The 114,887-nt window shown below is 71.4% G+C and carries 100 protein-coding genes and 1 tRNA gene (1 of these 101 running past the window's edge); 22 read left to right on the top strand and 79 right to left on the bottom strand.

Annotated features, from left to right (window positions below):
* The 3 genes from obgE to rplU form a co-directional block, all read right to left on the bottom strand.
* Positions 1-1,341, bottom strand: the 5' portion of a protein-coding gene (gene obgE / locus AC3RJ6_RS12985) for a GTPase ObgE (RefSeq protein ID WP_491427491.1). 201 nt of this gene lie to the left of the window's left edge; 1,341 of the gene's 1,542 nt are visible here — the first part of the coding sequence; the start codon lies at positions 1,339-1,341; its stop codon lies beyond the left edge, outside the window.
* A gap of 98 nt (positions 1,342-1,439) precedes the next feature.
* Positions 1,440-1,697, bottom strand: a complete 258-nt coding sequence (rpmA, locus tag AC3RJ6_RS12980; protein ID WP_022888079.1) for a 50S ribosomal protein L27 — start codon at positions 1,695-1,697, stop codon at positions 1,440-1,442.
* A gap of 26 nt (positions 1,698-1,723) precedes the next feature.
* Positions 1,724-2,032 (bottom strand): 50S ribosomal protein L21, encoded by a 309-nt coding sequence (gene rplU, locus AC3RJ6_RS12975; protein WP_136706928.1) that lies wholly within the window; start codon positions 2,030-2,032, stop codon positions 1,724-1,726.
* Positions 2,033-2,272: 240 nt separating this feature from the next.
* On the opposite strand from rplU, the gene AC3RJ6_RS12970 reads away from it, so the two are divergent.
* On the top strand, positions 2,273-2,563 hold the full coding sequence (locus AC3RJ6_RS12970; RefSeq protein ID WP_491427489.1) for a DUF4031 domain-containing protein: 291 nt from the start codon (positions 2,273-2,275) through the stop codon (positions 2,561-2,563).
* On the opposite strand, the gene AC3RJ6_RS12965 is transcribed toward AC3RJ6_RS12970, so the two are convergent.
* Positions 2,555-5,086, bottom strand: coding sequence for an Rne/Rng family ribonuclease (locus AC3RJ6_RS12965; RefSeq protein WP_491427488.1), 2,532 nt, complete (start codon positions 5,084-5,086; stop codon positions 2,555-2,557). The genes AC3RJ6_RS12970 and AC3RJ6_RS12965 overlap by 9 nt on opposite strands.
* A 272-nt stretch (positions 5,087-5,358) precedes the next feature.
* Here AC3RJ6_RS12965 and AC3RJ6_RS12960 point away from each other — a divergent pair, with 272 nt between their 5' ends.
* On the top strand, positions 5,359-5,979 hold the full coding sequence (locus AC3RJ6_RS12960; protein ID WP_491427487.1) for a vitamin K epoxide reductase family protein: 621 nt from the start codon (positions 5,359-5,361) through the stop codon (positions 5,977-5,979).
* Between the two features lie 142 nt (positions 5,980-6,121).
* Here the strand turns inward: AC3RJ6_RS12960 and ndk are convergent, their stop codons facing one another.
* From ndk to AC3RJ6_RS12935, 5 genes are all read right to left on the bottom strand, one after another.
* On the bottom strand, positions 6,122-6,544 hold the full coding sequence (gene ndk / locus AC3RJ6_RS12955) for a nucleoside-diphosphate kinase (protein ID WP_231430965.1): 423 nt from the start codon (positions 6,542-6,544) through the stop codon (positions 6,122-6,124).
* Positions 6,541-7,014, bottom strand: a complete 474-nt coding sequence (locus tag AC3RJ6_RS12950; protein ID WP_491427486.1) for a DUF4233 domain-containing protein — start codon at positions 7,012-7,014, stop codon at positions 6,541-6,543. Before AC3RJ6_RS12950 ends, ndk begins: the two co-directional genes overlap by 4 nt.
* On the bottom strand, positions 7,011-8,375 hold the full coding sequence (locus AC3RJ6_RS12945; RefSeq protein WP_491427485.1) for a bifunctional folylpolyglutamate synthase/dihydrofolate synthase: 1,365 nt from the start codon (positions 8,373-8,375) through the stop codon (positions 7,011-7,013). Before AC3RJ6_RS12945 ends, AC3RJ6_RS12950 begins: the two co-directional genes overlap by 4 nt.
* On the bottom strand, positions 8,372-11,671 hold the full coding sequence (gene ileS / locus AC3RJ6_RS12940; protein WP_491427484.1) for an isoleucine--tRNA ligase: 3,300 nt from the start codon (positions 11,669-11,671) through the stop codon (positions 8,372-8,374). Before ileS ends, AC3RJ6_RS12945 begins: the two co-directional genes overlap by 4 nt.
* A 235-nt stretch (positions 11,672-11,906) precedes the next feature.
* The gene (locus tag AC3RJ6_RS12935; RefSeq protein WP_491427483.1) at positions 11,907-12,323 is read right to left on the bottom strand and encodes a GntR family transcriptional regulator; all 417 of its coding nucleotides are present in this window, start codon (positions 12,321-12,323) and stop codon (positions 11,907-11,909) included.
* A 124-nt stretch (positions 12,324-12,447) separates the two neighbouring features.
* Here AC3RJ6_RS12935 and AC3RJ6_RS12930 point away from each other — a divergent pair, with 124 nt between their 5' ends.
* From AC3RJ6_RS12930 to AC3RJ6_RS12900, 7 genes are all read left to right on the top strand, one after another.
* A complete protein-coding gene (locus AC3RJ6_RS12930; RefSeq protein WP_491427482.1) occupies positions 12,448-14,106 on the top strand; it encodes an ABC transporter substrate-binding protein in 1,659 nt (552 codons plus the stop codon).
* Positions 14,084-15,115 (top strand): ABC transporter permease, encoded by a 1,032-nt coding sequence (locus tag AC3RJ6_RS12925; RefSeq protein ID WP_491427481.1) that lies wholly within the window; start codon positions 14,084-14,086, stop codon positions 15,113-15,115. Before AC3RJ6_RS12930 ends, AC3RJ6_RS12925 begins: the two co-directional genes overlap by 23 nt.
* Positions 15,112-15,978: an ABC transporter permease gene (locus tag AC3RJ6_RS12920; RefSeq protein WP_491427480.1), complete on the top strand. Its 867-nt coding sequence runs from the start codon at positions 15,112-15,114 to the stop codon at positions 15,976-15,978. The genes AC3RJ6_RS12925 and AC3RJ6_RS12920 overlap by 4 nt, the downstream gene beginning before the upstream one ends.
* Positions 15,975-17,690, top strand: a complete 1,716-nt coding sequence (locus tag AC3RJ6_RS12915; RefSeq protein ID WP_491427479.1) for a dipeptide ABC transporter ATP-binding protein — start codon at positions 15,975-15,977, stop codon at positions 17,688-17,690. The genes AC3RJ6_RS12920 and AC3RJ6_RS12915 overlap by 4 nt, the downstream gene beginning before the upstream one ends.
* A gap of 141 nt (positions 17,691-17,831) precedes the next feature.
* Positions 17,832-20,414, top strand: coding sequence for a valine--tRNA ligase (valS, locus tag AC3RJ6_RS12910; protein WP_491427478.1), 2,583 nt, complete (start codon positions 17,832-17,834; stop codon positions 20,412-20,414).
* An 8-nt stretch (positions 20,415-20,422) separates the two neighbouring features.
* The gene (locus AC3RJ6_RS12905; RefSeq protein ID WP_491427477.1) at positions 20,423-20,869 is read left to right on the top strand and encodes a GNAT family N-acetyltransferase; all 447 of its coding nucleotides are present in this window, start codon (positions 20,423-20,425) and stop codon (positions 20,867-20,869) included.
* Positions 20,869-21,093, top strand: a complete 225-nt coding sequence (locus AC3RJ6_RS12900; RefSeq protein WP_491427476.1) for a hypothetical protein — start codon at positions 20,869-20,871, stop codon at positions 21,091-21,093. The genes AC3RJ6_RS12905 and AC3RJ6_RS12900 overlap by 1 nt, the downstream gene beginning before the upstream one ends.
* Before the next feature lie 58 nt (positions 21,094-21,151).
* On the opposite strand, the gene AC3RJ6_RS12895 is transcribed toward AC3RJ6_RS12900, so the two are convergent.
* Entirely contained in the window at positions 21,152-21,973 is an 822-nt protein-coding gene (locus AC3RJ6_RS12895; RefSeq protein ID WP_491427475.1) for a methyltransferase domain-containing protein, read from the bottom strand.
* Between the two features lie 9 nt (positions 21,974-21,982).
* Positions 21,983-22,423 carry a YdeI/OmpD-associated family protein gene (locus AC3RJ6_RS12890; protein ID WP_491427474.1) on the bottom strand — a complete coding sequence of 147 codons (441 nt, stop codon included), beginning with the start codon at positions 22,421-22,423 and terminating at the stop codon, positions 21,983-21,985.
* 107 nt (positions 22,424-22,530) lie between these two features.
* On the opposite strand from AC3RJ6_RS12890, the gene AC3RJ6_RS12885 reads away from it, so the two are divergent.
* On the top strand, positions 22,531-24,591 hold the full coding sequence (locus AC3RJ6_RS12885; RefSeq protein ID WP_491427473.1) for a M3 family metallopeptidase: 2,061 nt from the start codon (positions 22,531-22,533) through the stop codon (positions 24,589-24,591).
* Between the two features lie 78 nt (positions 24,592-24,669).
* Here the strand turns inward: AC3RJ6_RS12885 and AC3RJ6_RS12880 are convergent, their stop codons facing one another.
* From AC3RJ6_RS12880 to sufB, 5 genes are read right to left on the bottom strand one after another with little or no spacing between them, the layout of a single operon-like run.
* Positions 24,670-24,999, bottom strand: coding sequence for a metal-sulfur cluster assembly factor (locus AC3RJ6_RS12880; protein WP_231430951.1), 330 nt, complete (start codon positions 24,997-24,999; stop codon positions 24,670-24,672).
* Positions 25,000-25,019: 20 nt separating this feature from the next.
* Positions 25,020-25,799: a Fe-S cluster assembly ATPase SufC gene (gene sufC, locus AC3RJ6_RS12875; protein WP_491427472.1), complete on the bottom strand. Its 780-nt coding sequence runs from the start codon at positions 25,797-25,799 to the stop codon at positions 25,020-25,022.
* Positions 25,800-25,849: 50 nt separating this feature from the next.
* On the bottom strand, positions 25,850-26,176 hold the full coding sequence (locus tag AC3RJ6_RS12870) for a non-heme iron oxygenase ferredoxin subunit (RefSeq protein ID WP_491427471.1): 327 nt from the start codon (positions 26,174-26,176) through the stop codon (positions 25,850-25,852).
* A 1-nt stretch (position 26,177) separates the two neighbouring features.
* The gene (gene sufD, locus AC3RJ6_RS12865) at positions 26,178-27,359 is read right to left on the bottom strand and encodes a Fe-S cluster assembly protein SufD (protein WP_491427470.1); all 1,182 of its coding nucleotides are present in this window, start codon (positions 27,357-27,359) and stop codon (positions 26,178-26,180) included.
* A gap of 3 nt (positions 27,360-27,362) precedes the next feature.
* Positions 27,363-28,781, bottom strand: coding sequence for a Fe-S cluster assembly protein SufB (gene sufB, locus AC3RJ6_RS12860; RefSeq protein ID WP_491427469.1), 1,419 nt, complete (start codon positions 28,779-28,781; stop codon positions 27,363-27,365).
* A gap of 252 nt (positions 28,782-29,033) precedes the next feature.
* On the opposite strand from sufB, the gene AC3RJ6_RS12855 reads away from it, so the two are divergent.
* Positions 29,034-29,933, top strand: a complete 900-nt coding sequence (locus AC3RJ6_RS12855) for a COX15/CtaA family protein (protein WP_491427468.1) — start codon at positions 29,034-29,036, stop codon at positions 29,931-29,933.
* Positions 29,934-30,120: 187 nt separating this feature from the next.
* Here the strand turns inward: AC3RJ6_RS12855 and AC3RJ6_RS12850 are convergent, their stop codons facing one another.
* Together AC3RJ6_RS12850 and AC3RJ6_RS12845 are read right to left on the bottom strand one after the other, a co-directional pair.
* A complete protein-coding gene (locus AC3RJ6_RS12850) occupies positions 30,121-30,942 on the bottom strand; it encodes an endonuclease domain-containing protein (protein ID WP_491427467.1) in 822 nt (273 codons plus the stop codon).
* A 246-nt stretch (positions 30,943-31,188) separates the two neighbouring features.
* Positions 31,189-32,109 (bottom strand): heme o synthase, encoded by a 921-nt coding sequence (locus tag AC3RJ6_RS12845; protein WP_491427466.1) that lies wholly within the window; start codon positions 32,107-32,109, stop codon positions 31,189-31,191.
* 317 nt (positions 32,110-32,426) lie between these two features.
* Here AC3RJ6_RS12845 and tkt point away from each other — a divergent pair, with 317 nt between their 5' ends.
* From tkt to pgl, 6 genes are read left to right on the top strand one after another with little or no spacing between them, the layout of a single operon-like run.
* Entirely contained in the window at positions 32,427-34,520 is a 2,094-nt protein-coding gene (gene tkt, locus AC3RJ6_RS12840; RefSeq protein WP_491427464.1) for a transketolase, read from the top strand.
* 26 nt (positions 34,521-34,546) lie between these two features.
* Entirely contained in the window at positions 34,547-35,656 is a 1,110-nt protein-coding gene (tal, locus tag AC3RJ6_RS12835) for a transaldolase (protein ID WP_491427463.1), read from the top strand.
* The gene (locus AC3RJ6_RS12830) at positions 35,653-37,257 is read left to right on the top strand and encodes a phosphoglucose isomerase-related protein (RefSeq protein WP_491427462.1); all 1,605 of its coding nucleotides are present in this window, start codon (positions 35,653-35,655) and stop codon (positions 37,255-37,257) included. Before tal ends, AC3RJ6_RS12830 begins: the two co-directional genes overlap by 4 nt.
* A 20-nt stretch (positions 37,258-37,277) precedes the next feature.
* Positions 37,278-38,819, top strand: a complete 1,542-nt coding sequence (gene zwf / locus AC3RJ6_RS12825; RefSeq protein ID WP_491427461.1) for a glucose-6-phosphate dehydrogenase — start codon at positions 37,278-37,280, stop codon at positions 38,817-38,819.
* Entirely contained in the window at positions 38,816-39,775 is a 960-nt protein-coding gene (locus tag AC3RJ6_RS12820; protein ID WP_491427460.1) for a glucose-6-phosphate dehydrogenase assembly protein OpcA, read from the top strand. Before zwf ends, AC3RJ6_RS12820 begins: the two co-directional genes overlap by 4 nt.
* Positions 39,772-40,542 carry a 6-phosphogluconolactonase gene (gene pgl / locus AC3RJ6_RS12815; protein ID WP_491427459.1) on the top strand — a complete coding sequence of 257 codons (771 nt, stop codon included), beginning with the start codon at positions 39,772-39,774 and terminating at the stop codon, positions 40,540-40,542. The genes AC3RJ6_RS12820 and pgl overlap by 4 nt, the downstream gene beginning before the upstream one ends.
* A 73-nt stretch (positions 40,543-40,615) precedes the next feature.
* Here pgl and AC3RJ6_RS12810 read toward each other — a convergent pair whose 3' ends face one another.
* The 12 genes from AC3RJ6_RS12810 to coaE form a co-directional block, all read right to left on the bottom strand.
* On the bottom strand, positions 40,616-40,981 hold the full coding sequence (locus tag AC3RJ6_RS12810) for an RNA polymerase-binding protein RbpA (protein WP_491427457.1): 366 nt from the start codon (positions 40,979-40,981) through the stop codon (positions 40,616-40,618).
* A 12-nt stretch (positions 40,982-40,993) separates the two neighbouring features.
* Positions 40,994-41,245, bottom strand: a complete 252-nt coding sequence (gene secG / locus AC3RJ6_RS12805) for a preprotein translocase subunit SecG (RefSeq protein ID WP_231430937.1) — start codon at positions 41,243-41,245, stop codon at positions 40,994-40,996.
* A gap of 102 nt (positions 41,246-41,347) precedes the next feature.
* Complete coding sequence (gene tpiA, locus AC3RJ6_RS12800) at positions 41,348-42,136, bottom strand: triose-phosphate isomerase (RefSeq protein ID WP_491427456.1); 789 nt, start codon at positions 42,134-42,136, stop codon at positions 41,348-41,350.
* Positions 42,127-43,341, bottom strand: coding sequence for a phosphoglycerate kinase (locus tag AC3RJ6_RS12795; RefSeq protein ID WP_491427454.1), 1,215 nt, complete (start codon positions 43,339-43,341; stop codon positions 42,127-42,129). The genes tpiA and AC3RJ6_RS12795 overlap by 10 nt, the downstream gene beginning before the upstream one ends.
* Before the next feature lie 11 nt (positions 43,342-43,352).
* Complete coding sequence (gene gap / locus AC3RJ6_RS12790) at positions 43,353-44,357, bottom strand: type I glyceraldehyde-3-phosphate dehydrogenase (protein WP_491427453.1); 1,005 nt, start codon at positions 44,355-44,357, stop codon at positions 43,353-43,355.
* Positions 44,358-44,453: 96 nt separating this feature from the next.
* Positions 44,454-45,080: a superoxide dismutase gene (locus AC3RJ6_RS12785; protein ID WP_491427452.1), complete on the bottom strand. Its 627-nt coding sequence runs from the start codon at positions 45,078-45,080 to the stop codon at positions 44,454-44,456.
* A 237-nt stretch (positions 45,081-45,317) separates the two neighbouring features.
* A complete protein-coding gene (gene whiA, locus AC3RJ6_RS12780; protein WP_491427451.1) occupies positions 45,318-46,298 on the bottom strand; it encodes a DNA-binding protein WhiA in 981 nt (326 codons plus the stop codon).
* Between the two features lie 30 nt (positions 46,299-46,328).
* Positions 46,329-47,207 carry an RNase adapter RapZ gene (gene rapZ / locus AC3RJ6_RS12775; RefSeq protein WP_491427450.1) on the bottom strand — a complete coding sequence of 293 codons (879 nt, stop codon included), beginning with the start codon at positions 47,205-47,207 and terminating at the stop codon, positions 46,329-46,331.
* Positions 47,208-47,271: 64 nt separating this feature from the next.
* On the bottom strand, positions 47,272-49,227 hold the full coding sequence (gene uvrC / locus AC3RJ6_RS12770) for an excinuclease ABC subunit UvrC (RefSeq protein WP_491427449.1): 1,956 nt from the start codon (positions 49,225-49,227) through the stop codon (positions 47,272-47,274).
* Between the two features lie 4 nt (positions 49,228-49,231).
* On the bottom strand, positions 49,232-52,123 hold the full coding sequence (gene uvrA, locus AC3RJ6_RS12765) for an excinuclease ABC subunit UvrA (RefSeq protein WP_491427448.1): 2,892 nt from the start codon (positions 52,121-52,123) through the stop codon (positions 49,232-49,234).
* A 119-nt stretch (positions 52,124-52,242) separates the two neighbouring features.
* Complete coding sequence (uvrB, locus tag AC3RJ6_RS12760; protein ID WP_491427447.1) at positions 52,243-54,309, bottom strand: excinuclease ABC subunit UvrB; 2,067 nt, start codon at positions 54,307-54,309, stop codon at positions 52,243-52,245.
* Between the two features lie 9 nt (positions 54,310-54,318).
* Entirely contained in the window at positions 54,319-54,948 is a 630-nt protein-coding gene (gene coaE, locus AC3RJ6_RS12755) for a dephospho-CoA kinase (RefSeq protein ID WP_491427446.1), read from the bottom strand.
* 65 nt (positions 54,949-55,013) lie between these two features.
* Between coaE and AC3RJ6_RS12750 the strand changes: the two genes are divergently transcribed.
* Positions 55,014-55,616, top strand: coding sequence for a DUF4126 domain-containing protein (locus AC3RJ6_RS12750; protein ID WP_491427445.1), 603 nt, complete (start codon positions 55,014-55,016; stop codon positions 55,614-55,616).
* Positions 55,617-55,752: 136 nt separating this feature from the next.
* Here AC3RJ6_RS12750 and rpsA read toward each other — a convergent pair whose 3' ends face one another.
* The 4 genes from rpsA to AC3RJ6_RS12730 all read right to left on the bottom strand — a co-directional run bounded on the left by rpsA (position 55,753) and on the right by AC3RJ6_RS12730 (position 62,565).
* Positions 55,753-57,204, bottom strand: a complete 1,452-nt coding sequence (rpsA, locus tag AC3RJ6_RS12745; protein ID WP_231430925.1) for a 30S ribosomal protein S1 — start codon at positions 57,202-57,204, stop codon at positions 55,753-55,755.
* Positions 57,205-57,385: 181 nt separating this feature from the next.
* On the bottom strand, positions 57,386-59,059 hold the full coding sequence (locus tag AC3RJ6_RS12740; RefSeq protein WP_491427444.1) for a DUF885 domain-containing protein: 1,674 nt from the start codon (positions 59,057-59,059) through the stop codon (positions 57,386-57,388).
* 66 nt (positions 59,060-59,125) lie between these two features.
* Complete coding sequence (gene polA, locus AC3RJ6_RS12735; RefSeq protein WP_491427443.1) at positions 59,126-61,813, bottom strand: DNA polymerase I; 2,688 nt, start codon at positions 61,811-61,813, stop codon at positions 59,126-59,128.
* Positions 61,814-61,956: 143 nt separating this feature from the next.
* Positions 61,957-62,565, bottom strand: coding sequence for an ANTAR domain-containing response regulator (locus tag AC3RJ6_RS12730; RefSeq protein WP_491427442.1), 609 nt, complete (start codon positions 62,563-62,565; stop codon positions 61,957-61,959).
* Positions 62,566-62,601: 36 nt separating this feature from the next.
* Here AC3RJ6_RS12730 and AC3RJ6_RS12725 point away from each other — a divergent pair.
* A tRNA-Leu gene (locus AC3RJ6_RS12725) sits at positions 62,602-62,684 on the top strand.
* A gap of 25 nt (positions 62,685-62,709) precedes the next feature.
* Here AC3RJ6_RS12725 and AC3RJ6_RS12720 read toward each other — a convergent pair.
* The 33 genes from AC3RJ6_RS12720 to pyrR form a co-directional block, all read right to left on the bottom strand.
* Positions 62,710-63,072: an SRPBCC family protein gene (locus AC3RJ6_RS12720; RefSeq protein WP_491427441.1), complete on the bottom strand. Its 363-nt coding sequence runs from the start codon at positions 63,070-63,072 to the stop codon at positions 62,710-62,712.
* A gap of 193 nt (positions 63,073-63,265) precedes the next feature.
* Positions 63,266-64,681, bottom strand: a complete 1,416-nt coding sequence (pyk, locus tag AC3RJ6_RS12715; RefSeq protein WP_491427440.1) for a pyruvate kinase — start codon at positions 64,679-64,681, stop codon at positions 63,266-63,268.
* A 75-nt stretch (positions 64,682-64,756) separates the two neighbouring features.
* Positions 64,757-66,214 (bottom strand): glutamate synthase subunit beta, encoded by a 1,458-nt coding sequence (locus tag AC3RJ6_RS12710; RefSeq protein WP_491427439.1) that lies wholly within the window; start codon positions 66,212-66,214, stop codon positions 64,757-64,759.
* Positions 66,215-66,267: 53 nt separating this feature from the next.
* Positions 66,268-70,791: a glutamate synthase large subunit gene (gltB, locus tag AC3RJ6_RS12705; protein ID WP_491427801.1), complete on the bottom strand. Its 4,524-nt coding sequence runs from the start codon at positions 70,789-70,791 to the stop codon at positions 66,268-66,270.
* A gap of 169 nt (positions 70,792-70,960) precedes the next feature.
* A complete protein-coding gene (lgt, locus tag AC3RJ6_RS12700; RefSeq protein ID WP_491427438.1) occupies positions 70,961-71,971 on the bottom strand; it encodes a prolipoprotein diacylglyceryl transferase in 1,011 nt (336 codons plus the stop codon).
* Positions 71,972-72,030: 59 nt separating this feature from the next.
* Positions 72,031-72,825: a tryptophan synthase subunit alpha gene (gene trpA, locus AC3RJ6_RS12695; protein ID WP_491427437.1), complete on the bottom strand. Its 795-nt coding sequence runs from the start codon at positions 72,823-72,825 to the stop codon at positions 72,031-72,033.
* Positions 72,822-74,030: a tryptophan synthase subunit beta gene (gene trpB / locus AC3RJ6_RS12690; RefSeq protein ID WP_491427436.1), complete on the bottom strand. Its 1,209-nt coding sequence runs from the start codon at positions 74,028-74,030 to the stop codon at positions 72,822-72,824. The genes trpA and trpB overlap by 4 nt, the downstream gene beginning before the upstream one ends.
* Before the next feature lies 1 nt (position 74,031).
* Positions 74,032-74,802 carry an indole-3-glycerol phosphate synthase TrpC gene (gene trpC / locus AC3RJ6_RS12685; protein WP_491427434.1) on the bottom strand — a complete coding sequence of 257 codons (771 nt, stop codon included), beginning with the start codon at positions 74,800-74,802 and terminating at the stop codon, positions 74,032-74,034.
* Positions 74,803-75,033 carry a DUF6704 family protein gene (locus AC3RJ6_RS12680; protein ID WP_491427433.1) on the bottom strand — a complete coding sequence of 77 codons (231 nt, stop codon included), beginning with the start codon at positions 75,031-75,033 and terminating at the stop codon, positions 74,803-74,805. It lies immediately after the preceding gene.
* Positions 75,034-75,069: 36 nt separating this feature from the next.
* Entirely contained in the window at positions 75,070-75,732 is a 663-nt protein-coding gene (locus AC3RJ6_RS12675; RefSeq protein ID WP_491427432.1) for a Trp biosynthesis-associated membrane protein, read from the bottom strand.
* Positions 75,729-77,252 carry an anthranilate synthase component I gene (locus tag AC3RJ6_RS12670; RefSeq protein WP_491427431.1) on the bottom strand — a complete coding sequence of 508 codons (1,524 nt, stop codon included), beginning with the start codon at positions 77,250-77,252 and terminating at the stop codon, positions 75,729-75,731. The genes AC3RJ6_RS12675 and AC3RJ6_RS12670 overlap by 4 nt, the downstream gene beginning before the upstream one ends.
* 39 nt (positions 77,253-77,291) lie before the next feature.
* Positions 77,292-77,714 (bottom strand): phosphoribosyl-AMP cyclohydrolase, encoded by a 423-nt coding sequence (gene hisI / locus AC3RJ6_RS12665; RefSeq protein WP_491427430.1) that lies wholly within the window; start codon positions 77,712-77,714, stop codon positions 77,292-77,294.
* On the bottom strand, positions 77,711-78,472 hold the full coding sequence (gene hisF, locus AC3RJ6_RS12660; RefSeq protein WP_491427429.1) for an imidazole glycerol phosphate synthase subunit HisF: 762 nt from the start codon (positions 78,470-78,472) through the stop codon (positions 77,711-77,713). The genes hisI and hisF overlap by 4 nt, the downstream gene beginning before the upstream one ends.
* Positions 78,473-78,484: 12 nt before the next feature.
* Entirely contained in the window at positions 78,485-79,327 is an 843-nt protein-coding gene (gene hisG / locus AC3RJ6_RS12655; RefSeq protein WP_491427428.1) for an ATP phosphoribosyltransferase, read from the bottom strand.
* Positions 79,328-79,373: 46 nt separating this feature from the next.
* Positions 79,374-79,637: a phosphoribosyl-ATP diphosphatase gene (locus AC3RJ6_RS12650; RefSeq protein WP_157424159.1), complete on the bottom strand. Its 264-nt coding sequence runs from the start codon at positions 79,635-79,637 to the stop codon at positions 79,374-79,376.
* A 30-nt stretch (positions 79,638-79,667) separates the two neighbouring features.
* A complete protein-coding gene (gene rpe / locus AC3RJ6_RS12645) occupies positions 79,668-80,327 on the bottom strand; it encodes a ribulose-phosphate 3-epimerase (RefSeq protein ID WP_491427426.1) in 660 nt (219 codons plus the stop codon).
* Positions 80,328-80,430: 103 nt separating this feature from the next.
* A complete protein-coding gene (locus AC3RJ6_RS12640) occupies positions 80,431-81,870 on the bottom strand; it encodes an RsmB/NOP family class I SAM-dependent RNA methyltransferase (RefSeq protein WP_491427425.1) in 1,440 nt (479 codons plus the stop codon).
* Between the two features lie 129 nt (positions 81,871-81,999).
* On the bottom strand, positions 82,000-82,932 hold the full coding sequence (fmt, locus tag AC3RJ6_RS12635; protein ID WP_491427800.1) for a methionyl-tRNA formyltransferase: 933 nt from the start codon (positions 82,930-82,932) through the stop codon (positions 82,000-82,002).
* A gap of 172 nt (positions 82,933-83,104) precedes the next feature.
* Complete coding sequence (locus AC3RJ6_RS12630; protein WP_491427424.1) at positions 83,105-83,389, bottom strand: response regulator transcription factor; 285 nt, start codon at positions 83,387-83,389, stop codon at positions 83,105-83,107.
* Between the two features lie 24 nt (positions 83,390-83,413).
* Entirely contained in the window at positions 83,414-83,746 is a 333-nt protein-coding gene (locus AC3RJ6_RS12625; RefSeq protein WP_491427423.1) for a response regulator, read from the bottom strand.
* Entirely contained in the window at positions 83,743-84,996 is a 1,254-nt protein-coding gene (locus AC3RJ6_RS12620; protein ID WP_491427422.1) for a sensor histidine kinase, read from the bottom strand. Before AC3RJ6_RS12620 ends, AC3RJ6_RS12625 begins: the two co-directional genes overlap by 4 nt.
* Before the next feature lie 100 nt (positions 84,997-85,096).
* Positions 85,097-87,052: a primosomal protein N' family DNA-binding protein gene (locus AC3RJ6_RS12615; protein WP_491427421.1), complete on the bottom strand. Its 1,956-nt coding sequence runs from the start codon at positions 87,050-87,052 to the stop codon at positions 85,097-85,099.
* Between the two features lies 1 nt (position 87,053).
* A complete protein-coding gene (metK, locus tag AC3RJ6_RS12610) occupies positions 87,054-88,247 on the bottom strand; it encodes a methionine adenosyltransferase (protein ID WP_491427420.1) in 1,194 nt (397 codons plus the stop codon).
* Entirely contained in the window at positions 88,244-89,485 is a 1,242-nt protein-coding gene (gene coaBC, locus AC3RJ6_RS12605; RefSeq protein WP_491427419.1) for a bifunctional phosphopantothenoylcysteine decarboxylase/phosphopantothenate--cysteine ligase CoaBC, read from the bottom strand. The genes metK and coaBC overlap by 4 nt, the downstream gene beginning before the upstream one ends.
* 13 nt (positions 89,486-89,498) lie before the next feature.
* Complete coding sequence (gene rpoZ, locus AC3RJ6_RS12600) at positions 89,499-89,756, bottom strand: DNA-directed RNA polymerase subunit omega (RefSeq protein WP_231430904.1); 258 nt, start codon at positions 89,754-89,756, stop codon at positions 89,499-89,501.
* A gap of 75 nt (positions 89,757-89,831) precedes the next feature.
* The gene (gmk, locus tag AC3RJ6_RS12595) at positions 89,832-90,752 is read right to left on the bottom strand and encodes a guanylate kinase (RefSeq protein WP_491427418.1); all 921 of its coding nucleotides are present in this window, start codon (positions 90,750-90,752) and stop codon (positions 89,832-89,834) included.
* Positions 90,745-91,626 (bottom strand): orotidine-5'-phosphate decarboxylase, encoded by an 882-nt coding sequence (gene pyrF, locus AC3RJ6_RS12590; protein ID WP_491427417.1) that lies wholly within the window; start codon positions 91,624-91,626, stop codon positions 90,745-90,747. The genes gmk and pyrF overlap by 8 nt, the downstream gene beginning before the upstream one ends.
* Positions 91,623-94,913: a carbamoyl-phosphate synthase large subunit gene (gene carB / locus AC3RJ6_RS12585; RefSeq protein WP_491427416.1), complete on the bottom strand. Its 3,291-nt coding sequence runs from the start codon at positions 94,911-94,913 to the stop codon at positions 91,623-91,625. Before carB ends, pyrF begins: the two co-directional genes overlap by 4 nt.
* Positions 94,913-96,070 carry a glutamine-hydrolyzing carbamoyl-phosphate synthase small subunit gene (gene carA / locus AC3RJ6_RS12580; RefSeq protein ID WP_491427415.1) on the bottom strand — a complete coding sequence of 386 codons (1,158 nt, stop codon included), beginning with the start codon at positions 96,068-96,070 and terminating at the stop codon, positions 94,913-94,915. Before carA ends, carB begins: the two co-directional genes overlap by 1 nt.
* Positions 96,063-96,614 (bottom strand): PH-like domain-containing protein, encoded by a 552-nt coding sequence (locus AC3RJ6_RS12575; RefSeq protein ID WP_491427414.1) that lies wholly within the window; start codon positions 96,612-96,614, stop codon positions 96,063-96,065. Before AC3RJ6_RS12575 ends, carA begins: the two co-directional genes overlap by 8 nt.
* Complete coding sequence (locus AC3RJ6_RS12570) at positions 96,607-97,950, bottom strand: dihydroorotase (protein WP_491427413.1); 1,344 nt, start codon at positions 97,948-97,950, stop codon at positions 96,607-96,609. Before AC3RJ6_RS12570 ends, AC3RJ6_RS12575 begins: the two co-directional genes overlap by 8 nt.
* Positions 97,950-98,900 carry an aspartate carbamoyltransferase catalytic subunit gene (locus tag AC3RJ6_RS12565; RefSeq protein WP_491427412.1) on the bottom strand — a complete coding sequence of 317 codons (951 nt, stop codon included), beginning with the start codon at positions 98,898-98,900 and terminating at the stop codon, positions 97,950-97,952. The genes AC3RJ6_RS12570 and AC3RJ6_RS12565 overlap by 1 nt, the downstream gene beginning before the upstream one ends.
* Positions 98,897-99,448: a bifunctional pyr operon transcriptional regulator/uracil phosphoribosyltransferase PyrR gene (gene pyrR / locus AC3RJ6_RS12560; RefSeq protein ID WP_491427410.1), complete on the bottom strand. Its 552-nt coding sequence runs from the start codon at positions 99,446-99,448 to the stop codon at positions 98,897-98,899. The genes AC3RJ6_RS12565 and pyrR overlap by 4 nt, the downstream gene beginning before the upstream one ends.
* Before the next feature lie 151 nt (positions 99,449-99,599).
* Here pyrR and AC3RJ6_RS12555 point away from each other — a divergent pair, with 151 nt between their 5' ends.
* Entirely contained in the window at positions 99,600-100,217 is a 618-nt protein-coding gene (locus tag AC3RJ6_RS12555; RefSeq protein ID WP_491427409.1) for a hypothetical protein, read from the top strand.
* A gap of 63 nt (positions 100,218-100,280) precedes the next feature.
* Here AC3RJ6_RS12555 and AC3RJ6_RS12550 read toward each other — a convergent pair whose 3' ends face one another.
* Positions 100,281-100,796 (bottom strand): DoxX family protein, encoded by a 516-nt coding sequence (locus AC3RJ6_RS12550; protein ID WP_491427407.1) that lies wholly within the window; start codon positions 100,794-100,796, stop codon positions 100,281-100,283.
* A 199-nt stretch (positions 100,797-100,995) separates the two neighbouring features.
* On the opposite strand from AC3RJ6_RS12550, the gene AC3RJ6_RS12545 reads away from it, so the two are divergent.
* On the top strand, positions 100,996-102,288 hold the full coding sequence (locus tag AC3RJ6_RS12545) for a glycosyltransferase (protein WP_491427406.1): 1,293 nt from the start codon (positions 100,996-100,998) through the stop codon (positions 102,286-102,288).
* Positions 102,289-102,295: 7 nt separating this feature from the next.
* Here the strand turns inward: AC3RJ6_RS12545 and nusB are convergent, their stop codons facing one another.
* Together nusB and efp are read right to left on the bottom strand one after the other, a co-directional pair.
* The gene (nusB, locus tag AC3RJ6_RS12540) at positions 102,296-102,709 is read right to left on the bottom strand and encodes a transcription antitermination factor NusB (RefSeq protein ID WP_244853870.1); all 414 of its coding nucleotides are present in this window, start codon (positions 102,707-102,709) and stop codon (positions 102,296-102,298) included.
* The gene (gene efp, locus AC3RJ6_RS12535; RefSeq protein ID WP_244853869.1) at positions 102,709-103,272 is read right to left on the bottom strand and encodes an elongation factor P; all 564 of its coding nucleotides are present in this window, start codon (positions 103,270-103,272) and stop codon (positions 102,709-102,711) included. Before efp ends, nusB begins: the two co-directional genes overlap by 1 nt.
* 182 nt (positions 103,273-103,454) lie before the next feature.
* On the opposite strand from efp, the gene AC3RJ6_RS12530 reads away from it, so the two are divergent.
* Positions 103,455-103,910 carry a luciferase domain-containing protein gene (locus tag AC3RJ6_RS12530; protein WP_491427405.1) on the top strand — a complete coding sequence of 152 codons (456 nt, stop codon included), beginning with the start codon at positions 103,455-103,457 and terminating at the stop codon, positions 103,908-103,910.
* A 22-nt stretch (positions 103,911-103,932) separates the two neighbouring features.
* Here AC3RJ6_RS12530 and AC3RJ6_RS12525 read toward each other — a convergent pair whose 3' ends face one another.
* From AC3RJ6_RS12525 to alaS, 9 genes are all read right to left on the bottom strand, one after another.
* Complete coding sequence (locus tag AC3RJ6_RS12525) at positions 103,933-104,388, bottom strand: type II 3-dehydroquinate dehydratase (RefSeq protein ID WP_491427404.1); 456 nt, start codon at positions 104,386-104,388, stop codon at positions 103,933-103,935.
* Between the two features lie 67 nt (positions 104,389-104,455).
* Positions 104,456-106,033 carry an MFS transporter gene (locus AC3RJ6_RS12520; protein WP_491427403.1) on the bottom strand — a complete coding sequence of 526 codons (1,578 nt, stop codon included), beginning with the start codon at positions 106,031-106,033 and terminating at the stop codon, positions 104,456-104,458.
* Positions 106,034-106,165: 132 nt separating this feature from the next.
* A complete protein-coding gene (gene aroB, locus AC3RJ6_RS12515; RefSeq protein WP_491427402.1) occupies positions 106,166-107,248 on the bottom strand; it encodes a 3-dehydroquinate synthase in 1,083 nt (360 codons plus the stop codon).
* On the bottom strand, positions 107,245-107,778 hold the full coding sequence (locus AC3RJ6_RS12510; protein WP_491427401.1) for a shikimate kinase: 534 nt from the start codon (positions 107,776-107,778) through the stop codon (positions 107,245-107,247). The genes aroB and AC3RJ6_RS12510 overlap by 4 nt, the downstream gene beginning before the upstream one ends.
* Positions 107,771-108,997, bottom strand: a complete 1,227-nt coding sequence (aroC, locus tag AC3RJ6_RS12505; RefSeq protein ID WP_491427400.1) for a chorismate synthase — start codon at positions 108,995-108,997, stop codon at positions 107,771-107,773. The genes AC3RJ6_RS12510 and aroC overlap by 8 nt, the downstream gene beginning before the upstream one ends.
* 21 nt (positions 108,998-109,018) lie before the next feature.
* Positions 109,019-109,873, bottom strand: a complete 855-nt coding sequence (locus AC3RJ6_RS12500) for a shikimate dehydrogenase (protein WP_491427399.1) — start codon at positions 109,871-109,873, stop codon at positions 109,019-109,021.
* Positions 109,866-111,740 (bottom strand): endolytic transglycosylase MltG, encoded by a 1,875-nt coding sequence (mltG, locus tag AC3RJ6_RS12495; RefSeq protein ID WP_491427398.1) that lies wholly within the window; start codon positions 111,738-111,740, stop codon positions 109,866-109,868. Before mltG ends, AC3RJ6_RS12500 begins: the two co-directional genes overlap by 8 nt.
* Before the next feature lie 5 nt (positions 111,741-111,745).
* Positions 111,746-112,219: a Holliday junction resolvase RuvX gene (ruvX, locus tag AC3RJ6_RS12490; RefSeq protein WP_491427397.1), complete on the bottom strand. Its 474-nt coding sequence runs from the start codon at positions 112,217-112,219 to the stop codon at positions 111,746-111,748.
* Positions 112,220-112,226: 7 nt separating this feature from the next.
* Positions 112,227-114,884: an alanine--tRNA ligase gene (gene alaS, locus AC3RJ6_RS12485; RefSeq protein WP_491427396.1), complete on the bottom strand. Its 2,658-nt coding sequence runs from the start codon at positions 114,882-114,884 to the stop codon at positions 112,227-112,229.
* Between the last annotated feature and the right edge of the window lie 3 nt (positions 114,885-114,887).

Below are 114,887 nucleotides of genomic sequence, written 5' to 3'. Positions count from 1 at the left end.
GAGCTCGGCGGTCGAGGTGAGCGTGGGCTCCCAGTCGAAGACGACGCCCTGGCCCTTGCCGATGACGACGGTCGAACCCGCCACCGCGCCGGCGCGGACGAGCTCGTCCTCGACGCCGAGCCGGGCGAGCCGGTCGGCGAGGTAGCCGACGGCCTCGTCGTTGGCGAAGTCGGTCTGCTGCACCCAGCGCTCGGGCTTCTTGCCGATGACGCGGTAGATCGTGCCGTAGCTGCCGCCCTCGGCGCGAACGGTGAACCCGGCGTCGTCGACCGCCTTCGGGCGCATGACGATGCGCTCGGGCGCCGGCGTCGCAGCCGCCTCGGCTCGCGCGCGATCGACGAGCTCGCCGAGCGCGAAGCCGAGCTGGCGGAGGCCCTCGTGGCTGACCGTCGAGATCTCGAACACGCGGTAGCCGCGCGACTCGAGCTCGGGTCGCACGAAGTCGGCCAGCTCGCGCGCCTCGGGCACGTCGACCTTGTTGAGCGCGACGAGCTGGGGGCGCTCGAGCAGCGGGACCTGTCCCTCGGGGACCGGGTATGCCGCGAGCTCGGCGAGGATGACGTCGAGGTCGCTGATGGGGTCGCGGCCGGGCTCGAGGGTGGCGCAGTCGATGACGTGCAGGAGTGCCGAGCAGCGCTCGACGTGACGCAGGAATTCGAGGCCGAGTCCCTTGCCCTCGCTCGCACCCTCGATGAGGCCGGGCACGTCGGCGACGGTGTAGCGGTGGTCGCCGGCCTGCACGACACCGAGGTTCGGGTGCAGCGTGGTGAACGGGTAGTCGGCGATCTTCGGCCGTGCAGCCGAGAGCGCGGCGATGAGGCTCGACTTGCCGGCGCTCGGGAAGCCGACGAGCGCGACGTCGGCGATCGTCTTCAGCTCGAGGCGGATCTCGTGCTCGTCGCCGTCGGTGCCGAGCAGGGCGAATCCGGGGGCCTTGCGCTTCGTCGTCGCGAGCGCGGCGTTGCCGAGGCCGCCGAGGCCGCCGGCCGCCGCGACGTAGCGGAGGCCGGGCTCGGCGAGATCGGCGAGCTCGTTGCCCTCGTCGTCCTTCACGACCGTGCCGACGGGCACGGGGAGCTCGAGGTCTTCGCCCGCCGCGCCCGAACGGTTGTCGCCCATGCCGGGCTGGCCGTTCGACGACGATCGGTGCGGGCGGCCGTGGTACGCGAGCAGGGTCGTCACTTGCGGGTCGGCGACGAGCACGATGTCACCGCCGTGACCGCCGTTGCCGCCGTCGGGCCCCGCGAGCGGCTTGAACTTCTCGCGCCGCACCGACACGCAGCCGTTGCCGCCGTGGCCGGCGCGCAGGTAGAGCGTCACCTCGTCGACGAAGCTGACCATGCCGACCCCTCCTCGATTACTGGGTGGACTGAATGGATCCGAGTGATGAAACACGTGAGGGCGAGCCGAAGCCCGCCCTCACGAAGACCGTCGGTCGACTACTCGCCGACCGCCACGATGTTGACGACCTTGCGGCCGCCCTTGTTGCCGAACTGCACCGCACCGGCCTCGAGCGCGAACAGGGTGTCGTCGCCACCGCGACCGACGCCCGCACCCGGGTGGAAGTGGGTGCCGCGCTGGCGGACGAGGATCTCGCCGGCGCTGACGACCTGGCCGCCGAAGCGCTTCACGCCGAGGCGCTGCGCGTTCGAGTCACGACCGTTGCGAGTGGAGCTCGCTCCCTTTTTGTGTGCCATGTCTGATTCTCCTTGGACGCCGCGGGTTACTTGATGCCGGTGACCTTGACGCGCGTGAGCTCCTGACGGTGGCCCTGGCGCTTCTTGTAGCCGGTCTTGTTCTTGAACTTCTGGATCACGATCTTCGGGCCGCGGAGGTCGTTGAGAACCTCGGCCGTGACCGTGACCTTCGCGAGCGACTTGGCGTCGGAGGTGATCTTGTCACCGTCGACGAGGAGCACCGGGGTGAGCTGGACGTTGCCGTCCTTGTCAGCCTTGATGCGGTCCATCGTCACGATGGTGCCGACTTCGACCTTCTCCTGCCGACCGCCGGCGCGCACTACTGCGTAAACCACTACTCGTACCTATCTCTGGGGAGCCTCTCGGCTCCGTCTGCCTGATGGGATTGTCACTGCGCGGTCGCCCCAGCGGGAAGAAGGGTGGTGACTGCCAGAAAACGATGTGCAGAGTGAACTGCAAGATGGCGCGCACTGGGATAAGCAGCGGCACCAACGGTCGAGTTTACCGGATGACTCGGAGGCGGTCAAACGCGCGGCGACGGCGCGTCGCGCGGCATCGCGGCGTAGCATCCCCTCATGACGGTCCTCATCGACACGCCCCTGTGGCCGAAGCACGGCACGGTCTGGGCGCACCTCGTCAGCGACGAGTCGATCGAGGAACTGCAGGCGTTCGCCCGGCGGGCCGAGCTCCCGGCGCGGGCGTTCGACCTCGACCACTACGACGTGCCGATCGAACGATACGACGAGCTCGTGGCCGCCGGCGCCGAGCCCGTGAGCCCGCGCGAGCTCGTGCGGCGCCTGCGACGCAGCGGCCTGCGGGTCACGCCGCGCGAACGGCGCGACCGCGCAGGCGGCGCGTCACTCTGAGCTGTCGGATGCCTCGGCGTCGGCGTCGCCGTCGGCGCGGGTGATCACGGGGATCGACCCGCCTGCGCTGAGCGAGGCCGTGGACACCCGGCGGCTGCGGGTACGTCCCTCCCCCGCCTTCTTCGGCGCGGGCAGCGCGTCGAGCACCGAGTCGAGGAGCACCTCGGCCTCCGCGGTCGGCACCGGGCGCTTGCGCTCGGTCGCCGGCTCGGGCAGGTCGATGATCGGCAGCACGGGCTCGGCGCCGTCGCCCGGCTGCGCGAGCTCGGCGACCTCGGGCGCAGCCTGGAGCTCGGGCTGGCCGGCCTCCTGCGACACCCGGCGGTGACGGCCGCGGCGGCGGCCGCCGGTCGGCGCGTCGGCGGCCGACTGGGCGACCGGCGTCTCGATCGCGGCCGGCGCACCCGTGTCGTCGCCCTTGGCCTCCGTGTGCGGGATCGTCGACGCGGCGATCTGGGCGAGCGCGTGCTTCGCATCGTCGGTGATCGCGTGCGTGCCGGCGTGCGGCGTCGACGGCGCCGCCGCCGGCTGCGGCTGCGACTGGCCTCCGCCGCCCCGGTTGCGCCGGCGCTCGGGCTGCTGCGGTGCACGGTGCTTCAGGATCGGCTCGTGATGCACGATGATGCCGCGGCCTGCGCACACCTCGCACGGCTCGCTGAACGACTCCAGGAGGCCGAGGCCGAGCTTCTTGCGGGTCATCTGCACGAGGCCGAGCGAGGTCACCTCGGCGACCTGGTGCTTCGTACGGTCGCGCGAGAGGCACTCGACGAGGCGGCGCAGCACGAGGTCGCGATTCGACTCGAGCACCATGTCGATGAAGTCGACGACGATGATGCCGCCGATGTCGCGCAGGCGCAGCTGGCGCACGATCTCTTCGGCCGCCTCGAGGTTGTTCTTCGTGACGGTCTCTTCGAGGTTGCCGCCCGAGCCGACGAACTTGCCGGTGTTGACGTCGACGACCGTCATCGCCTCGGTGCGGTCGATGATGAGCGAACCGCCCGACGGCAGCCACACCTTGCGGTCGAGCGCCTTCTCGATCTGCTCGGTGATGCGGAACTCGTCGAACGAGTCGCGGTCGCCCGAGTAGGCCTCGACGCGCTCGAGCAGGTCGGGGGCGACGGCCCGCAGATACCGCTCGATCGTCTGGCGGGCGGCGTCGCCCTCGATGATGAGCTTCTGGAAGTCCTCGTTGAAGACGTCGCGGACGATCTTGATGAGCAGGTCGGGCTCGGAGTGCAGGAGCGCGGGCGCCTGCACCTTCTCGAGCGTCTGCTGGATGTCGGCCCACTGGGCGATCAGCCGGTTGACGTCGAGCGTGAGCTGCTCTTCGGTGGCGCCCTCGGCCGCGGTGCGCACGATGACGCCCTGGTTCTCGGGCAGCACCTCTTTCAGGATCTTCTTGAGGCGCGCGCGCTCGGTGTCGGGGAGCTTGCGGCTGATGCCGTTCATCGATCCGTTCGGCACGTACACGAGGTACCGTCCGGGCAGCGAGACCTGGCTCGTCAGGCGGGCGCCCTTGTGGCCCACCGGGTCCTTCGTGACCTGCACGAGCACGCGGTCGCCGGGCTTCAGCGCGAGCTCGATGCGGCGCGGCTGGTTCTTCTCGCCGTTCTCGGCGGCGGCCTCCCAGTCGACCTCGCCCGAGTAGAGCACGGCGTTGCGGCCGCGGCCGATGTCGACGAACGCCGCCTCCATGCTCGGCAGCACGTTCTGCACGCGCCCGAGGTAGACATTCCCGATGAGGGATGCGTCTTGATTGCGCGCGACGTAGTGCTCGACGAGCACGCCGTCCTCGAGCACGCCGATCTGGATGCGGCCGCCCTTCTCGCGGACGACCATCGACCGGTCGACCGACTCGCGGCGGGCGAGGAACTCGGCCTCGGTGATCACGGCGCGGCGGCGGCCGGCGTCACGGCCGTCGCGGCGGCGCTGCTTCTTCGCCTCGAGGCGGGTCGAGCCCTTGACCTTCTGCGGCTCGGTGATGAGCTCGGGCTCGCGGGGCTTGCGCACCTTGACGACGTTGTTGGCCGGCTCGTCGCCGGTCGGCCGGTTCTCCTCGCCGGAACGTCGCCGGGTGCGGCGGCGGACGCTCGACCCCTCCTCGGCGCGCGGTTCGTCGCGCTCGGGCACCTCGAAGACGGGCGGCGCGTGGAAGATGAGCGACGTCGTCGTGAGGGTGGTCGGGATCGGCGAGACCGCGGGGGCGACCTCCTCGGCGGCGGATGCCGCGTCGGCGGCCGCTTCGGCCGGCGACTCCTCCGCGGCGGGCGCATCGGCCTCGGCCGCAGGGGCGGCCTCGGCCGCGGCATCCGCACCCGAAGCCGTCGCGGGCGAGCCGACCGGCTCGGTCGCGCCGTCGGAAGCCGTCGTCTCGGACGTCGCGGCCTCAGCCGTCGCCGCCTCGACGATCGCATCGCTCGACGCCCGACGCGACCGCCGGGAGCCGAACAGGCCGCCGCGCCGCTTGGGGGCGCTCACGCGCGAATCGGGTTCGTTGCTGTTCTTCTCGTTGCCTTCCACCATCTCTGGTGCACTCCTACACCGGATGCCCCGGCCGCGCCGTGGATCCGTACTCCTCTGGAGCGGCCCCGCGCTTCGCGCGGTGCCGCCGAACCATCAATTCTGCGATCGGCGGTTGCCGTGATCGCCACATCTTGCGGGTTTCTCCCGCCCACTCGGATGCATCGCATCCTCAAAGCCTTCGTCGGCGCCGTGCCGGGCGCGGCCCGGACGACTCCCTCGATTATCGCATGCTCTGACAGCGCCATGGGGAATCGGCGTGCCATAATCCGAGCATGCCCGACACCCCGGAGCGCCCTCGGCCGCTCGCCCTCGCGATCTTCCTCGTCATCGCCGGCGCCCTCGGGCTGCTCGCCGCGTTCGAACTCTCGGTCGAGAAGGTGCTCACCCTCCAGGACCCGAGCCACGTGCCGAACTGCAACGTCGGCGTGCTCGTCGGGTGCAGCACGAACCTCGCCTCGTGGCAGGGCGCCGTGTTCGGCTTCCCGAACCCGTTCGTCGGCCTGATGGCCTGGCCCGTCGTCATCACGATCGCCGTGGCGATCCTCGCGGGTGCGACGTTCGCCCGCTGGTTCTGGATCGGCTTCAACGTCGGCGTCGCCGGAGCACTGGTCTTCGTCGGCTGGCTGATCTTCCAGAGCATCTACGTGCTCGACGTGCTGTGCCCGTGGTGCATGCTCACGTGGGCAGTGACGATCCCCACGTTCTGGGCGCTGACGCTCTACAACCTCCGCGAGGGGCATATTCCGGTCTCGGCACGCGTTCGCCGCCTCGCCGCCGGCTGGTACAAGTGGGTGCCGCTCATCACGGTCGTGAGCTACCTGATCGTGATCGTGCTCGCGCAGGTGCAGATGAACGCGATCCCGCGCGTCATGATCGACCTGCAGAACCTCTGAGGCCCTCCGGCGGGTCTCAACCCGGTGGTCGAGTGGCGAGCGACGAAGGAGCACGCGTATCGAGGCCCGGCGACCCGGTCTCGAGTGCGGTCGCCGGGCCTCGATACGCTCCTTCGTCGCTACTCGACCACCGGTGATCGGTTCAGGCGAACCAGAGGGCGAGCTCGCGCTCGGCCGACTCGGGCGAGTCGGAGCCGTGCACGAGGTTCTGCTGCACCTTGAGGCCCCAGTCACGGCCGAAGTCGCCGCGGATCGTGCCGGGCGCCGCGGTCGTCGGGTCGGTCGTGCCCGCGAGCACGCGGAAGCCCTCGATCACGCGATTGCCGGCGACGCGGATCGCGACGACGGGACCCGACTCCATGAACTCGACGAGCGGCTCGTAGAACGGCTTGCCCTCGTGCTCGGCATAGTGCTTCGCGAGGAGTTCCCGGTCGGCCTGCACGAGGCGGATGTCGACGAGCGAGTAGCCCTTCGCCTCGATGCGGCGGAGGATCTCGCCGGTCAGGTTGCGGGCGACGCCGTCGGGCTTCACGAGCACGAGGGTCTCTTCGATCGCGGTGGTCATTGCTGGTCCTTTCCCTGCGCGGCGAACGTCGCGCGCTGTCGGTCGATCCGGCTCCCGGCGACCATGCAGTACCACCACATGCCGCCGAAGAGCGCCCCGACGACGAACATCGCCGGGTTGATGAAGCCCGAGGCGACGATGAGGACCTGCAGCACCCAGCCGAGCGTGTACGCCCAGTCGAAGCGCAGCAGGCCGATCGTCGCGATCAGGCCGAGGATGATGACGCCGCCGGCGACGAGCGCCACCCACGGCGGGAGGGGCGACTCGACGCCCAGTGCGGCGTCGCCCTGCGCGAGCCCCCAGACGACGAGCGCCGCGAGGAAGACCACGATCGTCTCGAAGCCGAGCACGATCGCGGCGAGGCTCTGCCGGATCGAACGCGGCGGGCGCGCGGGCGCCGTGTCCTCGGGATCGCCGCCGGGTCGGTCACTCGCGCCGGACATGTCGCCGGCCGACCGGTCGTCGCTCATGCGCTCCCCCATTCGTGGTCCTCGGCGTAGGCCATGGCCTCGCCGACGAGCACGATCGAGCCGGTGACGAGCACCGCGCGCTTCGGCTCGGCGGCGGCCCAGTCGCGCGCCTGCTCGAGTGCGTCGTCGAGCCGTTCGGCGACGGTCACGCGGTCGTCCGCGCGTGCGGCGACGATCGGCGCGAGCGCGTCGGCGGGCAGCGCCCGCTCCGACTCGGGCGCCGTCACGAGGAACGGCCCCGTGATCGCGGCGAGCTCGGCCATGATGCCGGCGGCGTCCTTGTCGTCGACGACGCCGAACACGACGGCGACCTCGTCGAAGTCGAAGACCTCGTCGAGGGCGGCGACGAGCGAACGGGCACCGTGCGGGTTGTGGGCCGCGTCGACGAGCACGGTGGGCTCGGTGCCGATGACCTGGAGGCGTCCGGGCGAGGTCGCCTCGCCCAGGCCGCGCTCGACGACCTCGTCGGCGAGTCGCACCGAGCCGCCGCCGATGAACGCCTCGACCGCCGCCACCGCGACGGCCGCGTTCTCGGCCTGGTGGGCGCCGAACATCGGCAGCAGCAGGTCGCGGTACTCCCCCGCGAGGCCGCGGATCGTCACGAGCTGCCCGCCGACGGCGACCGCCGTCGAGACCACCGCGAAGGCGTCGTCCTCGACGGCGAGCGTCGACTCGGTCAGCTCGGCGGCGTCCTCGAGCACGCGCAGCGCCTCGTCGGCCTGCCGCGCGGTCACCACGGCTGCGGCGGGCTTGATGATGCCCGACTTCGTGCGGGCGATCGCCTCGATCGTCGAGCCCAGGCGGGCCTGGTGGTCGAGCGCGATGGGCGTGAACACGGCGACCTGTCCGTCGGCGACGTTCGTCGAGTCCCACTCGCCGCCCATGCCGACCTCGAGCACGACGACGTCGACGGGCGCGTCGGCGAAGCAGGCGAAGGCGAGCACGGTGAGCGCCTCGAAGTACGTGAGGGGCTGCTCGCCGGCCTGCTCGAGCTCGGCGTCGACGATCGCGATGAACGGGAGGATCTCCTCCCAGTTGCGCGCGACCGCCTCATCGGTGATCGACTCCCCGTCGATGCGGATGCGCTCGGTGAACCGCACGAGGTGCGGGCTCGTGAGCAGACCCGTGCGCAGCCCGGAGGCGCGTAGCAGGCTCTCGATCATGCGGCTCGTCGACGTCTTGCCGTTCGTGCCCGTGATGTGGATGACGGGCGCCGAACGGTGAGGGTCGCCGAGCAGTTCGACGGTGCGGCGGGTCGGCTCGAGCCGGGGCCGAGGGGCTCCCTCACCGACGCGTGCGATGAGCGATGCGTACACCGCATCGGCGGCGTCGCGCGCCTCGAGGTCGTCGGGGCCGGTCATGCGCGCTCCAATCCGATCGCGAGGCGGGAATCGTCGCCGACCGGCTTCGCCTCGCCGTCGAGCTCGGCCGACGCGAGCACCTCGAGCGAGGTCGCGAGCGTCTCGCCCGCGATGAGCTCGCGGTGCGCCTCCGCTGCCGCCGCGCCGAGGGGGTCGAGGGTCAGGGTCAGCGCGATGCGGTCGCCCACCTCGAGGCCGGCCGACTTGCGCGCCTCCTGCACCGCGCGCACGACGTCGCGCGCGAGGCCCTCGGCCTCGAGCTCGGGCGTCGTCGCGGTGTCGAGGATCACGAATCCGCCGTCGGCGAGGAGGCCGAGCGCACGCTCGCCGTCGCCCGAGCCGGCCTCGAGCACGAGCTCGTACTCGCCGGCCTCGAGCGCGATGCCGCCCGCGACCACGACGTCGCCGTCGAGCGACCAGTCGCCCGATCGCGCCGCCTGGATCGCCTGCTGCACCTGCTTGCCGAGGCGAGGCCCGGCGGCCCGCGCGTTCACGGTGAGCCGCTTCGTGACCCCGTAGGCCTCGGCGCTGCCGTCGTCGAGCGGCACGAGCGCGACCGACTTCACGTTGAGCTCGTCGCGCAGGATCGCCTCGAACGGCGCGAGCGCCGCGGCATCCGCCGCCACGACCGTGAGCGACGCGAGCGGCAGGCGCACCCGGCGGCCCGCCTGCTTGCGCAGCGCGAGCGCGGTCGAGCTGATCTCGCGAACGGCGTCCATGGCCGCGACGAGCGCCGGGTCGGCCGGGAACTCCGACGCCTCGGGCCAGTCGGTCAGGTGCACGCTGCGCCCGCCCGTCAGGCCCCGCCACACCTTCTCGCTCACGAGCGGCAGCAGCGGCGCAGCGAGCCGAGTGAGCGTCTCGAGCACCGTGTAGAGCGTGTCGAAGGCCTCGCGGCCCTCGCCGTCGGCGCCGACGCCCTGCCAGAAGCGGTCGCGCGAGCGGCGCACGTACCAGTTCGTCAGCACGTCGCCGAAGTCGCGCAGCTTCTGCGCCGCGAGCGGCGAGTCGAAGTCGTCGAGATCGGCGGTGACCGCCTCGACGAGGTCGCGCAGCTTCGCGAGCAGGTACCGGTCGAGCACGTCGGTCGAGGCGGTGGAGCGGGATGCCTCGTACCCGCCCTCCTTCGCGGTGTTGGCGTAGAGCGAGAAGAAGTACCAGGTGCTCCACAGCGGCAGCATGAGCTGGCGCACGCCCTCGCGGATGCCCTCTTCGGTGACGACGAGGTTGCCGCCGCGCAGCACCGAGCTCGACATGAGGAACCAGCGCATCGCGTCGGAGCCGTCGCGGTCGAAGACCTCGGAGACATCGGGGTAGTTGCGCAGCGACTTCGACATCTTCTGGCCGTCGCTGCCGAGCACGATGCCGTGGCTCACGACGTTCGAGAAGGCGCGGCGGTCGAACAGGGCCGTCGAGAGCACGTGCATGACGTAGAACCAGCCGCGCGTCTGCCCGATGTACTCGACGATGAAGTCAGCGGGGTTGTGCGTGTCGAACCACTCGCGGTTCTCGAACGGGTAGTGCACCTGGGCGAACGGCATCGAGCCCGAGTCGAACCAGACGTCGAAGATGTCGGTGATGCGGCGCATCGTCGACTTGCCGGTCGGGTCGTCGGGGTTCGGCCGGGTGAGCTCGTCGATGTACGGGCGGTGCAGATCGGGCTTGCCGTCGGGGCCGACCGGCAGTCGGCCGAAGTCGCGCTCGAGCTCCTCGAGCGAGCCGTAGACGTCGATGCGCGGGTGCTCGGGGTCGTCGCTCTTCCACACGGGGATCGGCGAGCCCCAGTAGCGGTTGCGGCTGATCGACCAGTCGCGCGCGCCCGCGACCCACTTGCCGAACTGCCCGTCCTTCACGTTGTCGGGCACCCAGTTGATGTCCTGGTTGAGCTCGCCCATGCGGCCCTTGAACTCGGGCACCTTGATGAACCAGCTCGAGACGGCCTTGTAGATGAGCGGGTTGCGGCAGCGCCAGCAGTGCGGGTACGAGTGCTCGTAGCTCGCCTGGCGCAGGAGACGCCCCTCGGCCTTCAGCAGCTGGGTGAGCGGCTTGTTCGCGTCGCTCCAGAGGAGGCCTGCGACGTCGGTGACGGCCGGCAGGAACTTGCCGCCCTCGTCGAGCGAGATGATGACCGGGATGCCGGCGGCCTCGCCGATCTTCTGGTCCTCCTCGCCGTAGGCGGGGGCCTGGTGCACGATGCCGGTGCCGTCCTCGGTGGTGACGTAGTCGGCGACGAGGATGCGCCACGCGTTCTGCAGCCCGTAGGCCTCGACGTCGGCGTAGTAGTCGAAGAGCCGGTCGTAGGTGACACCGTCGAGCTCGGTGCCGCGCACCGTGCGCGACACGGCCGCGCGCGCGTCGTCGGCCGACTCGTAGCCGAGCTCCTTCGCGTAGCCGCCGACGAGGTCGACGGCGAGCAGGTACTCGGCGCCGAGCACCTCGGGCGCCTCCCCGCCCTCGGCCTGCTCGCGGAGCACGGTTGCGTCGGGCGTGCCGTTCGGGCCCGCCGGCACGACGGCGTACTCGATGTCGGGGCCGACCGCGAGCGCGAAGTTCGTCGGCAGGGTCCACGGCGTCGTCGTCCACGCGAGCGCGCGCACCGCGGTGAGCCCGAGCGACTCGGCCTTCGCACCGGTGAGCGGGAAGGTGACGGTGACCGTCTGGTCCTGGCGCATCTTGTAGACGTCGTCGTCCATGCGCAGCTCGTGGTTCGAGAGCGGCGTCTGGTCGCGCCAGCAGTACGGCAGCACGCGGTGGCCCTCGTAGGCGAGGCCCTTGTCGTAGAGCGTCTTGAACGCCCAGATCACGCTCTCCATGAACGTGACGTCGAGCGTCTTGTAGTCGTTCTCGAAGTCGACCCAGCGGGCCTGGCGGGTGACGTACTCCTCCCACTCCTTGGTGTAGCGCAGCACCGACTCGCGGGCGGCGCGGTTGAACGCCGCGATGCCCATCTCCTCGATCTCGCTCTTGTCGGTGATGCCGAGCTGGCGCTCGGCCTCGAGCTCGGCGGGCAGGCCGTGCGTGTCCCAGCCGAAACGGCGGTGCACCTGGTGGCCGCGCATGGTCTGGAACCGGGGGAACAGGTCCTTCGCGTAGCCGGTCAGCAGGTGGCCGTAGTGGGGCAGCCCGTTGGCGAACGGGGGGCCGTCGTAGAAGACCCACTCGGGAGCGCCCTGGCGCTGGTCGATCGAGGCCTGGAACGTGCCGTCGGCCTTCCAGAAGGCGAGCACGTCGCGCTCGACGGCGGGGAAGTCTGGTGAGGGGGCGACGCCGTGGTCGTCTGGGGTCCGGGGGTACACGCTCGCTCCTTGTGGGACGGATGCTGCACGAGGACGCCGGCCGCTCGATCGAGCCGCCACCGCGGTACCACCTCGTTTGCGGATCGGCCTCCGACGGGGCCGTCGACCGATTCGCCTCTCATTGCCGGCTGTGACGGGCCGCCCCGTTCGGTTCTAGTGGCGAACGGGGCCGTACGGCGCTCGCTCGCGTTCTTCCGAAGACTCCCCGGTGATGGCCGGATCGACGTCGTTGCCGTCAAGAATACCGTGTCGCGGGCGGGCCCGCCGGACGCATCGGGCGCACGACCCCGATCTGCGGGGCGGCGCGGTACGCGGCGCGCACGAGTTCGAGCAGCGCCGCCTCGGGCAGGTCGTGTTCGCGCGCCTCGTCGACGAGGTCGTGCACGGCGCCCGCGAGCGCCGCGTGGCCGCCCACGCGCACGGCGACGACGGCACCCCGCCCGCGGTGCACCTCGATGAGCTGTTCGTCGCGCAGGCGGTGGTAGGCGCGCAGCACCGTGTGCACGTTGACGCCGAGCTCGGCGGCGAGCGTGCGCGCGGCCGGCAGCCGCTCGCCGCCCGTCAGCCGGCCGTCGATGATCGACGACCTGAGCGCCGACGCCAGCTGGTCGGCCAACGGCGTCGGCGAGGCTGGGTCGAGGCGGATCAACATCGCCTAATCATATTTGTTCTATTGCAATGCGAACAACTTGCTTGTCGGTGGCGCGACGCGGTGTCAGGATGACTCAGGGCCGTCGTCGTCCCGCCTGATTCCCACTCCCCTCTCGAGGACTTCGATGCACGCTGCACTCCGTTCACTCCGTCGCCCGCGCACGCTCGGGCTCGCCGTCGTGGCGCTCGCGGGAGCCGTCGCGCTCGCCGGCTGCCAGGCCGCCGAACCCGATGCCTCCGACGACCCCGTCGCGGGCGGCACGTTGCGGTACGCCTCGGGCGATGCCGAGCCGACCTGCCTCGACCCGCACGTCGGCGGCAACTATCCGCAGGCGCTCCTCGCGAGCCAGTTCCTCGAGTCGCTCGTCTCGCGCAACGAGTCGGGCGAGATCATCCCCTGGCTCGCCGAGTCGTGGGAGTCCGCCGCCGACGGCCTGAGCTGGGAGTTCACGCTGCGCGACGACGTCGAGTTCACCGATGGCACGCCGTTCGACGCCGAGGCCGTCAAGGCGAACGTCGAGCACCTCAAGGACCCGGCGACCCAGTCGTCGACCGGCTACCTCGCCCTCGGCAAGGTCGACCACGTCGAGGTCGTCTCCCCCGACGTGGCGCGGTTCGTGCTGACGGCGCCCGACAGCGCGCTGCTCGAGTCGCTCTCGCAGCCGTGGCTCGCGATCGAGTCGCCCGCAGGACTCGCCCGCGGCATGGAGGAGAACTGCCAGGCTCCCATCGGCACCGGCCCGTTCGTCGTCGACGGCTGGGTCAAGCAGGAGCGCGTGTCGCTCGTGCGCAACGACGACTACGTCTCGCCGCCCGCCGACGCCGAGCACGAGGGCGCCGCCTATCTCGAGGCGATCGATTGGCGGTTCATCCCCGACGCCGCCTCTCGTTACGCCGCCCTGCAGGGCGACCAGGTCGACGTGATCGACAACCCGCAGCCCGACACGGCCGCAGCGGCCGAGAAGTCGGGAGACCCCGTCTGGATCGACGCACCTCGCCCCGGCGCCGCCAACCGCATCGAGCTCAACTCGGGCCAGGCGCCGTTCGACGACGAGCGGGTGCGCGAGGCGTTCATCGCCGCGGTCGACGTCAACGACGGCATCGACTCGCTCTACTTCGGCACCGCCGAGCGTTCGTACTCGCCGCTCTCGTCGGTGGAGGCGCTCGCCTACTCCGAGCCCGACCTGTTCGAGACCGACCTCGAGAAGGCGAACGCCCTGCTCGACGAGGCCGGCTGGACCGAGCGCGACGACGACGGCACGCGCATGAAGGACGGAGCGCGACTCGTGCTGCGCTTCCCCGTGAGCACGAACCAGTCGGTGCCGGCGGAGCAGTCCCTCTTCGAGCAGGTGCAGGCGACCGCGAAGGACGCCGGCTTCGACGTGCAGATCTCGCTGCTCGACCTGTCGAGCTGGTACGGGGCGCTCTTCGCCCACGAGTACGAGATCGTGAGCGCGCCGTACACGAAGGTCGGCCCCGATGTGCTGCGCATCCTGTACCACTCCGACAGCATCACGCCCGCGCCGAGCGGCTACTTCGCCAACCTCGCCCAGGTGAACGATCCCGAGATCGATCGCCTGCTCACCGATGCGGCCTCGACGAGCGACGCCGACGAGCGCGCCGACCTGTACGAGCAGGCGCAGCGACTCATCCTCGGCGGGCACTACCTGCTGCCCCTCTACGACCAGCAGAACAGCTTCCTCGTCGCGAAGGCGGTGCACGGCGCCCGCGCACTGCCGACGGTGTCGACGCCGACGTTCTATGACGCCTGGATCGCCGACTGACACCCTGCCGGTCGACGGCGACGGGGCTCCCCCGCCGTCGGCCGGCGGTCCGGCGCCGCGTGCTGCGGGCCGGACGACTCGGCATGTCGCACTGCTGATCGGCGGTGCGGTCTTCGTCATGTGGGCCGTCGCGACCCTCACGTTCTTCGCCATCCGGCTCATCCCCGGCGACCCGGCGCAGGCGATCCTCGGCGGGCCCGGCTCGCAGGCCTCGCAGGAGGCACTCGACCGGGTCCGCCACGACTACGGACTCGACCAGCCGCTCGTCGTGCAGTACCTCGCGATGCTCGGCCGGCTGCTCACGGGCGACCTCGGCACGTCCTATGCGCTCAAGGTGCCCGTCGGCGAGCTCCTCGGCGCGCAGATCGGCGGCACCATGCTGCTCGCCGTGTGCTCACTCGCCCTCGCGTGGGTGCTCGCGCTGGCGCTCGCCCTCTGGTCGACCGGCCGCGGCCGGATCGCCGCTGCGCTCGGTCAGGGCATCGAGCTCGTCGCGGCCGCGCTGCCGCACTTCTTCCTCGCGGCCGTGCTCATCGCCGTGTTCAGCTCTGGCCTCGGCTGGCTGCCGCCCGTCGCGACGGGCACGCCGATCGGGCTCGTGCTGCCGGTCGTCACGCTCGCGGTGCCGCTCGCGGGATTCCTCGCGCAGGTCATGCGGGAGAGCCTCCTCGAGGCGATGCGGCAACCCTTCGTCGCCTCCGCACGCGCGCGCGGCGAGAGCGCGATCGGCATCCGGCTGCGGCACACGCTCCGCCACGCGGCGCTGCCGGGCATCAGCCTCTCGGGCTGGGCGCTCGGATGGCTCCTCTCGGGTGCGGTCGTCGTCGAGACGATCTTCGCGATGCCCGGACTCGGCCGCACCCTGCTGCAGGCCGTCACGCTGCGCGACATCCCCGTCGTCACGGGCGTCGTGCTGCTCGTCGCCCTCGTGTACGTCGCGATGACGGTCGTGACCGACCTCGCCATGCGCATCGCCGACCCGCGTCTCGCCGGGGAGTCGGGACGATGAGCGATCTCGAGCTCCAGCAGGCGACCGTCGACGCGGCGGCGGCCGAGGCCCGGCGCACCGGCCGCCCGCGGGCCGGCACGATCCTCGCCGGCGCGTTCGTCGCCTTCCTCCTCGTCGCCACCTGCTTCCCCTCGCTCCTCGAGACGTACGATCCGAACGCGATCGCCCCGGCCGACGCGTTCCAGCCGCCATCGGCGGCGCACTGGTTCGGCACCGACGAGTCCGGTCGCGACATCTACAGCCGAGTCGTCGCCGGCACCGCCACCTCGCTCGCGATCGGCGTCACCGCCACCGCGATCGGCCTCGCGCTCGGGCTCCTGCTCGGCGTCGCCGCGAGTTTCGGCGGGCGCGCCGTCGACTTCGGCGTCGGACGGCTCGTCGAGGTGCTGTTCGCCTTCCCCGGCCTGCTGCTCGCACTCCTCGTCATCGTCGTCGCCGGCCCGGGGCCGATCACGGCGACGATCGCCGTCGGCCTCTCGACCGCCCCGGGCTACGCACGCATCATCCGGGGGCAGCTGGTGGCGATCCGCAACGCGCCGTACGTGGAGGCCGCGACGGTGCTCGGCCGCACGCGACCCCGCATCATCGGCGCCCACATCCTGCCGAACGCACTCCTGCCGCTCGTCGTGCTCGCGACGCTCGGCATCGGTCAGGCGATCGTCTGGGCCGCCGCGCTCAGCTACCTCGGCCTCGGCGCCGAGCCGCCGGCCGCCGAGTGGGGTGCGATGCTCTCGGCGGGACGCACCTACCTCGCGACCGCGTGGTGGATGACGGTCTTCCCGGGCCTCATGATCGTCGGCACGACGATCGCGACGACCGTGCTCGGTCGCGCACTCGCCCGGCGCGAGCGGGGTGCGCGATGAACGCCGCGGCGGGCACGCCCCTGCTCGAGGTCGACGGGTTGACGGTCGACTTCGGCGACGTTCGGGTCGTCGACGGCATGCGACTCTCGATCGCACCCGGCGAATGCGTCGCGCTCGTCGGCGAGTCGGGCTCGGGCAAGTCGGTCACAGCCAGAAGCCTGCTCGGCATGGCCGGCGACGGCGCCCGGGTGACCGCCGACGTGCTGCGCCTCGCCGGCCGGGACCTCCGCACCGCGACCGAGCGCGACTGGCGCCTCGTGCGAGGGCGCACCGCGGGCCTCGTGCTGCAGGACGCCCTCGTGGCGCTCGACCCGCTGCGTCCCGTCGGACGCGAGGTCGAGGACGCCCTGCGCATCCACGAGCGGATGCCGCGTGCCGAGCGCCGTTCGCGAGCGCGCCAGCTGCTCGCAGACGTCGGCATGCCCGATCCGGCGGCCGCTGCCCGGCAGCGCTCGGGCGAGCTCTCGGGCGGACTGCGCCAGCGCGCGCTCATCGCGGCGGCGCTCGCACTGGAGCCGCCCCTCCTCATCGCCGATGAGCCGACCACCGCCCTCGACGCGACGGTCCAGGCGCGTGTGCTCGATCTCCTCGCCCGCGTGCGCGACCGCGGAACCGGCCTGCTGCTCATCAGCCACGACCTCGCGGTCGTCTCGCGGCTCGCAGACCGGGTGCACGTCATGCGCGACGGCCGCGTGCTCGAGCAGGGAGCGACGGCCCGGGTGCTCGGGGCCCCGAGCGACCCGTACACCCGTGCCCTCATCGCCGCGGTGCCGGCCGACGTTCCGCGCGGCGTCGCGCTGAGCCGTCCGCGCGCGGCCGACGACGAGCCGGCCACGAGAACCGCCCCCGACCCCGATCGCGCCCGCACCGATCCCGGCGCGCACGCCCCGAAGCCGCTGCTCGTCGTCGATCACGTCGTGAAGACGTACCGGTTGCCCGGCCGGCACCGATTCGCGGCCGTCGACGACGTCTCGCTCGAGGTCTCGCGCGGCGAGACGCTCGGCCTCGTCGGCGAATCCGGGTCGGGCAAGTCGACGCTCGCGCGGCTCGTGCTCGCCCTCACCGCCCCCGACGCCGGCACGGTGTCGTTCGACGGTTCGCCGTGGTCCGCCGCCGACGAGCGCGAACGGCGCACGCGGCGGCGCCGGATCGGAGCGATCTACCAGGACCCGCTGAGCTCGTTCGACCCGAGATGGACGGTCGGGCGCATCCTCGCCGATGCCGAGGACGACGCCCGAGGCGATGCCGCCGACGGACCTCGCCGCGGGGCATCCGACCCCGCCGACCGCACGGTCGACCGGCTCGGGCGTGCGCGACGCGTCGCCGAGCTGCTCGATCGCGTCGGCCTCGCCGCGGGAGTCGCGCAGCGCGAGCCGCTCACGCTCTCCGGCGGCCAGCGGCAGCGGGTCGCGATCGCCCGGGCGATCGCCGCCCGGCCCGACCTCCTCGTGTGCGACGAACCGGTCTCCGCACTCGACGTGACGATCCAGGCGCAGATCCTCGACCTGCTCGACGAGCTCCAGCGCGAGCGGGGGCTCGCCATGCTGTTCATCTCCCACGACCTCGGCGTCGTCGGCCACATGGCCGACCGCGTCGCGGTCATGCGAGCGGGCAACCTGGTCGAGCAGGGGCCGGCCGAGCAGGTGCTGGCCGCGCCCGACCACCCGTACACCGCACGGCTGCTCGCCGACGCGCCCCGGCTCGTGCGCTGACCGCGACCTCCGGTCGCGGTCGCCCCGGCGCGCCGTATCCCGCCTTCACCGGGCGTTCCCGGCCGCGCTCCGCTAGGCTTGAGCGTCACATTCAGGCACCTCATCACGGACTCGGTGCCGCAGATATCGAACCGGAGCATCATGACCGACACCGCCCGCATCCCCGACAAGCCCGCGCTCGAGGGCCTCGAGACCAAGTGGGGCGGCGTCTGGGAGCACGACGGCACCTACCGGTTCGACCGCACCGCCGCCACGCGCGAGTGCGTCTACTCGATCGACACCCCGCCACCGACCGCGTCGGGCTCGCTGCACATCGGCCACGTCTTCTCGTTCACCCACACCGACCTCGTGGCGCGGTACCAGCGCATGCGCGGCAAGCACGTCTTCTACCCGATGGGCTGGGACGACAACGGCCTGCCGACCGAGCGCCGGGTGCAGAACTACTACGGCGTGCGCTGCGACCCGTCGCTGCCGTACGACCCCGACTTCACGCCGCCGTTCGAGGGCGGCGACAACAAGAGCACGAAGGCGGCCGACCAGCTGCCGATCTCGCGCCGCAACTTCATCGAGCTGTGCGAACGCCTCACCGTCGAAGACGAGCAGCAGTTCGAGTCGCTGTTCCGCCAACTCGGCCTCTCGGTCGACTGGACCCAGTCGTACCGCACGATCGCCGACGAGGCGCTGCGCACGTCCCAGCTCGCGTTCATCCGCAACGTCGAGCGCGGCGAGGCGTACCAGGCCCTCGCACCGACGCTGTGGGACGTGACCTTCCGCACCGCCGTGGCGCAGGCCGAGCTCGAGGACCGCGAGCAGCCCGGCCATTACCACCGGGTCTCGTTCCACCGCCCCGACGGCGGCATCGTCGAGATCGAGACGAGCCGGCCCGAGCTGATCCCCGCGTGCGTCGCGCTCGTGGCGCACCCCGACGACGAGCGCTACCAGCCGCTCTTCGGCACGACCGTGACGACGCCCGTGTTCGGCGTCGAGGTGCCCGTCGTCGCGCACCACCTCGCCCAGAAGGACAAGGGCACCGGCATCGCCATGATCTGCACCTTCGGCGACGTGACCGACGTGGTGTGGTGGCGCGAGCTCGACCTGCCGAACCGCGCGATCATCGGGTTCGACGGCCGCGTGATCGCCGAGGCGCCCGAGGCCATCACCTCCGAGGCCGGCCGTGCCGCCTACGCCGAGCTCGCAGGCAAGACGACGTTCAGCGCCAAGCAGGCGGTCGTGCAGCAGCTGCGCGACTCGGGCGACCTGCTCGCCGACCCCAAGGCGATCACGCACCCGGTGAAGTTCTTCGAGAAGGGCGACAAGCCGCTCGAGATCGTCTCGACGCGCCAGTGGTACATCACGAACGGCGCGCGCGACGAGTCGCTGCGCGAGCGCCTGCTCGGGCACGGCCGCGAGATCGACTGGCACCCCGACTTCATGCGCGTGCGCTACGAGAACTGGGTCGGCGGCCTGTCGGGCGACTGGCTCATCTCGCGCCAGCGCTTCTTCGGCGTGCCGATCCCCGTGTGGTATCCGCTCGACGCACAGGGCGACCCCGTGTTCGACGAGCCCATCGTCGCCACGCAGGAGATGCTGCCGGTCGACCCGTCCTCGGCGCCCGCGCCCGGGTACGACGAGGCGCAGCGCGGCGAGCCGGGCGGCTTCGTCGGCGAGCACGACGTCATGGACACCTGGGCGACGTCGTCGCTCACGCCGCAGCTCGCGGGCGGCTGGGAGCGCGACCCCGAGCTGTGGAGCCTCGTGTTCCCCTACTCGCTGCGCCCGCAGGGCCAGGACATCATCCGCACCTGGCTCTTCGCGACCACGCTGCGCGCCGAGCTCGAGCACGGCGTCGCCCCGTGGTCGAACGCCGCGATCTCGGGCTTCATCGTCGACCCCGACCGCAAGAAGATGTCGAAGTCGAAGGGCAACGTCGTGACGCCGGCGGGCCTGCTCGAGCAGCACGGCACCGACGCGGTGCGCTACTGGGCCGCATCGAGCCGGCTCGGCACCGATGCCGCGTTCGACCCGCAGAACCCGACGCAGGTGAAAATCGGCCGCCGCCTCGCGATCAAGGTCCTCAACGCCGCCAAGTTCATCCTCGGCTTCGAGGGCGCTGCGGATGCCGCGGTGACGATGCCGGTCGACCGCAGCATGCTGGCCGAGCTCGCGTCGGTCGTCGACCGGGCGACCCGGGCGCTCGACGCGTACGACCACGCCCGCGCGCTCGAGGTCGCCGAGACCTTCTTCTGGACCTTCTGCGACGACTACCTCGAGCTCGTGAAGGAGCGCGCCTACGGCGAGGCGAGCCCCGAGCAGGCCTCGGCCGTCGCGGCGCTGAAGACCGCGCTCGGCGTGCTGCTGCGCCTGTTCGCGCCCGTCATCCCGTTCGCCACCGAGGAGGCGTGGCGCTGGTCGCACGACGGCTCGGTGCACGTGGCCGCCTGGCCCACGACCGACGAGCTCGCCGCGCGCGGCGAGGCGAGCGGCGAACTGCTCGAGCTCGCGAGCCTCGCCCTCACCGGCATCCGTCGTGCGAAGACCGACGTCAAGGCCTCGCAGAAGACGCCCGTCGCGCACGCGACCATCGCCGCGCCGTCGGCGACGATCGAGCTGCTCGAGCACGTGGCATCCGACCTGCGCGCCGTCGGCCGCATCGCAGAACTCGCCTTCACCGAGGCCGACGAGTTCGAAGTCCGCGACGTCGCCTTCGAGGCACCGTCCGAGTAGGGGGAACCATGACCAACGAGATCCGGATGGCCGGCGACGACGACTTCTTCGGCTGGCTGCCGCTCTTCGAGGCGTACTGCACGTTCTACGAGACGAAGCTCGACGACCAGAAGGCGCTCATCGTCTGGAACTGGCTGCGCGACGAGCACAACCCGCTCCAGGCGGCGCTCGCGGTCGACGAGGAGGGCACGCCCGTGGGGCTCGCCCACTTCCGGCAGGTGCCCGAGACCCTGAGCGCCACGTACGGCATGTACCTCGACGACCTGTACGTCGTCGAGTCGCAGCGCGGCACGGGCACCGGTCGCGCGCTGATCGAGTTCGTGCACGCCCGTGCCGCAGAGGTCGGCCACGGCGGCGTCGCGTGGATCACGGCCGACGACAACGAGACCGCGCAGCAGCTGTACGACCGGCTCGCCGAGCGCACCCGCTGGGTCACGTACGAGATGAGGGCCTGATGCGCCTCGGCACGAGGTGGGCGTTCGGCACCGAGCCACCGGCGTCGGTGCCGGGCGACCTGCGCCCGCGCATCGCCGCGGCCGAGGCCGCGTTCGAGGGCGACCCCGCGGGGCGGCACTGGACGCTCACCTGGCTCGAGGGCCGACCCATCGCCGAGCTCGACGACGGCACGGTCGTGCGCGAGGTCATCGCCGACGCGCTCGACGCCGACGAGGACTGGTGATCCGGTCGGCCGGCTGACGACGGGCACGGCGATCGCCCGAGCCCGCCGAGCGGCTCGATCAGGCGCGCGCCAGCACCTCGCCGTGCGGCATGAGCAGCCAGCCGTCGCCGTCGGCGGCCCAGTCGCGCCACGCCTGCGCGATCCGGCGGAGCTCGTCGGGGTTCGAGTGGCCCGACTCGATCGCGTGGGCCGCGAAGCTCGACTCGGTGGCGCGTTCGGCCCAAGAGCCGCCCCACCACTCCCGTTCGAGATCGCTCGCGAAGACCCACACCGAGCCCGAAGCGGTCGCGTCGGCGAACCCGGCCTCTCGCGCCCAGCGCTTGAGGTGGCGACCCGCGTGGGCGTCGCCGCCGTTCCAGTCGTGCACGTCGTGGTAGAGCTCGAGCCAACGGTCGAGGCCCGCCGACGCCGGACTCCAGATGATGCCCCCGTAGTCGACGTCGCGCACCGCCAGGAGGCCTCCCGGCCTGAGGACCCGCCGGAACTCGCGGAGCGCGTCGATCGGTCGCGCGAGATGCTGCAGCACCTGGTGGGCGTGCACGACGTCGAAGGCGTCGTCGGCGAAGTCGAGCGCGTACGCATCGCCCGTGCGGAACTCGACGTTGCCGACGCCCTCGCTCGCCGCGAGTCCGGCCGCCTGCGCCACGACGTCGGCCGAGGCGTCGATGCCGACCACACGGCCCGGGCGCACGCGTCGGGCGAGGTCGAGCGTGATCGTGCCCGGGCCGCTGCCGACGTCGAGCACGTCCGCGCCCGCCTCGAGGTGCGGTGCGAGGTACGCGGCCGAGTTCTCGACGGTGCGCCACGCGTGGATGCGCAGGACGCTCGCGTGGTGTCCGTGGGTGTACGCGTCGCGTGCCGGCGCCGATTCGCTCTCCATGACCCGAGCCTACGCGCGCAGCGAGTCGACGGCCGCGGTGATGCGGCGCTCGCGCGTCTCGGGCCGTTTCGCGTCGGCCACCCCGCGCGCGAGCTCCTTGCGCCGCGTGTACGAGAGCGCCTCGAACGCGCGACGCGCCGCCGGGTCGGCGTCGAGCGCCGCGGCGAGGTCGCCGGGCACCTCGACCTCGCGTTCTGCGGTGTCGAGCTCGACCGTCGCCTCGACGGCGTCGCCGATCTCGACCCCGAGCTCCGTGCGAACGGCCTTCGACAGTCCGATCACGTTGCGACCGTCCATCACCGCCAGGCGCACCCGAGCGGCCCGCCCGCCGATCCGCACGAGGACGGCGGCGCGCCTGCCGCCGCCGAGCTCGTCGACCTGGGCGTCGGTGAGTTCGAGCGCGGTCGCCGGGCCGAAGGGGGCGAGCACGGTGCTGATCGTCACGGTCATGCCTCGATCATCCTCGCGACGGCGCCGCACGCCAACCCGCGACGCCGTCGGGCGACACGGATGCGTGACTGCTCCCCCGGTTCCCGCCCCGCGCCTAGGGTTGACGGATGACCGACCCGCGCCGGAACCCACTGCTCGAACCGAGTCCGCTGCCCTTCCGGCTTCCACTGTTCGCGCTGCTCACGCCCGACGACTACCGAGAGGCGATCGAGCTCGGGATGCGCGAGCAGCGCGACGAGCTCGAACGCATCGCCGCGAACGCCGAGCCGGCGACGTTCGACAACACGATGCTCGCGCTCGAGCGGTCGGGCGCGACCCTGCGCCGGGTGCTGCCGGTGTTCCAGAACCGCAGCTCGGCCGACGCCGACGAGGCGATCGACGCGATCGAGGCCGAGTTCGCCCCGCGGCTCGCCGCCCACCGCGACGCGCTGCTGCTCGAGCCCCGCCTGTTCGGCCGGCTCGAGGCGCTCCTCGCCCGGCTCGACGACGGTCGGCTCGTCCTCGCCGACGACGAGGCGTACCTGCTGCGCCGCCGTCATCGCGTCGCCGTGCTCGCCGGTGCCCGCCTCGACCCCGACGGCCGCGCCGAGCTCGAACGCCTCAACGAGCGGATCGCCGGTCTCACGACGGCCTTCCAGCAGACGCTCCTGGCCGACACGAACGAGCGGGCGCTCCACCTCACGGACGAACGCGAGCTCGCCGGCCTCGACGAACGGCGCCGCGCGAGCGCACGGACGGCCGCGGCCTCGCGCGGGCTCGACGGCTGGCTCCTCCCGCTCATCCTGTCAACGCAGCAGCCCGCCCTCGCCGAGCTCGACGTCCCGGCGGCGCGCGACCGGCTGCTGTCCGCTTCGCGCGGCCGCGGCTCGTCGGGCGGCGAGCACGACACCCGGGCGATCCTGCTCGAACTCGTCGTGCTCCGCGCCGAGCGCGCGGAGCTGCTCGGCTTCGCCGACCACGCGAGTGCGGTCGCGGCCGACGAGACCGCCGGCACCGCCGAGGCCGTCGCCGAGCTGCTCGGTCGGCTCGCAGCGCCGGCGATGGCGAACGCGCGCCGCGAGGCGGCCGCACTCGGCGCACGCGCCGAGCGCGACGGGCTGCGCGAGTTCGAGGCATCCGACTGGACCTATCTCGCCCAGCGCGAGCGGGCCGAACGCCACGACGTCGACCTCGCGGCGATGCGCCCGTACCTCGAGGCCGACCGGGTGCTCCGCGACGGCGTGTTCCACGCGGCGACGCAGCTCTACGGGCTGCGGTTCGCCGAGCGGCCCGACCTCGTCGGCCATCATCCCGACGCGCGCGTCTTCGAGGTCGACGAGGCCGACGGCTCGCCGGTCGGGCTCTACCTGCTCGACCTCTACGCTCGCCCCTCGAAGCGGGGCGGCGCGTGGATGAGCTCGCTCGTCGAGCAGTCCGAGCTCACGGGCGACCTTCCCGTGGTCGTCAACCACCTCAACGTGCAGAAGCCCGCCGACGGGGACCCGACCCTGCTCACCGCCGACGAGGCGGAGACCCTCTTCCACGAGTTCGGCCACGCGCTGCACGGCCTGCTGGCCCGGGTGCGGTTCCCGAGCTTCGCCGGCACGAACGTCTTCCGCGACTTCGTCGAACTGCCGAGCCAGGTGAACGAGCTCTGGATGCTGCGACCCGAGATCCTCGGCAACTACGCCGTGCACCACGAGACGGGTGAGCCGCTCGCGCCCGAGTTCGTCGAGCGCCTCCTCGCCTCACGCACCTTCGGCGAGGGCTTCTCGACCGCCGAGTACCTCGGGGCCGCGGTGCTCGACCAGGCGTGGCACCGCCTCGACGCCGCCGGTGCCGCCGCCCTCGAACCCGCCGACGTCGCGGCGTTCGAGCGCACGGCGCTCGAACGCGCCGGACTCGCCGACGAACTGCTGCCGCCGCGGTACTCGAGCGGGTACTTCGCCCATGTCTTCGCGGGCGGCTACGACGCGGGCTACTACTCCTACGTGTGGAGCGAGGTGCCCGGCGCCGACATCATGGCGTGGTTCGAGGAGCACGGCGGCGCCACGACCGAGAACGGCGCGCGCTATCGCGCCGAGATCCTCGCGCCGGGCGGTTCGCGCGACCCGCGCGAGTCGATCAGGGCGCTGCTCGGCCGCGAGCCGCGCATCGACGCGCTGCTCGCACGACGCGGCCTCGCCTGAGGCGTCGCCCACGAACGGCGGATGCCTCGTGCAGCACTGCTGTACGAGGCATCCGGTTCGTGGTTCGCCGGCGACGGGTCAGATCGCGAAGCCGAGCGCCCGCATCATGTCGCGGCCGTCGTCGGTGATGCGCTCGGGGCCCCACGGCGGCATCCACACCCAGTTGATGCGGAACGCCTCGACGACCCCGTCGAGCGCCTCAGCAGTCTGCTCCTCGATGACGTCGGTCAGCGGGCAGCCGGCGCTCGTGAGCGTCATGTGGATGACGAGCGCGTCGTTCTCGTCGTCCCAGCCCAGGTCGTAGATGAGGCCGAGGTCGACGATGTTGACCCCGAGCTCCGGGTCCATGACGTCTTTCAGGGCCTCGGAGACCTCGTCGTAGCGCTCGGGCGCGAGTGAGGTGACCATGGTGCGAGTCTACCCGCGCCCTACTCGGCCGCGGCCGCGGAGGCGGACTCGGCGACCTGGTAGCGGTCGTAGCCCTCCTCTTCGAGGCGGTCGGCGAGCTCGGGACCGCCCTGCTCGGCGATGCGTCCGGCGACGAACACGTGCACGAAGTCGGGCTTGATGTAGCGCAGGATGCGCGTGTAGTGCGTGATCAGCAGGATGCCGAGGCCCGTGTTCGCCTTGGCGCGGTTCACGCCCTCCGAGACGATCTTGAGCGCGTCGACGTCGAGGCCGGAGTCGGTCTCGTCGAGCACCGCGAACTTCGGCTTCAGGAGCTCGAGCTGCAGGATCTCGTTGCGCTTCTTCTCGCCGCCCGAGAAGCCCTCGTTGACGTTGCGCTCGGCGAAGGCCGAGTCCATCTTGAGGTTCGACATCGACTCGCGGACGTCCTTGACCCACGTGCGGACGCTCGGCGCCTCGCCGTCGATCGCGGTCTTCGCCGTGCGGAGGAAGTTCGTGACCGTGACGCCGGGGATCTCGACCGGGTACTGCATCGCGAGGAAGAGGCCGGCGCGGGCGCGCTCGTCGACCGACATCTCGAGCACGTTCTCGCCGTCGAGGAGGATCTCGCCCTCGACGACCGTGTACTTGGGGTGACCGGCGATCGTGTAGGCGAGCGTGGACTTGCCCGACCCGTTCGGGCCCATGATGGCGTGGATCTCGCCCTCGTTGATGACGAGGTCGACGCCGCGGAGGATCTCGCGGGTGCCCTGGTCGGTCTCGACGTTGACGTGCAGGTTCTTGATCTCGAGCACAGACATGTTCTGGGATTTCTCTTTTCGGTAGCCGGCCGCGGCCGGAGAAGCGTTGTTCAGACGGTCAGCGTGACCGCGGGGTCGATGTGGACGTCGCCGCCCTCGATCTCGACCTGGTAGACGGGGACCGGCTCGTAGGCCGGGAGGGTGAGGGGCTTGCCGGTCTTCAGCGAGAACTTCGAACCGTGCGCCCAGCACTCGAGCGTGTCCTCCTCGACGAACCCCTCGGCGAGCGAGATGTCGCCGTGGGTGCAGGTGTCGCCGATGGCGAAGACGTCGCCCGCCGAGTCCTTGACGACCGCGATCGGCACGCCCTCGAGGACGAAGCGCGACGCCTGGTTCTCGACGAGTTCATCGAGCGAGCACACACGAACGGCGGCCACGTCAGCTCCCCTGCAGTTCGGCTTCGAGGGCGGCCGTGAGACGCTCTTCGAGCTCGGGCGAGCCGATCTTCTGCACGATCTCGGTGAGGAAGCCGCGCACGACGAGACGACGCGCCTCGTCTTCGCGGATGCCGCGCGCCATGAGGTAGAAGAGCTGCTCGTCGTCGAAGCGACCGGTCGCACTCGCGTGGCCGGCGCCCTCGATGTCGCCCGTCTCGATCTCGAGGTTCGGCACCGAGTCGGCGCGGGTGCCGTCGGTGAGCACGAGGTTGCGGTTCTGCTCGTAGCTGTCGGTGCCCGTGGCCTTCTGGCCGATGAGCACGTCGCCGATCCAGACGGTGCGCGCGCCCTCGCCCTGCAGGGCGCCCTTGTAGGTCACCCGGCTCTTGGTGTGCGGGGCGTCGTGGTGCACGTACACCTGCTGCTCGAGGTGCTGGCCGGCGTCGGCGAAATAGAGGCCGAGCGCCTCGACGTCGGCACCCTGCTCGGCGAGGTGGGTCGAGGGGTTGACCCGCACGACCTTGCCGCCGAGCGAGACGACGATGTGCTTGAGGAAGGCGTCGCGGCCGACCTTCGCGAACTGGCTCGCGAGGTGCACCGAGTCGTCGCTCCACTCCTGGAGCGACACGACCGTGAGCTGCGCGCCGTCGCCGACGAGGATCTCGAGGTTCTCGGAGAGGCGGGCGTCACCCGTGCCGCGCAGGACGACGAAGCCCCGGCTGTTCGGGGCGATCTCGATGATCGTGTGCGCGGCGCGCGGCGCGGCGCCGAGGCCCGATCGCGTGACGGTCGCGACCTTCTCGTCTTCACCGGTGACCGAGATGAGGAGTGCCTCGTCGAAGCTCGACCAGGCGTTCGCGCTCGCGCGCTCCTCGGGCGTGCCGGCGGAGCCGACGCGGGCGTCGTCGCGGGCGACCCACGAGACGGCCACGCCGTCGACGGCGTCGGTCTCGATCTCGGGGCGCGAGCCGTCGAGCTCGCCCGACGTGAGGTCGGCGAAGGCGGCGACGGGCGAGAGCTTCCACTCGTGCTCGCGGCCGTTGACCGGCTCGAAGTCGTCGACGTTCACCGAGCGGAACCGCTCGGAGCGGGTCTGGACCGGCACGAACGCGCCGTCGGAGTGCGCGACGAGGCCGTGCTGCTCGGCCGTGGGCATGGCTGTGCTCTGCATTGCGGTGGTCATCCCTTAGCCGACCGATCCTTCCATGCCCATCTCGATGAGCTTGTTGAGTTCCATCGCGTACTCCATCGGCAGCTCGCGCGCGATCGGCTCGATGAAGCCGCGCACGATCATCGCCATGGCCTCGTCTTCGGGGATGCCGCGGGCCATGAGGTAGAAGAGCTGCTCTTCGGACACCTTCGAGACCGTGGCCTCGTGGCCGAGCTGCACGTCGTCGACGCGGATGTCGATCGCGGGGTAGGTGTCGGAGCGCGAGATGGTGTCGACGAGCAGCGCGTCGCAGCGCACGGTGTTCGCCGCGTGGTGCGCGTTCGCGTCGACGCGGACCTCGCCGCGGTAGCCGGCGCGGCCGCCGCCGCGGGCGATCGACTTCGAGACGATCGACGACTGCGTGTACGGCGCCATGTGGATCATCTTCGCGCCCGCGTCCTGGTGCTGGCCGGGGCCCGCGAAGGCGACCGACAGGGTCTCGCCCTTTGCGTGCTCGCCCATGAGGAAGATCGACGGGTACTTCATCGTGACCTTCGAGCCGATGTTGCCGTCGACCCATTCCATGGTGGCGCCCTCGGCGGCCGTGGCGCGCTTCGTGACGAGGTTGTAGACGTTGTTCGACCAGTTCTGGATCGTCGTGTAGCGCACGCGGGCGTTCTTCTTCACGATGATCTCGACGACGGCCGAGTGCAGCGAGTCGCTCTTGTAGATCGGGGCGGTGCAGCCCTCGATGTAGTGCACGTACGAGTCTTCGTCGGCGATGATGAGCGTGCGCTCGAACTGGCCCATGTTCTCGGTGTTGATGCGGAAGTAGGCCTGCAGCGGGATCTCGACGTGCACGCCCTTCGGCACGTAGACGAACGAGCCGCCCGACCACACCGCGGTGTTGAGCGCGGCGAACTTGTTGTCACCGGCCGGGATGACGGTGCCGAAGTACTCCTCGAAGAACTCGGGGTGCTCGCGCAGCGCCGTGTCGGTGTCCATGAAGATGACGCCCTGGCGCTCGAGCTCTTCGTTGATCTGGTGGTACACGACCTCGGACTCGTACTGGGCCGCGACGCCGGCGACGAGGCGCTGGCGCTCGGCCTCGGGGATGCCGAGCCGCTCGTAGGTGTTCTTGATGTCCTCGGGCAGGTCCTCCCAGGTCTGGGCCTGCTTCTCGGTGGACCGGACGAAGTACTTGATGTTGTCGAAGTCGATCTCGCTGAGGTCGGCGCCCCACGTGGGCATCGGCTTGCGGTCGAAGAGCTGCAGGGCGCGCTGGCGCCGCTGGAGCATCCACTCGGGCTCGTCCTTCAGCCGCGAGATATCGGCGACGACCTCGGGCGACAGGCCGCGGCGGGCCGAGGCCCCCGCGGCGTCGGAATCGGCCCAACCGAACTCGTAATTGCCGAGTCCTTCGAGCTCGGGGCGGTCGATCAGTACGTCCGTCATGCTCTCTCTCTTCTCCTCCCGTGCGACCGGATATCAGTCCGGCTCACCATGCCTGCGAGTCGAGGCTCTCGCCGGCGGTGGATGATGTGCGGGTGGCTCCAGTGCGAACCTAAGATGGCTGGTGCCTGCGTGCCGCGCTCTCGCGCGCGTCGCAACAGTTGCGCCAACCACTCAAGTCTATAGGGTCGCCTGCCGTGTGGGTCCGGGACTCCCAGCCCCGTCACAGCACGATCCGGATCAGGAACGACCCGCGTGCCCCGTTCACTCCGCTTCTTCGCCTGGGCCTCCTTCGTCGCGCAGGTGACGATCATCGCGACCGGCGGCGCCGTGCGCCTCACCGGGTCGGGACTCGGATGCCCCACCTGGCCGACGTGCACCCCCGAGTCGCTCGTGCCGACCGAGGAGCTGAGCTACCACTCCCTCATCGAGTTCGGCAATCGCACGATGACGGGCGTCGTCGGCATCATCGCGCTCATCGTGTTCCTGCTCGTGTGGCGCATCCGCCGGGAGCGGCGCGACCTGTTCGTGCTGTCGCTCATCGTGGGTCTCGGGATCGTCGCGCAGGCGATCGTCGGCGGCGTCACGGTGTGGACGGGCCTCAACCCGTTCATCGTCGGATTCCACTACGTCTCGTCGCTGGTGCTCGTGTGCGTCACCGCGGCGTTCCTCGCACGCATGGACGAGCCGGTCGGCCCCCGTGAGCGCGCGGTGCCCGCCTGGTACGCGGGCCTCACGCACGCGACGAGCGCCGTCCTCGCGATCTCGATCGTCTTCGGCGTGCTCACCACCGGCTCCGGGCCGCACTCGGGCGACGCCGAGGCCGGCCGCACGGGCTTCGATTCGGAGATCCTCGAGCACGTGCACGCCTGGCCCGGGTACCTGCTCTTCGCGCTCACGCTCGTGCTCGTCATCGTCGCCTGGCGCGACCAGCTGCCGACCCGCCCCTGGATGACGGCGCTCCTCGCCCTCGAGGTTGTGCAGATCGCCGTGGGCCTCTACCAGGCCCGCAACGGCCTGCCGGTGCTCGCGGTCGGCGTCCACATGGTGCTCGCCGCGCTCACCGCCGCGGCCATGACGGTCGCGATCCTGCATCTCAAGCGCCCGGTCGGCTCCGGCGTGCCGGCGCCCGCCCCGGTCGCGGCATCCGCCTGACGCCGTCGCCCCCAGCCCCCAACCTCGGCCCGCCACCATCTCGGAGATCTGCACCGAACCGGCCCGCCAGGGCCGAATCCGTCCGAAATCGTGCCGATCTCCGAATCCGTGGCGCACCGACACACGTCGCGCGCGCTCCGCGCCCCTCGACCACGGCGGCGCGGGCAAGCGAGCGCGACGGGCACGGTCAGCGCCGATGCAGCCCCAGCGCGACGGCCTGCGCGATGCGGTCCTGCACGGCGGGCCAGTCGTCCACGACCTGCCGATACCCCACCCGGATCACGCGGTACCCGAGCAACAGGAGCGCCGCGTCGTGCTCGTTGTCGGCGTCGCGCTGCGCGCCGACGTGATGGCCGCCGTCGATCTGCACGACGAGCCGCTCCCCGATGAGGAAGTCGACGCGATGCCCCTCGATCCACGCCTGCGGCACGATGCGCACGCCGAGCCAGCCCAGCCGCGAGAAGAACAGCGACTCGAGTCCCGAATCCGAGAAGGGGTGCGCGGCCGAAAGGAGTTCGCGGGCCTGCGGTCCGAGCGGCAGTCGCGCGAGCGCCTCGCGTGAGACGAGTCGCCGGTTCAAGGCCGACTCCCACACGACGAGCGCGTGCTCGAACGGCCGGCACCCGGCCACGAGGGCGAGCACGTTCTCGATCGGGTCGACGAGCGCGTCGGGGTGCCGCGGCACGAGCGGCCTCGCCCAGTGCACTCGCGCGGCAATCGGCGGCACGGGACCGTGCGCGTCGGTCGCGACGTGCAGACCGTCGTCGGCGAGCACCCAGAGGCCCAATTGCTTTGCCCTGCTGATGCACGTGATCACGACGCCGGCGCGCGCTGCCTCGACGAGGTGGTCCTCCGCGTTGGGCAGCGCCACCCAGCCGGGACGGAGCCGAACGATGGCACCGGCCTCGAGTGCGCGGCGCAGATGGTGCCGGGTGTGGCCTGCGGCCCGGAGTGCGGCTACCCGGGCGACGCCGTCGGTGCGTCGCATCGTGAGTTCGAGGTCTGGCATCGCCCGATCATTCCCCGCGCGCCGTGCCGGGAAGTTCTGCGGCATCCCCGCTGTGGATGCATCTCAGGTTCACCCGGCTGTCGAGGAGTAGCCGGTGGGAACGCGGCCGCCACGGCTTCGGAGATCACCACGGATTCGGGTGCGGCACGCGGGAATCGTCCCGAGATCGCGTCGATCTCCGAGTCCGTGGCGGGCGGGCGGGCGCGCGCGTGGGCACCCGCGTCCGCGCGGCGCGCACCGCCGAGCCTAGAAGGGCAGCAGCGGGTCGATGCCGACCGCGAGGAAGAGCAGCGACAGGTACGCGATCGAGCCGTGGAACACGCGCATCGGCGAGACCTGCACGTGGCGGATCGCGAGGTTGTACAGGCGGTGGGTCTCGGCGATGAACCACACGCCCGTCACGACCGCGACGGTCGAGTAGACGAGACCCATGTCGGCGACGGGGATGAGCAGCAGCGAGCAGGCGACCGTCGCCCATGCGTAGAGGATCACCTGCAGGCCGACCTGCGCGCGGCCGCGCACGACCGCGAGCATCGGCACGCCCGCCGCGGCGTAGTCGTCCTTGTACTTCATCGACAGCGGCCAGTAGTGCGGCGGCGTCCACAGGAAGATGATGAGGAACAGGATGAACGGCGCCCAGTCGAGGCTGCCGGTGACGGCCGCCCAGCCGATCAGCACCGGCATGCACCCCGCGATGCCGCCCCAGACGATGTTCTGCGCGGTGCGTCGTTTGAGGATGAGGCTGTAGAAGACGACGTAGAGCAGGATCGCGGCGAGCGAGAGCAGGGCCGCGAGCCAGTTCGTGAACACCCAGAGCCAGACGATCGAGGCGATGCCGAGCCCGTAGGCGAAGACGAGCGCCTCGCGGTCGCTGAGCTCGCCGGTGACGAGCGGGCGCCCCTGCGTGCGCTTCATCACGCGGTCGATGTCGCGGTCGATGTAGCAGTTGAACGCCCCTGCGCTGCCGGCGCTCATCGCGCCGCCGATGAGGGTCGCGAGCATGAGCCAGAGGCTCGGCAGCCCCTGCTGCGCGAGGATCATCGTCGGCGCGGTGACGACGAGCAGCAGCTCGATCACGCGGGGCTTGGTGAGCGCGAGGTAGGCGGCGAGCTTGCGCCGAACGGTCATCGCCGGTCGGGCGTCACGGGTGTCTACGGCTGCCTGCATCGTTCCTCTTCCGAGGCGCGCGCGCAGGCTCGTGCCGGGCGCCGCGCCGCCTCCCCACGATTCTAGGCCATCCCGTCGCCCCGCCTCGGATCGGGGCCTCGCGCACCTCACAACGACGGGCGTCCGGTGTGAGTCATTCCCCGTCATCGGGCTCCGCGAACTCCATATACTGAGGATTGCGCGCTTGGCGCTGCGATCCACGATTCCCCCCGAGGCATCCCACACGGTTCGCACGCCCGGCGGTACCGCGCCGCAACGTCCTCGGCGGGTCGGGGACGAGTTCCCGTCGCCGTCACGAACGGAAGGAACTGCACCTCGTGGCAACTCTGCACTGGGAATCCATCGACGATCGCGCGGTGGACACCGCCCGGGTGCTCGCGGCTGACGCCGTCGAGAAGGTCGGCAACGGCCACCCCGGAACGGCGATGAGCCTGGCCCCTGCCGCCTACCTCCTCTTCCAGAAGGTGATGCGGCGCGACCCGGCCGACCACGCCTGGATCGGCCGCGACCGGTTCATCCTGTCCGCCGGCCACTCGTCGCTCACCCAGTACGTGCAGCTCTACTTCGCCGGGGACGGACTCGAGCTCGACGACCTGAAGGCGCTGCGCACGTGGGGCTCCAAGACCCCCGGCCACCCCGAGTTCGGCCACACCGCCGGCGTCGAGATCACGACGGGCCCGCTCGGCCAGGGCCTCGCCTCCGCCGTCGGGTTCGCCTACGCCGCCCGCTACGAGCGCGGCCTCTTCGACCCCGAGACGCCCGCGGGCGAGAGCCCCTTCGACCACTTCGTGTACGTCATCGCCGGCGACGGCGACCTGCAGGAGGGCGTGACCAGCGAGGCGTCGAGCCTCGCGGGCCACCAGCAGCTCGGCAACCTCGTGGTCATCTACGACTCGAACCAGATCTCCATCGAGGACGACACGAACATCGCCTTCACCGAAGACGTGGCGAAGCGCTACGAGTCGTACGGCTGGCATGTGCAGACCGTCGACTGGAAGAAGACGGGCGAATACGTCGAGGACGTCGCCGAGCTCCACCGGGCCGTCGAGGCCGCGAAGGGCGAGCAGGCGAAGCCCTCGATCATCATCCTGAAGACGATCATCGGCTGGCCCTCGCCCGGCAAGCAGAACTCGGGCAAGATCCACGGCTCGGCCCTCGGCGGCGCCGAGCTCGCCGCGACGAAGGAGGTGCTCGGCTTCGACCCCGAGGACAGCTTCGTCGTCGCCGACGAGGTCATCGCGCACACCCGCGCCGCGCGCGAGCGCGGTGCGGCGGCGCACGCCGAGTGGCAGCAGGCGTTCGACGCGTGGGCCGCCGCGAACCCCGAGCGCAAGGCGCTGCTCGACCGCCTCGAGGCCGGCGAGCTGCCCGAGGGCATCGCCGACGCGCTGCCGGTCTTCGACGGCGGCACCGAGGTGTCGACCCGCGCGGCGTCGGGCAAGGTCATCAACGCCCTCGCCGCCGAGCTCCCCGAGCTCTGGGGCGGCTCGGCCGACCTCGCCGAGTCGAACCTCACGACCATCAACGGCGGCGGCTCGTTCGTGCCGACCGAGCACTCGACGCACGAGTGGGCCGGCAACCCGTACGGCCGCGTGCTGCACTTCGGCATCCGCGAGCACGCGATGGCGGCGATCGTGAACGGCATCGTGCTGCACGGCCCGACGCGCGCGTTCGGCGGCACCTTCCTCATCTTCAGCGACTACATGCGCCCGGCGGTGCGCCTCGCGGCGCTCATGCACGTGCCGTCGATCTTCGTCTGGACCCACGACTCCGTCGCGCTCGGCGAAGACGGTCCGACCCACCAGCCGATCGAGCAGCTCGCCACGCTCCGGGCCATCCCCGGCCTCGACGTCGTGCGCCCCGCCGACGCCAACGAGGTCGCGCACGCCTGGCTCGAGATCCTGAAGCGCCGAGGCGGGCCTGCCGGCATCGCGCTCACGCGTCAGAACATCCCCGTGTTCGAGCGCGGCGAGGGCGAGGCCTCCGGCGACGTGCTCGCGAGCGCGGCCAACACGTCGAAGGGCGCGTACGTGCTCGCCGATGCCGCCTCCGGTTCGCCCGACGTGATCATCATCGCGACCGGATCCGAGGTGCAGCTCGCGCTCGCGGCCCGCGAGACGCTCGCCGCCGAGGGCATCGGCGCGCGGGTCGTCTCGGCCCCCAGCCTCGAGTGGTTCGACGAGCAGGATGCCGCGTACCGCGAGTCGGTGCTGCCGGCGGCCGTCACGGCCCGCGTGTCGGTCGAGGCGGGCCTCGCCCTGACCTGGCAGCGCTACATCGGCGACCGCGGCCGCTCGGTCTCGATCGAGCACTTCGGTGCGTCGGCCGACTACAAGACCCTGTTCCGCGAGTTCGGCATCACGGCAGAGGCCGTCGTCGCCGCCGCGAAGGAATCGCTCGCGTCGGCCTGACGCGAGCCAGAAGAGGAGACACTCCCATGACCAGCTCCCCCACCGCCGCCCTCTCGGAGGCCGGCGTCAGCATCTGGCTCGACGACCTCTCGCGCGAGCGCCTCGTGACGGGCGACCTCGCCCGCCTCATCGCCGAGCGCAATGTCGTCGGCGTGACGACGAACCCGACGATCTTCGCGAACGCCCTCACCGCGGGCAACGGCTACACCGAGCACCTGCACGAGCTCGCCGTGGCCGGCGCCGACGTCAACACCGCGGTCTTCGACATCACGACCGACGACGTCCGCTCCGCGGCCGACGTGCTGCGCCCCGTCTACGACCGCACGGGCGGCGTCGACGGCCGCGTGTCGATCGAGGTCGAGCCCGGGCTCGCCCACGACACGGCCGGCACCGTCGCCCAGGCGAAGGCCCTGTGGGCGAAGGTCGACCGTCCGAACGCCATGATCAAGATCCCGGCGACCGTCGAGGGCCTCGATGCGATCCGCGAGACCATCGGCGCCGGCATCAGCGTCAATGTCACGCTCATCTTCAGCCTCGACCGACACCGCCAGGTCATCGAGGCCTACCTCGCCGGGCTCGAGCAGGCGAAGGCCGCCGGTCACGACCTGTCGCAGATCCACTCGGTCGCCTCGTTCTTCGTCTCCCGCGTCGACACCGAGATCGACAAGCGCCTCGCCGCCATCGGCACGCCCGAGGCCCTCGCGCTCAAGAGCAAGGCCGGCGTCGCGAACGCCCGCCTCGCGTACGAGCTCTTCGAGGAGCAGTTCGCCACCGAGCGCGCTCAGGCACTCCTCGCCGCGGGCGCCAACCTCCAGCGGCCGCTGTGGGCGTCGACCGGCGTCAAGGACCCGTCGCTGCCCGACACCCTCTACGTCACCGAGCTCGTCGCCCGCGGCGTCGTCAACACGATGCCCGAGAAGACGCTCGAGGCGACCTACGACCACGGCGTGATCGAGGGCGACACGGTGACCGGCAACTACGGCGGCGCGGGCGACGTCCTCGACGCGCTCGCGACGGTGGGCGTCGACTACGACGACGTGACCGCGCTCCTCGAGCGCGAGGGCGTCGAGAAGTTCAACGTCTCGTGGGGCGAGCTGCTCGACTCCGTGCGCACCGCGCTGGAGGCCGCCCGATGAGCTTCCGCATCTCCGTCTCGGGCGCTGCCGCCGACGCCGTCCGCCGCACGGTCCCGACGCTCGTCGCCGACCTCGTCGCGAGCGGCATCACCGCGCAGGACCCGGCCCTGTGGGGGCCGGCCGCGGAGGACGAGGCCGGCAAGCGCCTCGGCTGGACCGAGGCCGTCGCGATCTCACGACCGCTCGTGCCCGAGATCGAGGCGCTCCGCGAGCAGCTCGAGGCGGCCGGCGTGCGGCACATCGTGCTCGCCGGCATGGGCGGCTCCTCGCTCGCGCCCGAGGTCATCACGCGCACCGCGCGGGTCGACCTCACGGTGCTCGACTCCACCGAGCCCGGGCAGGTCCGCGCCGCGCTCGGCGACCGGCTCGAGGCATCCGCCCTCGTCGTGTCGTCGAAGTCGGGCTCGACCGTCGAGACCGACAGCCAGCGCCGGGCCTACGAGCAGGCGTTCCGCGACGCGGGCATCGATCCCGCGACGCGCATCATCGTGGTCACCGACCCGGGTTCGCCGCTCGACGAGTCGGCTCGCGCGGCCGGTTACCGCGTGTTCAACGCCGACCCCGACGTCGGCGGCCGCTACTCGGCGCTCACGGCCTTCGGGCTCGTGCCGTCGGGCCTCGCGGGCGTCGACATCGCCGAGGTGCTCGACGAGGCGGAGACGATCGAGCTCTCGCTCGCGATCGACAGCCCCGAGAACCCCGGGCTCGTGCTGGGCGCCGCCATCGCCGCGACCGCCCCGCTGCGCGACAAGCTCGGCATCGTCGCCGACGGCACCCACATCGTGGGCTTCGCCGACTGGGCCGAGCAGCTCATCGCGGAGTCGACGGGCAAGGAGGGCACCGGCATCCTGCCCGTCGTCCTCGACACCGACGCCCCCGAGCTCCGCGAGGCGCTCCCCGACCTGCAGGTCGTGCGCCTCGTCGACGACGCCGGTGACGAGATCTTCTCCGACGACCCGTCGGGCGACATCCGCGTGTCGGGCACGCTCGGCGCCCAGCTGCTCGTGTGGGAGTACGCGACCGCCGTCGCCGGGCGCCTGCTCGGCATCAACCCGTTCGACCAGCCCGACGTCGAGTCGGCGAAGATCGCCGCGCGGGGCCTCCTCGACGCCCGCCCGGCGCCCGAGCCGGCCGCGTTCGTGGCCGACGGCATCGAGGTGCGCGGCACCCCCGAGGTGATCGGCGCCGCGAGCGACCTCGTGTCGGCCATCGACGTGCTGCTCGAGGAGCTGCCGGCGAACGGCTACGTCTCGATCCAGGCCTACGTCGACCGCGTCGCGCACCCCGAGCTCGCGAAGCTCCGCGACCTGGTCGCGGCGCGGGCCGCACGCCCCGTCACCTTCGGCTGGGGTCCGCGGTTCCTCCACTCGACCGGGCAGTTCCACAAGGGCGGCCCCGCGGTGGGCGTGTTCCTGCAGATCACGCAGACCGCGGTCGACGACCTCGCCGTCCCCGAGCGCCCGTTCACCTTCGGCGAGCTCATCGCCGCCCAGGCCTCCGGCGACGCGAGCGTGCTCGCCGAGCACGGGCGCCCGGTGCTGACGCTGACGTTCACCGATCCGGCCGCGAACCTCGGCTCGCTCATCGACGCCATCGGGTGACCGAACGAAAGGACCCGCACGTGGTTTCGGCAGAGATCTCGGCGCATCACAATCCCCTCCGATCTCCCAAGGACTACCGGCTCAACCGCATCGCGGGGCCGTCGAGCCTCATCATCTTCGGCGTGACGGGCGACCTGTCGCGCAAGAAGCTGATGCCGGCCGTGTACGACCTCGCGAACCGCGGCCTCCTGCCGCCAGGGTTCGCCCTCGTGGGGTTCGCCCGGCGCGACTGGGAGGACGAGGACTTCGCGCAGGTCGTGCACGACTCGGTGAAGCAGTACGCCCGCACCGAGTTCCGGGAGGACGTCTGGCAGCAGCTCGCACGCGGCATCCGCTTCGTCATGGGCACGTTCGACGACGACGCGGCGTTCGACCGGCTCCGCGACGTCGTCGAGACGCTCGACCGTGAGCGCGGCACGATGGGCAACCACGCGTTCTACCTGTCGATCCCGCCGAAGTCGTTCCCGCTCGTGACCGAGCAGCTCAAGCGCTCGGGTCTCACGGAGCAGCGCGACGGGCAGTGGCGGCGCGTCGTGATCGAGAAGCCGTTCGGCAGCGACCTCGCGTCGGCACGGGAGCTCAACGACGTCGTGGCGAGCGTGTTCCCGCCCGACTCGGTGTTCCGCATCGATCACTACCTCGGCAAGGAGACGGTGCAGAACATCCTCGCGCTGCGCTTCGCCAACCAGTTGTACGAGCCGATCTGGAACGCGAACTACGTCGACCACGTGCAGATCACGATGGCCGAGGACATCGGCGTCGGCGGCCGGGCCGGGTACTACGACGGCATCGGCGCGGCGCGCGACGTGATCCAGAACCACCTGCTGCAGCTGCTCGCGCTCACCGCCATGGAGGAGCCCATCTCCTTCGACGCGGCCGACCTGCGCGCCGAGAAGGAGAAGATCCTCGCCGCGGTCCGCATCCCCGAAGACCTCGCGGCGGGCACCGCCCGCGGCCAGTACTCGGGCGGCTGGCAGGGCGGCGAGAAGGTCGTCGGCTTCCTCGAGGAGGACGGCATGAATCCCGCTTCGACGACCGAGACGTATGCCGCGATGAAGCTCACGATCGGCACGCGCCGCTGGGCGGGCGTGCCGTTCTACCTGCGGGCGGGCAAGCGCCTCGGCCGCCGTGTCACCGAGATCGCCGTCGTGTTCAAGCGCGCCCCCCAGCAGCTCTTCGCCGACAGCCAGACCTCGGAGCTCGGCCAGAACGCGCTCGTCATCCGCGTGCAGCCCGACGAGGGCGTGACGATCCGGTTCGGCTCGAAGGTGCCGGGCGCGGGCATGCAGGTGCGCGACGTCACGATGGACTTCGGATACGGGCACGCGTTCACCGAGGCGAGCCCCGAGGCCTACGAGCGGCTCATCCTCGACGTACTGCTCGGCGACCCGCCCCTCTTCCCCCGCCAGGAGGAGGTCGAGCTCAGCTGGAAGATCCTCGACCCGATCGAGGAGTTCTGGGCGACGCAGGGCCAGCCCGAGCAGTACCGCCCCGGAACCTGGGGCCCGAGCTCGGCCGACGAGCTCCTCGCCCGCGACGGACGCACCTGGAGGCGGCCATGATCGTCGAACTGCCCGACACGACCACGAGCCAGGTCTCGAAGGCGCTCGTGAAGATCCGCGAGGAGGGCGGCGTCGTCGCCCTCGGTCGCGTGCTGACCCTCGTCATCGCGACGACGCCGGACGCCGAGGAGGAGGCGATCGAGGCGGCGAACGACGCCTCGCGCGAGCATCCGATGCGCGTCATCGTGGTCTCGATCGAGCCGGGCACGGCCTCAGACGGCGCCCCGTCGCGGCTCGACGCCGAGATCCGAGTCGGGGGCGACGCCGGTGCGAGCGAGGTCATCGTCCTCCGCGCCCGGGGCGACGCCGCCCGCTACGAGGAGAGCCTCGTCATGGCGCTCCTCCTGCCCGACGCACCCGTGGTCACGTGGTGGCCGGGCGCGGCTCCCGCGGTGCCGGGCCGGTCGCCGCTCGGGCGCATCGCCCAGCGGCGCATCACGGATGCCTCGACCCAGCCCGATCCGCAGGCGGCGCTGCACGCGCTCGCGGAGAGCTACACCCCGGGCGATGCCGACTTCTCGTGGACGAGGCTGACCCTGTGGCGTGCCCAGCTCGCGGCCGTCCTCGACCAACCGCCGTACGAGCCGATCACGGCGGTGCACGTGTCCGGCGCCATCGACTCGCCGTCGACGACGCTGCTCGGCGCCTGGCTGCGACTGCAGCTCGGCTGCGCCACCGAGGTGGAGCTCACGGGCGTCGACGAGGGATCCCACGGCATCCACGGCGTGCGCCTCGACCGGGCGAGCGGCACGATCGAGCTCGTGCGCGACGTCCCCGGCGTCGCGACCCTGCGCCAGCCCGACCAGCCGCTGCACGACGTGGCGCTGCCGCGACGGAGCCTTCGCGACTGCCTCGCCGACGAGCTCCGCCGACTCGATCCCGACGAGCTGTACGGTGAGGTCATCGCGAAGGGGCTCCGACTCCTCGCGGACGACGGTGCGGAGGAGATCGCGTGACGAACGAACGGCGGGTGCTCGTGCACCCCGACAAGGCGACCCTCGCGGGCGCGGTGGCGGCGAGGTTCATCACGAAGACCCTCGACCTGCTCGACGCCCAGCCGCTCGTGCACGTCGTGCTCACGGGCGGTTCGATGGGCTCGGCGGTGCTCGAGGCGGTCGCCGCCTCCCCCGCCCGCATGTCGGTCGACTGGTCGCGCGTGCACTTCTGGTGGGGCGACGAGCGCTGGGTGCCGAGGGGCGACGCCGACCGCAACGACCGGCAGTCGCACGAGGCCCTGCTCGACGACCTCGACCTGCCCGACGACAACCTGCACCCGTTCCCGGCGTCGGACTCGGGGCTCACGCTCGACGAGGCGGCGGTCGACTACGCCGCCGAGCTCGCCGACCATGCGGCCGAGGGCTACGCGCACCCCGTCTTCGACATCACGTTCCTCGGCGTGGGCCCCGACGGGCACATCGCCTCGCTCTTCCCGCACCGTTCGGGCATCGAGGTGACCGACCAGACCGTCATCCCCGTGCGCGAGTCGCCGAAGCCGCCGCCCGAGCGGCTCAGCCTCACGCGACCGGTGCTGAACGCCTCGCAGCGCGTCTGGATGGTGCTCGCGGGTGCCGACAAGGCCTCCGCCCTCGGGCTCGCACTCGCCGGCGCCAGCCGTGACGAGGTGCCGGTCGCCGGCATCAAGGGCCGCCGCCGTACGGTCTTCTTCGTCGACCGGGATGCCGCGGCCGAAGTCCCCGAGGCGCTGATCGCGCGCGAGTACTGATTCGCCGGATACGACGAAGGGCGGGCCCGAGTGGCCCGCCCTTCGTCGTATGCACCGCGAATCGCGGAGGTGTTCAGTCTTTCTGCACCTGTCCGCGACGGGCGCGGAGCTGGTTGAGCGCGTCGTCGAGCAGCTGCGCCGCCTCGTCTTCGGTGCGGCGCTCCTTCACGTACGCGAGGTGCGTCTTGTACGGCTCGAGCTTCGTCACCGCGGGCGGGTTCTCGCGGTCGCGGCCCGCGGGAAGTCCGGTCGACGGGCTGTCGATCACGTCGGGGATCTCTTCTTCGGGCAGGTTCGCGGCGAAGTAGCGGACCGTCTCGTTGCCCTGGGCGTCCCAGTAGCTGATCGCGACCCGGTCGGCGTGGAATCCGCGGTCCTGTTCGCCCATGGGGCCGGCTCCGACGCGGGAGCCGCGAATGGCGCTGTTACCTGATGCCATGTCTGCTCCTCGTCAGGCGCCGGTCTGGAACTTCGTGATGAGGCCGAGGATCACGATGCACGTGATCCACACGAGGCCGAGCACCACGGTGATGCGGTTCAGGTTGCGCTCGGCGACGCCGGATGCGCCGAGGCTCGAGGTGACGCCACCGCCGAACATGTCGGACAGACCGCCGCCACGACCCTTGTGCAGCAGGATGAGCAGCGTCAGCAGGAGGCTCGTGAGGCCGAGCAGCACCTCGAGCACGACTTGGAGAATCTCCACGGTGAACCTTTCCGGGCACGACGCAGGGGGTCGATGCCGACAATCGAGTATAGCCGGGCGCGGCGCCGGGGGCCGGAGACGCGCCCCGGCCCCCGACGGCGTTCAGGCGCCGACGTGCTTCTTGAAGCGGACGATGCTCGAGAACTCGTCGATGTCGAGGCTCGCGCCGCCGACGAGCGCCCCGTCGACGTTGGGCTCGCGCAGGAAGGCGGCAATGTTCGCGGCCTTCACCGAGCCGCCGTAGAGGATCCGCGTGGACGACGCGATCTCGTCACCCGCGATCTCCGCGAGCACGGCCCGGAGGGCGGCGGCCACCTGCTCGGCCTGGGCGGGCGTCGCCGCCTGGCCCGATCCGATCGCCCAGACGGGCTCGTAGGCGACGACGAGTCCCTTCGACGCGTCGACGCCCTCGAGCGCGGCACGCAGCTGCGCGACCGGCACGGCGCTCGCACCGTGCGCCTCGAGGTCGTCGGCGGTCTCGCCGACGCACAGCACCGGGACGAGCCCGTGGCGGTGCGCCGCGACGACCTTCGCGTTCACGTCGGCGTCGGTCTCGCCGTGCAGCGTGCGCCGCTCGGAGTGGCCGATGATGACGTATCGGCAGTCGAGCTGCTTGAGGAACGCGCCGGAGATCTCGCCCGTGTAGGCACCCGAGTCGTGCTTCGACAGGTCCTGTGCGCCGTACCCGATCGAGAGCGAGTCGGCCGCGACGAGCGTCTGCACGCTGCGCAGGTCGGTGAACGGCGGGAAGACCGCCACCTCCGCATCGGCGAAGTCGTGCTTCGCGTCGCCGAGCGCCCACGCGAGCTTCTGCACGAACGCGATCGACTGCAGGTGGTCGAGGTTCATCTTCCAGTTGCCCGCGATGAACGGGGTGCGCTTCACTGCCATCCGAGGACCTCCAGTCCGGGGAGCTTCTTGCCCTCGAGGAACTCGAGGCTCGCGCCTCCGCCCGTCGAGATGTGTCCGAATCGTTCGTCGTCGAAGCCGAGCACGCGCACGGCCGCGGCCGAGTCGCCTCCGCCGACGACGCTGAGGCCGTCGACCTCGGTGAGCGCCTCGGCCACCGCACGGGTGCCGGCGGCGAACGGGGCGAGCTCGAAGACGCCCATCGGGCCGTTCCAGAAGACCGTCTTCGAGTCGCGCACGAGCTCGGCGAACCGGGCCGCCGTCTCGGGTCCGATGTCGAGGCCGAGGCCCGAGGCGCCGAACGGGGTGTCCTCGATGGCGTCGGCCGCGGTCACGACGTGCGCGGCATCGGCCGAGAACGACGCGGCGACCACGACGTCGGTCGGCAGCACGAGCTCGACACCGCGCTCGGCGGCCTCGGCGAGGTAGCCGTTGACCGTGTCGATCTGGTCGGCCTCGAGCAGGCTCGAGGCGACCTTGTGGCCCTGCGCCGCGAGGAAGGTGAAGAGCATGCCGCCGCCGATGAGCAGCCGGTCGACACGCGGGAGCAGGTGGGCGATGACGCCGAGCTTGTCGGAGACCTTCGAACCGCCGAGCACGACGGTGTAGGGCCGCTCGGGGTTCTCGGTGAGCCGGTCGAGCACGTCGAGCTCGGCCGCGATGAGCAGGCCGGCCGCACTCGGACGGAGCTCGGCGAGCTCGTACACGCTGGCCTGCTTGCGGTGCACCACGCCGAAGCCGTCGGACACGACGGCGTCGGCGAATGCCGCGAGCTCGCCCGCGAATGCGGTGCGCTCAGCCTCGTTCTTCGAGGTCTCCCCCGGGTTGAAGCGCAGGTTCTCGAGCACGACGACGTCGCCGTCGCCGAGCGCGGCGACCTTCGCCGTCGCGTCGTCGCCCACGGTGTCGGTCGCGAACGCGACGGGGGCGTCGAGCAGCTCACCGAGGCGCGCCGCCACCGGCGCGAGGCTGTACCTCGGGTCGGGCGCCCCGTCGGGGCGGCCCAGGTGGGAGATGACGATCACTCGGGCGCCCTGCGATCGCAGGGCTTCGATCGTGGGCACCGATGCGCGCACGCGGCCGTCGTCCGTGATGACCCCGTCGTTCAACGGAACGTTGAGGTCGCAGCGGACGACGACGCGCTTGCCCGCGAGGTCGCCGAGTGAGGAGATGGTTCGCAGGGTCACGTGTTCTCGTTTCAGAGTCGGTCGGCGACGTACTCGGTCAGGTCGACGAGTCGGTTGGAGTAGCCCCACTCGTTGTCGTACCAGGCCGAGAGCTTCACCTGGTCGCCGATCACGCGCACGAGGCCGGCGTCGAAGATCGACGAGTGCGGATCGGAGACGATGTCGGACGAGACGATCTCATCCTCGGTGTACTTGAGGATCCCCTTGAGGGGGCCCTCGGCGGCCGCCTTGTAGGCGGCCTTGATCTCGTCGACCGTGACGGGCCGCGAGGCCGTCACGGTGAGGTCGGTGATCGAACCGGTCGGCACGGGCACGCGCAGTGCGAAGCCGTCGAGCTTGCCGACGAGCTCTGGCAGCACGAGGCCGATCGCCTTGGCGGCACCGGTCGACGTCGGCACGATGTTGATCGCGGCAGCACGGGCGCGGCGCAGGTCGCGGTGGGGGCCGTCCTGCAGGTTCTGGTCGGCCGTGTAGGCGTGCACGGTCGTCATGAGGCCGCGCTCGATCCCGAACGCGTCGTTGAACACCTTCGCGAGCGGCGCGAGGCAGTTGGTCGTGCACGACGCGTTCGAGATGATGTGGTGGCGCTCGGGCACGTACGTGTCCTCGTTGACGCCCATCACGAAGGTCGCGTCCTCGTCGGTCGCCGGGGCCGAGATGAGCACCTTCTTGGCGCCGGCCTCGAGGTGCTTGCGGGCATCGGCGGCCTTCGTGAAGAAGCCGGTCGACTCGATCACGATGTCGACGCCGAGGTCGCCCCACGGCAGGTTCGCGGGGTCGCGCTCGGCGAAGGCCCGGATGGGCGTGCCGTCGACGATGATGTGGTCGTCGTCGTAGTCGACGGTCGCGTCGAGCCGGCCGGTGACCGAGTCGTATTTCAAGAGGTGGGCGAGCGTCTTGTTGTCGGTGAGGTCGTTCACCGCGACGATCTCGAGGTCTGCTCCCTGGGCGAGTGCGGCGCGGAAGTAGTTGCGGCCGATGCGGCCGAAGCCGTTGATGCCGATCTTCACTGACACGGGTGTCTCCTGAATGACGAGGCGCGACGGCGCCGTTTCACGGATGGACTGATCGGACGGCGGTGTCCCCGGAGGCGCCCGGGGACACCGTCCGGTTTACGACAGTAGCAGCAGCCCTGAGGTCTTCTCACCAGCTGCCGTGAAGCGCTGCTGGACGTTCTCCCAGTCGACGATGGTCCAGAACGCCTTGACGTAGTCGGCGCGGACGTTCTTGTAGTCGAGGTAGTAGGCGTGCTCCCAGACGTCGAGCATGAGCAGCGGCACGAGGCCCGCCGGCAGGTTGCCCTGCTGGTCGAAGAACTGGGCGACGATCAGGCGCTGGCCGAGCGAGTCCCAGGCGAGCACGGCCCAGCCAGAGCCCTGCACGCCGAGTGCGGTCGCGGTGAAGTGGGCCTGGAACTTGTCGAACGAGCCGAACTGGTCGTCGATCGCGGCGGCGAGCTCGCCGGTCGGCTTGTCGCCGCCGTCGGGCGACATGTTCGTCCAGAAGATCGAGTGGTTGACGTGGCCACCGAGGTTGAACGCGAGGTCCTTCTCGAGCTTGTTGACGTTCGCCAAGTTGCCCGAGTCGCGCGCCTCGGCCAGCTGCGCGAGCGCGGTGTTCGCGCCGGTCACGTACGCCTGGTGGTGCTTCGAGTGGTGCAGCTCCATGATCGTGCCGCTGATCGCCGGCTCGAGGGCCGAGTAGTCGTAGGCGAGATCGGGGAGGGTGTAGTCAGCCATTGCTTCTCCTTGTCAGACGCGCCGGGCGCCCGGGCGACTCCCCCGGGCTTCCGCGGCCGCTCTCCCGAGTCTATGCCCGGGGCACCCGGCGGCACCGGGGGTTGTCATCCTGGGCAACGGCGAACGGATGCCTCGGGGCCGGCGCCCCTCGTCGCAGCACGCCTCGCCTCGGTGCCGGCTCAGACCTCGTCGAGATCCGCGGGCGACAACAGCGCGCAGCCTCGCCTCGGTGCCGGCTCAGACCTCGTCGAGATCCGCGGGCAGGCTGGCCTCGGTACCGGGCACGCCGAGGTCGGCCGCGCGCTTGTCGGCCATCGCGAGGAGTCGCCGGATGCGGCCGGCCACGGCGTCCTTCGTCATCGGCGGGTCGGCGTGGTGGCCGAGCTCGTCGAGGCTGGCGTCGCGGTGCGCGAGGCGCAGCTCGCCCGCGTAGCGGAGGTGGTCGGGGATGTCGTCGCCGAGCAGTTCCATCGCCCGCTCGACGCGCGCGCATGCGGCGACCGCGGCCTGCGCGGAGCGGCGCAGGTTCGCGTCGTCGAAGTTGACGAGTCGGTTGGCCGTCGCCCGCACCTCGCGACGCTGGCGCAGCTCCTCCCAGTTGCGCACGGTGCCGGTCGCCCCCATCGCCGAGAGCATCGCGCTGATCGCCTCGCCGTCGCGGATGACGACGCGGTGCACGCCGCGCACCTCGCGCGCCTTGGCCGAGATGCCGAGCCGCCCGGCGGCTCCGACGAGGGCCATCGCGGTCTCGTTGCCCGGGCAGGTGACCTCGAGCGCGGCCGAGCGGCCGGGGTCGGTGAGGCTGCCCTGCGCGAGGAAGGCGCCGCGCCAGACCGCCGCGATCTCGTCGCGCGAGCCGGTCGTGAGCTTGTTCGGCAGGCCGCGGACCTGGCGGCGGCGGGCATCGAGCAGCCCGGTCTGGCGGGCGAGCGTCTCGCCGCCGTCGAGCACCCTGATGAGGTACTGGTTCGTGCGGCGAACGCCCGACGGGGAGATCACCGAGACGTCGGGTCGCACGCCGTAGATCTCGCCGAGGTCGCGGGTGACGCGCTTGGCGACCGTCTTCGAGTCGAGCTCGGCCTCGATCGCGATGCGGTTCTGGATGATGTGCAGTCCGCCCGCGAAGCGCAGCACGGACGCGAGTTCGGCGACGCGCACGCTCGTCTTGGAGACCTCGACGCGGGCGAGCTCCTCTTTCACATCAGCGGTCAATGGCACGTGTGTTCCAATCTGTGTTGCGGGCCCGGGTCACTCGCGACCGAGGTCGCGATGCTTGACGCTCACGACGACGCCGGGCATGTTCGCGACGCGCTCGCTCAGCGCTCGGACCATGGCCACGGAACGGTGCTTGCCGCCCGTGCAGCCGATCGCGATCGTCGCGTGCCGCTTGTTCTCTCGTTGGTAGCCGGCGAGGACCGGCTCGAGCGCTTTCGCATAGGCGTCGATGAACTCCATCGCGCCCGGCTGGCCGAGCACGAAGTCGCGCACCGGGGCGTCTTCGCCCGTCAGGTGGCGGAGCTCGGGGTTCCAGAACGGATTGGGGAGGAATCGGGCGTCGGCGATCAGGTCGGCGTCGGTCGGCGCTCCGTACTTGAACCCGAAGCTCTGCATGGTCACCCGGAGGCCCGCATGGTCGGCATCGGCGAACGTCTCGGTGATGAGGTTCGCGAGCTGGTGGATGTTGAGGTCGGACGTGTCGACGACGAAGTCGCTCGCCTCGCGCAGCGTCGCCAGTCGTGCCCGCTCGGCGCCGATGCCGTCGAGGAGCGTGCCGTTGCCCTGGAGCGGGTGCGGCCGGCGCACCGCCTCGAATCGGCGCACCAGCACGGCGTCGTTCGCGTCGAGGAACACGACGCGAACGTTCACGCCGGTGCGGAGCGCCTGGATGATGTCCTGCAGCTCGGCGAAGAAGTCACGGCCTCGGATGTCGACGACGGCCGCGATGCGCGGCAGCGACGTGCCCGCCCGCTCCACGAGCTCGACGAGCGGACGCAGCATCTGGGGCGGCAGGTTGTCGACGACGTACCAGCCGAGATCCTCGAGCGCGTTGCCCACGGTCGAGCGGCCGGCGCCGCTCATGCCGGTGACGATGAGCATCTCCTGCCGCTCGGGCTCCCCCGCCGCCATTCAGGCCCCCTTCCAGCCGAAGCCGATCCAGTCCGGCCGAAGCCGATCCAGCCGACACACCAGCCTAGCGGGGTGCGGGCGCGCTGTCGGCGTGCAGCTGCGCATGCACGGTCGCCGCGAGCGTCGGGCCGATGCCCTTCACTTCGGAGATGGCGTCCTGGTCGGCCGCGCGGAGCCGGGCGACCGAGCCGAAATGACGCAGCAGCTCCTTCACCCGGGCGGGGCCGAGACCGGGGATCTCGGCGAGGACCGTGCCGATGTCGCGCTTGCGACGCTGGCGCTGATGGGTGATCGCGAAGCGGTGCGCCTCGTCGCGGACCCGCTGGAACAGGAACAGCGCGTCGCTGTTGCGCGGGAGGATGACCGGGAAGTCGCTCTCGGGCGTCCAGATCTCCTCCAGCCGCTTCGCGATGCCGCACAGGTAGATGCCCTGCACGCCCGACTCGCGCAGCGCACGCTCGGCGGCGGCGACCTGCGGCTGGCCGCCGTCGACGACCAGCAGGTTCGGTGGATACGCGAACTTCTTGCGCCGTTCGGGCATCTCGCCCGTCTCGGCCGCCTGCCCGTCATCGGGGTCGGCGCCGGTCGCGGCATCCGTGCCGTTCGCCGACGACGCAGCGGGCTGCGCCAGGTACGCGAGGCGCCTCGTGAGCACCTGGTGGATCGAGTCGGTGTCGTCGCTCGACTGCGGGATCGTGAACCGGCGGTACTCGTCTTTGCGCGGCAGGCCGTCTTCGAAGACGACCATAGATGCCACGATGTTCGTTCCGCTCAGGTGCGAGACGTCGTAGCACTCGATGCGGAGCGGCGCGTCGGCCATGCCGAGCGCCTCCTGGATGTCTTCGAGGGCGCGCGACCGCGTCGTGAAGTCGGCGCTGCGCCGCGTCTTGTAGAGCATGAGCGTCTGCCGGGCATTCTGCGTCGCCGTCGCGAGGAGCGAGGCCTTGTCACCGCGCTGGGCGACCTTGAGCCGCACCTTGCGGCCCGCCTCGCCCCCGAGCCAGTGCTCGAGCGCGGCGGCGTCGTCGGGAAGCTCGGGCACGACGACCTCGGCGGGTGGAGTGAGCCCGTCGGAGTACGCGTTCTGAACGATCGAGTCGACGAGGTCGCCGAGCGGCACGTCGAGCTCCTTGTCGACCGTCCACGAGTGCACGCCGCGCACGCGCCCGCCCCGCACGATGAACAGCTGCACGGCGGCCGCGAGTTCGTCGTGGTCGACGCCGAAGACGTCGAGGTCGACCGTGTCGCCGAGTACGACCGCGCTCTTCTCGAAGAAGGCGTTCGCCGCCTGCAGCCGGTCGCGGTAGCGCGCCGCCGCCTCGTACTCCTGCGCCGCGGCCGCCGCCTGCATGCGGTCGGTGAGCTCGCCGATGATGCGGCGGTCCTGATTCTGCATGAACCCGACGAACCGGTCGACGTTCTCGCGATGCTCCTCGATCGTGACGAGCCCCGAGCACGGTCCGAAGCAACGACCGATCTGGCCGGCGAAGCACGGCTTGCCGCTCGCCATCGCACGACGGTAGTCGCTGTCTTTGCAGGTGCGGATCGGGAAGAGCTTCAGCAGGATCTCGAGGGTCTCGTTGATCGCCCAGACCTTCGGATACGGTCCGAAGTACCGTGCACCGCGGATCTTGCGGTTGCGGGTCACGAAGGCGCGCGGCGCCTCGTCGGCCATCGTCACGGCGAGATAGGGGTACGACTTGTCGTCCTTGAAGCGGACGTTGAACGGCGGGTGGAACTCGTTGATCCACGTGATCTCGAGCTGCAGCGCCTCGACCTCGCTGCCGACGACCGTCCACTCGACGCTCGACGCGCTCGTGACCATGCGCCGAGTGCGCTCGTGGAGGCTGCGCAGCGGGGCGAAGTAGTTCGACAGCCGCGCCCTGAGGTTCTTCGCCTTGCCGACGTAGAGCACGCGCCGCTCCGCGTCGCGGAACCGGTACACCCCGGGACTCGTCGGGATCTCCCCCGCCTTCGGCCGGTACGGAACCGTGTCGGAGCCGTCTCGTGCGCTCGCCATCGGCTCAGCTGGCGACGTCGGCGCGCTCGGCAGCCGCGTCGAAGATCTCGCGCAGGAAGTAGCCGGTGTGGCTCTCGGCGATCGTCGCGACGTGCTCGGGCGTGCCGGTCGCCACGATCTGCCCGCCGCCCGACCCGCCTTCGGGGCCGAGGTCGATGATCCAGTCGGCCGACTTGATCACGTCGAGCGAGTGCTCGATGACGATGACCGTGTTGCCCTTGTCGACGAGCTTGCCGAGCACCTTGAGGAGCTTCTGCACGTCTTCGAAGTGCAGACCCGTCGTCGGCTCGTCGAGCACGTAGACACTGCGGCCGTTCGAACGTCGCTGGAGCTCGGTCGCGAGCTTCACGCGCTGCGCCTCGCCGCCGGAGAGCGTCGTCGCGCTCTGGCCGAGCTGCACGTAGCCGAGGCCGACGTCGACGAGGGTCTTGAGGTAGCGGTGGATGGCCGAGATCGGCTCGAAGAACTCGGCCGCCTCGGAGATCGGCATCTCGAGGACCTCGGCGATGTTCTTGCCCTTGTAGTGCACCTGGAGGGTCTCGCGGTTGTACCGCTTGCCGCCGCACACTTCGCACGCGACGTAGACGTCGGGCAGGAAGTTCATCTCGATCTTGATCGTGCCGTCGCCCGAGCAGGCCTCGCAGCGGCCGCCCTTGACGTTGAAGCTGAAGCGACCGGGCAGGTAGCCGCGGGCCTTCGCCTCGGTCGTCTCGGAGAACAGCGTGCGGATGCGGTCGAAGACGCCCGTGTAGGTGGCCGGGTTCGATCGCGGCGTACGCCCGATCGGCGCCTGGTCGACGTGCACGACCTTGTCGAGGTGCTCGAGGCCTGCCACACGACGGTGCTTGCCGGGCACCTTGCGCGCACCGTTGAGCCGGTTCGCGAGCACCCGGTAGAGGATGTCGTTCACGAGCGAGGACTTGCCCGACCCGCTGACGCCGGTGACCGCGGTGAAGGTGCCGAGGGGGAACTCGACGTCGACGCCCCGCAGGTTGTTCGCCGCCGCGCCCTCGACCGAGATCATGCGCTCGGGGTCGACGGGTCGCCGCCTCGCGGGGATCGCGATCTCTCTACGCCCGGAGAGGTAGTCGCCCGTGAGCGACCGGGTGTTCTTCAGGAGGTCGTTGTAGCTGCCGGAGTGCACGACCGTGCCCCCGTTGACCCCCGCGCCCGGCCCGATGTCGACGATCCAGTCGGCGGTGCGGATCGTGTCCTCGTCGTGCTCGACCACGATGAGCGTGTTGCCGAGGTCGCGCAGGGCCACGAGCGTGTCGATGAGGCGGCGGTTGTCGCGCTGGTGCAGGCCGATGCTCGGCTCGTCGAGCACGTAGAGCACGCCCGTGAGGCCCGAGCCGATCTGCGTCGCGAGCCGGATGCGCTGCGCCTCGCCGCCCGACAGCGTGCCGGCGGCACGTGCGAGGTCGAGGTAGCTGAGCCCGACGCGGATGAGGAAGTCGAGCCGGAGCTTGATCTCGCGCAGCACCTGCGCACCGATGGCCTGCTCCCGGTCGGTGAGCTCGAGCCGGTCCATGAAGGCGCGGGCGTCGGTCAGGCTGAGGAGCCCGACGTCGGCGATGCTGTGGTCGTGGATGAGCACCGAGAGCACCTCGGGCTTCAGACGCTTGCCGTCGCACACGGGACACGGCACCTCGCGCAGGTACTCGGCCCAGCGCGCGCGCTGCACATCGGTCTCGGCCTGCAGGTACTGCCGCTCGATGTACGGCACGACGCCCTCGAAGCCGGACGTGTAGCTCATCTCGCGGCCGTACCGGTTGCGCCAGCGGACCTTGACCTCGAAGTTCTGCCCACGCAGGACGGCCTGCTGCGCCTCGTCGGGAAGTTCGGCCCACGGGGTGTCGAGCGAGAAGCCGAGGTCGCGGGCGAGCCCGTCGAGCAGCTTCTCGTAGTAGTTGTAGAGGCTCTTGCCCTGCGAGGTCCACGGCAGGATGACGCCGTCGGCGATCGAGAGTGCGGGGTCGCCGAGCAGCAGCTCCTCGTCGACCGACATGCGCGTGCCGAGGCCCGAGCACTCGGGGCACGCGCCGAACGGGGCGTTGAACGAGAAGGTGCGGGGTTCGATCTCGGTGAGCTGGATCGGGTGCTGGTTCGGGCACGACAGCTTCTCGGAGAAGGTGTGCCAGGCATCGGGGCCCGCTTCGTCGACGAAGTTGACCTGCACGAGCCCGTCGGTGAGGCGGAGCGCGGTCTCGAGCGAGTCGGTGAGTCGACCGAGCACGTCGGGCCCGGCCACGAGGCGGTCGATCACGACCGAGATGTCGTGCTTGACCTGCTTCTTCAGCTTCGGCGGCTCGTCGAGGCGGATGACCTCGCCGTCGACGACGGCACGGGAGTAGCCCTGCGCGGCCAGCTCGCGGAAGAGGTCGACGAACTCGCCCTTCTTCTTCGACACGACGGGACTCAGCACCTGGAAGCGGGTGCCGGCCTCGAGCTCCATCAGCCGGTCGGCGATCTGCTGCACGGTCTGGCGCTGGATCTTCTCGCCGCAGACCGGGCAGTGCGGCACGCCGATGCGCGCCCACAGGAGTCGCATGTAGTCGTAGATCTCGGTGATCGTGCCGACCGTCGATCTCGGGTTGCGGTTGGTCGACTTCTGGTCGATCGAGACGGCGGGGCTCAGGCCCTCGATGAAATCGACGTCGGGGCGGTCGACCTGGCCGAGGAACTGGCGGGCGTAGGCCGACAGCGACTCGACGTACCGGCGCTGGCCCTCGGCGAAGATCGTGTCGAACGCGAGCGACGACTTGCCCGAGCCCGACAGCCCGGTGAACACGACCATCGCGTCGCGCGGGATCTCGACGTCGACGTTGTGCAGGTTGTGCACGCGGGCACCGCGGACACTCAGGCGCGAATGGGCATCGAGACGTGAAACTGGCACCCTTCGAGTCTAGAGAGAGCCACCGACACTGCCGCCCCGAACGATCCGCTGTGGGCGAACAGATGTTCGAATCCCGGGTGCCCCGGCTCCGGCCTTCCGGCTCCCGTGGTCGCTCGGAGTCAGCCCAGGTGGCCCGCCTTCTCCATCTGCCGGAGCTCGCGCTTGAGCTCGGACACCTCGTCGCGCAGTCGAGCCGCGAGCTCGAACTTGAGCTCGCCTGCGGCCTCGAGCATCTGGTCGTTGAGGTCGCGGATGAGCTCTTCGAGGTCGTTCGCCCCCTCGGCAGCGATGCCCTCGGTGCGGAGGTTCGGAACCGGCGACTTCTTGCGGCCCTCGCGGCCCGCGAGGAGCGCCGCGGTGTCGGCCTCTTCGCGCGCGAGCACCTCGGTGATGTCGGCGATGCGCTTGCGCAGCGGCTGCGGGTCGATGCCGTTGACGCGGTTGTACTCGAGCTGCTTGTCGCGACGACGGGTCGTCTCGTCGATCGCCTGCTTCATCGAGTCGGTGAGGACGTCGGCGTACATGTGCACCTCGCCCGACACGTTGCGCGCCGCGCGCCCGATCGTCTGGATGAGCGAGGTCGACGACCGGAGGAACCCCTCTTTGTCGGCGTCGAGGATCGACACGAGCGACACCTCGGGCAGGTCGAGGCCCTCTCGCAGCAGGTTGATGCCGACGAGCACGTCGTAGACGCCCGCGCGCAGCTCGGTGAGCAGCTCGACGCGCCGCAGCGTGTCGACGTCGGAGTGCAGGTATCGTACGCGCACCCCGGCCTCGGTGAGGAAGTCGGTGAGCTCCTCGGCCATCTTCTTCGTGAGCGTGGTCACGAGCACCCGCTCATCGCGCTCGGCGCGCGTGCGGATCTCTTCGAGCAGGTCGTCGATCTGACCCTTCGAGGGCTTGACGACGATCTGCGGGTCGACGAGCCCCGTCGGGCGGATGATCTGCTCGACGACGCCGTCGGCGATGCCCATCTCGTAGCGCCCGGGGGTCGCCGAGAGGTAGACGGTCTGGCCGACGCGGTTCTTGAACTCGTCCCACTTCAATGGTCGGTTGTCGAGTGCGCTCGGCAGCCGGAACCCGTGCTCGACGAGGGTGCGCTTGCGCGAGGAATCGCCCTCGTACATCGCGCCGATCTGCGGCACGGTGACATGCGACTCGTCGATGACGACGAGGTAGTCGTCGGCGAAGTAGTCGAGCAGGCAGTGCGGCGCCTCACCGGGCGCCCGGCCGTCGATGTGCCGGGAGTAGTTCTCGATGCCCGAGCAGAACCCGATCTGCTCCATCATCTCGAGGTCGAACGTCGTGCGCATGCGCAGTCGCTGGGCCTCGAGCAGCTTGCCCTCCCGCTCGAGCTCGGCGAGCCGTTCGTCGAGCTCGTCGCGAATGGTGCCGATCGCCCGCTGCATGACGTCGGTCGAGGCGACGTAGTGCGAGCCGGGGAAGACGGGCACCGCGTCGAGCTTGGCGACCACCTGGCCGGTGAGGGGATGCAGGCTGTAGAGCGCCTCGATCTCGTCGCCGAACATCTCGATGCGGATCGCGAGCTCTTCGTAGATCGGGATGATCTCGATCGTGTCGCCGCGCACCCGGAAGTTGCCGCGGGAGAAGTCGACGTCGTTGCGCTGGTACTGCATCGACACGAACTTGCGGATGAGCCAGTCGCGATCGACCCGCTGGCCCACCTGCAGCGGCATCATCGCACCGAGGTACTCTTCGGGTGTACCGAGGCCGTAGATGCACGACACCGTCGATACGACGACGACGTCGCGACGGCTCAGCAGCGAGTTCGTCGTCGAGTGACGGAGCCGCTCGACCTCGGCGTTGATCGACGAGTCCTTCTCGATGAAGGTGTCGGTCTGCGGAACGTAGGCCTCGGGCTGGTAGTAGTCGTAGTACGAGACGAAGTACTCGACGGCGTTGTTCGGCAGCAGCTCGCGGAACTCGGTCGCGAGCTGGGCGGCGAGCGTCTTGTTGTGCGCGAGCACGAGCGTCGGACGCTGCACCTGTTCGATGAGCCAGGCCGTCGTCGCCGACTTGCCCGTGCCGGTCGCGCCGAGCAGCACGACGTCGGTCTCGCCCGCGTTGATGCGCCCGGCGAGCTCGGCGATCGCCTGCGGTTGGTCACCGCTCGGCTGGTACTCGCTGACGACCTCGAAGGGGCGGACTGAGCGCGTGGCCTGCATGCTCCAAGTCTAGGAGCGGCCTCCGACATCGCGGCCGGCGCGCTCGGCGGCGACACGCGCCCAGAGCGCGTCCGTCTGGCTCATCGTGTGCGCGAGCGAGCCGTCGGTGTCGATGATCACGTCGGCGATCGCGAGCCGCCGCGTGTTGTCGACCTGGGCGTCGACGCGCGCCTCGGCCTGCATGAGGTCGAGGCCCCGCTCCTCCACGAGACGCTTCACCTGTGTACGGCGCGGGGCGTTCGTCACGACGACGAGGTCGAACGGGTGGTCGACGGACGCCTCGACGAGGAGCGGCACGTCGTAGACGACGACCGCATCGGGGTCGTCGGCCTCCGCCCGCGCGATGAGCCGCGACGAGAGCTCGCGCACGGCGGGGTGCACGATGCCGTTCAGCCGCGTCCTCGCCGCGTCGTCGTTGAACACGATCTCGCCGAGCTTCGCCCGATCGAGCGTGCCGTCGGGCCGCAGCACACCCTCGCCGAACTCGGCGACGACCGCGGCGAGCCCCGGCGTACCCGGCTCGACCACGCGGCGCGCGAGGTCGTCGGCATCGATGTGCACGGCGCCGTGCTCGTACAGCCTGCGCGCGACGGTCGACTTTCCGGAGGCGATCCCGCCTGTGAGCCCGATCAGATACACGACACCCACTCTAACCGTGCGACACTCGACTCGAACCGACTGGAACAGAAGGGGCGGAGACCGCGTTGCTCGAACTGCTCACCGGCACCGGTCTCGCGCTCGCCGCCGGGCTCAACGCCTGGATCCCGCTCGTCGTACTCGGCGCCCTCGACCGGTTCACCGACCTCGTCGAGCTGCCGACCGCCTGGGCCTGGCTCTCGAACGAGTGGGTGCTGCTCGTGCTCGTGGTGCTGCTCGCGGTGGAGTTCGTCGCCGACAAGGTACCCGGACTCGACTCCGTCAACGACATCGTGCAGACCGTCGTGCGACCGACCGCGGGCGGCATCGTCTTCGGCACCGGCATCGAGGCGACGACCGTCACCGACCCCGAGTCCTTCTTCGCCTCGAACGCGTGGGTCCCCGTCGCGATCGGCGTCGGCATCGCACTCCTGGTGCACGTGGCGAAGGCCGCCGCACGCCCGGTCGTGAACGCAGCGACCTTCGGGGTCGGCGGCCCCGTGGTGAGCGCCGCCGAGGACGCCGGCAGCTTCGCCCTCGCGTTCGCCGCGATCCTCGCGCCCGTGCTGGTCGTCTTCGGCGTCGTCGCGCTCGTGGCCGGCGTCATCCTCGTCGTGCGACGCCGTCGTGCCCGGAAGGCCGCGCCCGCGGCGCACCCCGCCGCGCCCTGACGTCCGGCCGCCGCGACCCGCGACGGCGGGCCTCGTACGACGGTCGGCACCGGCGCGAGGCATCCGATTCGACCCCGGAGACGGCCGAAGGCCGGTTCCCGAGGGAACCGGCCTTCAGGTCGTGTCGCAGGTGCGATCAGTTGTTGCTCGAGAGCTTCTCGCGCAGTGCCGCGAGCGAGGCGTCGTCGGCAAGGGTGCCCGTGCCGGCCGAGTCGCTCGAGTAGGAGGCACCGCCGGCCGAGAACGAGTCGTCGGCAGCCTGGGCGGCGAGCGAAGCAGCGACCTGCTTCTTGTGCGCCTCCCAGCGAGCCTGAGCGGCAGCGTAGTCCTGCTCCCACTTCTCGCGCTGGGCCTCGAAGCCCTCGCGCCACTCGTTGGTCTCGGGGTCGAAGCCCTCGGGGTACTTGTAGTTGCCCTGCTCGTCGTACTCGGTGAGCATGCCGTAGAGCGCCGGGTCGAACTCGGTGCCCTCGGGGTCGACGCCCTCGTTCGCCTGCTTCAGCGAGAGCGAGATGCGGCGACGCTCGAGGTCGATGTCGATGACCTTGACGAAGACCTCTTCGCCGACCGACACGACCTGCTCCGCGAGTTCGACGTGCTTGCCCGACAGCTCCGAGATGTGCACGAGACCCTCGATGCCGTCGGCCACGCGGACGAACGCACCGAACGGCACGAGCTTCGTGACCTTGCCCGGCGCGACCTGGCCGATCGCGTGGGTGCGGGCGAAGACCTGCCACGGGTCCTCCTGCGTCGCCTTGAGCGACAGCGAGACGCGCTCGCGGTCGAGCTCGACGGAGAGCACCTCGACGGTGACCTCCTGGCCGACCTCGACGACCTCGCTGGCGTGCTCGATGTGCTTCCACGACAGCTCGGAGACGTGCACGAGGCCGTCCACGCCGCCGAGGTCGACGAACGCACCGAAGTTGACGATCGACGAGATGACACCCTTGCGGATCTGGCCCGGGTGCAGGTTCGCGAGGAACGTCGAACGCGACTCGGACTGCGTCTGCTCGAGGAGCGCGCGGCGCGAGAGGACGACGTTGTTGCGGTTCTTGTCGAGCTCGAGGATCTTCGCCTCGATCTCCTGGCCGAGGTACGGCGTGAGGTCGCGCACGCGGCGGAGCTCGATGAGCGACGCCGGGAGGAAGCCGCGGAGGCCGATGTCGACGATCAGGCCGCCCTTGACGACCTCGATGACCGAACCGGTCACGACGCCGTCGGCCTCCTTGATCTTCTCCACGTCGCCCCAGGCGCGCTCGTACTGCGCACGCTTCTTCGACAGGATGAGGCGGCCTTCCTTGTCCTCCTTCTGGAGAACCAGGGCCTCGACGGTGTCGCCGACGCCGACGACCTCGCTGGGGTCGACGTCGTGCTTGATGGAAAGCTCGCGCGAGGGGATGACGCCCTCGGTCTTGTAGCCGACGTCGAGGAGGACCTCGTCGCGGTCGATCTTCACGACGGTGCCCTCGATGAGGTCGCCGTCGTTGAAGAACTTCAGAGTCTTCTCGACCGCGGCGAGGAAATCGTCAGCAGATCCGATGTCGTTGATCGCGACCTGCTTGGGCGCCTTGGTCGTTGCGGTTGTCATGTAGTGAATGCTCCGTAAAGGACAATATCGAGCCCATCGCGCGGTAGAGCGTTATTGTGTTTCCGCGATGGGCATGCGGACAGGGATGTCACACGAGTGACGCTCCATCCTAACGGAACCGCTCGGTTCGCGGCAACCGCACGCATTCCGGGGCATTCCGCCCCGCCATGAGCGCCCCGGCTCAGCCGAGCAGCGCCGACTTCAGAGTGTCGAGCCCGACGCCGCCCAGGCCGAGCGCCCGGCGGTGGAACTCGCGGATGTCGAAGGCGGCACCCTCACGGCGGGCCACCTCGTCGCGCAGCTGCTCCCAGATGCGCTGGCCGACCTTGTACGACGGGGCCTGGCCCGGCCAGCCGAGATAGCGGTGCACCTCGAATCGCACGAAGCCCTCGTTCATGTTGACGTTCCGCCCGAGGAACTCGAAGGCGTAGTCCCCCGTCCAGACGCCCTGCCCGTCGGGGCGCTGCTTGCCCAGGTGCACGCCGATGTCGAGCACGACGCGGGCGGCGCGCATGCGCTGGCCGTCGAGCATGCCGAGGCGGTCGGCCGGGTCGTCGAGGTAGCCGAGGCCCTCCATGAGCCGTTCGGCGTAGAGCGCCCACCCCTCGGCGTGGCCCGACGTGCCGGCGAGCTGGCGGCGCCAGGTGTTGAGCTGCCCGCGGTTCACCACCGCCTGGCCGATCTGCAGGTGGTGTCCGGGAACGCCCTCGTGGTAGACGGTGGTGAGTTCGCGCCACGTGTCGAACTCGGTGACGCCCTCGGGCACCGACCACCACATGCGGCCGGGCCGCGTGAAGTCGTCGCTCGGGCCCGTGTAGTAGATGCCGCCCTCCTGCGTGGGGGCGATCATGCACTCGAGGGTGCGGATCTCGGCGGGGATGTCGAACTGGGTACCGGCGAGCTCGGCGACCGCGCGGTCGCTGGTCTCCTGCATCCACCGCTGGAGTGCGTCGGTGCCGTGGAGCTTCCGCGCCGGGTCTCCGTCGAGGTGCGCGATCGCCTCGGCGACGGATGCGCCGGGCTTGATCTCGTTCGCGATCGACTCCTGCTCGGCGACCATGCGCGCGAGTTCTTCGATGCCCCACTCGTAGGTCTCGTCGAGGTCGATGACGGCGCCGAGGAACTGCCGCGACTCGAGCGCGTAGATGTCGCGGCCGACGGCGTCGGCGTCGCCCGCGACGGGCGCGAGCTCGGACTCGAGGAACTCGGCCAGGCGGCCGTACGCCTCGCTCGCCGAGCTCGCGCCCGACGCGAGGTCGCGCTGCAGCGACTCGGGCAGCGCCGACTCCCCCGCCTTCGCGTTCGCCGCGAACGTCGCGAAGAAGCCGTCGGCCTTGGCGACGCGGCGCGCCTGCGCCGCCACCTCGTGCACCTGCCGAACGGCGGGCACGCTGCCGGCGGCGATGCCGGCGCGCAGGGTCTCGACGTACCCGTCGAGTGCGCCCGGGACGGCACCGAGCCGGGTGGCGATACGCGACCAGTCATCGACGTCGGCGGTCGGCATGAGGTCGAACACGTCGCGGATCTCCTGCGACGGGCTCGCGATCACGTTGAGGTCGCGGAGATGGAGGCCGGCGTCGTACCGCTCGAGGTCGAGCTCGAGCTGCGAGCCCAGGTCGGCCACCGTGATGCCGTCGACCTCATCGGCCGGTGCGGCAGCGCGCAGCGCGGCGACGGTCTCGCGGACGGCGGCCACCCGGCGCTCGTGCCCGGCCGGGGAGTAGTCGGCGAGCCGGTCGTCGTGGCTCGTCCGGCCGATGTAGGTGCCGATGCTCGGGTCGAGGTCGACGAGCGTGTCGACCCAGCCCTCGGCGATGCGGTCGACGTCGGTCGGGGTGCGCTCACTCGATGCCATCCTTCGAACCTAGGACAGCCACCCCGCCCGTGTCGACGTCGAGGATCCCTCGACCGATCGAGGCCGCTAGTGCGCCGCGTCCTCCCAGTTGCGCCCGCGGCCGACCTGCACGTCGAGCGGCACCTTGAGCTCGGCGGCGTTCGCCATCTTGTCTCGGACGACGGCCTCGAGCGCCTCGGATTCGCCCGCCGCGACCTCGAAGATGAGTTCGTCGTGCACGGTGAGCAGCATGCGGCTCGAGAGCCCCTGCGCCTGGATCTCGCGCTCGACGCCGACCATCGCGAGCTTCATGATGTCGGCGGCGGAGCCCTGGATCGGCGAATTGAGCGCCGCGCGCTCGGCGTTCTCGCGGAGCACGCGGTTGGGGCTGTTGAGGTCGGGGAAGGGACGGCGACGGCCGAAGATCGTCTCGGTGTAGCCGTCGATCTTCGCCTGCTCGACGACGCCGCGCAGGTAGTCGCGCACCGCGCCGAACCGTTCGAAGTACTCACGCATGAGCTGCTGCGCCTCGGCGCGATCGATGCGCAGCTGCTTCGACAGGCCGAAGGCGCTGAGCCCGTAGGCGAGGCCGTACGACATGGCCTTGACCTTCGTGCGCATGAGCGGCGTGACGTCGGCCGGATCGACCGAGAAGACCCGTGCGCCGACGAACCGGTGCAGGTCTTCGCCCGCGTTGAAGGCCTCGATGAGCCCGGGGTCGCCCGAGAGGTGCGCCATGATGCGCATCTCGATCTGCGAGTAGTCGGCCGTGAGCAGCTCGACGTAGTCGGGGCCGTGCCGGAAGGCCTTGCGGATGCGACGCCCGTCTTCGGTGCGGATCGGGATGTTCTGGAGGTTCGGGTCGTTCGACGACATGCGACCGGTGGCCGCGCCGATCTGCCCGTAGTTCGTGTGGATGCGGCCGTCGGCGGCGATCGACTTGTCGAGCGCGTCGACGATCTGCCGCAGCTTCGTCGCGTCGCGGTGCTCGAGCAGGTAGCCCAGGAAGGGGTGCGGGCTCGACTCCTGCAGGTCGGCGAGCGCGTTCGCGTCGGTCGTGTAGCCGGTCTTCGTCGCGCGCGTCTTCGGCATGCCGAGCTGGTCGAACAGCACCTCCTGCAGCTGCTTGGGCGAGCCGAGGTTCACCTCGCGACCGATCTCGGCGTACGCCGCTTCTGCGAGGCCGGCCGCTCGTTCGCCGAGTTCGGCCGACAACGCGGCGAGCTCGTCGTGGTCGACCGTGACGCCCCGGAGCTCCATCGCGGCGAGCACCGGCACGAGCGGCATCTCGACGTCGGCGAGCAGCTGCCGCGAACGCTCGGGCAGTGCGCGCAGCACCGCCGGGGCGACCCGCACCGTGAACCACGCGTACTCGGGCGCACCGGCGTCGGTGCCCTCTTCGGGCACGAGCTGGGCCGGGTCGGCCTGCGGCACCGTCTCGCCGAGGTAACGGTCGACGAGGTCGTGCAGGCTCTTCTCGACGAGGTTCGGCCGCACGAGCCAGCCCGCGACGAGCGTGTCGAGCACGAGCCCGTCGAACGCGAGACGGGATCGGGTGAGCGCTTCGAGCTGGGGCTTCGCGTCGGTCATGACCTTCGGTGCGTCGGACGCGAGCCACGCCTCGAACGGCAGCGACTCGGCCGCCCCCTCGCGCCAGGTGACGTGCACCGTCTCGGTCGCGGTCGCGACACCCGCCCCGACGACGACGCCGTCGACGACCTCGAGGCTGAGGCCGAGCCCCGCCGGCTCGGCGGCGACGGCCCGCTCGAGCCACGCGGCCAGGTCGGCCCCGACCGGGCTCTGCGAGATCGGCATCGTGGGCGCGGCGATGAGCGGCGCGGGCTCGGCAGCGGGACCGCCGCCGTTGCCGTTGCCGTTCGCCTCGCCCGTCGCGAGCTTGCGCAGCCGCTCGAAGAGCGTGCGGAACTCGAGTCGCTCGAAGAGCGGCCGAACCGCCTCGACGTCGATCGGGCGCGCCTCGAGCTCGGGGATCGCGAGGTCGAGCTCGACGTCGTCGACGAGGCGGTTGAGCTTGCGATTGCGGATCGCGTTCTCCTTCTCGTCGCGGAGGTTCTGCCCGACGACGCCCTTGATCTCGTCGGCGTGAGCGAGGATTCCGTCGAGATCGCCGTAGAGGCCGAGCCACTTGACCGCGGTCTTCTCGCCGACCTTCGTGATGCCGATCAGGTTGTCGCTCGTCTCGCCGACCAGCGCCGCGACGTCGGGGTACTGCTCGGGGCGGATGCCGTACCGCTCGACGACCGCGGCCGGGTCGTAGCGCTTCAGCTGCGAGACGCCCTGCGCATTCGGGTAGAGCAGCGTGACGTCGTCGTTGACGAGCTGGATGGTGTCGCGGTCGCCCGAGACGAGGAGCACGCGGTAGCCGTCGGCCCGCCCGCGCGCGGCGAGCGTCGCGAGGATGTCGTCGGCCTCGAAGTCCTCTTTCTCGAGCACGCGGATGCCCATCGCCTGCAGCGCCTCTTGGAGCAGGGGCACCTGCCCCTTGAACTCGGGCGGGGTCTCGCCGCGGGTGCCCTTGTACTCGGCGTACTCGCGCGTGCGGAAGGAGTGCCGCGACACGTCGAAGGCGACCGCGAGGTGCGTGGGCTTCTCGTTCTGGAGCAGCAGCAGCAGCATCGAGAGGAAGCCGTGGATGGCGTTCGTGTGCTGGCCGTCGCGCGTCGTGAAGCTGTCGACCGGGAGGGCGTAGAAGGCTCGGAAGGCCAGCGAGTGGCCGTCGACGACGAGGAGGGTGGGCTTGTCTGCGTCCGTCACCGCACCAGCCTACAAGCGGCCGCCGACACCGCCCGACGCGTCCGGCGCACCCGCCGCGCGGGCGCCCCACGCCGACGGCGAACGGCGGATGCCTCGACGAGACCGTGCTCGTCGAGGCATCCGCCGTTCGTGATTCTGAAGCCCTACTTCTTGGGTGCGAGCTGCTCGATGATCGCCTGCGAGACGTCTTTCATCGTGAGGCGGCGGTCCATCGACGCCTTCTGGATCCAGCGGAACGCCTCGGGCTCGGAGAGCCCCATCTTCTCGTTGAGCAGGCCCTTCGCGCGGTCGACGAGCTTGCGGGTCTCGAACCGCTCGACGAGGTCGCCGACCTCGGCCTCGAGCGCGATGATCTGGGCGTGCCGGGCCAGCGCGATCTCGATCGCGGGCAGCAGGTCGTTCGGCGTGAACGGCTTGACGACGTACGCCAGCGCCCCGGCCTCGCTCGCACGCTCGACGAGCTCCTTCTGGCTGAACGCGGTCAGCAGCACGACGGGGGCGATGTGGCCCTTCGAGAGGCGCTCGGCCGCGGAGATGCCGTCGAGCTGGGGCATCTTGACGTCCATGATGACGAGATCGGGGCGCAGCTCGGTCGCGAGCGCCACGGCGGTCTCGCCGTCGCCCGCCTCGCCGACGACCTCGAAGCCGTTGTCGCGCAGGATCTCGACGATGTCGAGCCGGATGAGCGACTCATCTTCGGCCACGACGACGCGGCGCGGAGCTGCCGGCTGGGTTGATTCGGTGTCAGTCACGCAGGAAAGCCTACGGTATTCTGGGCGAGGCCTCTGGCCGGTGTGGCGGAATGGCAGACGCGGAGCACTCAAAATGCTTTGCCCGAAAGGGCGTGTGGGTTCGACCCCCACCACCGGCACCGTCGCCCGCGGCACGTCCGCGGATCATCTCGCCGCGTCCCCAACCAGGTGGGCGTTCCGCGTCTCGATCAGGCGCCGCAGGTACGGTCCGAGAAACCGCTCCGCGAGCCGCCCGAACGGTCCGCACGGCGCGACGAACTCGATCTCGTCCGTCATGACGGTGCCCGCACCGTCGGCGGTCGGCTCGAACCGGTGCACATGGCGGAACGACCGGAACGGGCCCCGCACCTGCTCGTCCACGAAGGATCGCGGTTCATCGAACCCGACGATCCGGCTCGTCATGCGGAACGGGATCCCGAAGTGCCACGCGCGCCAGGTCACCTCTTCGCCCGGCCCGATCCTGCCGGAGGTCACCCCGCCGATGGCACGCTCGCGCGAGCGGGCCATCGAGGCCACGTGAAGGTCGATGTCGAGCGACCGCCCGAACGCCGCCGAAGGAGTCATCGCGAGGACGCTCCGGCACTCGAATCGCACGACCACCATCGGATTCTGCCACGGCGCGAAGCCGAGGCGTTTCCCGCCCGTGCGCGGACACGGCGAAGGGCCGACCCTGCCGGGCCGGCCCTTCGTCGACGAAGCGCTAGAGCACCTCGCCCACGACGTGCACGCGCACGTCGTTCGTGGTGCCGGGGATGCCGGGAGGCGAGCCCGAGATGATGACGACCTTCTCGCCGTTGACGGCCTTGCCGGTCTTCGCGAGCGCCTCGTCGACCTGGCCCACCATCTGGTCGGTGTGGGTGACGCGCGAGACGACGAACGACTCGACGCCCCAGTTGAGGGCCATGCGACGACGGATCGCGGGATCGGGCGTGAAGGCGAGGATCGGGATCTTCGAGCGCAGTCGGGTCATGCGGCGCACCGTCTCGCCCGACTCGGTGAACACGCAGAGGTACTTCGCCTCGACGAAGTCGGCGACCTCGACGGCCGCGGCCGTGATGGCGCCCGACTGCGTGCGGGGCTTCGTGCCGAGCGGCGCGATGCGGTCGAGGCCGTGCTGCTCGGTCGACTCGATGATGCGGGCCATCGTCTGCACGGTGATGACCGGGTACTCCCCCACGCTCGTCTCGCCCGAGAGCATGACCGCGTCGGCGCCGTCGAGCACCGCGTTCGCGACGTCGGAGGTCTCGGCGCGCGTCGGCACCGGGCTGTGGATCATCGACTCGAGCATCTGCGTCGCCACGATCACGGGCTTCGCGAGGCGGCGCGCGATCTCGACCGCGCGCTTCTGCACGATCGGCACGGCCTCGAGCGGCAGCTCGACGCCGAGGTCGCCGCGCGCGACCATGACCGCGTCGAACGCCTCGGTGATCTCCTCGAGCGCGTCGACCGCCTGCGGCTTCTCGACCTTCGCGACGACCGGCACGCGGCGGCCGACCTCGTCCATGATCTCGTGGACGCGCGTGATGTCGGCGGCGTTGCGCACGAACGAGAGGGCGATGAGGTCGGCGCCGAGCTCGAGGCCCCAGCGCAGGTCGGCCTCGTCCTTCTCGGAGAGGGCCGGCACGTTCACCGCGACGCCGGGCAGGTTGATGCCCTTGTTGTTCGAGACGGGTCCGGCCACGACGACCTTGGTCGTCACGACCGTGCCGTCGGTCTCGAGCACCTCGACGCGGACCTTGCCGTCGTCGATGAGCAGGAAGTCGCCGGCCTTCACGTCCTGCGGGAGGCCCTTGAACGTCGTGCCGACGATCTCCTTCGTGCCGAGGATCTCTTCGGTCGTGATCTTGAAGATGTCGCCCTCGGCGAGCTCGTGGGGGCCGTCGGCGAACTTGCCGAGGCGGATCTTGGGACCCTGCAGGTCGACGAGCACGGCGACCGCACGACCGGAGTCGGCCGCGGCCTTGCGCACGTTCTGGTAGACGCCCTCGTGGACGTCGTAGGTGCCGTGGCTGAGGTTCATGCGCGCGACGTCGACGCCCGCATCGATGATCGCCCGGATCTGCTCGTAGCTCGATGTCGCCGGCCCGAGGGTGGCGACGATCTTCGCTCGTCTCATGTGGTGATACTCCCGGTGTTCTGCGCAGAAGCGCTGATCGTATTCGGACGACGCGCCGAGCGGCGCGCCTGGGGCTCAGACGGCGATGGCCCGTGCCGTCGCCGCGATGGGACTCGGCAGCGAGGTCTCGCCTTCAAGGTACCGGTCGACGGCGGCGGCCGCAGCCCGGCCCTCCGCGATCGCCCAGACGATGAGCGACTGGCCGCGCCCGGCGTCGCCCGCGACGAAGACGCCCGGCTCGGCCGTGGCGTACGCCGCGTCGCGTGCGAGGTTGCCGCGGTCGGTGACGGCGAGCTGCAGCTGCTCGTCGAGCTCACCGGTCTCGGGACCGGTGAAGCCGAGCGCGAGCAGCACGAGGTCCGCGGGGATCTCGCGCTCGGTGCCGGCCTTCGGGACGCGGCGGCCGTCGAGGTACTCGGTCTCGGCGACCCGGATGGCCCGGACCTCGCCCGCCTCGTTGGCGAGGAACTCGACCGTCGAGGCGAGGAACTCGCGGCGGCCGCCCTCTTCATGGGCGCTCTGCACCTCGAAGACGGTCGGATGCATCGGCCACGGCTGGTGGTCGGGTCGCTCCCGCCCCGGCTGCTTGCCGATGGCGAGGTTCGTGACCGACAGCGCGCCCTGGCGGTGCGCGGTGCCGATGCAGTCGGCGCCCGTGTCGCCGCCGCCGAGGACCACGACGTGCTTGCCCTCCGCCGTGATCTGGTCGAAGACCTCGTCGCCGGCGATATGGCGGTTGGACTGCGTGAGGTACTCCATCGCGAAGTGCACGCCGGGCAGGTCGCGCCCGGGCACCGGCAGGTCGCGCGGCACCATCGCGCCGGTCGCGATCACGACGGCGTCGTAGCGCTCGCGGAGCTGATCCCACGTGATGTCCACGCCGATGTTCATGCCCGCCCGGAAGCGGGTGCCCTCGGCCGTCATCTGCGCGAGGCGGGCCTCGAGGTGCTTCTTCTCCATCTTGAAGTCGGGGATGCCGTACCGCAGCAGGCCGCCGATGCGGTCGTCGCGCTCGAAGACGGCGACCGTATGGCCGGCCCGGGTGAGCTGCTGCGCGGCGGCGAGGCCGGCGGGGCCCGACCCGACGACCGCGACGGTCTTGCCCGTCAGGCGCCCGGGCGGCTGCGGCTGCACCCAGCCGTTGCCGAAGGCCTGGTCGATGATCGAGACCTCGACCTGCTTGATCGTGACCGCCGGCTGGTTGATGCCGAGCACGCACGCCGACTCGCACGGCGCGGGGCAGAGCCGTCCGGTGAACTCGGGGAAGTTGTTCGTCGCGTGCAGCCGCTCGATCGCCGCGCGGCCCTCACCGCGGTACATGAGGTCGTTCCACTCGGGGATGAGGTTGCCGAGCGGGCAGCCCTGGTGGCAGAAGGGGATGCCGCAGTCCATGCATCGGCCCGCCTGCCGGCGCAGCTGCGCGGGGTCGCCCTGCTCGTAGACCTCTTTCCAGTCCATGATGCGCACCGGCACGGGACGCCGCTTGGGCAGCTCGCGCTCGGTGACCTTCAGGAAGCCCTTGGGGTCAGCCATTCGTCACCTCCATGTCGTTCGTGAGCACTGCCGTGTCGATCATCGAAGCCGACTCAGCCATTCGTCACCTCGAGGATTCGCGTCCAGACGACGTCGCCGTCGGGGTCGAGCCCCTCGTCGACCGCGCTCTGGCGGGTGCGGAGCACCGCCGCGTAGTCGCGCGGCAGCACCTTCGTGAAGCGGTCGAACGCGGCCTCGCCCTCGGCGAGGAGCGACGCGGCGACCGCGGAATCGGTCTCGGCGACGTGCTGCTCGAGCAGATCGCGCACGATCTCCCGGTCGGCGCTGCCGAGCGGGAGGAGCTCGAGCTCGCCCGCCGCGAGCGACTCGCGGTTGATCCGGCCCTCGCGCAGGCCCAGCACGTAGGCGGTACCGCCCGACATGCCGGCGCCGAGGTTGCGGCCCGTCTCGCCGAGGATGACGGCGAGACCGCCGGTCATGTACTCGAGCGCGTGGTCGCCGACGCCCTCGACGACGGCGGTCGCGCCGGAGTTGCGCACGAGGAACCGCTCGCCGACGATGCCGCGGATGAACATGCTGCCGCTCGTCGCACCGTAGCCGATGACGTTGCCCGCGATGACGTTGCGCTCGGCGGCGAAGCCGCTGTCGCGCGCCGGGCGGACGATGATGCGGCCACCCGAGAGGCCCTTGCCGACGTAGTCGTTCGAGTCGCCCTCGAGCCGGATCGTGATGCCGCCCGGGAGGAAGGCGCCGAGCGACTGCCCGGCCGAGCCCGTGAGCGTGACGTCGATCGAGCCGGTGGGCAGCCCCTGCTCGCCGTGCCGCGACGTGACCTCGTGGCCGAGCATGGTTCCCACGGCGCGTTCCGTGTTCTTGATCGGCAGCTCGATCGACACCGACCCGCCGTCCTCGAGCACGATGCCGGCCCGGCGGATCAGTTCGTTGTCGAAGTGCTCGTCGAGCTCGTGGTCCTGCGGCCGTCCGTTGCGCCGCGGCTCCGCCTCCGAGAAGTCGGGTCCGACGAGCACGGGCGTGAGGTCGAGCCCCGAGGCCTTCCAGTGGTCGACCGCGCGATCGACGTCGAGCAGCTCGCGCCGGCCGACGATCTCGTCGATCGAGCGGTAGCCGAGCGCGGCGAGGTACTCGCGCACCTCCTGGGCGATGAACTCGAAGAAGTTCACGACGAACTCGGGCTTGCCGCTGAACCGCTTGCGCAGTTCGGGGTTCTGCGTCGCGACGCCGACCGGGCACGTGTCGAGGTGGCACACGCGCATCATGACGCAGCCCTCGACGACGAGCGGCGCGGTCGCGAAGCCGAACTCCTCGGCCCCGAGCAGGGCGCCGATGACGACGTCGCGTCCGGTCTTCAGCTGGCCGTCGACCTGCACGACGACGCGGTCGCGCATGCCGTTGAGCATGAGCGTCTGCTGCGTCTCGGCCAGTCCGAGCTCCCAGGGCGTACCCGCGTGCTTGAGCGAGTTGAGCGGGCTCGCACCGGTGCCGCCGTCGTGCCCCGAGACGAGGATGACGTCGGCGAGCGCCTTCGCGGTGCCCGCGGCGACCGCGCCGATGCCCGACTGGCTGACGAGCTTCACGTGGACGCGCGCCTTCGGGTTCGCGCGCTTGAGGTCGAAGATGAGCTGTTTGAGGTCTTCGATGGAGTAGATGTCGTGGTGCGGCGGCGGCGAGATGAGTCCGACGCCCGCGGTCGCGTGGCGCGTGCGGGCGACCCACGGGTACACCTTCGTCGGCGGCAGCTGGCCGCCTTCGCCGGGCTTCGCCCCCTGGGCGAGCTTGATCTGGATGTCGTCGGCGTGGGTGAGGTACATGCTCGTCACGCCGAAGCGGCCGGACGCGACCTGCTTGATCGCGCTGCGGCGCTCGGGGTCGAGCAGCCGGTCGAGGTCTTCGCCGCCCTCGCCGGTGTTCGACTTGGCGCCGAGCCGGTTCATGGCGATGGCGAGCGTCTCGTGCGCCTCCTTCGAGATCGACCCGTAGCTCATGGCGCCCGTCGAGAAGCGCTTGACGATCGACGAGACCGGCTCGACCTCGTCGAGCGGCACGGCCGGACGCGTACCCGTGCGCAGCGCGAACATGCCGCGCAGCGTCAGCAGCTCCTCGGCCTGCGAGTCGACGAGCGAGGTGTACTCGCGGAACACGTCGTACCGGCGGTTGCGCGTCGAGTGCTGCAGCCGGAAGACCGTCTCGGGGTTGAACAGGTGCGGCGACCCGTCACGACGCCACTGGTACTCGCCGCCCGTCGCGAGCCGTTCGTGGACCCGCACCGCCTGGTCCTGCGGATACGCCTTCGCGTGGCGGTCGAGGTTCTCGGCGGCCACGACGTCGATGCCGACGCCGCCGAGCTTCGAGGTGGTGCCGGTGAAGTACTCGTCGATGAACGCCTGCGACAGGCCGACGGCCTCGAAGGCCTGGGCCCCCGCGTAGGACGCGATCGTCGAGACGCCCATCTTCGACATGATCTTGAGCACGCCCTTGCCGAGCGCCTTGATCACGTTGTGCACGGCCTGCTCGGGCGAGACCCCGGTGATGACGCCCGAGCGCACGAGATCCTCGCACGTCTCCATGGCGAGGTACGGGTTCACGGCCGAGGCCCCGTATCCGACGAGGAGCGCGACGTGATGCACCTCGCGCACGTCGCCCGCCTCGACGACGAGGCCGACCTTCATGCGGTTCTCCGCGCGGATGAGGTGGTGATGCACGGCCGAGAGCATGAGCAGCGACGGGATCGGCGCGAGGTCCTTGTTGGAGTCGCGGTCGGAGAGGACGATGAACTTCGCGCCCTCCTCGATCGCCTCGTCGACCTCGGCGCACATCGCGCGCAGCCGGTCGCGCATCGCGTCGGGGCCCTCGTCGAACCGGTAGAGGCCGCGGACGGTGACCGTCGTGCGCCGACCGGGCATCGGGTCGATGTGCACGATCTTCGCGAGCTCGTCGTTGTCGATCACCGGGAAGCCGAGCGTGACCTGGCGCGCGTGCTCGGGGCCCGCCGAGAGCAGGTTGCGCTCGGGGCCGATCTGCGTGCCGAGCGAGGTCACGACGGCCTCGCGGATCGAGTCGAGCGGCGGGTTCGTGACCTGGGCGAACTGCTGGGTGAAGTAGTCGAACAGCAGGCGCTGGCGCTTCGAGAGCACCGCGATGGGCGTGTCGGAGCCCATCGCGCCGAGCGGCTCCTGGCCGGTCTTCGCCATGGGGGTCAGGAGGATCTTGACCTCCTCCTCCGTGTACCCGAAGGTGCGCTGGCGACGGTTCACCGACGCGGGCGGGTGCACGATGTGCTCGCGCTCGGGCAGCTCGGCGAGGCGGATGCGGCCTTCCTCGAGCCACTCGCCCCAGGGCTCGGACCGCTCGAGTTCCGACTTGATCTCGTCGTCCTCGATGATGCGGCCCTGCTCGGTGTCGACGAGGAACATGCGCCCCGGCTGCAGCCGGCCCTTGCGCACGATGCGGGACTGCTCGAGGTCGAGCACGCCGATCTCGCTCGCCAGCACGATGAGCCCGTCGTCGGTGACGACGTAGCGGCCGGGGCGGAGTCCGTTGCGATCGAGCGTGGCGCCGACGAGCGTGCCGTCGGTGAAGACGATCGCGGCCGGACCGTCCCACGGCTCCATGAGCATCGAGTGGTACTCGTAGAACGCCCGCCGCTCGGGGCTGAGCTCGGCCTGGTTCTCCCACGCTTCGGGCACCATCATCATCACCGCGTGCGGCAGGCTGCGACCGGCGAGCGTGAGCAGCTCGACCACCTCGTCGAAGGAGGCGGAGTCGCTCGCGCCCGGCGTCACGATGGGCAGGATCGGCTCGAGGTCGCCGAGCACCTCGGACTCGAGCTGCGACTGGCGCGCCCGCATCCAGTTGCGGTTGCCCTGGATGGTGTTGATCTCGCCGTTGTGCGCGATCATGCGGAAGGGCTGGGCGAGCGGCCACGACGGGAAGGTGTTCGTCGAGTAGCGCGAGTGCACGAGTGCGAGCTTCGAGGCGAACCGCTCGTCGGAGAGGTCGGGGTAGAAGGGCTCGAGCTGGAGCGTCGTGACCATGCCCTTGTAGACCATGGTGCGGCACGACAGCGAGGCGAAGTAGAGCTCGAGCTCGCGCTCGGCCCGCTTGCGGAGCCGGAACGCGAGACGGTCGAGCGCGATGCCCGCGAGACGCGCACCGGTCGAGGTCGTCGCGGTCGAGCGGACGAAGAGCTGCTGCACGGCCGGCATCGCCGCACGCGCGAGGGTGCCGAGCTCGTCGGGTCGCACGGGGACCTCGCGCCAGCCGAGCACTTCGAGGCCCTCGACGGCGGCGAGCTCGGCGAGCTGCCGCTTGACCCGGCTGCGCGTGGTCGGGTCGACCGGCAGGAACGCGTTGCCGACGGCGTATGCGCCGGCCTCGGGCAGCGGGAACGCGCTCACGGCACGCAGGAACTCGTCGGGGATCTGCGTGATGATGCCCGCGCCGTCACCGGTGCCGGCATCGGAGCCCACCGCGCCGCGGTGTTCGAGGTGGCGCAGCGCATCGAGCGCCGCGGTGATGATGTCGTGCTCCGCGGTACCGCGGAGCGTCGCGACCATCGCGAGGCCGCACGCGTCTTTCTCGGCGGCGGGGTCGTACATGCCCTGGGCTTGCGGAACGGATCCGAACCGCGAGAAGGGAGGGGTGAGCGACACAGGGAACCGTCCTCATCACATCAGGGGAATGGAAGCGGGGACGCCATCGGCCCTACACGGGGATGCACGACGCATGGTGCGGCGTCGCTTCGGAGAACGGGGTGGGGCGGCCTGTCTACGAGGTGGTACGGCTCGGGCTTGTGGCCGCCGTCTCGCCCTGGGGGTCGTTCTCGCCCTCGACGCCGTCGTCGAGAGAGTCTGAGTCGGACTCGATTTCGTCTGAGTCTACCTCAGCGTCGGGGCCCTTCCATTCACGTCCGGGAACGTAGGGGCTGGGCTCGTCGCCGGTGTGCCGGCGACGCTGGACGAGGTAGAGCACGATGCCGAGCACGATCGCGGCGAACGACGTCCAGACGTTGACGCGGATGCCCAGGAACATCTCGCTCGGGTCGACGCGGATCGACTCGAAGAAGGAGCGGCCGAGCCCGTACCAGATGAGGTAGATCGCGAAGGCCTTGCCCCAGCGGAGGTTGACGCGACGCTCGAGCAGGATGATCACGGCGGCGCCCGCCAGGTTCCAGACGAGCTCGTAGAGGAACGTCGGGTGGAAGAGGGTGCCCTCGGCGAGGCCCTGCGGCCACGCGGGGTTCGAGAACTCGATCTCGAGACCCCACGGCAGGTCGGTGGGCGCGCCGTACAGCTCGTGGTTGAACCAGTTGCCGAGACGGCCGACCGCCTGGGCGACCAGGAGCCCCGGCGCCAGCGCATCGGCGAACGACCAGAACCGCAGTCCCGTGAACCGGCAGCCGATGATGACACCGATCGCGCCACCGAGAAGGGCGCCGTAGATGGCGTTGCCACCCTCCCAGATGTTCCAGATCGCGCCCGGCTGGAACGGGTTCCAGACGTTCGCGCCGGCGAAGAAGTAGTCGTCGGGGTGCGTGAACACGTGGTACATGCGCGCACCGATGATGCCGAGGGGAACCGCCCACAGCGCGATGTCGAGCACGATGCCCGGCTCGGCCCCGCGCTTCGTGAGGCGGCGCGAGGTGATGACGACGGCCAGGATGATGCCGACGAGGATGCACAGCGCGTACGTGTTGACGTTGAACTGCAGCCCGAACAGGTTGAACTCCCACGCCTGCCACGCGTAGTCGGGACTCGGGATGCTGAGCGGTGCGATCACTCGGGCTGCTGCCTTTCCTCGGGAGAAACGTCGGCCGCGTGGGCCTCAGTCAGCGTACTTCACTCGCGACCGGTGCCGCGCGCGAGCTCGGCGGCGAGGGCGCCGGCTCCGCGCACGCCGCCGTCGGCGAGGGCCTTCACGAGCGCCGAACCGACGATGGCGCCCTCGGCGTACTCGAGCACCTCGGCGACCTGCGCGGCCGTGGAGATGCCGACGCCGACGCAGCTCGCCGTCGCGCCCGCGGCCTGCAGCCGCTCGACGACCGTGCGCGCCGCGCGGTCGACGTCGGCGCGGGCGCCCGTGATGCCCATGGTCGACACCGCGTAGACGAACCCCCGGCTCGACTCGACCACCTGCGCGATGCGCGCGTCGGTCGACGTCGGCGCGGCGAGGAACACGCGGTCGAGCCCGGTGCGCTCGGATGCGGCGATCCAGTCGGACCCCTCGTCGGGGATGAGGTCGGGCGTGATGAGCCCGGCTCCCCCGGCGGCCGCGAGATCGTCGGCGAACCGCTCGACGCCGTACTGCAGCACGGGGTTCCAGTAGGTCATGACGAGCACCGGCGCATCCACCCGCTCGGTGATGCGGCGCACCGCCTCGAAGCCGTCTGCCAGCCGGAAGCCTCGCTGGAGCGCCTGCTGCGTCGCCGCCTGGATGACCGGGCCGTCCATGACCGGGTCGGAGTACGGCAGGCCGAGCTCGAGCGCGTCGACGCCGTTCTCGACGAGGGCGACGGCGGCCTCGACGCTCTCGTCGAGCGTCGGGAATCCGACCGGCAGGTAGCCGATGAGGGCACCGGCTGCCTCGGCGTTGCGCCGCGCGATGACGGGGCCGACCGTGTTGAGCGCGCTCATTCCGCGGCCTCCTCGTCGTACAGCTCGAAGTAGCGGGCCGCCGTGTCCATGTCCTTGTCGCCGCGGCCGGAGAGGTTGACGAGGATCGTCGCGTCGGTGCCGAGTTCGCGGCCCAGTTCGAGCGCGCCGGCCAGCGCGTGCGACGACTCGATGGCGGGGATGATGCCCTCGGTGCGGGTGAGCAGGCGGAGGGCCTGCATCGCGGCGTCGTCGGTCACCGGCCGGTACTCGGCGCGGCCGATCGCGGCGAGCCACGAGTGCTCGGGCCCGACGCCCGGGTAGTCGAGTCCGGCCGAGATCGAGTGCGACTCGATGGTCTGGCCGTCCTCGTCCTGCAGCATGTAGCTGCGCGCCCCGTGCAGCACGCCCGGGCGCCCCTTCGTGATCGTCGCGGCGTGCCGCGGCGTGTCGACGCCCTCACCGCCGGCCTCGAAGCCGTAGAGCCCGACGCCCTCGTCGTCGAGGAAGGCGTGGAAGATGCCGATCGCGTTGGAGCCGCCGCCGACGCATGCCACGACGGCGGTGGGCAGCGCACCGGTGAGGTCGAGCACCTGCTGGCGCGCCTCTTCGCCGATGATCTTCTGGAAGTCGCGCACCATCTCGGGGAACGGATGCGGCCCCGCGACGGTGCCGAAGATGTAGTTGGTCGTCTCGACGTTCGTGACCCAGTCGCGCATCGCCTCGTTGATCGCGTCCTTCAAGGTGCGCGAGCCGGCCGTCACCGCGACGACCTCTGCGCCGAGCAGGCGCATGCGGGCGACGTTGAGGGCCTGGCGTTCGGTGTCGACCTCTCCCATGTAGATGGTGCAGTCGAGGCCGAAGAGTGCGGCGGCGGTCGCGGTCGCGACGCCGTGCTGGCCGGCACCGGTCTCGGCGATCACGCGCTGCTTGCCGATGCGCTTGGTGAGCAGCGCCTGGCCCAGCACGTTGTTGATCTTGTGCGAGCCGGTGTGGTTGAGGTCTTCGCGCTTCAGGATGATGCGCGCGCCGCCGGCGTGCTGCGCGAAGCGCGGCACCTCGGTGATGATCGAGGGACGCCCGGTGTAGCTGCGGCCGAGCTCGGCGAGCTCGGCGCCGAACGCCGGGTCGAGCTTGGCGAGGTCGTACGCCTCGCCGAGCTCGTCGAGGGCGGCGACGAGGGATTCGGGCACGAAGCGCCCGCCGAAGTCGCCGAAGTAGGGACCGGTCTGCGCTCGAAGCGCCATGTCACACCGCCAGGAAAGCTGAGAGGTTGGCAATCGGGTCGCCCGTGACGAGCGCCTCGCCCACGAGCACGACGTCGGCGCCCGATGAGCGGTAGTGGGCGACGTCGGCGGGCGAGAGCACCGCCGACTCGGCGACGCGGATCGCATCGGCCGGGAACCGGTCGGCGAGGCGGCCGAACAGGTCTCGGTCGAGCTCGAACGTCGTCAGGTCGCGCGCGTTCACGCCGATGAGCCGCGCACCGAGCGCGGCGGCCCGGTCGAGCTCGTCGGCCGAGTGCGTCTCGACGAGCGGCGTCATGCCGAGCGAGACGATGAGGTCGAACAGCTCACGCAGGGTCGCGTCGTCGAGCGCCGCGACGATGAGCAGCACGAGGTCGGCACCGGCGGCACGGGCCTCGAAGACCTGGTACGGCGTCGCGATGAAGTCTTTGCGCAGCACCGGCAGGGCGACCGCGGCACGGACGGCCTCGAGGTCGGCGAGCGACCCGCCGAACTTGCGACCCTCGGTGAGCACGCTGATCGCGCTCGCACCGCCGAGCTCGTAGCTGCGCGCGAGCGCGGCCGGGTCGGTGATCGAGGCGAGCGCACCGCGCGAGGGGCTCGAGCGCTTGATCTCGGCGATGACCTTGACGTGCGACGCCGGGCGCAGGGCCTCGAGCGCGTCGAGCGCGGCAGGGCGTGCGAGTGCGGCGGCCTCGACCTCGTCGAGCGGGCGGGTCTCACGGCGCGCGAACGCGTCGGCGACCGCGTTCGCCGTCAGCTCGGCCAGCACCTAGTGCGCCTTCTCAGCGACCTTCGCGCCGCCGACACCGTAGCCGGCGCGGGCGAGCACCCAGCCGACGATGAGGCCGACGACGAGGAGGCCCGCCGACGCCCAGACGAGCCACTGCACGTCGAGGAAGAACGCGACCGTGCCGATCGTGAACGCGATGAGCATGATGGTGACGGCGGTCCACGCCGCGGGCGAGTGTCCGTGGCCGGGATCTGCGGTCTCGATGCTCATTGATGCTCCTTCGTGCAGGGGGTTTCGCCCGCCAGTCTAGCGGGTCGGTTCGGGGCCGGTCGCGTCATCGACGCCGGTCGTGTCATCGGTCGGGTCGTCGCCGCGGCTGAGCTCGTCCCAGTCGTCGACGGCGCGCTCGGCGGCGCCGCGGGTGACGTCGTGCTCGCCCTCGGCGGGCGCGAGTCCGCTGCGGTAGCGCCGCGACGAGCCGGGCCAGCGGGTGCCCGTGACGAGCACGAGCACGCCCGCGACGACGACGAGCACGCCGCCGGCCACGGCGACCGCCGGCCACGCGGTGGCGACGGCGGAGCCCACGAGCTCGGCCGTCGGGTCGTCGCCGGCGACGCCGGTCGCCTCGGTGACCGACGCGGAGACGGCGGCGACGGGATCGGCGAGCGCGAGGGCGGCGGCCAGCACGAGGCATCCCCCCAGCACGACCTCGAGCACGCCGAGCACGACCCGGATGGCGGGACCGGCCAGCGCGAGGGCGGCCGCGAGGGCGAGCCCGGCGAGGCCGAGGGCCGCGAGCGCGGGCGAGGCGACGCTGCCCGGAACGGCGATCACCTCGGCGTTCACATGGGCGCCGGCGCCGCTCGCGAGGACGAGCCCGAACCAGGTCTGGCTCCAGGCGAGCAGGGCGAGGCCCGAGCCCACCACCGAGACGACGATCGCCGGATACTTCATGCGGGCGCGGTTCATGCCTCGATCCTCCGCATCGCGTTGGCGACGGCGACGGCCCGGAGCGGCGCGGCCGCCTTGTTGCGCGACTCCTCGAACTCGCTCGCAGGGTCGGAGTCGGCGACGAGCCCCGCCCCGGCCTGCACCCGGGCGATGCCGCCCGAGATGGCCGCCGTGCGGATCGCGATCGCGAGGTCGGCGTCGCCGCCGAACCCGAAGTACCCGACCACTCCCCCGTAGAGCCCGCGCTGGGCGGGTTCGAGCTCGTCGATGATCTCGAGCGCGCGTGGCTTCGGAGCGCCGGACAGGGTGCCGGCGGGGAAGGTCGCGCGGAACACCTCGATCGCGTTCACCCCGGACTCGAGATCGCCCTCGACCGACGACACGAGGTGCATGATGTGGCTGAACCGCTCGACCCGCATGAACTCGGTGACCTCGACCGAGCCCGCGGCGCACACCTTCGCGAGGTCGTTGCGGGCGAGGTCGACGAGCATGAGGTGCTCGGCCTGCTCCTTCGGGTCGGCCACGAGCGCGGCCTCGAGGTCGGCGTCCTCCTCGGGAGTGGCGCCGCGCGGCTTCGAACCCGCGATCGGGTGGGTGAAGACACGGCCGTGCTGCACCTTGACGAGCGCCTCGGGTGAGGATCCGACGATCCAGTACGGCTCGCCCGCCCCGTCCTCGAGGTGCAGGAAGTACATGTACGGGCTCGGGTTGAGGCTGCGCAGCACCCGGTAGACGTCGAGGGCCGGCGCGGTCGCCTCGTGCTCGAATCGCTGCGAGATCACCACCTGGAAGACGTCGCCGTCGCGGATGAAGTCCTTCGAGCGGTCGACGGCGGCGAGGAAGTCGGCTTCGGCGGTGCGGTGGGCCGGGTGCGCGGGCCGGTCGAGGTCGATCTCGGCGAGCCACGCCTCGGCGGGCGCCGCGAGCCCGCGCTGCATGCGGTCGAGCCGCGCCTGCGCGTCGACCCACAGTTCGTCGGCGGCCGCCCCGGTGTCGTTGAGCACCGAGGCGATGAGCTGCACGGTGCCCGTGCGGTGGTCGATGACGACGAGTTCGGCGACGAAGGCGAACGCCTGCCCCGGGATCGAGGACTCGGCGGGAGGCCGGTCGGGCAGGTGCTCGATCTGGCGCACCGCCTCCCAGCCGATGAATCCGACGAGCCCGCCGGTCAGCGGCGGCGCGCCGGGAACGTCCTCGGTCTGCCAGCGCTCGAACAGCGCTTCGAGCGCGGCGAGCGGCGGCAGGTCGGATGCCTCGCCGAGCGCCCGATCGGCGGACAGGCCGTGATCGTGCCACTCGACCCGATCGTCGTGCTCGGTGATGACGCCGTACGACGAGACGCCGACGAACGAGTAGCGCGACCAGATGCCGCCCTGCTCGGCCGATTCGAGGAGGAACGTGCCGGGGCGTCCCTCGGCGAGCTTGCGGTAGATGCCGACGGGTGTCTCGCCGTCGGCGAAGAGCTCGCGCACGACGGGCACCACGCGACGCCCGGTGAGCAGGTCCGCGAACTCCTCGAAGGTCGTCGTGGCGGTCATCGTGTCTCCTCGTCGCGTGCGTGGATCGGGGGCGGCTCGTCAGGCGCCGGGGCTCGGCGCTCCGGGGACCTGCCCCTGCACGACGTCGATCGGGTCGCCGTCGAAGCAGGTGCGGGTGCCGGTGTGGCAGGCGGCGCCGATCTGCTCGACCCGCACGAGCAGCGTGTCGGCGTCGCAGTCGAGCGCGGCCGAGCGGACGTACTGGGCGTGCCCCGAGGTGTCGCCCTTGCGCCAGTACTCCTGGCGGGAGCGCGACCAGAACGTGACCCGGCCCTCGGTGAGCGTGCGCCGCATGGCCTCGCGGTCCATCCAGGCGAGCATGAGCACCTCGCCGGTGTCCCACTGCTGGACGATGACGGGAAGCAGGCCGTCGGCGTTGAACGCCGCGCGATCGACCGCCGTGGCGTCCGGGACCCATGCGTCGGTGTCGAACTCGAGCTCCTCGTCGCCGGACTCGCTCATCTGACGATCCTCCCGTCGGCCTCGAGCGCCTGCTTGACCTCGCCGACCGTCACCTCGCCGTTGTGGAACACCGACGCGGCGAGCACGGCGTCGGCCCCGGCCGCGATCGCCGGCGCGAAGTCGGCGACCCGTCCGGCGCCGCCCGAGGCGATCACCGGCACGGTCGAGAGCTCGTGCATGAGACCGGTCAGCTCGAGGTCGAAGCCCTGCTTCGTGCCGTCGGCGTCGATCGAGTTGACGAGCAGCTCGCCCGCCCCCAGCTCGATGGCGCGGCGCGCCCACTCGAGGGCGTCGAGGTCGGTCTCGGTGCGGCCGCCGTGCGTCGTCACGACGAAGCCCGACGCGGTGCGGTCGGATCGCTTGACGTCGAGCGAGAGCACGCACACCTGCGCGCCGAAGCGGTCGGCGATCTCGGCGATGAGCGCGGGCCGCGCGATCGCCGCACTGTTCACGCCGATCTTGTCGGCGCCGTGGCCGAGCAGGCGGGCCACGTCGTCGGTCGAACGCACGCCGCCGCCCACGGTGAGGGGGATGAACACCTGTTCGGCGACCTGCTGCACCATGTCGTACGTCGTCGACCGATCGTCGACGGTCGCGGTGACGTCGAGGAAGGTCAGCTCGTCGGCGCCCTGCACCGCGTAGCGGGCGGCGAGTTCGACCGGGTCGCCGGCGTCGCGAAGGTTCAGGAAGTTCACGCCCTTGACGACGCGGCCGGCGGCGACGTCGAGGCACGGGATGACGCGGACGGCGAGGCTCATGCGCTCACCACCTCACAACCGGGCCGCGTGGATGGCGCTCACGAGGATCGCCCGGGCGCCGAGCGCGTAGAGCTCGTCCATGACGTGGTTCATGTCGACGCGCGGGATCATGACGCGCACCGCGACCCACTCGGGGTCGTGCAGCGGCGAGACTGTCGGCGACTCGAAGCCCGGCGCCGCGGCGGTGGCCTGCTCGAGGTGCTCGACGGGCACGTCGTAGTCGAGGAGGACGTACTGGCGCGCGACGAGGACGCCCTGCAGGCGACGCAGCAGCGTCGCCGCACCGGGCTTGTCGACGCCCGATCCGATGAGCACCGCCTCCGACTCGAGGATGACCGGGCCGAAGATCTCGAGCCCGGCCTGGCGAAGGGTCGCCCCGGTCGACACGACGTCGGCGACCGCGTCGGCGACGCCGAGCCGCACGGCCGACTCGACCGCGCCGTCGAGCTTCACGAGCTTCGACGGCGTGACCCCCTGGGCGGTGAGGAAGGCGCCCACGAGACCGGGGTAGCTCGTCGCGACGCGTACGCCCTCGAGGTCGGCGAGCTCCGAGAAGCGGCCCGCAGGCCCTGCGAACCGGAAGGTCGAGTCGCCGAATCCGAGCGGCGCGATCTCCGAGGCATCCGACCCGGAGTCGAGCAGGAGGTCGCGACCCGTGATGCCGACGTCGAGCGCACCCGAGCCGACGTACGTCGCGATGTCGCGCGGGCGGAGGTAGAAGAACTCGACCCCGTTGCGGGGGTCGGCGGTGTGCAGGTCGCGCTGGTCGCGGCGTCCGGTGTACCCGGCCTCCCACAGCATCTGCGCGGCGGTGTCGGCGAGCGACCCCTTGTTGGGCACGGCGATTCTGAGCATGTCTTGGCTTTCGTGTCGACGGAGCTGATCGGGCATGGGAGCGCGATCAGAGATGTCGGTACACGTCGGCCGGCGAGAGCCCCTTCGCGAGCATGAGCACCTGCAGGTGGTAGAGCAGCTGCGAGATCTCCTCAGCGGTCTCGGCGTCGCTCTGGTACTCGGCGGCCATCCAGACCTCGGCGGCCTCCTCGACGATCTTCTTGCCGATGGCGTGCACGCCGGCGTCGAGCTCGCGCACGGTGCCGGAACCCTCGGGGCGGGTGCGGGCCTTGTCGCTGAGCTCGACGAAGAGTTCGTCGAAGGTCTTCACGCCCCCAGACTACCGGTGCGCGACGGACGGTCAGTGCGCGTGCGTCGCGGCCGCCGCCCGCAGCGCCGTGATCTGCTCCTCGGGGACGCCCCTGAAGACCGCCGAGCCCGCGACGAACGTGTCGGCCCCGGCCTCGGCCGCGATGCCGATCGTGTCGACCGTGACACCGCCGTCGACCTGCAGCCAGACGTCGAGGCCGCGGGCGCGCACGGCGTCGGCCACCCGGCGCAGCTTCGGCATGGTCTCGGGCATGAACGACTGCCCGCCGAAGCCCGGCTCGACCGTCATCACCAGCACCTGGTCGAACTCGTGCAGCACGTCGAGGAAGGGCTCGGCGTCGGTGCCGGGCTTGAGCGCGATGCCCGCGCGGGCACCGATCTCGCGAAGTCGCCGCGCCGTCGCGACGGGGTCGGTCGCGGCTTCGACATGGAACGTCACACTCGCGGCGCCGAGCTCGGCGTAGCCGGGCGCCCAACGGTCGGGGTCGTCGATCATGAGGTGCACGTCGAGCGGGATCGGGCTCGTCGCCTGGATGCGCTCGACCATCTGCGGCCCGAACGTGAGGTTCGGCACGAAGTGGTTGTCCATGACGTCGACGTGCACGAGATCGGCGGTCGAGATGCGACCGAGCTCGTGCTCGATGTTCGCGAAGTCGGCGGCGAGGATGCTCGGGTTGATGCGCGTCGTCATGCGCGCAAGCCTAGCCAGCGGCGGGATGCCTCGCGCCGTCGCCTGCCCGTCGGCCGAGGCGGGCGCCCGGCCGCTCCGGTCGACGGTCGGGTTCGCCGGCCCCTCAGCCGGTGCGGCGCACGAGCGCGATGAACATCGCGTCGGTGCCGTGCCGGTGCGGCCAGAGCTGCACGGTCTCGGGCTCGCCCGCGAGATCGAGCGGCTCGCGCGCGGCGGCCTGCACGACCGCGCGCGTGTCGAGCTGCTCGAGGCCGGGGTGCCGCTGGAGTCCGGCACGGAGCGTGCCGCGGGTCTCGGCGGCGTGCGGAGAACACGTGACGTAGGCGAGGATGCCGCCGGGTGCGAGCAGCCCCACCGCCCGGTCGAAGAGCTCGCCCTGCAGTCGGGTGAGCTCGGGGACGTCGGCGGGCTGCTTGCGCCAGCGCGCCTCGGGCCTGCGACGGAGCGCACCGAGTCCCGTGCAGGGGGCATCGAGCAGGATGCGGTCGAAGCCGCCGTCGGCGCCGAGCGCCGCCGTGTCGGTCTCGCGGCCGTCGCCGACCGCGACGTGCACGTCGAGCGGCACGCCCGCGATCGCCCGGCGCACGAGCTCGGCCCGCGCCGGCACGAGTTCGTTCGCTGCGAGCGACGCATCGGCGGCGAGCGCCTCGGCGGCGAGGATCGCGGTCTTGCCGCCGGGGCCGGCGCACAGGTCGAGCCAGCGCTCCCCCGGCTGCACGGGCGTCGCCCTCGTGAGCGCGAGCGCGGCGAGCTGCGAGCCTTCGTCCTGCACCCGGATGCGGCCCTCGTGGGCGGCGACGAGCGCGAGCGGCCCGTCGGCGGTGAACCCGATCGGCGAGAACCGGTTCGGCGCACCGAGGTCGGCGGGCAGCTCGTCGCCGAGCCCCGGCAGTGCGACGAGGTTGACTCGCGGGGCGGCGTTGTCGGCGGTGAGGAGGTCGTCGAGCTCATCGGCCCGACCCTCCGCGTCGAGCGCGGCGCGGAACGCACGGACGACCCATTCGGGGTGCGACGAGAGCACCGCGGTACGGGCGTCGTCGGACCGCTGCTCGGCGCCGACCGCCTCGCGCCACTCGTCGCCGCTCGTGCGGGAGACCGTGCGCAGCACGCCGTTCACGAAACCGCTCGCCTGCGGCGCGAGGCGCTTCGCGAGCACGACCGACTCGTTGACCGCGGCATGCGTCGGCACGCGGGTGGCGAGCAGCTGGTGCACGCCGAGCCGCAGGATGTCGAGCACGGCCGGATCGATGCGGTCGGCGGGCCGGCCGGCGGCGAGTTCGATCACGGCGTCGTAGAAGCCGCGCAGACGCAGTGTGCCGTAGGTGAGTTCGGTCGCGAGGGCCGCGTCGGCCTCGCTCAGCTTCGACCGCGCGATGCGGTTCGGGAGCAGGAGGTTGGCGAACGCCTCGTCGGCGCGGACCGCCTCGAGCACCTCGTACGCGACGATGCGCGGCGGCGACACGCGGACCTGGGTGGCCGCGCGCGGCGCGCGGGAGCCGCCCTGTCGACGGCCGGGTCTGCGTGCGGGGCGTTCGTCGTTCACCCGTCAACTGTACGCGGCGGGGCCGCGCGGGGCGCCGCGCGTGCCCGCACGCGCCTCCTCGCAACCGGAGGAACTGCTGCCCGACCCGCCGTCGACGCGCCCCGACACCCGCACGCGCGGCGGAAGTCCCTACACCAGCGACCGGTCGGCGTCGCTCGCGAGCCCACGCCCCCAGTCGGCGGCGGTCATCGGGCCCTTGCCCGCCGGCTGCACGCGCACGAGCTCGATCGGGGCGCTCGCCGTGCCCACGAGCACCCGACGTCGCTCGAGGCGCAGCTCACCCGGGGCGAGCGCCGGCCCTTCGGCCGGGCCGGCCTCGACGGCGCGCGCCTCGAGCACCTTGATCCGCTCGCCGCCGATCGTCGTCCACGCGCCGGGCTCGGGAGTCACGCCCCGGTAGCGCGCGAGCACCTCGCGCGCCTCGCGCGCCCAGTCGAGTCGCCCGTCGTCGATCGTGAGCTTGGGCGCGAAGGTCGGGTTCCCGCGCTGCGGCACCGCGGCGGCCGAGCCGTCGGCGATCGCATCGACGACGTCGGCGAGCAGCTCGGCTCCTTCGCCCGCGAGCAGCTCGAGTGCGGCGCCCGCCGTGAGCGCGTCGTCGGCGGGCCGGCGGTGCATCGCATACACGTCGCCGGCGTCGAGCTCGGGCACGAGCTGGAAGACGGATGCCGCGAGCTCGGCATCGCCCGCGATGATCGAGTGCTGCACGGGCGCGGCTCCGCGCCAGGCCGGCAGCGCGGAGAAGTGCAGGTTGATCCAGCCGAACCGCGGAGCCGACAGCAGCGGCTCCCGCACGAGCCCGCCGTACGCGACGATCACCCCGAGGTCGGGCCGGAACGCCCCGATCTCGCCCGTCGCGGCCGCATCGAGCCGTGCGGCCTTCACGACCGGGAGGCCGAGCCGGTCGGCGGCCGCCGCGACCGGCGACGGGGTGAGCACGCGCTTGCGCCCGAGCGGCGCGTCGGGCCGGGTGACGACGCCGACGAGTTCGTGCCGGCTCGCCGCGAGGCGTTCGAGGCTCGGCACGGCGGGGGCGGGCGTTCCGGCGAAGACGAGGCGCAGGGAGTTCACCCCGCCATTCTTCCGGATCGGCGCGCCGCGACCATCCGACGAGGTCACTGCCGTCGCTCCGGGCTGGGATCACCGGCGACACGCCGACCGGGCCGCCAGCCACCTGGCGTGTCGCCTCGAAAGCCAGCCCTGAGCCACGGGTGGTCACGTGATGGGCGCGAGATCAGCCGAGCAGCCCGTGCTCCCACGCGTGCGCCACGAGCTGCAGACGTGAAGCGAGGCCGAGCTTGGCGAGCACCGCCGAGACATGGCTCTTGACGGTGGTCTCCGAGATGAAGGCCGCCGCCGCGATCTCGGCGTTCGAACGCCCCCGCGCGGCGAGCAGGTAGACCTCGCGCTCGCGCCGTGACAGCACGGCGATCGAGGCGTCGTCGCGCGGGCGATCGGGAATGTCGCGCACGAGGCCGGCCGGCTCGGCCGGGGCCACGACCGTGCCGCCGTCGTGCACCGCTCGGACCGCCGCGAGCAGCAGTTAGGGAGTCGTGTCCTTCATGAGGAACCCCCGCGCGCCGGCGCGCAGCGCCCGCTGCACGGCGATCTCCCCGCGGTGCGTCGTCAACACGATCACGCGCGGGCGGTCCCCGGTGGCGGCGAGCAGGTTCTCCGTCGCCGAGATCCCGTCGAGCCCCGGCATCCGCACGTCCATCAGCAGGACGTCGGGCCGCACCGACTCGACCAACCCGGGCACCTCGTCGCCGCGGTGCACGGCGCCCACGAAGGCGAGATCCGGCTGCGACTCGACGAGCATTCCGATTCCCGTGCAGAAGAGCCGTTCGTCGTCGGCGATCGCGACGCGCACGATCATGCTCCGGCCTCACCGTTCGGCGCCGCTCCGGCGCCCGACGCCGCGCCGGATCTCCCGGTCGGCACGAACCCGGCGACGACGAAGCCCCGTTCGTCCTCGGCGTCGACCCCGAGCCATCCGCCCGCGAGCCTCGCCCGCTCCCGCATTCCGACGATGCCGCGACCCTGCGCGCCTGCGACGCGATCGCCGCGCCCGGCTGAGACGACCTCGAAGCCCACGCCGTCGGGGCGGCGGTCGAGCACCACCCACGTCGACGCCGAACGATCGCCGTGCCGGACGGCGTTCGTCAGGCTCTCCTGGATGATCCGATACAGCGCGCGCGACTGGGCAGGTGCGAGTTCGGCCACGTCGCCGCGTTCCACGATGTCCACGTCCAGCCCTGACGCGCGTGCACCCGCGACGAGTTCGTCGAGTCGATCGATGCCCGGGCTTTCGAACTCACCCCGATCGGCGAGCCCGTCGAGTAGCCTCCGCACTTCGACGAGTGCTCCGCGACCGCGTTCGGCGATCGCATCGAGCGCCTCGTTCGCCGCCCCGCGCTCGTCGCCGGCGTACCGGGCGCCGTCGGCCTGGGCGACGATCCCCGCGAGCGAGTGCGCGACCACGTCGTGGATCTCCCGCGCGAAGCGCTCGTGCTCGAGCGCGGCCGCGAGCTCGCGCTCCGCCTCGCGGAGCTCGGCGGCCTGACGTGCGGCCGCAAGACGCTCGGCGTACCGGGTCCGCACGAGGCCCAGCGCGCACCCGATGGCCCACGACGCAGCCATGACGAGCGCCGTTGCGATCGCGAATGGGTTCAGCAGCGTGTACAGCGCTGACGCCCAGACATCGGATGCCGGGATGAGAAACCCCTGCTGCATTCCGGCGAGCACCAGCCAGATGTCGACGAGCACGATCGAGATGCCCACGTAGGCGGCCGCCCAGATTCGGCGACGTGGCGCCGAGGCGACCGCCGCGCCGACGATCGGGAGTGCGAGCAGCGCGGCCCAGACCGAACCGTCGAGGCGCATCACGGGCACGAACGTCATCACGGCGAGCGTCGTGGCCGCGACGAGCGAGCCGGCCCGGGGATACCGCCCCGCGAGCCCGATCGCCGTGCCGAATCCCGCGAACACCGCCCACTCCGGTGGCGGCATCATGGGCGGCCATTGTCCACGACCCGCCTCGGCGGTGCACCAGAGCGCGAAGTACACGATCCCGCCGGCGGGGAACGCGAGTTGCAGGAGCAGGCTCATGAGTCGGTCGCGAGTCATGTCGCCACGCTAACGACGTCGGACGCGCCGGGCGAGGCTCCGCGCGGACTCCCCGTCGCGAGGAGGACGGAATCCCTCCCCTCGGACGACGTCGGCGTTCCTACGGCACGTCGGGATCGTCGAACCGCACTCGCAGGACCCGTGGCCGCCTCGGCGGCCGGCCGCCGACGGGGCGGCGCCGCTCGGTGGCGACCGTGATCATCTCGGCTCGCAGCGCCTTCGCGACCGCAGTGCCGGCACCGTAGTCGAATCGCAGGATCGCCCGCTCGAGCTCGTCGTCGACGGGTACCGGACCGAGCGCGTCGACGCCCGGCGAGGCGGCCTTCGCCGCCTCGATCGCTCGCGCGACCCCTGCGTGCGGCGCCGTCACGCTCGCCACGCGCACGGCGGGCGGGAACCGGAGCGCGCGCCGGGCGGCGAGCTCGGTCCCGGCCCATTCGAGCTGGCGCCAGCCCGCGAGCGCCTGGGCGAGCGCGCCGGCGACGCCGACCAGGTAGACGGGTGCGCCGGGTGCGGCGAGGGCGGCGGCGTTCGACCACCAGCGCAGGCAGTCCTCGGCGACGCGCAACGACTCGCGCAGCAGCATCCGCTCGCCGTCGAGGAGCAGCACGGCGCGATAGCCGCCGTCGGCGATGGGCTCCGCGCCTCTCGTGGCGACGACGAGCGCCGGTTCGGCGCCCACGCGCAGCACCGGGCGCTCGCCGTCGGACAGCACGACCTTCGCACGCGGGAACGCCCGCCCGAGCTCGTCGGCCGTGCGGCTCGCGCCGACGGTCGCGGCTCTCAGCTTCGTCGACTCGCAGACGGGGCACTGCCACGAGGCCGCACTCGTGCCGCACAGGGTGCACCGCGGCTGGCCGCCCGACCGGGGCACGGCGAGGCCGCCCCCGCAGGCGACGCACCGGGCCGGTTCCCGGCAGCGGTCGCACACGAGCATCGGCGTGTGGCCCGGTCGTGCGACCTGCACGAGCACGGGGCCTTCGCGCACCGCCTCCTGGGCCTGGCGCCACGCGGTCGACGGGATGCGTGCCGACCCCGGCTCGGGACGCGCCTGCTGCTCGGTCAGGATGACCCGCGGCCTCGTGTGCCGATGCGGGGCGATCTCGCGCATCCACCCGATCTCGACGAGCCGTTCGACCTCGACGCTGCGGGTATGGCCGAGGAAGACGAGGGCCGCCCCGGACTGCTCCTGACGGATGAGCGCCGCGTCGCGTGGGTGCACCCCGGGTGAGAGCGGCTCGTGCTGGAGCGCGTCGCCGTCGTCCCACATCGCGATGAGGCCGAGCCGCGCCGCGGGCGCGTAGACGGTCGAGCGGTTGCCGACGATGATGCGCGCGTCATCGCCCGTCGCATCGAGGAACGACCGGAAGCGCGCACCGCCCGTCTGCCTCGCGTCGGTGCGGAGCACCCGGCGCGGATCGACGAGTGCAGCGAGGGCCGCCTCGAGCTGCTCCTGGTCGCGGTAGTCGGGTACGACGAGCAGGCTCGACCGGTCGTGCGCGAGCGTGAGCGCGGCGGCCTGCGCCATCGTCGCGGCCCATGCGCCGACCCACTCGCCACCCGGCAGCCGCACGGGTCTCGGGTCGGCTGCGAGCGCGATCCGCTCCCCCGCGGCGATCGCGGCTTCGACGGCCCCGGGAGCGAAGCCGTCGATCGCCGTCGCGGTCGGCAGCTCGCCGGCGTCTGGCTCAGCGGCACGCCACGCACGCTCCACCCGCACGTACCGGCTGGGGATGGCGAGCCGCAGGATGTCGCTCGCATTGCCCGCCGCGCGGTCGGCCGCGGCCCGGGCGAGCGCCCACACCTCGGGCGTGAGCAGCGGCACCTCGGAGACGACGTCCTCGAGGTCGGCGAGGCGCCCCTCGTACGCGCTCGTCGCAGCGAGCTCGACGAGCCAGCCGTCGGCGATGCGGCCGCCCGATCGGAGCGGAACCCGCACGCGCACCCCGGCCCGCGCCGCCTCGACGAGGCGTTCGGGCACGCGGTAGTCGAAGAGCTGGTCGAGCTGCGGCAGCGGCGAGTCGACGAGCACCCTGGCGACGGCGCCGCCCGCCACCTCAGAGCCCGGCGGCCGTGCGCAGGTCGTCGACGCGGTCGAGCCGCTCCCACGTGAAGTCGGGAAGCTCGCGGCCGAAGTGACCGTAGGCGGCCGTCTGCGCGTAGATCGGGCGGAGCAGGTCGAGGTCGCGGATGATCGCCGCGGGGCGCAGGTCGAAGACCTCGCGGATCGCCGCGATGATCTGCTCGTCGGGCACGACACCCGTTCCGAACGTCTCGACGTACAGCCCGACGGGCGACGCCTTGCCGATCGCGTACGCGACCTGCAGCTCCAGCCGGTCGGCGAGGCCCGCGGCCACCGCGTTCTTCGCGACCCAGCGCATCGCATAGGCCGCCGAGCGGTCGACCTTCGACGGGTCCTTGCCGCTGAACGCGCCGCCGCCGTGCCGGCTCGCGCCGCCGTAGGTGTCGATGATGATCTTGCGGCCGGTGAGCCCCGCGTCGCCCTGCGGACCGCCGATCTCGAAACGGCCGGTCGGGTTGATGAGCACCGCCAGCTCGGGACGCGCGAGCTCGACGGTGTCGAGCACGGGCCGGATGACGAGCTCTTCGACCTCCGCGCGGAGCTGCTCGTTCGAGACCGCCGGCGAGTGCTGCGTCGAGAGCACGACCGTCTCGATCGTCTTCGGCGTCGGCCCGTCGTAGCCGACCGTCACCTGCGTCTTGCCGTCGGGCCGGAGGTAGTCGAGCTCGCCGGTCTTGCGCACGTTCGCGAGCCGCTCGGCGAGCCGGTGCGCGAGCCAGATCGGCACGGGCATGAGCTCGGGCGTCTCGCGCGTGGCGTAGCCGAACATGATGCCCTGGTCGCCTGCGCCCTGCCGGTCGAGCTCGTCGTCGCTCGCCCGCTCGCGCGCCTCGAACGCGTGGTCGACGCCTTGGGCGATGTCGGGCGACTGGCCGCCGATCGACACGGACACGCCGCACGAGCGGCCGTCGAACCACACGTCGGACGAGTCGTACCCGATCGACGTGACCCGCTCGCGGACGATCGCGGGGATCTCGACGTAGCCGGACGTCGTGACCTCGCCCGCGACGTGCACGAGCCCGGTCGTGACGAGGGTCTCGACGGCGACGCGACTGTGCGGGTCGACCGCGAGCAGTGCGTCGAGGATCGAGTCGGAGATCTGGTCGCAGATCTTGTCGGGGTGCCCCTCGGTCACGGACTCGGAGGTGAACAGGCGGAGGGCGCTCATGCGGGGTCGGCTTCTTTCGTGCGTTCGGTGGTGCTCGTCAGCTTCGAGACAACCACGTCGAGGATGCCATCGGCCACCGACGCCTTGGTTCCGTGAAGTCGTGTGACGACCGTGTCGTCGCGGTCGACGATCACGACCGCGTTCTCGTCGGTCGCGAACCCCTCGGTCCAGCCGACCCGGTTGACGACGAGCAGGTCGGCGCCCTTGGCGCGGCGCTTCGACCGGCCGAGTTCGAGCAGCCGCTCGTCGTCGGCCTCGGTCTCGGCGGCGAAGCCGACGAGCAGCGTGCCGTCGTGGGGCGCGGCGCCGAGGCCGGCGAGGATGTCGGGGTTGCGGACGAGCTCGAGGGTGAGGCCGTCGCCCGTGGCGTCTTTCTTGATCTTCGATTCGCTCACGTTCGCCGGGCGGTAATCGGCGACCGCGGCGGCCATGACGACCGCGTCGGCGCCCTGCGCCGCATCGGTCACGGCGTCCTGGAGCTCGAGCGCGCTCGACACGCGTCGTACGTCGCAGCCGTCGGGTTCGGCGATCTCCAGGTTCGCGGCGATCAGCGTGACGTGCGCGCCGCGGGCGCGCGCCGCCTCCGCGATCGCGACGCCCTGCTTGCCGCTCGAGCGGTTGCCGAGGAATCGCACCGGATCGAGCGGCTCACGCGTGCCGCCTGCGGTCACCACGACCCGTCGACCCTCGAGGTCGCGGTTCGACGAGGATGCCGCGCGCGCGAGGGCGGCCGCGACGATGACGTCGGGCTCCTCCATGCGGCCGGGGCCGCTGTCGGCGCCCGTGAGCTGCCCCACGGCGGGGCCGACGACCGTCACGCCGCGCGCCCGGAGGGTCGCGATGTTCGCCTGCGTCGCGGGGTGGCGCCACATCTCGGTGTGCATCGCCGGGGCGACCACGACGGGCGCCTCGCTCGCGAGCACGGTGTTGCCGAGCAGGTCGTCGGCGAGACCCGTGGCGAGCTTCGCGATCGTGTTCGCCGTCGCCGGCGCGATCACGATGAGGTCGGCCGCCTGGCCGATCGCCACGTGACGCACCTCGGCGACGCCCTCGTAGAGGTCGGTGTGCACCGGGTTGCGCGAGATCGCCTCGAGCGTCGGGCGGCCGACGAAGCGCAGCGCACCCTCCGTCGGCACGACGTGCACGTCGTGGCCGGCGAGCACGAGAGCTCGCACGACGCCGACGGCCTTGTAGGCCGCGATGCCGCCGGTGATGCCGACGACGATGTTGAGGGTCATGCGGCCCCCGGGATCACTCGCCGAGGGGGCGGAGCCGGAGCTTGTCCTCGTTGATCTCGTGCATGGCCACCGAGAGCGGCTTGTCGTCGATCGACGAGTCGACGAGCGGGCCGACGTTGTCGAACAGGCTGCCCTCGTGCAGGTCGGCGTAGTAGTCGTTGATCTGACGCGCGCGCTTCGACGCGAAGATGACCAGCTGGTACTTCGAGTCGACCTTCGACAGCAGGTCGTCGATGGGCGGGTCGATGATGCCGGACTGCTTCTCAGCCATGGAATGACTCCTTGATCGTGGGATGCGCTCGTGGCGCTCGAAAGCTCGTGGCGAGGGCGGCCGAACCGCGACGGTTCAGCGCCGGCCCTTGCGCGGTCGCATCAAGTCTACGACCTTCTGGGCGGCCTCGCCGACGTCGTGGTTGACGACCTGGTGGTCGAACTCGTCGACCGCGGCGAGTTCGACCTTCGCCGTCTCGAGGCGTCGCTGCTGCTCGGCCGCCGACTCGGTGCCGCGTCCGACCAGCCGGCGGACGAGTTCGTCCCAGCTCGGCGGCAGCAGGAAGACGAGCGTCGCGTCGGGCATCGCCCTCCGCACCGACCGGGCGCCCTGGATGTCGATCTCGAGCAGGACGCTCTGTCCGGCGGCGATCGCCTCCTCGACGGGGCGACGCGGCGTGCCGTACCGGTACGCGTTGTGCACCGTCGCCCACTCGAGCAGCTCGCCGGCCTCGACCATGCGGTCGAACTCGGCGTCGTCGACGAAGTAGTAGCTCTCACCCTCGACCTCGCCGGGACGCGGGGCGCGCGTCGTCGCCGACACCGACAGCCGGACGTCGGGGTGGTGCTGGCGGATGTACCCGGCCACCGTGCCCTTGCCGACCGCGGTGGGGCCGGCGAGCACGACGAGCCGGTCGCCCGTGCCCCCGTGCGCCGCGACCCACTCGGCGATGAACTCGCGGAGGCGTCGGCGCTGCAGGCGGCCGAGGCCGCCGAGCCGCTTCGAGGTCGAGATCTCGAGCTCGTGCATGATCCTGGCCGACTTCGTGGCGCCGATCGCGGGGATCGAGGTGAGGAACTCGGTGACCCGCAGGCGCCCTTCGACGCCGTCGGGCTCCTCGAACGCGACGCGCAGCACGTCGAGCGGGCTCCGCCGCCCGGCGGCGACGTCGGCCTTCACGCTCGCGCGAGCCCGACGCGCCGCGACGGCGGCGCGCGACGCGGCGACCCGATCGACGTCGGGCGGATTCGTCGAGGTCACGGCACGCTCAGACATCGGCCGCGCCGATCTCGTCGATGCGCCGCGCGACGGCGTCGGCCAGGCCGTCGGGGCCGGCGGACAGCAGCGAACGCGACTCGCTCACGATCACGCCGGCGGACAGCGCGCCGAAGATCGCCGCGAGGTCGCGCACCTCACCGCCCTGGTGGCCGAAGCCGGGCGCGAGCACGGGGAGCCCCGGCCGCGGGACGTCGCCGTGCACGTCGATGCCCGAGGCCGCGAGGTCGACGGTCGCCCCGAGCACGAGGCCGACCGAGGCGAACTCCCGGTCGGCGGCATCGGGCCGCCCCTGGTTCCAGCTCGCCACGCCGGCGGCGATGGCGCCGGCGACGGTCGCACCCTCGCGGCTCGACTGCGTGAGCACGGCGCGCTGGATCGCCGCGGCCTCGGGGTTCGAGGTCGCCGCGAGCACGAAGAGCCCCTTGCCCCACCGCTCCGCCGACGTCATGACCGACTCGATCGAGCCGAGTCCCTGGAAGGCGCTGATCGTCATCGCGTCGGCCTCGAGCGACGAACCGGGCCGCAGCCAGGCCTCGCCGTAGGCGTCGACGCTCGTGCCGATGTCGCCGCGCTTCGCGTCGGCGATCACGAGCAGGTCGGCATCGCGCGCCTCGTGCAGCACGCGCTCGAGCGCCGCGTACCCGGCGGCGCCGTGACGCTCGAAGAACGCGACCTGCGGCTTCACGATCCCGGCGCGCCCGGCCGCCGCATCGACGGCGCGCAGGCCGAACTCGCGGGCCCCGGCGGCCGTGTCGTCGTACCCCCACGCGGACAGCAGCGAGGCATGCGGATCGATGCCCACGCAGAGCCGGCCGTAGGCGGCGAAGACCGCGCCGAGCCGTTCGCCGAACGGGACGATCTCGTCGGTCACGCCGTCACCTCCCGCGTGCGCGCGTAGTCCTGCAGGCTCGTGACCTCGAACCCGCCGTCCTTCGCGTCGAGCGAGGCCACCGCCGCCGAGAGCTCGGCGATGGTCGTGAACAGCGGGATGTCGGCGGCGACGGCCGCGGCGCGGATCTCGTAGCCGTCGGCGCGCGACGTGCGGCCGCTCGGCGTGTTGACGACGACGTCGACCTCGCCGCGGTGGATGAGCTCGACCACGCTCGTCGCGTCGGCGTCGGGCTTGTCGTGGAACTTCAGCACCTCGCGGGCCCGGATGCCGTTGCGCTGGAGCACCTCGGCGGTGCCCTCCGTCGCGGCGATCTCGTAGCCGAGCTGCTGGAGGCGCAGGATCGGCAGGATGACGGCGCGCTTGTCGCGGTCGGAGACCGAGACGAAGACCGTGCCCGCGTCGGGCATGCCGCCGTAGGCGGCGAGCTGGCTCTTCGCGAAGGCGCGCGGGAAGTCGCGGTCGATGCCCATCACCTCACCGGTCGAGCGCATCTCGGGGCCGAGCACCGAGTCGACCATGATGCCCTCGCGCGTGCGGAAGCGGTGGAACGGGAGCACCGCCTCCTTCACGGCCACGGGCGCGTCGAGCGGGATGCGCGAGCCGTCGGCGGCGGGCAGCAGGCCCTCGGCGACAAGCTCGGCGATCGTCGCGCCGACCATGATGCGGCTCGCGGCCTTCGCGAGCGGGATGCCGAGCGCCTTCGAGACGAACGGCACCGTGCGGCTCGCACGGGGGTTCGCCTCGAGCACGTAGAGCACGCCCGCGCCGATCGCGAACTGGACGTTGAGCAGGCCCTTCACGCCGATTCCCTCGGCGATGGCCCGGGTCGCCTCGCGCACCCGGTCGACCTCGGCGCGGCCGAGCGTCACAGGAGGCAGGGTGCAGCTCGAGTCGCCCGAGTGGATGCCGGCCTCCTCGATGTGCTCCATGACGCCGCCGACGTACAGGTCGGTGCCGTCGTAGAGCGCGTCGACGTCGATCTCGATCGCATCGTCGAGGAAGCGGTCGACGAGGAGCGGGTGGCTCGGGCCGACGATGCCCTGTCCCTCGATGCGGGCGAAGTAGTCGGCGAGCGACGCCGAGTCGTAGACGATCTCCATGCCGCGGCCGCCGAGCACGTAGCTCGGGCGCACGAGCACCGGGTAGCCGATGCCCTCGGCCACGTGCTGGGCGCCGACGAGGTCGATCGCCGTGCCGTTGCGCGGTGCGAGGAGCCCGGCGCTCTCGAGGATGCCGGCGAACAGGCCGCGCTCCTCGGCGAGGTCGATGGCCTCGGGGGTCGTGCCGAGGATGGGCACGCCGGCCGCTTCGAGGCCCTTCGCGAGGCCGAGCGCGGTCTGGCCGCCGAGCTGCACGACGACGCCGACGAGCTCGCCCGTCTGGGACTCGGCGTGGATGACCTCGAGCACGTCCTCGAGGGTCAGCGGCTCGAAGTACAGGCGGTCGCTCGTGTCGTAGTCGGTCGAGACGGTCTCGGGGTTGCAGTTGATCATGATCGTCTCGAACCCGGCGTCCGAGAGTGCGAACGACGCGTGCACGCACGAGTAGTCGAACTCGACGCCCTGGCCGATGCGGTTCGGCCCGGAGCCCAGGATGACGACCTTGCGCCGCTCGCTCGGCTCGACCTCGGTCTCCGCGTCGTAGCTCGAGTAGTGGTACGGCGTGAGCGCCGGGAACTCCCCCGCGCAGGTGTCGACCGTCTTGAACACGGGACGGATGCCGAGGATGTGACGAACCTCTCGCGCGTCGTCCTCGCTGCCGAACCCGCGGAGCTCGGCGATCTGCACGTCGGAGAACCCGTGGTCCTTGGCGAGCAGCAGGGTGTCGTGGTCGAGCGCCTCGGCGGCCGCGACGTGGTCGGCGACCTCGTTGATGAGCACGATCTGGTCGAGGAACCACGGGTCGATCTTCGTCGCCTCGAACGCCTGCTCGATCGTCGCGCCCTTGCGGAGCGCCTGCTGCACGAGCACGATGCGGCCGTCGGTCGGCACCGTCGCCTGCTCGAGCAGTTCGTCGACCGTACGCTCCTCCTCACCCCAGTGGAAGGACGAGCCGCGCTTCTCGAGCGAACGGAGGGCCTTCTGCAGGGCGGTCGAGAAGTTGCGGCCGATCGCCATGGCCTCGCCGACCGACTTCATGGTCGTCGTGAGCGTCGGGTCGGCGGCCGGGAACTTCTCGAACGCGAACCGCGGCACCTTGACGACGACGTAGTCGAGCGTCGGCTCGAAGCTCGCCGGGGTCACCCGCGTGATGTCGTTCGGGATCTCGTCGAGGCGGTAGCCGATCGCGAGCTTCGCGGCGATCTTCGCGATCGGGAAGCCGGTCGCCTTCGAGGCGAGGGCGCTCGACCGCGACACCCGCGGGTTCATCTCGATGACGATGACGCGCCCGTTCTCGGGGTCGACCGCGAACTGGATGTTGCAGCCGCCGGTGTCGACGCCGACCGCGCGGATGATGTCGATGCCGATGTCGCGCAGCTTCTGGTACTCGCGGTCGGTGAGCGTGAGGGCCGGCGCGACCGTGATCGAGTCGCCCGTGTGCACGCCGACCGGGTCGACGTTCTCGATCGAGCACACCACGACCGTGTTGTCGTGGGTGTCGCGCATGAGCTCGAGCTCGTACTCCTTCCAGCCGAGGATCGACTCCTCGAGGAGCACCTCGGTCGTGGGCGAGTCGTGCAGGCCCTGCGTGACGATGCGCACGAGGTCGTCCTCGGTGTAGGCGAAGCCCGACCCGAGTCCGCCCATCGTGAACGAGGGGCGTACGACGAGCGGGTAGCCGAGGTCCTCGGCGAAGGCCTTCGCCTCGTCGAGCGTCTTCGCCACGTGCGAGCGGGCGACGTCGGCGCCCGCCTCGATCACGAGGTCCTTGAAGAGCTGGCGGTCTTCGCCCTTGCGGATGGCGTCGACCTTCGCGCCGATGAGCTCGACGCCGTGCTTCTCGAGGATGCCCGCGTCGTGCAGCGCGATCGCGGCGTTGAGCGCGGTCTGGCCGCCGAGCGTCGGCAGCACCGCGTCGGGGCGCTCCTTGATGATGATCTGCTCGATGATCTCGGGCGTGATCGGCTCGATGTAGGTCGCGTCGGCGAAGTCGGGGTCGGTCATGATCGTGGCCGGGTTCGGGTTCACGAGGATGACGCGCACGCCTTCGGCGCGCAGCACGCGGCACGCCTGGGTGCCCGAGTAGTCGAACTCGGCCGCCTGGCCGATGACGATCGGCCCGGAGCCGATGACGAGGACGGAGTTGATGTCGTCGCGCTTGGGCATTAGTTGCCGTTCTCCTTGCTCGCGATGACCATGTCACGGAAACGGTCGAAGAGGTAGTTCGCGTCGTGCGGGCCGGCGGCCGACTCGGGGTGGTACTGCACGCTGAACGCGGGGATGTCGAGGCAGTTGAGGCCCTCGACCACGTTGTCGTTGAGGCCGACGTGGCTGACCTCGACGCGGCCGAAGCCCTGTGCGGACTCGCTCACCGCGTCGATCGGCGCGTCGACGGCGAAGCCGTGGTTGTGCGCCGTGATCTCGACGCGACCGGTCGACCGGTCGAGCACCGGCTGGTTGATGCCGCGGTGCCCGAAGGGCAGCTTGTAGGTGCCGAAGCCGAGCGCACGGCCGAGCAGCTGGTTGCCGAAGCAGATGCCGAAGTACGGGACGCCCGCCCGGAGCGCGGTGCGGAGGAGCTCGACGTGCTGGTCGGAGGCCGAGGGGTCGCCAGGCCCGTTCGAGTAGAACAGCGCGTCGGGCTGCATCGCGAGGATCTCGTCGGCGGTCACCGTCTGCGGCAGCACGTGCACGTCGAAGCCGCGCTCGGCGAGGTAGTGCAGCGTGGACGCCTTGACGCCGAGGTCGAGCACGGCGACCGAGCCGACCCGCTCGCCTTCGGCGGGCAACGTGTACGCCTCGGCCGTCGAGACCGTCGCGGAGAGGTTCTGTCCGGCCATCTCGGCCCCCGACTGCACGACGGCGAGCTGCTCGCCCGCGCTCAGCAGCGCGTCGTCGCCCGAGAAGATGCCGGCGCGCATCGCGCCCGCCGAGCGGAGGTGGCGGGTGAGCGCACGGGTGTCGATGCGGGAGATGCCGACGACGCCCGATCGCTCGAGGTCGTCGTCGAGGCTCCGCTGCGAGCGGAAGTTCGAGACGACGCGCGAGGGGTCGCGGACGACGAAGCCGGCGACCCAGATGCGGTTCGACTCCTCGTCGTCGTCGTTCATGCCCGTGTTGCCGATGTGCGGGGCCGTCATCATGACGATCTGCCCGGCGTACGACGGGTCGGTCAGGGTCTCCTGGTAGCCGGTCATGCCGGTCGCGAAGACGGCCTCGCCGACGGTGCGGCCGCGAGCGCCGTACGCGCGGCCCTCGTAGCGGGTGCCGTCTTCGAGGACGAGCACGGCGTGGTCGCCCGTGCGGGTGGTGGTCTCAGTCATCCGAGGCCTCGCTCTCGTGTTCGTGCCGCGGCGCGTCGGGCGCGGCGGCGATGTCGTCGATGGCCCGGATGATGCGGGCCTGGTCGCCCGGGTACCGGGCGCGCAGATAGCTGTCGACGCGCGGGGCCTCGGCCTCCGCGTCGTCGAGTGCGGCGATCCAGCTCACCGCGATGAGCCCCTCGGGCTCGACCGCGCGGTCGATCGCGTAGGTCGCGGTCGCCGCGCCGATGAGCCGATCGGCGGGGATGAAGCTCACGGGCTCGCCCGCGATGCGCAGTGCCACGCCCTCGGCCGAGACCTCGACGCGCCCGGCGCCCCGGAACGCGAGGCCCGGCACCGCGAGGCGCTCGAGCGGCTCGCCGGCGGGCGTCGTGGCGACGTACAGCACCTCGGCCTCGAGGGTCGGGATGCTGAGCACGGCCGGCAGCGGGTGCGCCGAGAGCGCGGCGTCGCGGGCGGTGCGCCGACGCCACGACCGCAGCACGAGCCACGCCACGACGGCGATGATCGCGACGGCGACGAACGCGCCGATCGCCTTATCCATTCGCTCGCCCGGTCGCTTCGGCGGCGAGCGCGGCGATCTCGTCGGCGGGGCGGACCCGCCCGTCGAGGCACGTCGCGTAGCCGGCGTGGAACGTGGCGACCACTCGGCCGGGCAGGGTGCGTCCCAGGTACGGCGAGTTCACGCTGCGGCCGGCGAGGCGGTCGAGGTCGAACACGCCGCTCGCCTGCGGGTCGTAGAGCGTCAGCTCGGGGGCGGCGCCCGCCGCGATGCCTTCGCCGTGTCCGTGCAGCCGCCCGATGCGGGCGGGCGCCTGCGACAGGACGCGCGCGACGTCGGCCCAGCCGATGAGCCCCGTCTCGACCATGGCCGCGTGCACGACCGGCAGTGCCGACTCGAGGCCGACCATGCCGTTGGCCGCGGCATCCCACTCGCTCTCCTTCGCCTCGACCGGATGCGGGGCGTGGTCGGTCGCGACGATGTCGATCGTGCCGTCGGCGAGCGCCTCGCGCAGCGCGAGCGTGTCCTCCGTGCGACGCAGCGGCGGGTTGACCTTGAACCGCGGGTCGTAGCCGGCCACGAGGTCGTCGGTGAGCAGCAGGTGGTGCGGCGTGACCTCGGCCGTGACGTCGATGCCGCGGGCCTTCGCCCAGCGGATGACCTCGACCGAACCGGCCGTCGACACGTGGCAGACGTGCAGCCGGCTGCCGACGTGCTCGGCGAGCAGCACGTCGCGGGCGATGATCGACTCCTCGGCGACGGCCGGCCAGCCGGTGAGGCCGAGCTCGGCCGAGAGCGGGCCCTCGTTCATCTGGGCGCCCTCGGTGAGGCGCGGCTCCTGGGCGTGCTGGGCGATCACGCCGTCGAACGCCTTCACGTACTCGAGCGCCCGGCGCATGAGCAGCGGGTCGGAGACGCAGAAGCCGTCGTCGCTGAAGACGCGCACGTTCGCGCGCGATCTGGCCATCGCGCCGAGCTCGGCGAGCTCGGCGCCCTTGAGGCCGACCGTCACGGCGCCGATCGGCTGCACCGTGGCGAAGCCGGCGGCGCGGCCGAGGCTCGCCTCCTGCTCGACGACGCCCGCCGTGTCGGCGACCGGAAAGGTGTTCGCCATCGCGAAGACGGCGGTGAAGCCGCCCGCGGCCGCGGCCTGCGTGCCCGTGAGCACCGTCTCGCTCTGCTCGTAGCCCGGCTCGCGGAGGTGCGTGTGCAGGTCGACGAGGCCCGGCAGCGCCACGAGGCCGTCGGCGTCGTGGACCGTCGCGCCCGCGGCATCCGCGATCGTGCCGACCTCGGCGATGATGCCGTCGGCCAGCAGGATGTCGGCCCGCTCGCCGCTCGGCAGCGTGGCCCCCGTGATCAGGTGGCGCTCGCCCATCAGGCCTCACCCCGTTCGCCCGACAGCAGCAGATAGAGGGCGGCCATTCTCACTGATACTCCGTTCGCGACCTGTTCTCGCACCGTCGACCGCGGCGAGTCCGCCGCACGGGCCGAGATCTCGAGCCCGCGGTTCATGGGTCCGGGGTGCATGACCATCGTAGTCGGCGGGAGCGCATCGAACCGGGCGTCGTCGAGCCCCCACGTGCGGGTGTACTCGCGGCTGTTCGGGAAGAACGCCGCGTGCATGCGCTCGGCCTGGATGCGGAGCATCATGACGACGTCGGGCGAGCTCGCGAGCGCCGCGTCGAGGTCATACCCGACGGCCGCGGGCCAGGAGCCCGTCGCGACCGGCACGAGCGTCGGCGGCGCGACGAGCTCGACCTCGGCGCCCAGAGTGTTCAGCAACCACACGTTCGACCGGGCGACGCGGGAGTGCAGGATGTCGCCGACGATGACGACGTGCACGCCGTCGAGGCCGCGTCCGCGCGAGCCGGAGCCGTGCAGGCGTCGCCGCATCGTGAACGCGTCGAGCAGCGCCTGGGTCGGGTGCTCGTGGGTGCCGTCGCCGGCGTTCACGACGCCCGCGTCGATCCAGCCGCTCGTCGCGAGCGTGTACGGGGCCCCCGACGAGTGGTGGCGGATGACGACGCCGTCGGCGCCCATCGCCTGCAGCGTCTGCGCGGTGTCCTTCAGGCTCTCGCCCTTCGAGACGCTCGAGCCCTTGGCGCTGAAGTTGATGACGTCGGCGCTCAAGCGCTTCGCGGCGGCCTCGAACGAGATGCGCGTGCGGGTCGAGTCCTCGAAGAAGAGGTTGACGACGGTCTTGCCGCGCAGGGTCGGGAGCTTCTTGACCTCGCGCTCCTGCACGGCCGCCATGTCCTCCGCGATGTCGAGCAGCGCGATCGCGTCGTCGCGCGACAGGTCGCGCGTGCCGAGCAGGTGCTTCACTCGTCGCCCCCCTCGATCGTGACGGCGTCGTCGCCGTCGGTCTCGACGAGGCGCACGTTGATGCGCTCGCGGGTCGAGCTGGGCAGGTTCTTGCCGACGAAGTCCGCGCGGATGGGGAACTCGCGGTGGCCGCGGTCGACGAGCACGGCGAGCCGCACGGCGCGGGCACGCCCGAGGTCGGCCAGGGCGTCGAACGCTGCCCGGATGGTGCGGCCCGAGTAGAGCACGTCGTCGACGAGCACGACGGTCTTTCCGTCGATGCCGCCGGGCGGCAGCTGCGTGGGCGACGGCGTGCGGGTGCGGGTGCGCCCGAGGTCGTCGCGGTACATCGTCACGTCGAGCGCGCCCGCGAGCACACTCGGTGCCGGCGCATCGGGTTCGATGCGGGCGATGGTCTCGGCGATGCGACGGGCGAGGATCACGCCACGGGTCGGGATGCCGAGGAGGACGAGATCGCGACTTCCGCGATTGGATTCGAGGATCTCGTGCGAGATGCGGGTGAGCGCCCGCTGGATGTCAGCCTGACTGAGCACGGCACGTGCCATCAACCGACTCCCTTCTCCGCCTCTCAGGACGGCCTTAAAGGTTGCCAACTCCGCCCAGTCTACCGGGTCGGCCGCGCCGGTCGTGCAACCGCGACCGCCGGGGCGGCCGTTCGCGGGGCTGCTTCGGCGGTGCGCTTGGCGCTAGGGTTCGGGCATGCGACGGCATCCCTCGAGACCCTGGTGCATCATCGCCGCGCTGGCCGCGGCCGGCTGGGCGTTCTTCCTGCTGCCGCCGCAGCAGGCGGTCTGGTCGGGCTCCGAGACCCCCGCGTGGCTCGCTGCACTCGACGCCCTTCCCGTGTACGACGGGTTGCGAGCGGCACTGACCTCGATCGGCGCCGGCGACTTCTACCTCGTGTTCGGCGCGGCGTCGGCCCTGTCGTTCGTGCTCATCTGGCTCGCGACCGGCCCCGTACTCGCCGCGCTCGGCTGGACCGGTCGGGTGCTCGGCTGGCTGCTGCTCGCGGCCGCGGTCGTCACGGTGCTGTCGTATGCGAACCACCCCGACGATGCGCCGCTGCACGCCCTCTGGGGCGCCGAGGCCTTCGCGCTGCTCGCGATCGGCGTGTGGGCGATCGTCGTGGCGATCGCCAACGGCGGCCGCGCTCCACTGTGGGAGCGGCTCCTGCTCGCCGCACTGCTCGTCGTCATCGTCGGTTCGACCGTGCTGTTCACGTACTGGCCCCACGGCAGCCTCATCGGGCTCGGGCTCGCAGCTGCGGTGCTCGCCGCGTGGGGCGAACGCGCCGACGACGAAGCGGCTCCCGCATAGCACGGGAGCCGCTTCAGCGGAGCCGGAGCCGGCGCCGGCGGGTCGCCCCGCGCCGCCGCGGGATCACCGGCGACGGATCGGCCGGGTGAGCGCGCCGGCCGCGACGACCATCGCCGCCGCCACGAGCACGACGTCCTTGAGGATGTACTGCGCGGTGAGCGACGGGCCCGCCGTGCTGAACAGCTCGCCCGTGAAGAAGACGAGCGGCGAGAAGATGCCGACGAAGGTCGCGGCGAGGGCGAGCAGGCCGATGCGGAGGAACTTGCCGGTGATGAACGTCAGGCCGACGAACACCTCGAGCGCAGCCGTGAGCGCCATCGCGGCGTAGCCGTCGACGAGCCCGAACGAGAGCGAGTGCCACGTCCGCATGACGAGGTCGTCGACGGGGCTCGCACCCGGGATGAACTTGAGCGCACCGAAGACCGCGAACACGAGGCCGAGGGAGATGCGGAGGGCCGGGACCCCGGTGCGGGCGAAGAAGCGCTGGAGCACCGCCTGCGCGGCGTCGGCGCGCTCGAGCACGTGGTCGAGGCCTGCAGCCGGGGCGGTGCGACCGGTGCCGAGGGTGGTGGATGACATGACGGGGCCTTTCGATTCGATCTGGTGGAGTGCGCCGAGGGGGCGACGGTTCACCATCGAATCGGTTCGCCGCATCGCGGTCGCCCGGAGTACCGCTGAACCGGCCTCGGGGGGAACCCCGAACCCGTTCTCCGGGCTCGGCGCGCGCTCCCCCCGTTCACGGGGCGCGGTGCGCGCACCGACGGTGGTGGAATCGGACATGGCCGAGGTCATGATCGCCGTCACGCCGTTCCACGGGCACGTCGCACCGATGGTCGCCGTCGCGAGCGCCTTCACGGCTGCCGGGCACGCGGTGCGGGTCTACACGGGCGCTGCCTACGCCGGCCGGTTCGAGGCCGTCGGCACCGAGGTCGTGCCCTGGCGATCGGCGCCCGACTTCGACGAGCACGACCTCGCGACGACCTTCCCCGCGCTCGCGGGACGCAAGGGCCCGAGGCAACTGCTGCTCAACGTCGAGCACCTCTTCGTGCGCACCGGATCGGGGCAGTTCGACGACTTGCGCCGCGCCTACGCGGATCGCGCATGGGACGTCATCGTCGCCGAGGCGACGAGCCTCGGCGCCGCCCTCGCCGCGGAATCGCTGGACACGCCGTGGGTGACGGTCAACCTGACCCCGCTGACCCTGCCCGACCCCGCACTGCCGCCGGCGGGCCTCGCACTGCGACCCGCCCGAGGCTGGGCCGGCCGTGTGCGCGACCGGGCGCTGCACCGCGCCGCCCGGTACGTCACCCGGCCGATCCAGCGGGCGTACGCCGAGCAGCGCCGCGCGGTCGGGCTGCCGCCCACGGCGACGACGTTCGACGAGGCCTGCTACTCGCCGCAGCTGGTCTGCGCGAACGGCGTCGCCGAGCTCGAGTACCCCCGCCCGGCGGCATCCGGCCGGTTGCGGTTCGTCGGCCGCCTGGCCGCGCCGGGCGACGACGGCGTCGACCCGCCCGAATGGTGGCGCGACGTGCTCGAGTCGCCCGACCCCGTCGTGCACGTCACGCAGGGCACGCAGAACCTCGATCCGCACGACCTCATCGAGCCGGCGCTCGCCGCACTCGGGCGGATGCGGGTGCTCGCGGCCGTCTCGACCGGACGGCGCGGCGACGCCTCACTGCCGTTCGAGACCCCGCCGAACGCGCGCGTCGCCGGCCTTCTCCCGCACGCGAGCCTCCTGCCGCGCTGCGACGCGATGGTCACGAACGGAGGCTGGGGCGGGGTGCTCGCGGCACTCGCAGCCGACGTGCCGCTCGTCGTCGCAGGCGGCGACCTCGACAAGCCCGAGGCCGCCGCGCGGGTCGCGTGGGCGGGCGCCGGCATCGACCTGCGCACCGGGCGGCCGTCGGCACGATCGGTCGAGCGCGCCCTGCGCCGGCTCCGGCGCGACCCGGCCTACCGGGTGAACGCGCGCGCGATCGGCCGGTCGCTCCGCAGCCACGACGGGCCGCGCGAGGTCGTCGACCACACGATGCGGATGCTCCGGGCCGAGCCCGGCCCGCGCCGCTGAGTCCCGATCAGGCCTTCGCGTGCGAGACCGCGGCGAGCAGACCGTTCACGAAGCCCGCCGAGTCGTCGGTCGACAGCACGGTCGCCGCCTCGACGGCCTCGGCGATCGCGACCGGGTCGGGGACCTCGTCGTTGTAGACGATCTCCCAGACGCCGATGCGCAGCAGTGCACGGTCGACGGCGGGCATGCGCTCGAGCGTCCACCCGCGCGAGTGCGTCTCGATGAGCTCGTCGATCTCGGTGCGGTGATCGACGATGCCGTCGACGATCTCGCGGGCGTAGAGCCACGACGCCTGGCGTTCGGGCTCGTTGGCGGCCTTCTGCGCCTCGACGACGAGCATCTGCTCGACGGGCACCTGACGCATGTCGGCCGAATACAGCATGTCGAGCGCGCGCTTGCGCGCCTTCGTGCGTGCGCTCACTAGTCGTTCACGCGGCCGAGGTAGTCGCCCGTGCGGGTGTCGACCTTGACCTTGGTGCCCGTCTCGAGGAAGAGCGGCACCTGGATCTCGTAGCCGGTCTCGACGGTCGCGGGCTTCGTGCCCCCGGTCGAGCGGTCGCCCTGCAGGCCCGGCTCGGTGTAGGTGATCTCGAGCACGACCGACGCGGGCAGGTCGACGTAGAGCGGGTTGCCGTTGTTCAGGGCGATCGTGACCGCCTGGTTCTCGAGCATGAAGTTGGCGGCGTCGCCGACGACCGCGGCGGGCACGGTGATCTGGTCGTAGTCGGTCGCGTCCATGAAGACGAAGCCGTCGCCGTCGTTGTAGAGGTAGGTGAAGTCGCGACGGTCGACGTTCTCGATGTCGATCTTCGCGCCGGCGTTGTAGGTGCGGTCGACGACCTTGCCGCTGACGACGTTCTTCAGCTTGGTGCGCACGAACGCACCGCCCTTGCCGGGCTTGACGTGCTGGAACTCGATGACGCTCCAGAGCTGGCCGTCGATCGAGAGGACGACGCCGTTCTTGATGTCAGCGGTGCTTGCCATGCGTATACGTTCCGTTCGGTTGTTCGTGTGTTCGGTTGCGAAGAGGCTCGGCCGGACCCGGCCCGAGAAGTTCAGTCGATCGAGTTTAGTCGCTCGGCTCCGACCGCGCCAACGCGGCCGGGCGGCGCCGCGGCCCGGATGCCACGGGGCCGGCGCCGTTCGCCATGGCCTACGCTGACGGGGTGATCGACGAACCCCGCACCGGCCCCCGACCGCTCGTCTCCACCGAGGGCCCGCAGCGCCAGCTCTCGCAGCAGGCCGCGCCCGAGATGTGGGGCCGGCTCGTCGCGGCCGTCTTCGCGCTCGACGGCGTCGTCGAGGGGCACAGCCAGGTCTCGCCGAAGTCGTCGCGAGCGGTGTTCCTCGCCGACCTCGAGACGGCACGCTCCCCCGAGACCTCGCCGTTCCCCGACGGGCGGCTGGAGCCCGTGCACCTCCACGGCGTCTCCGACACGTCCGTGCACCTCGTGCTGCCGCCGGAGCGCGGTGGACGGCTCACCGAGCTCGGCTGGGCCGAACCGCACCAGTACGAGGACTTCGGCACCGAGTTCATGGTCTACGGTCCGCGCGACGAGGCCGAGCTCGCGGTGGTGCTCGCGATCGTCGGGGAGAGCCTCGACTACGCGCGCAGCGCCTGAGCGCCCGGTCGCCGCCCTCTGCTCAGCCCTCGGCCTGGCCTTCGATCGCGGCCACGAGGCGCCGCACGGCCGTCGCGTAGCCCGCGACCCCCTCGCCCACCACGTGCACGATCGCGACGTCGGCCACGTACGAGTGCTGACGGAACGGCTCGCGCTTGGCGACGTCCGAGATGTGCACCTCGGCCACGGGCAGCGCGACGCCCGAGAGCGCGTCGCGCAGCACGACCGACGTGTGGGTCAGCCCGCCGGGGTTGACGACGATGCCGGCGCAGTCGAGGCGTGCACTGTGGATCGCGTCGATCAGCACGCCCTCGTGATTGCTCTGCACGGCGCGGACCTCGAAGCCGAGTCGCCCCGCGGCGTCGTCGACGAGGCGCTCGACGTCGGCCAGCGTCTCGGTGCCGTAGATCTCGGGCTCGCGCGTGCCGAGCAGGTTGAGGTTCGGGCCGTTGACGAGCAGCAGGCGACGCTCGGTCATGCGGCTGGTCCGTTCGGAGGGGGCGTGATCGTCACCCGTGCAGCCTATCGCCGCGGCATCCGCCCGCTCACGCCGCCGGCGCCGTCTCCCCCTGGTCCTCGGCGTGGTACTGCGCGAGCAGCTCGCGCTCGCGCTGCGCGTTCGGGAACTTCCACATCACGAGCACCGCGCCGATCAGCACCGCGACGATGCCGGCGAGGTACGCCCAGTCCTGGCCCTGCTCGAACGACTGCTTCGCCCCCTGGATGATCGCGTCGGAGTACTTCGGGTACTGCTGCGCGATGTCGGCAGCGCTCGCGAACGACTTCGTCAGCTGGCTCTGCACCGAGCTCGTGATCTGGTCGGCGTCGGGCGAGCTCTGCATGAGCGCCGTCGCCGATGCCGCGTAGCCCGCGGTGAGCAGCGCGCCGAGGATCGACTGCATGATGGCACCGCCGAGGTCGCGCTGCAGGTCGGCCGTGCCCGAGGCCATGCCCGCCCGGCGCACCGGCACGGCGCCCGTGAGCGATCGCGACGCGGGTGTTCCGGCGAGGCCCACGCCCGCGCCGACGAACGCGTACCCGAGGCCGACGACCCAGTACTGCGCGCCCTCGCGCCACAGCAGGAGCATCGTGACGAAGCCGAGGAGCACGCCCGCGTACCCGAGCAGCAGGGTGAACCTGGCGCCCCTGGTCTCGACGAGCTTCGCCGAGCGCGGCGCGAGCAGCACCATGAAGATCGCGGCGGGCAGGATCGCGAAGCCCGACTCGAGCGTCGTGTAGCCGAGCACGTTCTGCAGGTACTGCTGGCCGATGAACATGGCGCCCATGAGCGAGCCGAAGACGATGATGCCGGCGCACGCCGCGACCCAGAAGATCGGGCGGGCGGCGATCGTGAGGTCGTACAGGGGGTTCTTCGCGAGCTTCTGCCTGATCACGAAGCCGATGAGGGCCGCGGCCCCGATGATCGAGAGGCCGAGCACGAGCATGCCCGAATCGGGCACGGCCGCGAAGTTGATCGCGAGGATGATGCCGCCGACCATGAGCGCCGAGAGCAGGCCGCCGAGGTTGTCGACCCGCTCGGTCGACTCGTTCACGTGCGCGGGAACCGTCTTCAGGATCATGGGCACGGCGACGACGATGAGCGGGAGCGTCACGAGGAAGACCGAGCCCCACGAGAACGACTCGAGCAGGAAGCCCGCGATGAGCGGGCCGAGCGCCGAGATCGCGCCGCCGATCGCCGACCACAGCGCGATCGACTTCGTGCGCTGCGGGCCCGACCAGAACGCCGTGATGAGCGCGAGGGTCGTCGGATACGCCATGCCCGCCGCGAGTCCGCCGACGATGCGGGCGATGATGAGCACCTCGATCGTCGGGGCGAACGCGGCGACGAGGCACGCCGGCAGCGACAGCAGCACGCCGATGAGCAGCATCGACTTGCGGCCGTAGCGGTCGCCCACCGCGCCGAGCCAGAGCACCGACGCGGCGAGGCCGAGCGAGTACCCGACCGCGACGAGGTTGAGCTCGGTCTGGGACGCGTCGAACGCCTTGCCGATGTCGGGCAGCGCCACGTTCGCCACCGCCAGCGGCAGGTTCGCGACCGCCGCGACGAGGATGAGCGTGACGAGCGTCACGCCCGTGGCCGTCGTCTTCTTGGTGCTGCTCATGCCGTCCCCCTCGGAGCGCCGCTGCGCGGCGACAGCCTCGCAGTCCGCCGGACGGCCCGCATCATGCGATCTCGATGAATCGGCGTGCAGGCGGGGAGCAGCGCGAGATCGCGACGGATCAGCGCGGAGCGGTCAGCTCGCGATCTCCTGGTAGGCGGCGAAGAGCAGCGACTGGTCGGGGGCGAGCATGACGGTCGGCTTGGCGAGGTCGTCGAGCACGATGAACCGCAGCTGCCCGGCGCGGGCCTTCTTGTCGCGCTGCATGGTCGCGAGGAGGGTGTTCCAGCGGCCGGCCGGGTAGCTCGTCGGCAGGCTCAGCAGGTCGAGCACCCGCTTGTGGCGGTCGGCGACCTCGTCGGAGAGGCGGCCGCTCAACCGGCCGAGCTCGGCGGCGAAGGCGAGTCCCACCGCGACCGCGGCGCCGTGGCGCCATTGGTAGCGTTCGGCGTGCTCGACGGCGTGCCCGAGGGTGTGCCCGTAGTTGAGGATCTCACGCAGGCCCTGCTCGGTGAAGTCCTCCGAGACGACGTCGGCCTTCATGCGGATGGAGAGCTCCACGACGCGGCGGAACTCGGCCGTCGCGGGGTCGGTCGCCCGCTCGGGGTCGGCCTCGATGATGTCGAGGATCTCGGGGTAGCGGATGAAGCCGGCCTTCACGATCTCGGCGAATCCGGCGAGGATCTCGTTCTTCGGCAGGGTGTCGAGCAGCTCGAGGTCGCAGAGCACCTCCGCCGGGGCGTGGAAGACGCCCACGAGGTTCTTGCCCTCATTCGTGTTGATGCCCGTCTTGCCGCCCACGGCGGCGTCGACCATGCCGAGCACGGTCGTCGGCACCTGGACGACGCGCACGCCCCGCAGCCACGTCGCGGCGACGAAGCCCGCCAGGTCGGTGATCGCTCCCCCGCCGAACCCGACGATCGCGTCGCTGCGCGTGAAGTCGGCCTGGCCCAGCACCTGCCAGCAGAAGGCCGCAACCTCGATGCGCTTGCCGGCCTCGGCATCGGGCACCTCGGCGAGCAGCACCTCGAACCGCTCGGAGAGCGACTCGCGCAGGTCGGCCGCGCGGGCGCCGAGCGTCGCCGGGTGCACGATGAGCACCTTCTTGACCGACTGGCCGAGCGCGTCGCCGAGACCGTCGACGACGCCCCGGCCGACGATCACGTCGTAGCCGTCGTCGCCGCCCACCCGGATCGTGGTGCGCTCGTCTGCCGTCATCGTGTCTCTCCGAACTGCTCGGTGCCGAAATGGCCGGTGATGTCGTCGACGATCCGCGCGACCGAGCGACGCGAGGTGTCGATGGCGAGGTCGGCGACCTGCTCGTAGAGCGGGCGTCGCGCCTCGAGGATCGCGGACCATGCCTCGATGCCGCCCGCGGCGATGAGCGGGCGGTTGCCGCCCGCCACTCGCGGCGCGACGGCCTCGCGGGAGACCTGCAGCCACACGACGGGCAGCGTCGCGAGGTCGTCGCGGGTGTCGGGGTGCAGCACGGCGCCGCCGCCGAGCGAGACGACCGCCTCCTCCCGGAGCGCCTCGGCGACGACCTCGCGCTCGATGATGCGGAAGTACTCCTCGCCCTCGCGCCCGAAGATCTCGTCGATCGGGCCGTAGCGCTCGGTGATCCGCGCATCGGTGTCGACGAACGGCGCGCCCGCGTCGTTCGCGAGACGCTGCCCGACGCGCGACTTGCCCGAGCCCATCGGGCCGACGAGCACGACCGGCAACGGGAGGCGCGCGTGCTCAGACACGGGCGGCGTCGGTCGCGGTCGCACCCGTCGAGCCGGCGGTGCGGAGCGACTCGGGGATCGCGGCGAGGTACGACTCGAGGTTGCGGCGGGTCTCGGCGACCGAGTCGCCGCCGAACTTCTCGAGCACGGCGTTCGCGAGCACGAGCGCGACCATCGCCTCGGCGACGACGCCCGCCGCCGGCACGGCGCACACGTCGGAGCGCTGGTGGTGCGCGGGGGCCGGCTCGCCGGTCGCGACGTCGATCGTCGGCAGTGCATGCGGCACGGTCGCGATGGGCTTCATGCCCGCCCGGACGCGCAGCACCGTGCCCGTCGACATGCCGCCCTCGGTGCCGCCGGCGCGATCGCTCGCACGCTCGATGCGCCCGTCGGCGAGGTGCAGCTCGTCGTGCGCCGCCGAGCCGCGGCGACGGGTCGTCTCGAAGCCGTCGCCGACCTCGACGCCCTTGATGGCCTGGATGCCCATGAGCGCCGCCGCGAGCTGCGCGTCCAGCCGGCGGTCCCAGTGCACGTGCGAGCCGAGACCCGGGGGCACGCCGTAGGCCAGCACCTCGACGACGCCGCCGAGCGTGTCGCCCGACTTGTGCGCGTCGTCGACCTCGGCGACCATGCGGGCGCTCGTCTCGGCGTCGAAGCAGCGCAGCGGGTCGGCATCGACCACCGCGAGGTCGGCCGGCGTCGGCAGCACGGCGCCGTCGGGCACCCTGACGGGCCCGATCGACAGCGTGTGCGCGATGGTCGTGATGCCGAGCTCGCCGAGGAACGACTTCGCAACCGCGCCGAGCGCGACGCGCGCGGCGGTCTCGCGGGCGCTCGCGCGCTCGAGCACGGGTCGCGCCTCGTCGAAGCCGTACTTCTGCATGCCGACCAGGTCGGCGTGTCCGGGCCGTGGACGGGTCAGCGGAGCGCCGCGACCGCGGCCGAGCTTCGCCGGGTCGATCGGCTCGGGGCTCATGACCTCTTGCCACTTCGGCCACTCGGTGTTGCCGACGCGCAGTGCGATGGGGCTGCCGAGGCTGAGCCCGTGGCGCACTCCGCCCGAGATCGCCAGTTCGTCCTGCTCGAACTTCATGCGCGCGCCTCGGCCGTAGCCGAGCTTGCGGCGCGCGAGGTCGTCGCGGATGGAATCGAGCGAAACGGGGGTGCCGGCGGGAAGACCCTCGAGGATCGCGACGAGCTCAGGGCCGTGCGATTCTCCGGCGGTGAGCCAACGGAGCATGCTTTCTATACTTCCACAGCGTCAGCGCACGGATTCGCGCATGACGGCGAGCACGTCATGCTCGTCGGGCAGTTCGGTGAACGGGTCGCCGTGCACGAACACGCGCACCTGCAGCAGCGCCTGGTGCAGCAGCATGCCGAGACCGTGCACCACGCGGCCGGACCCGGCGAGCCAGGCCGCCCCGAGCGGGCTCGGCCACGGGTCGTAGGCGACGTCGAGCAGGACCGCGTCCTCGACGAGACCCGGTGCGGGTGCGACGCCGAGGTCGGTGCCGCCGGGCACGGTCGAGATCACGAGTTCGCCCTCGCCGCGTCCGAGCCCTGCGAGCCCCGCGAGCGGGAGCTCGTCGACGACGACGCCCGCCCGGCGCCCGATCGCTCCGAGCGCGTCCGCCGAGCCGGCGCGGCGCACGAGCACGCGCACCTCCCGGGCGCCGAGCTCGGCCATCGCGACGAGCGCCGATGCGGCCGTCGCCCCGGCGCCGATGAGCACCCCGCGCCGGATGCCGCGGACCCCCGACTCCCCGAGCGTGCGCACGATCCCGCCGACGTCGGTGTTGAAGCCGCGCCGACGGCCGTCGTCGAACACGACGGTGTTGGCGGCGCCCGTCAGACGGGCGAGCTCGTCGAGGTCGTCGACGAGCGGCAGCACGTCGTGCTTGAGCGGCATCGTGAGCGAGAGCCCTCGCCACGAGGCATCCAGCCCGTCGACGAAGTCGGGCAGGCGGTCGCCCGTCATCTCGACCGCGGTGTACGCCCAGTCGAGCCCGAGGCGCGCGTACGCCGCACGATGCAGCGCGGGACTCTTCGAGTGCGCGATCGGTGAGCCGAGCACCGCGAGTCGCGCGCCCGGCCGCACGGGCAGCGGCTCAGCCATACTCGGGGTGCTCCGCCATCCACGCCTGCCACTTGGCGACGGCGGCGTCGTGCTCTTCGACGGTCGAGGAGAAGATCGTCTCGCCCGTGTCGAGGTTCCACGTCACGAAGAAGAGCCACGGCCCGTCGGCGGGGTGCACGGCGGCGTCGATCGCGAGGTCGCCCGGGTTCGAGATGGGGCCGACCGGCAGCCCGGGGTGCACGTAGGTGTTGTACGGGTTCGAGGCGTCGGCGCGCTCCTCGTCGGTCGTCGTGACGAGGTGCGTGTTGCCCGTGCCGTAGGCGACGGTCGCGTCGGACTGCAGCAGCCCGCTCTCCCACTTGGACGGGTCGAGCCGGTTGAGGAAGACGCGCGACACCTTGTAGTAGTCGTCCTTGAGGCCCGCCTCGCGCTGGACGAGGGCGGCGAGCACGATCGTCTTCCACCGGTCGGCGGGCGCGACGCCGGCCTCGTCGAGCGCCTGGAACTGCCGGTCGACGAGCGTCTGCAGCACGGCACGCGCGTCGGCGTCGGGATCGAGCGTGTACGTCGCCGGGAACAGGAAGCCCTCGAGGCTCTTCGCCTCGGGGGGCAGCCCGTACGACTGCGGCGACTCGGCCGCTGCGGCCTCGAGGTCCTCGAGCGGGATGCCGGTGCCCTCCGCGATTCTCGGCAACGCGTCGACCGTCGCCGTGCCCTCGGGGATCACGAAGGTGTTCTCGAGCTTGCTCGCCGGGTCTTCGAGCGCGTCGAGCGCGGCCTGCGCGCTCATCTGCTCGGCGAGCTGGTACGCGCCGGGGTAGAAGATCGGCGACGGGTCGGCCTCGGCCACCGCCTCGAGGAAGGCGTCCTCGCTCGCGACGACGTCTTCGGCGACGAGGTTCGTCGCGATCGACGCGCCCGTGTCGCCCTCGTGGATCATGAAGACGACCTCGCCCGTGCCCTGGCCCTCGTAGTCGGCGGCGGGCTGGAAGCGCTCGATGACGGCGTTGATCGGGCCCTGCAGGAAGAAGAAGGCGCCGACGCCGAGCCCCGCGACCACGAGGAGGCCGATCAGGCAGCCCCAGCCTCCACGGCGACGGGGCTTCTCGTGCTCGTCGGGTTCGTGATGGTCGAAGGATGCCGCGGCGCGGCGTTCGGCGCGGGTGGGCTTGCGCCGCGCCGGCTCGGGTTCGTCGCCGGTCTCGGGCCCGCCGAGCAGCGCCGCGAAGGCGGCGGCCGGAGCGTCGGGCGCGAGTGCGGCGACGTCGGTCTGCGACGCGCCGGGTGCCGGGCCCGGGGCGATCGACGGCACCGGGGCGATCGACGGCACCGGGGCCGACGCCGCTGCGGCGGCGGAGACCGGCGCCGCGAACTGCTCGGCCGAGGCCGGGCGGGCCTGGCTCGTCGGGGCCGGCCCGGTCGGCGGCGCGGTCGGCGCGGCACCGGTCGTCGTGGGCCCGTTCCACGGCGCGGCCGTTCGGGCGCCGGACGGTGCTGCGGCTGGGGCGGGGCCCGTCCAGGGCGCCGCCGGGGTGGGATCCGTCATGGGAGCGACGGGCGCGGGTCCGTTCGATGCCGCGGCTTCGGCGGCCGCCCTGCGCTGTTCGGCCTCGCGGGCTTCTCGACGGGTCAGCTGCCGACCCTCGGGAGGGCCGTCGGGGGCCGCGGATCCCGGTGCGGACTCGACGGGTGCGACCGGCCGGTCGGCAGCGGGTCGGACGGACTGCTGGGGAGGTGTCGGCGGTGCCGCCTGCGCGCCGGGCGCGGTCGGCTGCGCCGGCGGGGCCGTGGTGAGCGGCATGACCGGCGAGGGCTTCGTCGTCGTCGGCTGCTGGCCGGCGAGCATCGCCTGCCAGTCGCGCATGAGCGCGTCAGCCTCGGGGTGCTCTGGGGGGAGCTGGGTCACAGGGGTCAGGGCCCTTCATCGGTGTCGAGGGTTCGACCCGGAGCGTGCCCGGAGGCGCGCTCGGCGTCGATCGCATGTTGCAGAATGATAACGGCTGCGACTTGGTCGACGATGGGACGCTGCTGCTTCGCCTTCTTCCCGGTCGCGCGCAGCGCCTGCTGCGCGCTCACGGTCGACAGTCGCTCATCGACGAGGCGCACCTGACGCCCGGGGCTCGCGGCCGCGAGTCGGCCCGCGAACTCGACGGCGTCGTCGGTCGACGGCGTCGGCCCGCCCGAGAGCGACAGCGGGTTGCCGACGACGAGCTCGATCGCCTCGTACTCGTCGGCGATGGCGAGGATGCGTCGCACGTCGGCGTCGCCCTCGGCCACGCGCGGCACCGTCTCGACCGGCACCGCGAGCAGCCCGCCGCTGTCGCAGCGCGACACGCCGATCCGGGCGCGCCCGACGTCGATGCCGAGCCTCGCCCCGGATCGCATGGCTCGTCTACCCGCCGAGCCCGCGGCGCACGGCCTCGAGGGCCGCGGGGATCGCCGAGAGGTCGCTGCCGCCGCCCTGGGCGAGGTCGGGCTTGCCGCCGCCACCGCCGCCGAGCGCGGCTGCGGCCGCCTTCGCGAGGGCGCCCGCGTTCGCACCGTGCTCGCGCGCACCCGGCGTCGTCGCGACGATCGTGAGCGGCTTGCCGCCCACCTCGCCCGCGAGGGCGACGACCGCGTCGACGTCGCCGAGCTGCGCACGCACCGAGAGCGCGAGCGACCGCAGCTCGTCGCCCGAGCCGAGCTCGCCGGCCGGCTCGGCCACGAGCAGCACGTCGCCGACCCGCACGGCCTTGGCCGCGAGCGCCGGCACGCGGTCGTTGAGCGCCTTCGCCTCGAAGGCCTGGATGCGCTTCTCGGCCGCCTTGAGGCTCGTCACGAGCTCGCCGACGCGGTCGACGAGCTGCTCGGGGCGGGTCTTCAGGGTCGAGGTGAGCTCGGTCACGAGCGCGCGCTCGGCCGCGAACCTCCGGAACGCCTCGAGGCCGACGAGCGACTCGACGCGTCGGTTCGACGCGCCGACCGACGACTCGCCGACGATGTTGATCATGCCGATCTCGGCGCTCGTGGCGACGTGCGTACCCGCGCACAGCTCGCGCGACCACGGTCCGCCGATGTCGACGACGCGCACGACGTCGCCGTACTTCTCACCGAACAGCGCCATCGCGCCGAGCGACTTCGCCTCGTCGAGCGGCATCTCCCGCGTGACCACCTGCAGGTTGTCGCGGATCGCCGAGTTCGAGATCTCCTCGATCTCGCTGCGGGTCTCGGCCGAGAGCGCCGAGTTCCAGCCGTAGTCGAGACGCAGGTAGCCCGCCTTGTTGAACGAGCCCGACTGGTGGGCGTTCGGGCCGAGCACCTGACGCAGCGCGGCGTGCACGATGTGGGTGCCCGAGTGCGCCTGCGTGGCGCCGCGGCGGTAGTCCTCGTCGACGAGGCTCGTCGCGCGCTCCCCCACGCCGACCTCGCCGGAGGTCACCTTGACGGTGTGGCTGATGAGGCCCTTGACGGGCTTCTGCACGTCGAGCACCTCGAGCTCGAAGCCGTCGCCGACGATGCGCCCCTGGTCGGGGGCCTGGCCGCCGGACTCGGCGTAGAGCGCGGTCTCCGCGAGGATGACCTCGGCGGTCTGCCCCGCCACCGCCCGCTGGACGGGTCGGCCGTCGACGAGCAGGCCGAGCACGCTCGACTCGGTCGCGAGCTCGGTGTAGCCCGTGAAGACGGTCTCGCCCTTCGCGCGGAAGTCCGCGTAGACCGAGAGGTCGGCGAGCACCTTCTTCTTCGACTTCGCGTCGGCCTTCGCGCGCGTGCGCTGCGCCGTCATGAGCTCGTCGAACGCCGCCCGGTCGACCGCGAGGCCGGCCTCCTCGGCCATCTCGAGCGTGAGCTCGATCGGGAACCCGTAGGTGTCGTGCAGGAGGAAGGCGGTGTCGCCCGCGAGCTCATCGCGACCGGCATCCTTCGTCTTCTCGACGGCGAGGTCGAGGATCGAGGTGCCCGCCGAGAGCGTGCGCAGGAAGGTCTCCTCCTCGCCGAGCGCGAGCTGCTCGATGTGGGCGTAGTCGCGCGCGACCTCGGGGTACGCCGACTTCATCGCGTCGCGGGATGCCGCGAAGAGCTCGCGGAAGGTCGGCCCCTCGACGCCGAGCAGGCGCATCGCACGGATGCTGCGGCGCAGGAGCCGGCGCAGGATGTACCCGCGGCCCTCGTTCGACGGGCTGACGCCGTCGCTCATGAGCATGAGCGCGGAGCGGATGTGGTCGGCGATGACGCGCATGCGCACGTCGTCCTCGTGATCGGCGCCGTATCGGCGGCCGGAGAGCTCGGAGGCCTTGTCGAGCACCGGCCGCACCTGGTCGATCTCGTACATGTTGTCGACGCCCTGCTTGATGAACGCGACGCGCTCGAGGCCCATGCCGGTGTCGATGTTCTTCTTCGGCAGCTCTTTGACGATGCGGAAGTCGGTCTTCGAGACGACGTCGTCGATGAGGTACTGCATGAACACGAGGTTCCAGATCTCGACGTAGCGGTCGTCGTCGGTCGCCGGTCCGCCGTCGACGCCGTACGCGGGCCCCCGGTCGAAGAAGATCTCGGAGCAGGGCCCGGCCGGGCCGGGCTGCCCGGTGTGCCAGTAGTTCGTGTCCTTGCCGAGGCGCTGGATGCGCTCGTCGGGCAGGCCCGCGACGCGCTTCCAGATCTCGATCGCCTCGTCGTCGTCCTCGTAGACGGTGACCCAGAGGTCGTTCGGGTCGAAGCCGTAGCCGCCGTCGGACTCGGGCGTGGTGAGCAGCTCCCACGCCATCGAGATGGCGCCCTCCTTGAAGTAGTCGCCGAACGAGAAGTTGCCGTTCATCTGGAAGAACGTGCCGTGCCGCGGCGTCTTGCCGACCTCTTCGATGTCGTTCGTGCGGATGCACTTCTGCACGCTCGTGGCCCGCGGGTACGGCGCGGGGACGATCCCGGTCAGGTACGGCACGAACGGCACCATGCCGGCGACCGTGAAGAGCAGCGTCGGGTCGTCGGAGACGAGCGAGGCCGAGGGCACCACGGTGTGGCCGCGCTCGGCGAAGAAGTCCAGCCAGCGCTGGCGGATGTCGGCAGTCTGCATGGT

Source organism: Agromyces cucurbitae (genome assembly GCF_058349945.1).
Note: the sequence above shows the minus strand (reverse complement) of the source record. Positions and strands in the feature narration are given on the sequence as shown.

Excerpts from the sequence above, each read along its gene's own strand:
- sufC (WP_491427472.1), bottom strand. The coding sequence starts at position 25,799 with ATGTCTGTGCTCGAGATCAAGAACCTGCACGTCAACGTCGAGACCGAC.
- sufB (WP_491427469.1), bottom strand. The coding sequence starts at position 28,781 with ATGACGGACGTACTGATCGACCGCCCCGAGCTCGAAGGACTCGGCAAT.
- trpB (WP_491427436.1), bottom strand. The coding sequence starts at position 74,030 with ATGGCGCTTCGAGCGCAGACCGGTCCCTACTTCGGCGACTTCGGCGGG.
- aroB (WP_491427402.1), bottom strand. The coding sequence starts at position 107,248 with ATGACGGCAGACGAGCGCACCACGATCCGGGTGGGCGGCGACGACGGC.
- AC3RJ6_RS12895 (WP_491427475.1), bottom strand. The coding sequence starts at position 21,973 with ATGGAGAGCGAATCGGCGCCGGCACGCGACGCGTACACCCACGGACAC.
- AC3RJ6_RS12670 (WP_491427431.1), bottom strand. The coding sequence starts at position 77,252 with ATGACCGCCACGACGACCTTCGAGGAGTTCGCGGACCTGCTCACCGGG.
- carA (WP_491427415.1), bottom strand. The coding sequence starts at position 96,070 with ATGACTGAGACCACCACCCGCACGGGCGACCACGCCGTGCTCGTCCTC.
- carB (WP_491427416.1), bottom strand. The coding sequence starts at position 94,913 with ATGCCCAAGCGCGACGACATCAACTCCGTCCTCGTCATCGGCTCCGGG.
- ruvX (WP_491427397.1), bottom strand. The coding sequence starts at position 112,219 with ATGCGATCCGGGGCGAGGCTCGGCATCGACGTCGGGCGCGCCCGGATC.
- AC3RJ6_RS12880 (WP_231430951.1), bottom strand. The coding sequence starts at position 24,999 with ATGGTCACCTCACTCGCGCCCGAGCGCTACGACGAGGTCTCCGAGGCC.
- AC3RJ6_RS12680 (WP_491427433.1), bottom strand. The coding sequence starts at position 75,033 with ATGAGCATCGAGACCGCAGATCCCGGCCACGGACACTCGCCCGCGGCG.
- valS (WP_491427478.1), top strand. The coding sequence starts at position 17,832 with ATGACCGACACCGCCCGCATCCCCGACAAGCCCGCGCTCGAGGGCCTC.
- AC3RJ6_RS12930 (WP_491427482.1), top strand. The coding sequence starts at position 12,448 with ATGCACGCTGCACTCCGTTCACTCCGTCGCCCGCGCACGCTCGGGCTC.
- AC3RJ6_RS12550 (WP_491427407.1), bottom strand. The coding sequence starts at position 100,796 with ATGTCATCCACCACCCTCGGCACCGGTCGCACCGCCCCGGCTGCAGGC.
- AC3RJ6_RS12925 (WP_491427481.1), top strand. The coding sequence starts at position 14,084 with ATGACGCCTGGATCGCCGACTGACACCCTGCCGGTCGACGGCGACGGG.
- AC3RJ6_RS12960 (WP_491427487.1), top strand. The coding sequence starts at position 5,359 with ATGCCCGACACCCCGGAGCGCCCTCGGCCGCTCGCCCTCGCGATCTTC.
- AC3RJ6_RS12935 (WP_491427483.1), bottom strand. The coding sequence starts at position 12,323 with ATGTTGATCCGCCTCGACCCAGCCTCGCCGACGCCGTTGGCCGACCAG.
- AC3RJ6_RS12820 (WP_491427460.1), top strand. The coding sequence starts at position 38,816 with ATGATCGTCGAACTGCCCGACACGACCACGAGCCAGGTCTCGAAGGCG.
- AC3RJ6_RS12575 (WP_491427414.1), bottom strand. The coding sequence starts at position 96,614 with ATGGATAAGGCGATCGGCGCGTTCGTCGCCGTCGCGATCATCGCCGTC.
- tpiA (WP_491427456.1), bottom strand. The coding sequence starts at position 42,136 with ATGGCAGTGAAGCGCACCCCGTTCATCGCGGGCAACTGGAAGATGAAC.
- hisI (WP_491427430.1), bottom strand. The coding sequence starts at position 77,714 with ATGAGCGAGTCCGGCGACGAGGAGCTCGAGTTCGACACCGACGCATGG.
- hisG (WP_491427428.1), bottom strand. The coding sequence starts at position 79,327 with ATGCTCAGAATCGCCGTGCCCAACAAGGGGTCGCTCGCCGACACCGCC.
- AC3RJ6_RS12915 (WP_491427479.1), top strand. The coding sequence starts at position 15,975 with ATGAACGCCGCGGCGGGCACGCCCCTGCTCGAGGTCGACGGGTTGACG.
- sufD (WP_491427470.1), bottom strand. The coding sequence starts at position 27,359 with ATGACCACCGCAATGCAGAGCACAGCCATGCCCACGGCCGAGCAGCAC.
- rpoZ (WP_231430904.1), bottom strand. The coding sequence starts at position 89,756 with ATGGCTGAGAAGCAGTCCGGCATCATCGACCCGCCCATCGACGACCTG.
- AC3RJ6_RS12850 (WP_491427467.1), bottom strand. The coding sequence starts at position 30,942 with ATGCCAGACCTCGAACTCACGATGCGACGCACCGACGGCGTCGCCCGG.
- pyk (WP_491427440.1), bottom strand. The coding sequence starts at position 64,681 with ATGAGACGAGCGAAGATCGTCGCCACCCTCGGGCCGGCGACATCGAGC.
- AC3RJ6_RS12900 (WP_491427476.1), top strand. The coding sequence starts at position 20,869 with ATGCGCCTCGGCACGAGGTGGGCGTTCGGCACCGAGCCACCGGCGTCG.
- AC3RJ6_RS12785 (WP_491427452.1), bottom strand. The coding sequence starts at position 45,080 with ATGGCTGACTACACCCTCCCCGATCTCGCCTACGACTACTCGGCCCTC.
- AC3RJ6_RS12675 (WP_491427432.1), bottom strand. The coding sequence starts at position 75,732 with ATGAACCGCGCCCGCATGAAGTATCCGGCGATCGTCGTCTCGGTGGTG.
- AC3RJ6_RS12620 (WP_491427422.1), bottom strand. The coding sequence starts at position 84,996 with ATGACTCGCGACCGACTCATGAGCCTGCTCCTGCAACTCGCGTTCCCC.
- AC3RJ6_RS12945 (WP_491427485.1), bottom strand. The coding sequence starts at position 8,375 with ATGACCGGCCCCGACGACCTCGAGGCGCGCGACGCCGCCGATGCGGTG.
- AC3RJ6_RS12720 (WP_491427441.1), bottom strand. The coding sequence starts at position 63,072 with ATGGCCCGCTCGCGCGAGCGTGCCATCGGCGGGGTGACCTCCGGCAGG.
- rapZ (WP_491427450.1), bottom strand. The coding sequence starts at position 47,207 with ATGGCGGCGGGGGAGCCCGAGCGGCAGGAGATGCTCATCGTCACCGGC.
- tal (WP_491427463.1), top strand. The coding sequence starts at position 34,547 with ATGACCAGCTCCCCCACCGCCGCCCTCTCGGAGGCCGGCGTCAGCATC.
- AC3RJ6_RS12890 (WP_491427474.1), bottom strand. The coding sequence starts at position 22,423 with ATGACCGTGACGATCAGCACCGTGCTCGCCCCCTTCGGCCCGGCGACC.
- AC3RJ6_RS12885 (WP_491427473.1), top strand. The coding sequence starts at position 22,531 with ATGACCGACCCGCGCCGGAACCCACTGCTCGAACCGAGTCCGCTGCCC.
- metK (WP_491427420.1), bottom strand. The coding sequence starts at position 88,247 with ATGAGCGCCCTCCGCCTGTTCACCTCCGAGTCCGTGACCGAGGGGCAC.
- rpsA (WP_231430925.1), bottom strand. The coding sequence starts at position 57,204 with ATGACAACCGCAACGACCAAGGCGCCCAAGCAGGTCGCGATCAACGAC.
- hisF (WP_491427429.1), bottom strand. The coding sequence starts at position 78,472 with ATGAGCCTCGCCGTCCGCGTCATCCCGTGCCTCGACGTCGCCGCCGGC.
- AC3RJ6_RS12950 (WP_491427486.1), bottom strand. The coding sequence starts at position 7,014 with ATGAGCGACGACCGGTCGGCCGGCGACATGTCCGGCGCGAGTGACCGA.
- uvrB (WP_491427447.1), bottom strand. The coding sequence starts at position 54,309 with ATGCAGGCCACGCGCTCAGTCCGCCCCTTCGAGGTCGTCAGCGAGTAC.
- alaS (WP_491427396.1), bottom strand. The coding sequence starts at position 114,884 with ATGCAGACTGCCGACATCCGCCAGCGCTGGCTGGACTTCTTCGCCGAG.
- trpA (WP_491427437.1), bottom strand. The coding sequence starts at position 72,825 with ATGAGCGCGCTCAACACGGTCGGCCCCGTCATCGCGCGGCGCAACGCC.
- gltB (WP_491427801.1), bottom strand. The coding sequence starts at position 70,791 with ATGTACGACCCCGCCGCCGAGAAAGACGCGTGCGGCCTCGCGATGGTC.
- AC3RJ6_RS12625 (WP_491427423.1), bottom strand. The coding sequence starts at position 83,746 with ATGATCGTGCGCGTCGCGATCGCCGACGACGAACGGCTCTTCTGCACG.
- uvrC (WP_491427449.1), bottom strand. The coding sequence starts at position 49,227 with ATGGCGAGCGCACGAGACGGCTCCGACACGGTTCCGTACCGGCCGAAG.
- AC3RJ6_RS12500 (WP_491427399.1), bottom strand. The coding sequence starts at position 109,873 with ATGGCTGAGCCGCTGCCCGTGCGGCCGGGCGCGCGACTCGCGGTGCTC.
- rpe (WP_491427426.1), bottom strand. The coding sequence starts at position 80,327 with ATGACGACGCGCATCAACCCGAGCATCCTCGCCGCCGACTTCGCGAAC.
- AC3RJ6_RS12525 (WP_491427404.1), bottom strand. The coding sequence starts at position 104,388 with ATGACCGAGCGTCGCCTGCTGCTCGTCAACGGCCCGAACCTCAACCTG.
- AC3RJ6_RS12970 (WP_491427489.1), top strand. The coding sequence starts at position 2,273 with ATGACGGTCCTCATCGACACGCCCCTGTGGCCGAAGCACGGCACGGTC.
- AC3RJ6_RS12740 (WP_491427444.1), bottom strand. The coding sequence starts at position 59,059 with ATGGCATCGAGTGAGCGCACCCCGACCGACGTCGACCGCATCGCCGAG.
- AC3RJ6_RS12965 (WP_491427488.1), bottom strand. The coding sequence starts at position 5,086 with ATGGTGGAAGGCAACGAGAAGAACAGCAACGAACCCGATTCGCGCGTG.
- AC3RJ6_RS12570 (WP_491427413.1), bottom strand. The coding sequence starts at position 97,950 with ATGGGCGAGCGCCACCTGATCACGGGGGCCACGCTGCCGAGCGGCGAG.
- coaBC (WP_491427419.1), bottom strand. The coding sequence starts at position 89,485 with ATGACCCTCAACATCGTCGTCGGCATCACCGGCGGCATCGCGGCCTAC.
- AC3RJ6_RS12520 (WP_491427403.1), bottom strand. The coding sequence starts at position 106,033 with ATGAGCAGCACCAAGAAGACGACGGCCACGGGCGTGACGCTCGTCACG.
- AC3RJ6_RS12545 (WP_491427406.1), top strand. The coding sequence starts at position 100,996 with ATGGCCGAGGTCATGATCGCCGTCACGCCGTTCCACGGGCACGTCGCA.
- ndk (WP_231430965.1), bottom strand. The coding sequence starts at position 6,544 with ATGACCACCGCGATCGAAGAGACCCTCGTGCTCGTGAAGCCCGACGGC.
- AC3RJ6_RS12920 (WP_491427480.1), top strand. The coding sequence starts at position 15,112 with ATGAGCGATCTCGAGCTCCAGCAGGCGACCGTCGACGCGGCGGCGGCC.
- AC3RJ6_RS12830 (WP_491427462.1), top strand. The coding sequence starts at position 35,653 with ATGAGCTTCCGCATCTCCGTCTCGGGCGCTGCCGCCGACGCCGTCCGC.
- efp (WP_244853869.1), bottom strand. The coding sequence starts at position 103,272 with ATGGCAAGCACCGCTGACATCAAGAACGGCGTCGTCCTCTCGATCGAC.
- AC3RJ6_RS12555 (WP_491427409.1), top strand. The coding sequence starts at position 99,600 with ATGCGACGGCATCCCTCGAGACCCTGGTGCATCATCGCCGCGCTGGCC.
- AC3RJ6_RS12905 (WP_491427477.1), top strand. The coding sequence starts at position 20,423 with ATGACCAACGAGATCCGGATGGCCGGCGACGACGACTTCTTCGGCTGG.
- rpmA (WP_022888079.1), bottom strand. The coding sequence starts at position 1,697 with ATGGCACACAAAAAGGGAGCGAGCTCCACTCGCAACGGTCGTGACTCG.
- AC3RJ6_RS12710 (WP_491427439.1), bottom strand. The coding sequence starts at position 66,214 with ATGGCTGACCCCAAGGGCTTCCTGAAGGTCACCGAGCGCGAGCTGCCC.
- AC3RJ6_RS12810 (WP_491427457.1), bottom strand. The coding sequence starts at position 40,981 with ATGGCATCAGGTAACAGCGCCATTCGCGGCTCCCGCGTCGGAGCCGGC.
- AC3RJ6_RS12845 (WP_491427466.1), bottom strand. The coding sequence starts at position 32,109 with ATGCAGGCAGCCGTAGACACCCGTGACGCCCGACCGGCGATGACCGTT.
- aroC (WP_491427400.1), bottom strand. The coding sequence starts at position 108,997 with ATGCTCCGTTGGCTCACCGCCGGAGAATCGCACGGCCCTGAGCTCGTC.
- gmk (WP_491427418.1), bottom strand. The coding sequence starts at position 90,752 with ATGTCTGAGCGTGCCGTGACCTCGACGAATCCGCCCGACGTCGATCGG.